The 113,291-nt window shown below is 59.8% G+C and carries 107 protein-coding genes, 2 pseudogenes and 1 riboswitch (1 of these 110 running past the window's edge); of the genes and pseudogenes, 52 read left to right on the top strand and 57 right to left on the bottom strand.

The window, feature by feature from the left end; all coding sequences use genetic code 11:
• From J2Z75_RS26605 to J2Z75_RS26535, 15 genes are all read right to left on the bottom strand, one after another.
• Window positions 1-125, bottom strand: the beginning of a protein-coding gene (locus tag J2Z75_RS26605; protein ID WP_209856645.1) for a flagellin N-terminal helical domain-containing protein. It extends 850 nt beyond the left edge of the window; 125 of the gene's 975 nt are visible here — the first part of the coding sequence; its start codon is at window positions 123-125; the stop codon falls past the left edge of the window.
• Window positions 126-445: 320 nt separating this feature from the next.
• Complete coding sequence (gene fliP, locus J2Z75_RS26600; RefSeq protein ID WP_209856643.1) at window positions 446-1,183, bottom strand: flagellar type III secretion system pore protein FliP; 738 nt, start codon at window positions 1,181-1,183, stop codon at window positions 446-448.
• Between the two features lie 7 nt (window positions 1,184-1,190).
• Window positions 1,191-1,739: a flagellar basal body-associated FliL family protein gene (locus tag J2Z75_RS26595; RefSeq protein ID WP_209856641.1), complete on the bottom strand. Its 549-nt coding sequence runs from the start codon at window positions 1,737-1,739 to the stop codon at window positions 1,191-1,193.
• A 51-nt stretch (window positions 1,740-1,790) separates the two neighbouring features.
• Complete coding sequence (gene flgH, locus J2Z75_RS26590; RefSeq protein ID WP_209856639.1) at window positions 1,791-2,501, bottom strand: flagellar basal body L-ring protein FlgH; 711 nt, start codon at window positions 2,499-2,501, stop codon at window positions 1,791-1,793.
• Complete coding sequence (locus tag J2Z75_RS26585; protein ID WP_234937598.1) at window positions 2,498-2,992, bottom strand: MotE family protein; 495 nt, start codon at window positions 2,990-2,992, stop codon at window positions 2,498-2,500. The genes flgH and J2Z75_RS26585 overlap by 4 nt, the downstream gene beginning before the upstream one ends.
• A 50-nt stretch (window positions 2,993-3,042) precedes the next feature.
• Complete coding sequence (locus tag J2Z75_RS26580; RefSeq protein WP_209856632.1) at window positions 3,043-4,158, bottom strand: flagellar basal body P-ring protein FlgI; 1,116 nt, start codon at window positions 4,156-4,158, stop codon at window positions 3,043-3,045.
• A complete protein-coding gene (gene flgA, locus J2Z75_RS26575; protein WP_209856630.1) occupies window positions 4,155-4,676 on the bottom strand; it encodes a flagellar basal body P-ring formation chaperone FlgA in 522 nt (173 codons plus the stop codon). The genes J2Z75_RS26580 and flgA overlap by 4 nt, the downstream gene beginning before the upstream one ends.
• Before the next feature lie 17 nt (window positions 4,677-4,693).
• Window positions 4,694-5,482 (bottom strand): flagellar basal-body rod protein FlgG, encoded by a 789-nt coding sequence (flgG, locus tag J2Z75_RS26570; protein WP_209856628.1) that lies wholly within the window; start codon window positions 5,480-5,482, stop codon window positions 4,694-4,696.
• A gap of 12 nt (window positions 5,483-5,494) precedes the next feature.
• On the bottom strand, window positions 5,495-5,830 hold the full coding sequence (locus tag J2Z75_RS26565) for a flagellar hook-basal body complex protein FliE (protein WP_209856626.1): 336 nt from the start codon (window positions 5,828-5,830) through the stop codon (window positions 5,495-5,497).
• Entirely contained in the window at window positions 5,830-6,249 is a 420-nt protein-coding gene (gene flgC / locus J2Z75_RS26560; RefSeq protein ID WP_209856624.1) for a flagellar basal body rod protein FlgC, read from the bottom strand. Before flgC ends, J2Z75_RS26565 begins: the two co-directional genes overlap by 1 nt.
• 5 nt (window positions 6,250-6,254) lie before the next feature.
• Window positions 6,255-6,635, bottom strand: coding sequence for a flagellar basal body rod protein FlgB (gene flgB / locus J2Z75_RS26555; RefSeq protein WP_209856622.1), 381 nt, complete (start codon window positions 6,633-6,635; stop codon window positions 6,255-6,257).
• 231 nt (window positions 6,636-6,866) lie between these two features.
• Complete coding sequence (locus J2Z75_RS26550) at window positions 6,867-7,406, bottom strand: flagellar protein (RefSeq protein WP_209856620.1); 540 nt, start codon at window positions 7,404-7,406, stop codon at window positions 6,867-6,869.
• 3 nt (window positions 7,407-7,409) lie between these two features.
• Complete coding sequence (gene fliI / locus J2Z75_RS26545; protein WP_209856617.1) at window positions 7,410-8,807, bottom strand: flagellar protein export ATPase FliI; 1,398 nt, start codon at window positions 8,805-8,807, stop codon at window positions 7,410-7,412.
• A gap of 77 nt (window positions 8,808-8,884) precedes the next feature.
• Complete coding sequence (flgF, locus tag J2Z75_RS26540; protein ID WP_209856615.1) at window positions 8,885-9,610, bottom strand: flagellar basal-body rod protein FlgF; 726 nt, start codon at window positions 9,608-9,610, stop codon at window positions 8,885-8,887.
• Between the two features lies 1 nt (window position 9,611).
• Window positions 9,612-10,391 (bottom strand): DUF1217 domain-containing protein, encoded by a 780-nt coding sequence (locus tag J2Z75_RS26535; RefSeq protein ID WP_209856613.1) that lies wholly within the window; start codon window positions 10,389-10,391, stop codon window positions 9,612-9,614.
• A 184-nt stretch (window positions 10,392-10,575) separates the two neighbouring features.
• Here J2Z75_RS26535 and motA point away from each other — a divergent pair, with 184 nt between their 5' ends.
• The 6 genes from motA to J2Z75_RS26505 all read left to right on the top strand — a co-directional run bounded on the left by motA (window position 10,576) and on the right by J2Z75_RS26505 (window position 15,875).
• Entirely contained in the window at window positions 10,576-11,454 is an 879-nt protein-coding gene (gene motA / locus J2Z75_RS26530; RefSeq protein ID WP_209856611.1) for a flagellar motor stator protein MotA, read from the top strand.
• A 4-nt stretch (window positions 11,455-11,458) separates the two neighbouring features.
• Window positions 11,459-12,406, top strand: coding sequence for a FliM/FliN family flagellar motor switch protein (locus tag J2Z75_RS26525; RefSeq protein WP_209856609.1), 948 nt, complete (start codon window positions 11,459-11,461; stop codon window positions 12,404-12,406).
• A gap of 60 nt (window positions 12,407-12,466) precedes the next feature.
• Complete coding sequence (gene fliN / locus J2Z75_RS26520; protein WP_209856607.1) at window positions 12,467-13,081, top strand: flagellar motor switch protein FliN; 615 nt, start codon at window positions 12,467-12,469, stop codon at window positions 13,079-13,081.
• A 28-nt stretch (window positions 13,082-13,109) separates the two neighbouring features.
• Window positions 13,110-14,141 carry a flagellar motor switch protein FliG gene (gene fliG / locus J2Z75_RS26515; RefSeq protein WP_209856605.1) on the top strand — a complete coding sequence of 344 codons (1,032 nt, stop codon included), beginning with the start codon at window positions 13,110-13,112 and terminating at the stop codon, window positions 14,139-14,141.
• A 211-nt stretch (window positions 14,142-14,352) separates the two neighbouring features.
• On the top strand, window positions 14,353-15,429 hold the full coding sequence (gene flhB / locus J2Z75_RS26510) for a flagellar biosynthesis protein FlhB (RefSeq protein WP_209856603.1): 1,077 nt from the start codon (window positions 14,353-14,355) through the stop codon (window positions 15,427-15,429).
• A 5-nt stretch (window positions 15,430-15,434) separates the two neighbouring features.
• The gene (locus tag J2Z75_RS26505) at window positions 15,435-15,875 is read left to right on the top strand and encodes a hypothetical protein (protein WP_234937587.1); all 441 of its coding nucleotides are present in this window, start codon (window positions 15,435-15,437) and stop codon (window positions 15,873-15,875) included.
• 36 nt (window positions 15,876-15,911) lie between these two features.
• Here J2Z75_RS26505 and visR read toward each other — a convergent pair whose 3' ends face one another.
• The 20 genes from visR to J2Z75_RS26405 all read right to left on the bottom strand — a co-directional run bounded on the left by visR (window position 15,912) and on the right by J2Z75_RS26405 (window position 37,066).
• Window positions 15,912-16,658, bottom strand: coding sequence for a transcriptional regulator VisR (visR, locus tag J2Z75_RS26500; RefSeq protein WP_209856601.1), 747 nt, complete (start codon window positions 16,656-16,658; stop codon window positions 15,912-15,914).
• Window positions 16,659-16,668: 10 nt separating this feature from the next.
• Complete coding sequence (gene visN / locus J2Z75_RS26495; protein ID WP_209856599.1) at window positions 16,669-17,409, bottom strand: transcriptional regulator VisN; 741 nt, start codon at window positions 17,407-17,409, stop codon at window positions 16,669-16,671.
• 943 nt (window positions 17,410-18,352) lie between these two features.
• Window positions 18,353-20,035, bottom strand: coding sequence for a flagellar basal-body MS-ring/collar protein FliF (gene fliF / locus J2Z75_RS26490; protein ID WP_209856597.1), 1,683 nt, complete (start codon window positions 20,033-20,035; stop codon window positions 18,353-18,355).
• A 307-nt stretch (window positions 20,036-20,342) separates the two neighbouring features.
• Window positions 20,343-20,735, bottom strand: coding sequence for a chemotaxis protein CheT (cheT, locus tag J2Z75_RS26485; protein WP_209856595.1), 393 nt, complete (start codon window positions 20,733-20,735; stop codon window positions 20,343-20,345).
• 114 nt (window positions 20,736-20,849) lie between these two features.
• Window positions 20,850-21,404: a chemoreceptor glutamine deamidase CheD gene (gene cheD / locus J2Z75_RS26480; protein ID WP_209856593.1), complete on the bottom strand. Its 555-nt coding sequence runs from the start codon at window positions 21,402-21,404 to the stop codon at window positions 20,850-20,852.
• Window positions 21,401-21,790, bottom strand: coding sequence for a response regulator (locus J2Z75_RS26475; RefSeq protein ID WP_037156526.1), 390 nt, complete (start codon window positions 21,788-21,790; stop codon window positions 21,401-21,403). The genes cheD and J2Z75_RS26475 overlap by 4 nt, the downstream gene beginning before the upstream one ends.
• Window positions 21,791-22,846 (bottom strand): protein-glutamate O-methylesterase CheB, encoded by a 1,056-nt coding sequence (gene cheB, locus J2Z75_RS26470; protein WP_209856591.1) that lies wholly within the window; start codon window positions 22,844-22,846, stop codon window positions 21,791-21,793.
• Entirely contained in the window at window positions 22,843-23,751 is a 909-nt protein-coding gene (gene cheR / locus J2Z75_RS26465; protein WP_209856589.1) for a protein-glutamate O-methyltransferase CheR, read from the bottom strand. Before cheR ends, cheB begins: the two co-directional genes overlap by 4 nt.
• A complete protein-coding gene (locus tag J2Z75_RS26460; protein WP_209856587.1) occupies window positions 23,748-24,215 on the bottom strand; it encodes a chemotaxis protein CheW in 468 nt (155 codons plus the stop codon). The genes cheR and J2Z75_RS26460 overlap by 4 nt, the downstream gene beginning before the upstream one ends.
• Window positions 24,216-24,219: 4 nt before the next feature.
• On the bottom strand, window positions 24,220-26,517 hold the full coding sequence (locus tag J2Z75_RS26455) for a chemotaxis protein CheA (RefSeq protein WP_209856585.1): 2,298 nt from the start codon (window positions 26,515-26,517) through the stop codon (window positions 24,220-24,222).
• 15 nt (window positions 26,518-26,532) lie between these two features.
• Window positions 26,533-26,898, bottom strand: a complete 366-nt coding sequence (gene cheY1 / locus J2Z75_RS26450) for a chemotaxis response regulator CheY1 (RefSeq protein ID WP_068951143.1) — start codon at window positions 26,896-26,898, stop codon at window positions 26,533-26,535.
• A 3-nt stretch (window positions 26,899-26,901) separates the two neighbouring features.
• Entirely contained in the window at window positions 26,902-27,195 is a 294-nt protein-coding gene (locus tag J2Z75_RS26445) for an STAS domain-containing protein (RefSeq protein ID WP_209856584.1), read from the bottom strand.
• A 133-nt stretch (window positions 27,196-27,328) separates the two neighbouring features.
• Window positions 27,329-28,960 (bottom strand): globin-coupled sensor protein, encoded by a 1,632-nt coding sequence (locus tag J2Z75_RS26440; RefSeq protein ID WP_209856582.1) that lies wholly within the window; start codon window positions 28,958-28,960, stop codon window positions 27,329-27,331.
• A gap of 785 nt (window positions 28,961-29,745) precedes the next feature.
• Window positions 29,746-31,113 carry an FGGY-family carbohydrate kinase gene (locus J2Z75_RS26435; RefSeq protein ID WP_209856580.1) on the bottom strand — a complete coding sequence of 456 codons (1,368 nt, stop codon included), beginning with the start codon at window positions 31,111-31,113 and terminating at the stop codon, window positions 29,746-29,748.
• 4 nt (window positions 31,114-31,117) lie between these two features.
• Complete coding sequence (rhaM, locus tag J2Z75_RS26430) at window positions 31,118-31,432, bottom strand: L-rhamnose mutarotase (protein ID WP_209856578.1); 315 nt, start codon at window positions 31,430-31,432, stop codon at window positions 31,118-31,120.
• 11 nt (window positions 31,433-31,443) lie between these two features.
• Window positions 31,444-32,448, bottom strand: a complete 1,005-nt coding sequence (locus J2Z75_RS26425; protein ID WP_209856576.1) for an ABC transporter permease — start codon at window positions 32,446-32,448, stop codon at window positions 31,444-31,446.
• Window positions 32,448-33,428 (bottom strand): ABC transporter permease, encoded by a 981-nt coding sequence (locus tag J2Z75_RS26420; protein ID WP_209856574.1) that lies wholly within the window; start codon window positions 33,426-33,428, stop codon window positions 32,448-32,450. The genes J2Z75_RS26425 and J2Z75_RS26420 overlap by 1 nt, the downstream gene beginning before the upstream one ends.
• The gene (locus J2Z75_RS26415; protein WP_209856572.1) at window positions 33,425-34,921 is read right to left on the bottom strand and encodes a sugar ABC transporter ATP-binding protein; all 1,497 of its coding nucleotides are present in this window, start codon (window positions 34,919-34,921) and stop codon (window positions 33,425-33,427) included. Before J2Z75_RS26415 ends, J2Z75_RS26420 begins: the two co-directional genes overlap by 4 nt.
• A 222-nt stretch (window positions 34,922-35,143) precedes the next feature.
• Window positions 35,144-36,133, bottom strand: a complete 990-nt coding sequence (rhaS, locus tag J2Z75_RS26410; RefSeq protein WP_209856570.1) for a rhamnose ABC transporter substrate-binding protein — start codon at window positions 36,131-36,133, stop codon at window positions 35,144-35,146.
• A gap of 120 nt (window positions 36,134-36,253) precedes the next feature.
• Window positions 36,254-37,066 carry a DeoR/GlpR family DNA-binding transcription regulator gene (locus tag J2Z75_RS26405; protein WP_209856567.1) on the bottom strand — a complete coding sequence of 271 codons (813 nt, stop codon included), beginning with the start codon at window positions 37,064-37,066 and terminating at the stop codon, window positions 36,254-36,256.
• A gap of 202 nt (window positions 37,067-37,268) precedes the next feature.
• Between J2Z75_RS26405 and J2Z75_RS26400 the strand changes: the two genes are divergently transcribed.
• The 6 genes from J2Z75_RS26400 (at window position 37,269) to J2Z75_RS26375 (ending at window position 42,444) form a co-directional block, all read left to right on the top strand.
• Window positions 37,269-39,368, top strand: coding sequence for a bifunctional rhamnulose-1-phosphate aldolase/short-chain dehydrogenase (locus J2Z75_RS26400; RefSeq protein WP_209856565.1), 2,100 nt, complete (start codon window positions 37,269-37,271; stop codon window positions 39,366-39,368).
• A 13-nt stretch (window positions 39,369-39,381) separates the two neighbouring features.
• Entirely contained in the window at window positions 39,382-40,674 is a 1,293-nt protein-coding gene (gene rhaI / locus J2Z75_RS26395) for an L-rhamnose catabolism isomerase (RefSeq protein WP_209856563.1), read from the top strand.
• Window positions 40,675-40,886: 212 nt separating this feature from the next.
• Window positions 40,887-41,141 carry a GlsB/YeaQ/YmgE family stress response membrane protein gene (locus J2Z75_RS26390; RefSeq protein ID WP_209856561.1) on the top strand — a complete coding sequence of 85 codons (255 nt, stop codon included), beginning with the start codon at window positions 40,887-40,889 and terminating at the stop codon, window positions 41,139-41,141.
• A gap of 70 nt (window positions 41,142-41,211) precedes the next feature.
• Window positions 41,212-41,400 carry a hypothetical protein gene (locus J2Z75_RS26385; RefSeq protein ID WP_209856560.1) on the top strand — a complete coding sequence of 63 codons (189 nt, stop codon included), beginning with the start codon at window positions 41,212-41,214 and terminating at the stop codon, window positions 41,398-41,400.
• A gap of 70 nt (window positions 41,401-41,470) precedes the next feature.
• Window positions 41,471-41,932: a YbaK/EbsC family protein gene (locus J2Z75_RS26380; RefSeq protein ID WP_209856558.1), complete on the top strand. Its 462-nt coding sequence runs from the start codon at window positions 41,471-41,473 to the stop codon at window positions 41,930-41,932.
• A gap of 122 nt (window positions 41,933-42,054) precedes the next feature.
• On the top strand, window positions 42,055-42,444 hold the full coding sequence (locus J2Z75_RS26375) for a DUF930 domain-containing protein (protein ID WP_209856556.1): 390 nt from the start codon (window positions 42,055-42,057) through the stop codon (window positions 42,442-42,444).
• 632 nt (window positions 42,445-43,076) lie between these two features.
• Here the strand turns inward: J2Z75_RS26375 and J2Z75_RS26370 are convergent.
• Together J2Z75_RS26370 and J2Z75_RS26365 are read right to left on the bottom strand one after the other, a co-directional pair.
• A complete protein-coding gene (locus J2Z75_RS26370; RefSeq protein ID WP_209856555.1) occupies window positions 43,077-43,268 on the bottom strand; it encodes a DUF2735 domain-containing protein in 192 nt (63 codons plus the stop codon).
• A 177-nt stretch (window positions 43,269-43,445) separates the two neighbouring features.
• Window positions 43,446-43,718, bottom strand: coding sequence for a hypothetical protein (locus J2Z75_RS26365; protein WP_209856554.1), 273 nt, complete (start codon window positions 43,716-43,718; stop codon window positions 43,446-43,448).
• A 50-nt stretch (window positions 43,719-43,768) separates the two neighbouring features.
• On the opposite strand from J2Z75_RS26365, the gene J2Z75_RS26360 reads away from it, so the two are divergent.
• Both J2Z75_RS26360 and J2Z75_RS26355 read left to right on the top strand, forming a co-directional pair.
• Entirely contained in the window at window positions 43,769-44,809 is a 1,041-nt protein-coding gene (locus J2Z75_RS26360; RefSeq protein WP_209856553.1) for a glutamine synthetase beta-grasp domain-containing protein, read from the top strand.
• A gap of 194 nt (window positions 44,810-45,003) precedes the next feature.
• Window positions 45,004-46,221, top strand: coding sequence for an adenylate/guanylate cyclase domain-containing protein (locus J2Z75_RS26355; RefSeq protein ID WP_209856552.1), 1,218 nt, complete (start codon window positions 45,004-45,006; stop codon window positions 46,219-46,221).
• Window positions 46,222-46,230: 9 nt separating this feature from the next.
• On the opposite strand, the gene J2Z75_RS26350 is transcribed toward J2Z75_RS26355, so the two are convergent.
• From J2Z75_RS26350 to J2Z75_RS26340, 3 genes are all read right to left on the bottom strand, one after another.
• Complete coding sequence (locus tag J2Z75_RS26350) at window positions 46,231-47,535, bottom strand: O-antigen ligase family protein (RefSeq protein WP_209856550.1); 1,305 nt, start codon at window positions 47,533-47,535, stop codon at window positions 46,231-46,233.
• Between the two features lie 10 nt (window positions 47,536-47,545).
• Window positions 47,546-48,763: a polysaccharide biosynthesis/export family protein gene (locus tag J2Z75_RS26345; protein WP_234937596.1), complete on the bottom strand. Its 1,218-nt coding sequence runs from the start codon at window positions 48,761-48,763 to the stop codon at window positions 47,546-47,548.
• A 132-nt stretch (window positions 48,764-48,895) separates the two neighbouring features.
• Window positions 48,896-49,576, bottom strand: coding sequence for a sugar transferase (locus J2Z75_RS26340; protein WP_209856546.1), 681 nt, complete (start codon window positions 49,574-49,576; stop codon window positions 48,896-48,898).
• A gap of 842 nt (window positions 49,577-50,418) precedes the next feature.
• On the opposite strand from J2Z75_RS26340, the gene exoX reads away from it, so the two are divergent.
• Both exoX and J2Z75_RS26330 read left to right on the top strand, forming a co-directional pair.
• Complete coding sequence (gene exoX / locus J2Z75_RS26335) at window positions 50,419-50,706, top strand: exopolysaccharide production repressor ExoX (RefSeq protein WP_209856544.1); 288 nt, start codon at window positions 50,419-50,421, stop codon at window positions 50,704-50,706.
• A gap of 161 nt (window positions 50,707-50,867) precedes the next feature.
• Window positions 50,868-51,881: a glycosyltransferase family 2 protein gene (locus J2Z75_RS26330; RefSeq protein WP_209856543.1), complete on the top strand. Its 1,014-nt coding sequence runs from the start codon at window positions 50,868-50,870 to the stop codon at window positions 51,879-51,881.
• Between the two features lie 34 nt (window positions 51,882-51,915).
• Here J2Z75_RS26330 and J2Z75_RS26325 read toward each other — a convergent pair whose 3' ends face one another.
• Window positions 51,916-52,866, bottom strand: coding sequence for a polysaccharide pyruvyl transferase family protein (locus tag J2Z75_RS26325; protein WP_209856542.1), 951 nt, complete (start codon window positions 52,864-52,866; stop codon window positions 51,916-51,918).
• A 101-nt stretch (window positions 52,867-52,967) separates the two neighbouring features.
• Window positions 52,968-53,927, bottom strand: coding sequence for a glycosyltransferase family 2 protein (locus tag J2Z75_RS26320; RefSeq protein ID WP_209856541.1), 960 nt, complete (start codon window positions 53,925-53,927; stop codon window positions 52,968-52,970).
• Window positions 53,928-54,042: 115 nt separating this feature from the next.
• Here J2Z75_RS26320 and J2Z75_RS26315 point away from each other — a divergent pair, with 115 nt between their 5' ends.
• From J2Z75_RS26315 to J2Z75_RS26275, 9 genes and pseudogenes are all read left to right on the top strand, one after another.
• Window positions 54,043-55,527 (top strand): lipopolysaccharide biosynthesis protein, encoded by a 1,485-nt coding sequence (locus J2Z75_RS26315; protein ID WP_209856540.1) that lies wholly within the window; start codon window positions 54,043-54,045, stop codon window positions 55,525-55,527.
• 443 nt (window positions 55,528-55,970) lie between these two features.
• Window positions 55,971-56,852 (top strand): annotated as a pseudogene (locus tag J2Z75_RS26310) (acyltransferase family protein); the annotation flags it as partial.
• A gap of 231 nt (window positions 56,853-57,083) precedes the next feature.
• Window positions 57,084-57,866, top strand: a complete 783-nt coding sequence (exoK, locus tag J2Z75_RS26305) for an endo-1,3-1,4-beta-glycanase ExoK (protein ID WP_209856844.1) — start codon at window positions 57,084-57,086, stop codon at window positions 57,864-57,866.
• A gap of 89 nt (window positions 57,867-57,955) precedes the next feature.
• The gene (locus J2Z75_RS26300; RefSeq protein WP_209856539.1) at window positions 57,956-59,152 is read left to right on the top strand and encodes a glycosyltransferase family protein; all 1,197 of its coding nucleotides are present in this window, start codon (window positions 57,956-57,958) and stop codon (window positions 59,150-59,152) included.
• Window positions 59,149-60,147 carry a glycosyltransferase family 2 protein gene (locus tag J2Z75_RS26295; protein ID WP_209856538.1) on the top strand — a complete coding sequence of 333 codons (999 nt, stop codon included), beginning with the start codon at window positions 59,149-59,151 and terminating at the stop codon, window positions 60,145-60,147. The genes J2Z75_RS26300 and J2Z75_RS26295 overlap by 4 nt, the downstream gene beginning before the upstream one ends.
• 8 nt (window positions 60,148-60,155) lie before the next feature.
• Entirely contained in the window at window positions 60,156-61,091 is a 936-nt protein-coding gene (locus tag J2Z75_RS26290; RefSeq protein WP_209856536.1) for a glycosyltransferase, read from the top strand.
• Window positions 61,091-62,107 carry a glycosyltransferase family 2 protein gene (locus tag J2Z75_RS26285; protein ID WP_209856534.1) on the top strand — a complete coding sequence of 339 codons (1,017 nt, stop codon included), beginning with the start codon at window positions 61,091-61,093 and terminating at the stop codon, window positions 62,105-62,107. Before J2Z75_RS26290 ends, J2Z75_RS26285 begins: the two co-directional genes overlap by 1 nt.
• A 4-nt stretch (window positions 62,108-62,111) precedes the next feature.
• Window positions 62,112-63,017 carry a UTP--glucose-1-phosphate uridylyltransferase gene (locus tag J2Z75_RS26280; protein ID WP_209856532.1) on the top strand — a complete coding sequence of 302 codons (906 nt, stop codon included), beginning with the start codon at window positions 62,112-62,114 and terminating at the stop codon, window positions 63,015-63,017.
• A gap of 109 nt (window positions 63,018-63,126) precedes the next feature.
• Window positions 63,127-65,478, top strand: a complete 2,352-nt coding sequence (locus J2Z75_RS26275; RefSeq protein WP_209856531.1) for a polysaccharide biosynthesis tyrosine autokinase — start codon at window positions 63,127-63,129, stop codon at window positions 65,476-65,478.
• Window positions 65,479-65,490: 12 nt separating this feature from the next.
• Here J2Z75_RS26275 and J2Z75_RS26270 read toward each other — a convergent pair whose 3' ends face one another.
• Complete coding sequence (locus J2Z75_RS26270; RefSeq protein ID WP_209856530.1) at window positions 65,491-65,715, bottom strand: hypothetical protein; 225 nt, start codon at window positions 65,713-65,715, stop codon at window positions 65,491-65,493.
• 253 nt (window positions 65,716-65,968) lie between these two features.
• On the bottom strand, window positions 65,969-67,363 hold the full coding sequence (locus J2Z75_RS26265) for a pyridoxal phosphate-dependent aminotransferase (protein ID WP_209856529.1): 1,395 nt from the start codon (window positions 67,361-67,363) through the stop codon (window positions 65,969-65,971).
• 140 nt (window positions 67,364-67,503) lie between these two features.
• On the opposite strand from J2Z75_RS26265, the gene J2Z75_RS26260 reads away from it, so the two are divergent.
• Window positions 67,504-68,208, top strand: a complete 705-nt coding sequence (locus J2Z75_RS26260) for a GntR family transcriptional regulator (RefSeq protein WP_209856528.1) — start codon at window positions 67,504-67,506, stop codon at window positions 68,206-68,208.
• 8 nt (window positions 68,209-68,216) lie between these two features.
• Here the strand turns inward: J2Z75_RS26260 and J2Z75_RS26255 are convergent, their stop codons facing one another.
• The 6 genes from J2Z75_RS26255 to J2Z75_RS26230 form a co-directional block, all read right to left on the bottom strand.
• Window positions 68,217-69,203, bottom strand: coding sequence for a beta-ketoacyl-ACP synthase III (locus J2Z75_RS26255; RefSeq protein WP_209856527.1), 987 nt, complete (start codon window positions 69,201-69,203; stop codon window positions 68,217-68,219).
• Window positions 69,203-70,468: an adenosylmethionine--8-amino-7-oxononanoate transaminase gene (locus tag J2Z75_RS26250; protein ID WP_209856525.1), complete on the bottom strand. Its 1,266-nt coding sequence runs from the start codon at window positions 70,466-70,468 to the stop codon at window positions 69,203-69,205. The genes J2Z75_RS26255 and J2Z75_RS26250 overlap by 1 nt, the downstream gene beginning before the upstream one ends.
• A complete protein-coding gene (bioD, locus tag J2Z75_RS26245; protein WP_209856523.1) occupies window positions 70,465-71,100 on the bottom strand; it encodes a dethiobiotin synthase in 636 nt (211 codons plus the stop codon). The genes J2Z75_RS26250 and bioD overlap by 4 nt, the downstream gene beginning before the upstream one ends.
• Window positions 71,097-72,242 (bottom strand): 8-amino-7-oxononanoate synthase, encoded by a 1,146-nt coding sequence (locus tag J2Z75_RS26240; protein WP_209856521.1) that lies wholly within the window; start codon window positions 72,240-72,242, stop codon window positions 71,097-71,099. Before J2Z75_RS26240 ends, bioD begins: the two co-directional genes overlap by 4 nt.
• Window positions 72,239-73,243, bottom strand: coding sequence for a biotin synthase BioB (bioB, locus tag J2Z75_RS26235; protein ID WP_209856520.1), 1,005 nt, complete (start codon window positions 73,241-73,243; stop codon window positions 72,239-72,241). The genes J2Z75_RS26240 and bioB overlap by 4 nt, the downstream gene beginning before the upstream one ends.
• Before the next feature lie 219 nt (window positions 73,244-73,462).
• Complete coding sequence (locus J2Z75_RS26230; RefSeq protein WP_209856518.1) at window positions 73,463-74,131, bottom strand: GntR family transcriptional regulator; 669 nt, start codon at window positions 74,129-74,131, stop codon at window positions 73,463-73,465.
• Between the two features lie 151 nt (window positions 74,132-74,282).
• A riboswitch (TPP riboswitch) is annotated at window positions 74,283-74,421 on the top strand.
• Between the two features lie 88 nt (window positions 74,422-74,509).
• On the opposite strand from J2Z75_RS26230, the gene thiC reads away from it, so the two are divergent.
• From thiC to J2Z75_RS26195, 7 genes are all read left to right on the top strand, one after another.
• Entirely contained in the window at window positions 74,510-76,345 is a 1,836-nt protein-coding gene (thiC, locus tag J2Z75_RS26225; RefSeq protein ID WP_209856515.1) for a phosphomethylpyrimidine synthase ThiC, read from the top strand.
• Between the two features lie 2 nt (window positions 76,346-76,347).
• Window positions 76,348-77,400: a glycine oxidase ThiO gene (thiO, locus tag J2Z75_RS26220; protein ID WP_209856512.1), complete on the top strand. Its 1,053-nt coding sequence runs from the start codon at window positions 76,348-76,350 to the stop codon at window positions 77,398-77,400.
• Entirely contained in the window at window positions 77,397-77,594 is a 198-nt protein-coding gene (gene thiS / locus J2Z75_RS26215; RefSeq protein ID WP_209856511.1) for a sulfur carrier protein ThiS, read from the top strand. Before thiO ends, thiS begins: the two co-directional genes overlap by 4 nt.
• A gap of 2 nt (window positions 77,595-77,596) precedes the next feature.
• Entirely contained in the window at window positions 77,597-78,370 is a 774-nt protein-coding gene (locus J2Z75_RS26210; RefSeq protein ID WP_209856509.1) for a thiazole synthase, read from the top strand.
• Window positions 78,367-78,972: a thiamine phosphate synthase gene (locus J2Z75_RS26205; RefSeq protein ID WP_209856508.1), complete on the top strand. Its 606-nt coding sequence runs from the start codon at window positions 78,367-78,369 to the stop codon at window positions 78,970-78,972. Before J2Z75_RS26210 ends, J2Z75_RS26205 begins: the two co-directional genes overlap by 4 nt.
• Entirely contained in the window at window positions 78,972-79,715 is a 744-nt protein-coding gene (locus J2Z75_RS26200; protein ID WP_209856507.1) for a hydroxymethylpyrimidine/phosphomethylpyrimidine kinase, read from the top strand. Before J2Z75_RS26205 ends, J2Z75_RS26200 begins: the two co-directional genes overlap by 1 nt.
• A gap of 131 nt (window positions 79,716-79,846) precedes the next feature.
• Window positions 79,847-81,676 (top strand): ABC transporter ATP-binding protein/permease, encoded by a 1,830-nt coding sequence (locus tag J2Z75_RS26195; protein WP_234937585.1) that lies wholly within the window; start codon window positions 79,847-79,849, stop codon window positions 81,674-81,676.
• A 77-nt stretch (window positions 81,677-81,753) separates the two neighbouring features.
• Here the strand turns inward: J2Z75_RS26195 and J2Z75_RS26190 are convergent, their stop codons facing one another.
• The 3 genes from J2Z75_RS26190 to J2Z75_RS26180 all read right to left on the bottom strand — a co-directional run bounded on the left by J2Z75_RS26190 (window position 81,754) and on the right by J2Z75_RS26180 (window position 83,578).
• On the bottom strand, window positions 81,754-82,287 hold the full coding sequence (locus J2Z75_RS26190; RefSeq protein WP_209856506.1) for a DUF992 domain-containing protein: 534 nt from the start codon (window positions 82,285-82,287) through the stop codon (window positions 81,754-81,756).
• Between the two features lie 169 nt (window positions 82,288-82,456).
• Entirely contained in the window at window positions 82,457-83,020 is a 564-nt protein-coding gene (locus tag J2Z75_RS26185; protein WP_209856505.1) for a methylated-DNA--[protein]-cysteine S-methyltransferase, read from the bottom strand.
• 72 nt (window positions 83,021-83,092) lie between these two features.
• Complete coding sequence (locus J2Z75_RS26180) at window positions 83,093-83,578, bottom strand: Lrp/AsnC family transcriptional regulator (protein ID WP_209856504.1); 486 nt, start codon at window positions 83,576-83,578, stop codon at window positions 83,093-83,095.
• Window positions 83,579-83,679: 101 nt separating this feature from the next.
• On the opposite strand from J2Z75_RS26180, the gene J2Z75_RS26175 reads away from it, so the two are divergent.
• Both J2Z75_RS26175 and J2Z75_RS26170 read left to right on the top strand, forming a co-directional pair.
• Window positions 83,680-84,879 (top strand): diaminopropionate ammonia-lyase, encoded by a 1,200-nt coding sequence (locus J2Z75_RS26175; protein ID WP_209856503.1) that lies wholly within the window; start codon window positions 83,680-83,682, stop codon window positions 84,877-84,879.
• Between the two features lie 11 nt (window positions 84,880-84,890).
• On the top strand, window positions 84,891-86,051 hold the full coding sequence (locus J2Z75_RS26170) for a M20 aminoacylase family protein (protein WP_209856501.1): 1,161 nt from the start codon (window positions 84,891-84,893) through the stop codon (window positions 86,049-86,051).
• A gap of 25 nt (window positions 86,052-86,076) precedes the next feature.
• Here J2Z75_RS26170 and J2Z75_RS26165 read toward each other — a convergent pair whose 3' ends face one another.
• Complete coding sequence (locus J2Z75_RS26165; RefSeq protein WP_209856499.1) at window positions 86,077-87,297, bottom strand: ROK family transcriptional regulator; 1,221 nt, start codon at window positions 87,295-87,297, stop codon at window positions 86,077-86,079.
• A 266-nt stretch (window positions 87,298-87,563) separates the two neighbouring features.
• Here J2Z75_RS26165 and J2Z75_RS26160 point away from each other — a divergent pair, with 266 nt between their 5' ends.
• The 8 genes from J2Z75_RS26160 to J2Z75_RS26125 all read left to right on the top strand — a co-directional run bounded on the left by J2Z75_RS26160 (window position 87,564) and on the right by J2Z75_RS26125 (window position 97,899).
• The gene (locus J2Z75_RS26160) at window positions 87,564-88,832 is read left to right on the top strand and encodes an ABC transporter substrate-binding protein (RefSeq protein ID WP_209856497.1); all 1,269 of its coding nucleotides are present in this window, start codon (window positions 87,564-87,566) and stop codon (window positions 88,830-88,832) included.
• Between the two features lie 83 nt (window positions 88,833-88,915).
• Window positions 88,916-89,800 carry a carbohydrate ABC transporter permease gene (locus J2Z75_RS26155; protein WP_209856494.1) on the top strand — a complete coding sequence of 295 codons (885 nt, stop codon included), beginning with the start codon at window positions 88,916-88,918 and terminating at the stop codon, window positions 89,798-89,800.
• Window positions 89,800-90,651: a carbohydrate ABC transporter permease gene (locus J2Z75_RS26150; protein ID WP_209856492.1), complete on the top strand. Its 852-nt coding sequence runs from the start codon at window positions 89,800-89,802 to the stop codon at window positions 90,649-90,651. The genes J2Z75_RS26155 and J2Z75_RS26150 overlap by 1 nt, the downstream gene beginning before the upstream one ends.
• A gap of 62 nt (window positions 90,652-90,713) precedes the next feature.
• Window positions 90,714-91,856 (top strand): ABC transporter ATP-binding protein, encoded by a 1,143-nt coding sequence (locus J2Z75_RS26145; protein ID WP_209856840.1) that lies wholly within the window; start codon window positions 90,714-90,716, stop codon window positions 91,854-91,856.
• A gap of 23 nt (window positions 91,857-91,879) precedes the next feature.
• Entirely contained in the window at window positions 91,880-94,015 is a 2,136-nt protein-coding gene (locus J2Z75_RS26140) for a beta-galactosidase (RefSeq protein WP_209856490.1), read from the top strand.
• Between the two features lie 71 nt (window positions 94,016-94,086).
• Window positions 94,087-96,102, top strand: coding sequence for an aldo/keto reductase (locus tag J2Z75_RS26135; RefSeq protein ID WP_209856488.1), 2,016 nt, complete (start codon window positions 94,087-94,089; stop codon window positions 96,100-96,102).
• 44 nt (window positions 96,103-96,146) lie between these two features.
• Entirely contained in the window at window positions 96,147-97,244 is a 1,098-nt protein-coding gene (locus tag J2Z75_RS26130) for a Gfo/Idh/MocA family protein (RefSeq protein ID WP_209856487.1), read from the top strand.
• A gap of 10 nt (window positions 97,245-97,254) precedes the next feature.
• Entirely contained in the window at window positions 97,255-97,899 is a 645-nt protein-coding gene (locus tag J2Z75_RS26125) for a ThuA domain-containing protein (RefSeq protein ID WP_209856484.1), read from the top strand.
• A gap of 13 nt (window positions 97,900-97,912) precedes the next feature.
• On the opposite strand, the gene J2Z75_RS26120 is transcribed toward J2Z75_RS26125, so the two are convergent.
• Complete coding sequence (locus J2Z75_RS26120; RefSeq protein ID WP_209856482.1) at window positions 97,913-98,956, bottom strand: LacI family DNA-binding transcriptional regulator; 1,044 nt, start codon at window positions 98,954-98,956, stop codon at window positions 97,913-97,915.
• A 154-nt stretch (window positions 98,957-99,110) separates the two neighbouring features.
• Between J2Z75_RS26120 and J2Z75_RS26115 the strand changes: the two genes are divergently transcribed.
• From J2Z75_RS26115 to J2Z75_RS26095, 5 genes are all read left to right on the top strand, one after another.
• Complete coding sequence (locus J2Z75_RS26115) at window positions 99,111-101,432, top strand: alpha-L-rhamnosidase (protein WP_209856480.1); 2,322 nt, start codon at window positions 99,111-99,113, stop codon at window positions 101,430-101,432.
• Window positions 101,433-101,480: 48 nt separating this feature from the next.
• A complete protein-coding gene (locus J2Z75_RS26110) occupies window positions 101,481-102,761 on the top strand; it encodes an ABC transporter substrate-binding protein (protein ID WP_209856478.1) in 1,281 nt (426 codons plus the stop codon).
• A 69-nt stretch (window positions 102,762-102,830) separates the two neighbouring features.
• Complete coding sequence (locus J2Z75_RS26105) at window positions 102,831-103,709, top strand: carbohydrate ABC transporter permease (protein WP_209856476.1); 879 nt, start codon at window positions 102,831-102,833, stop codon at window positions 103,707-103,709.
• Window positions 103,706-104,533 (top strand): carbohydrate ABC transporter permease, encoded by an 828-nt coding sequence (locus tag J2Z75_RS26100; protein ID WP_209856474.1) that lies wholly within the window; start codon window positions 103,706-103,708, stop codon window positions 104,531-104,533. Before J2Z75_RS26105 ends, J2Z75_RS26100 begins: the two co-directional genes overlap by 4 nt.
• Before the next feature lie 4 nt (window positions 104,534-104,537).
• Window positions 104,538-105,521 (top strand): ABC transporter ATP-binding protein, encoded by a 984-nt coding sequence (locus J2Z75_RS26095; protein ID WP_209856472.1) that lies wholly within the window; start codon window positions 104,538-104,540, stop codon window positions 105,519-105,521.
• A 22-nt stretch (window positions 105,522-105,543) separates the two neighbouring features.
• Here J2Z75_RS26095 and J2Z75_RS26090 read toward each other — a convergent pair whose 3' ends face one another.
• Window positions 105,544-106,965: an adenylate/guanylate cyclase domain-containing protein gene (locus J2Z75_RS26090; RefSeq protein ID WP_209856470.1), complete on the bottom strand. Its 1,422-nt coding sequence runs from the start codon at window positions 106,963-106,965 to the stop codon at window positions 105,544-105,546.
• Between the two features lie 546 nt (window positions 106,966-107,511).
• Here J2Z75_RS26090 and J2Z75_RS26085 point away from each other — a divergent pair.
• The 3 genes from J2Z75_RS26085 to J2Z75_RS26075 all read left to right on the top strand — a co-directional run bounded on the left by J2Z75_RS26085 (window position 107,512) and on the right by J2Z75_RS26075 (window position 109,981).
• Window positions 107,512-107,679 carry a hypothetical protein gene (locus J2Z75_RS26085; protein ID WP_209856468.1) on the top strand — a complete coding sequence of 56 codons (168 nt, stop codon included), beginning with the start codon at window positions 107,512-107,514 and terminating at the stop codon, window positions 107,677-107,679.
• Window positions 107,680-107,915: 236 nt separating this feature from the next.
• A complete protein-coding gene (locus tag J2Z75_RS26080; RefSeq protein WP_209856466.1) occupies window positions 107,916-108,767 on the top strand; it encodes a DUF2971 domain-containing protein in 852 nt (283 codons plus the stop codon).
• 452 nt (window positions 108,768-109,219) lie between these two features.
• The gene (locus tag J2Z75_RS26075) at window positions 109,220-109,981 is read left to right on the top strand and encodes a helix-turn-helix domain-containing protein (RefSeq protein WP_209856464.1); all 762 of its coding nucleotides are present in this window, start codon (window positions 109,220-109,222) and stop codon (window positions 109,979-109,981) included.
• 639 nt (window positions 109,982-110,620) lie between these two features.
• Here the strand turns inward: J2Z75_RS26075 and J2Z75_RS26070 are convergent.
• Window positions 110,621-110,977: a hypothetical protein gene (locus J2Z75_RS26070; RefSeq protein WP_209856462.1), complete on the bottom strand. Its 357-nt coding sequence runs from the start codon at window positions 110,975-110,977 to the stop codon at window positions 110,621-110,623.
• Window positions 110,978-111,167: 190 nt separating this feature from the next.
• Between J2Z75_RS26070 and J2Z75_RS26065 the strand changes: the two are divergent.
• Window positions 111,168-113,291 (top strand): annotated as a pseudogene (locus J2Z75_RS26065) (hypothetical protein); the annotation flags it as partial.

The following is a 113,291-nucleotide window of genomic DNA, read 5'->3' as shown; positions in this document are numbered from 1 at the left end:
TCGGATGCGTTGCCAACCTTCAGGCCGGACGAGATACGACCCTGGGTCGTTTCCATGTCGGAGCTGATGGAGCGCAGCGTCGAAAGTGCTGCCATTGCAGAAGAGTTCGTCAGGATGCTTGTCATTGGGGTTGTCCCTCTAGATACAAAATACAAGATTGGGGACATACCGGACTAAAATACTTACCGGTGATGGCGGTTCGGCATCATGCCACTCGGCTCCTGTTCTTCAGGAAGTCCAAATCCGTCATGTGAGGGTAATGTCGCAGGGAAACATTGCGATATGTTTAAATGCAGCCGGATCTTTGGAGCATACGGAACGGGGAAATCGCGGAGGACTCGGCAACCGACCCCTAAATTTATATATAAAATTCAAATGCTTGACAGATTATCAAAGGTCAAGCCAACGTCCAAAAATAGACGAACCATTAACCACGCCGGCGAGATCAGTTGAAAGACCGCACGAGGCTGCCGACAAGCAGGTTCCAGCCGTCGATGAGAACGAAGAAAAGGATCTTGAAGGGCAGCGAGATCGAGGTGGGCGGCAGCATCATCATGCCCATCGCCATGGTGATGGTCGCGACGATCAGATCGATCACCAGGAATGGCAGCATGATCAGGAAGCCGATCTCGAAACCGCGCCTGATTTCCGAAATCATGAAGGCCGGCACCACGGCGCGCAGATCGACCCTGTCGCCGACGACGACAGTCTGGCCCTTTTCCCGAGCGATATCGATGAACAGCTGCAGATCCTTGTCGCGCGTATTGGCGAGCATGAATTCCCGGAACGGTTCCGAGATGCGCGTCATCGCCTCCGTTTCATTGATCTGGTTCTGCAGGAGCGGATTGACGCCATTCTGCCAGGCCCGATCAAAAGTCGGCGCCATGACGTAGAAGGTCATGAACAGCGCAAGACTGACCATGATCATGTTGGAAGGCGTCGTGGCAAGCCCCATGCCGGAGCGAAGGATCGCGAAGGCGATGACGAAGCGCGGAAAGCTCGTCACCATGATGAGGATGCCCGGAGCGACCGACAGGACCGTCAGAAGGCCAAAGGTGCGGATGATCCAGGACGCAACGGAGCCGTCGATAGGCGTGTTCAGGATGTCGGCGGGAAAGCCCTGTGCTCCCGCAATACCCGACATCGCCAGCATGGCGGCTATGAATGCGATAGTCCGGATCATGAGCGAATCATTGGATAACAAATGTCCTGAAGATGACATTGGTTACGCGCCCTTCGGAGCGAAGGTCAACCCGTTCCTCGATGTCATCCTTGAGATATTGAAATCCGCGCGGTCCCTGGATCTGCTGCAGCGACACCGTTTTGAGATAGGCGGCGATATCCTGATGGATCTGCTCGGCCATCGCCACGTCGGGTGCACCCTTGAAAAGCAGCGCGACTTCAAGCCTGATCCAGTTTTCGGTGGGATAGGCGAGGTTGGTGGTGATCGCATCAAGCTGAACGACACCATTGGCCTCGGTCGCAATTTTCGGCAATCCCTCGTCTTTCTTGCCGCCCTCTTCGGCCGCCTGCGGCTGCCCGGCTTTTTTCAAAGCAATCGCCGCCCTGGCGTCCTCGATGATTTTTGCCTCCTCGGCGCTGACCGGTGCCGGAGCAAGCATGCCGCCGACCAGCCAGCCGCCGCCGCCGGCGATCAACGTCAGGACGGCGAGTGCCGCGATCATGACGACCGGCGATGACTTCTTCTGACCGGCATTGGCGGTATCGGCGTCGTCCATTTTTAAAATCCATCAAGTGTTGGCCACGTCAGGCGCGGCACTGTCGCGTCGTCAGATCGGCGAAACGATATCCATGACCTGCTGGCCCCATGGCGGCTGCTGCACTTCGCTCAGGCGGCCGCGGCCACCATACGAAATACGTGCCTCGGCGATCTTGTCGTAGGAGATCATGTTCTTCGCATCGACATCGTAGGGTCGAACGATACCGGCAACGTTGAGAATACGGATTTCGTGGTTGACCCGAACTTCCTGCGAACCGCTGATCAGCAGATTGCCGTTTTCGAGTACGCCGGTAACCACCGCCGCGATCAACAGGACCAGCTTTTCGGAGCGCTCCGTCGTGCCCTCACCCTTGGACTTGGTGTTCGAGCCGTAGTCGAGACCGCCCTTCCAGCCAAAGTCACTCGATTCGGACTGACCATTGGCACCGATGTTGAAGCCGCTGTCGTTGGTTCGGCTGCGATCCGTCTTGTTGTCGAATGAAGCCTTGTCGTCGATGCGGATATCGACGGTCAGGATGTCGCCGACCTTGAGCGCGCGGGCGTCCTTGAACAGGGCTGCCTGGTTGTCGCTCCACAGCGAATAGCCGTTGACGACCTGGCGCGGCTCCTTCGGATACATCGCCATCTGCGGCGTCTGCGCATATTGCAGGCCGCTGCCGATCGGGCTCATGGCGGGCGCCTTGCCGATCTCGTTCATCGTCTGGTTCTGACATCCCGTCAGCAGACTGGCGGCGAGAAGAACCGAAAGCGGATATCTCATGACGGTTCCTTCGATGTGTTCGGGTCTGTGGCGCTGGAGATGACATTGGTGAGAACCGCCGCCTTCTCGCTGCTCATCTCGCTCAGGATCAGGCTGGACTGGCGCGGCGGCAGCCGCATGATGATCGCCGCTGCGATGCCGGGATTGACAAGCTCGAGCTTGGCAGCGGCGGCATCCGGCTTCATCGTCTTGTAGATACCCACCAGGCCGATCTCCGCCTGCTTGAGAAAATCGTTGCGGCGCTTCAGCCAGTCTTCGTATTCGGCGCGGCGCTTCTCGAGCGTTGCGATACGCGCGTCGATGTCGCCTTGCAGCTTTTCGAGATCCTGCTTCTGGAGAAGATAACGCTGGTCGCGGGCGGCATCGGCGATATTGGTGCAGAACTGCTGGATTTCATCGCCATTCGCCGGGATGCCTGCGGCCGGTGCTGCCACCTCCTGCGCAAATGCGCCGGGCATGGCCAGCATGGTGCAGCCCGCGGCGATCATCATCAGGCGGCGGCGCAGACTGTTCGGTGCGAAGATAAGATTATTATGTGCGGTCATTGCAATACGAGCTCCGCCTGGAGGGCACCGGCCGTCTTGATACCCTGGAGAATGGAAATGATGCCGTCCGGCTTCACACCGATGCTGTTGAGACCAGCAACAAGCGAGCGCAGGTTTGAACCGTCCAGGATGGCGACGGTGCCGCCGTCCTGCGACGCGTCGATGGTCGTATTCGGCTCGACCGCCGTTTCACCGCGCGAAAAGGGTTCCGGCTGCACGACGGTCGGCGTTTCGGTGACCTGCACCGTCAGCGTGCCGTAGCTGACGGCAACCCGGTTGATCCGCACATCCTGCCCGATGACGATCGTGCCGGTGCGTTCATTGATCACGACGCGCGCGGGCACGTCTGTTTCGATGACGAGATTCTCGATATCGGCCATCAGGCGGGAGAGATCGGCCATCTTCGGCTTGTCGATCTCGACGGACTGGGAATCGCGCGCCTCGGCGATGTTGCCGCCGAACTGGGTTTTACCGTAGCGATTGATGGCCGCGGCCATGCCGACGGCGGTCGAAAAGTCAGGGTTTCTCAATTGAAGCACGAGATTGAAGGCGTCCTTGAACTTGGCCGGCAGTTCCCGTTCGATGATCGCGCCGTTCGGAACGCGGCCGGACGTGGTAATCCCTTGTGTAACGGATGCAGCGTCGCCCTGGGCGCTGAAACCCGTCACGACGACCGACCCTTGCGCAACCGCGTAGATCTGACCGTCGGCACCGGACAGCGAGGTCATGACCAGCGTCCCGCCGCGCAGCGAAGTGGAATCGCCAAGCGATCCGACAGTCACGTCGATGCGGGCGCCGGGGCTGGCAAAGGGCGGCAGATTGGCCGTCACGAGAACGGCGGCAATGTTCTTGGAGCGGGAATCGCCGCCCTGCGTCGAAATGCCGAGATTTTGCAGCATGGCGCGCAGGGACTGCTCGGTGAAGGGCGAAGACCGCAGGCTGTCGCCGGTTCCCTGAAGGCCGACCACGAGACCATAGCCGATCAGCTGGTTCTCACGCCCCGACTGCAGTGAAGCAATGTCCTTGATGCGCGACGCAGCCTCGGCCGGCGTGATCGCGATTGAAAAGACCGCCGCGAGCGCCAGCAACCATTTGCCGAAACGAAAGATCATTTTGCCACCACATGAATTGTGCCGTCATCCATCACCGTTCCGGAAACGATGATGCCGGAATCGGTATTGCGCACCCGGATCAGATCGCCGACCGCGGCGTTTTCCAGCGGGGCGCCGCCGGCGGTGATCGTCAGGGGGCCGTTGGTAAAGACGATCCGCACCGCCTTGCCACGCTCCACCGCATAGGGCTCGCGCAATGCGGAAACGAGAATGACGCGCCCTTGCAGCAGCGTGCGGCTGGTCACCTTGCCCGTCACCTGCTCGGTAGATGTCGCATAGTCACCAGCAAGAGCGGGATTGGTAACCTCGACCACTTCCAAACGGTTGCGGTCGATGACTTCGCCTGGATAGATGGTCTGGGTCGGGATGACCGCCATGGGCTTTTCGGCGAATGCCGCGCCTGGAAATATCAGGCCGGCGCAAAGGGAACCGGTGACCGCCAGCGCCCGCAGAAGGAAACTTGCGCGGGTCGCAGCAGCTGTCAATATCGATGCGGTGGCAGTCCGGCGAAACGTCATGTTTGCCATTCCCTCTTTTATCTCAGGTTCTTGCTGACCGTCGCGGCCATTTCGTCAGCCGCCTGGATGATCTTCGAATTCATTTCATAGGCGCGCTGAGCGGAGATCAGGTCGGTGATTTCCTTGACCGGATCGACGTTCGACGCTTCGAGATATTTCTGTTTGATCTGCGCGTAGCCCGGATCGGCCGGGGTCCCGACCACCGGCTCGCCGGAAGCAGCCGTCTGCTTGAAGAGGTTGTCGCCCTGCGGCTCAAGACCTGCCTCATTGACGAAGTTTGCGATCGTCAGCTGGCCGATCTGGGTGGGGATCGTGTCGGCGCCGACGCGAACCGACACCTCACCGGAGGAACTGACGGTGATCTCGCTGGAATTCGCCGGTACGGTGATTTCCGGAATGACCGTGTAGCCGTCGATCGTCACAAGCTGGCCGTCGGCATTGGTGTTGAAGGCGCCGGCCCGGGTGTATGATGTTTCGCCGTCGGGCGTTTCCACCTGGAACCAGCCGCGGCCGACCAGTGCCATGTCGAGGTCGTTGCCGGTGCTGACAAGGCTGCCCTGCAGATGCAGGTTGCGGACTGCGGAAGTCTGAACGCCGAGGCCGACGATGGCACCTTCCGGGACGATCGCCTGGTTGGCGCGGTTCGGCACGCCCTGGGCGCGTTCGGTCTGGTAGAGAAGGTCGGAGAATTCCGCACGCGCGCGCTTGTAACCGGTGGTGTTGATGTTCGCGATATTGTTCGCGATCACTTCCAGGTTCAGCTGCTGAGCGTTCATGCCTGTCGCGGCGATCGAGAGAGCCTTCATTGTTATTATCCTTTAAATCGGCATACGTGCGATTTCGAGATAGGCGCTGACAACCTTGTCGCGGATGGCGATGGCGGTTTGCAGCGACTGCTCGGCGTTCATGACGGAGTCGATGACTTCGCGGGTGTTGGCCTCGCCGCGGATGCCCTGAATGGAGGAGACTTCCGACTGCTTGAGGCTGTTGGTCATCTCGGTCGCCATGTTGCCCATGACTTCGGCAAAGCTCTGGGTTTTGCCGGCCGTGGCCGCACCGCCGAGAATGCTTTGCGCTGAGGAAGCGCTGGACGTGGACGCCACGTCCTTGACGGTCGAAAGGGCGGCGCCGATGGTCTGGATTGCATTGATCATTATTGCGAAGCCCTCAGAAGGTCGATTGTTGCGGAAATCAGGTCGCGTGCCTGCTTCGTGGTCTGGAGATTGGCCTCGTAGGAGCGGTTCGCTTCCCGCATGTCGGCCATTTCGATCAGCACGTTGACGTTCGGCAGCTTGACCATGCCCTTGTCGTCGGCTGCCGGATTGCCCGGATCGAACTCGACGTTAAATTCGGAATCGTCGGTTCCAAGACGCTGGACCTCGACAGTCGATGCGCCGCTGGCGCGGTCGATTTCGGCGGCGAAACTCACTGTCTTGCGGCGGTAAGGATCGGTGCCCGGTGTGTCGCCGGTGGAACGGGCGTTGGCGATGTTTTCCGAAACGATGCGCAGGCGCGTCGATTCCGCTTCGAGACCGGAGGCCGAAACCTTGAGAGCTGAAACCAGAGGATCCATGGCCGTTACTTCCGTACCGTCATGAGCATCATCCGGTGAAACGCCTTCACCAGCCCGGTATTGAGCTCGTAGTCGCGTTTGACTTCACCGGTCTTCATCAGTTCCTTTTCCAGCTGAACGCTGTTGCCGGACTGCTGAACCTCGGCATCGTCGAGCATGCTGGTTTCCGTCACCTGCGCCGAGCTGCTTCCGTCGGTAAAGTGCGCAGGATTGGTGGCCGCCATCTGAAAGCCCGTTTCCTGCAGGACGCTCTCGAAGGGTTTGACGTCCTTGGCGGCATAGTGCGGCGTATTGGCGTTGGCGATGTTACCGGCGACGACGTTCTGGCGGACTGCCAGCCATTGTGCCTGCCGGGAAGCGAGATCGAAAAGCTGTATCGGTTGCATCATGCGACTCCATGCTTGTTGCCGCCGAACCTATGGAAGCAATCTTGCGTGGACCTGAATTGGATGACGCATGGGAAAAGCGGCAGACGCGGGCGCTGCAAAGCAACGTGCCTGGGCGCAGGCAAACGGGCCGTCAGACGAAGAGGCAAGGACGGGGGACGCGCTGGCGCGTCAAGGGCTCGTCAGGCTGACACTGGCACGGCATTGTCGGCAACAGAGGGGCGGCCTTTGTCAGTCCGCCTGGTAGACGTCGCCCTTGGAGGTGATCATCACCCAGCGCCCGTCGCGCTGTTCCAATGTTGCGAGGCGGCTGTTGTCCGGCAGCGTCGAGCCGATGCGGACAATATACATGCCGCTGCTGTCTTCGATCAGCGCACGGCCGTTGGCGACATGCATCAGCTTGAAGCCGTTAGCGGAGGGAAACGGCTGCTCCAGATCTTCCTCTGCGCCAGGTTTCTTGGCGTCGCCCGCGTTCGGAACCGTGGCTGTTGTCAGCTGATCAATGGCTTCCTGCGTTGCAGCGTCGCGCTCCATCATCGCGACGGGAGACGACGTGCCGCCGTGGCCTTCGCGGCCCGGTACGTCACGCGTGTTGCCCTGCCAAAGGGTCGGCATGGAAAACTTGTCCTGGTGCAGGAAAGCATACCAGGGAAAGAACGTGGCGAGCGCTGCAAGAGCGACACCCGTCGCGCCTAGCGCCTTGTCGATCAATGGCGTGCGTTCGCCGCGCTTGCGCTGGGGCACGATTTCGTCGGCATCGTAATCTGTCATCGCTTATCCCCTTCGCGTGTTCTGCGCCTGACCGCCGATGGTCGCCGCCGCCTTCAGCGCATTTGCGAGGTCGGTAAACGCATCGAAGGCCGGCCGCTCACCGGGCGTCTGTTTCAGAATGTCGTAGATGACGGGAACCTGCTTGATCGCCATGTCCAGGTCCGGATCGCTGCCCGGCCGGTAACCGCCGATGAGGCGCAGATCGCGGGTTTCCTCGAAGCGGTGGATCAGCGATTTCAAGCGCCCGACGAGCTTCTCCTGGTCCGGCGACCAGGCCTTGCGCGCCAAGCGCGATACGGATGCAAGCGGATTGATCGGCGGATAGCGGCCCTCTTCTGCGAGGCTGCGATCCATGACGATATGGCCATCGAGAATGCCGCGCGTCGAGTCGGCGATCGGGTCGTTGTGATTGTCGCCATCGACGAGAATGGAGATGATCGCGGTGATCGTTCCCGCCCCTTCGGCGCCCGGACCGGCACGTTCGAGAAGACGCGGCAGCTCGGTGAAGACGGAGGCGGGATAACCGCGTGCGATCGGCGGCTCGCCCGAGGCGGTCGCGACCTCGCGGATGGCATGAGCAAAGCGCGTAACGCTGTCGACGATCAAAAGGACATTGTCGCCCTGGTCGCGGTAATGCTCGGCAATCGTCACGGCCGTCAGCGGCGCCATCTTGCGCAGCATCGGGCTCTCGTCACTGGTGGCGACCACCGCCACCGACTTGGAGAGGTTCTCACCGAGCGTATCCTCGATAAATTCGCGTACTTCACGGCCACGTTCGCCGACCAGCGCGATAACGACCTTGTCGAAGGCATCGGCGCGGGCAAGCATCGACAGCAATGTCGATTTGCCGACGCCGGAGCCTGCGAAGACGCCGAGACGTTGGCCGAGGCAGAGCGGAGAAAAGATGTCGATCGCCCGTACACCGGTGCGGAAGCCATGTTCGACGCGCTTGCGGGTCATCGACGGTGGCGCGGTGTTGGAAATGGGCCTGCGGATGTCGCCCTGCATCAACGGGCCACGCCCGTCGATGGGCTCTCCCAGCGAGTTGATCGTGCGGCCGCACCAGGATTCGGTCGGCGCGATGCGGAATGCACCCTTGCGGATCACCGTGTCGTGAATGCCGATCGGATCGCCCGGCTCGATCGGGCAGACGACGACAGTTTCCTGCTCGACTTTCACGACCTCGCCGAGATGAACGCCGGTCGAACTCTTGTGCGCGACGAAATCGCCGAGGCGAACATGGCGGGAAAGCCCGGTCACCGTGTAGTGGCCAGCCGAGATCATCTGGACATGGCCGCCCGGCGCGATCGAAAAATCCGGATTGGAATAACGCCCGACAAGGCCGGCGAGCGCCGCCAGCGACGTCGACGAATTGCGTATCTGGAGTTTTTCGTTGTGCATTCCGGTTCCTGCCGTCTGCGCGCCAGCCCTAAAGAGCCTGCCTGTGCGTGGCTTCAGCCATTAAAAAATCAACGATGCTATTTGCTGCCGCCGAGCGTCTTGATCGCTTCGTCCAGCGACCCTTCGCTGTCGCGCATCAGTGCCGTAACGTTCTCGAATGCGCGCGACACCATGATCAACTGCGACATTTCCTGAACCGGATTGACGTTGGATTCTTCGACATAGCCCTGCATCACGCCGACATCGAAGCGATCGACGACCGGCTCAGGCTGGGATTTGGGCATGACAGCGCTGTTATCGTAGCGGGAAAAGCCGTTGCTGAAATTGGCTTCGTAGAGGCCGAGCGCGGCGACCTGGGTTCCATCCTGGTGAATGGAGCCGTCCGCGCCCACCTTGATTTCGTTGGCCTGGGAATTGAGCTGGATCGGTGCGCCGCCGGCGTCGAGAACCGGATATCCTCTAAGGGTCACCAGATCGCCGGTTTCCGTCAAGGTAAAGCGGCCGTCGCGAGTCAACGCCGTACCACCTGGCGTATCGATCTGGAACCAGGCATCGCCTTTGATGGCAAAATCCAGCTGGTTGCCGGTGCGGTTCAGGCCGCCATTGTTCGTGTTGAGGAACTCCTGTCCCTCGGAAACGAACGACACCTTTGCGGGCTTTGTATCGCCGAGCAACTGGTTGAACTTCACTTCCGTCGAACGGAAGCCGACCGTACTCGAATTGGCGACGTTGTCGGCCAGCGTGTTCATGCGTTTTTCAAGCGCCATCTGGGATGAGACGGCAACATAGAGACCGGTTTGCATTTCAGCGTCCCCCGAGTTTCAGCGTATTGATGGAGAGAAGGAGGTCGGAGGAAATTCCATACCCGCTGGATGAACCAAAGACGGCGAGTGGATCATAGGGATCCGAAGAGTTGTTGATTTCCCAAAGTGCGGTGAACCGTTCCAGCATCTTCGACAGCTTGGCCGGATCCTGGAAATCCTTGATATCGATCGATTTCTCGATTGCCGCCGCCTGCTTGTCGATATCGGACGCGGCGAATTCGTCAGGCATCTGCAGCAGCGTGCGGGTGACCTGTGCCAGGGCGTCGTCGGCCAACAAACCGAAAGCGCTGGTCACGGTTGGCGCCGTGCGTTCGAAATAGAGCGCCAGGCGCACGCCGGCGTTTTCCTCGCCTGCATTCTGCTCCAGGGTCTGGCGCGCATATTTGTCAGCGACGCCTTTCTGGGCTTTGTCGAAGGATGTGGCCGCCGTGCCGTTGCGGGCGAAGTTCAGCGATTCGACGAGGTCCGAATAGCGGCTGTCGGTCAGCTGCTTGGCGAAAGTGTCATCGCCATCGACGCCTTCGGTCAGCACCTTGCGCATGAAAGCCTTGGCATACCCCATGTCTTCAAGGCCATGAGCCTTGATGGCGTAGTTATAAAGCCGCGTATCGGCGAAGAAGTCGTCGATCGTTTTGACGTTGCCGATATTGGCCAGATAATATTCGGTCTCGCGCGCCACATCCGGCTGCTCGGACACCCGTTCCAGCGATTTGGTGAGGTTGCCTGCTATCATCTGGTAGCTGGTATAAGTCGTCGTCACGACGTTTCCCCGTTCATCCATTAGAAATGACGCAACAAGCGCCGATTGAACGGAAACCTGACGGCTGTTGCTTGCGCGAACCTGTTTCCCCGCAAGGCCCGCAAAAGCGGCCGACAGCCAGCCTCACGCAAGGCTGACCGCCTAACGATACGATCGAAAATCCACCATTGCGGCAGGTATCGAAATGAACATCATCATCGGGTTCCTCTTGACATTGGGCTGTATCCTCGGCGGCTTCATCGCCATGGGCGGCCATATGGAGGTCCTGAACCAGCCCTTCGAGCTCCTCATCATCGGCGGCGCCGGCATCGGCGGCTATATCATGGCCAATTCGATGAAGGTGCTGAAGGATACCGGCAAGGCACTCGGCGAGGCCTTTACCCACAAGGTACCGAAGGAGCGCAATTATCTCGACACGCTGGGCGTGCTCTACAGCCTGATGCGGGATCTGCGCACGAAGTCACGCAACGAGATCGAAAGCCATATCGACAACCCCGACGAATCCGCGATCTTCCAGTCCGCCCCGACGGTGCTGAAGAACAAGGAGCTAACGGCCTTCATCTGCGACTATGTCCGCCTCATCATCATCGGCAATGCCCGTTCACACGAGATCGAGGCGCTGATGGACGAGGAAATCAACACGATCACCCACGACAAGATGAAACCCTATCAAGCGCTGACGACGATGAGCGACGCTTTCCCCGCCATCGGCATCGTCGCCGCCGTCCTCGGCGTCATCAAGGCGATGGGCGCCATTTCCGAAGCGCCGGAAGTGCTGGGCGGCAAGATCGCCGCCGCGCTCGTCGGCACCATGCTCGGCATCTTCCTGTCCTACTGTATCGCCAGCCCGGTGATCGCCAACATCAAGGCCGTCCGCGACAAGCAGAACCGTCTGTATATCATCGTCAAGCAGACCCTGCTTGCCTACATGAACGGCTCTGTCCCACAAGTCGCACTCGAATACGGCCGCAAGACCATTTCGGCATACGAGCGCCCCTCGATCGATGCCGTCGAGCAGGAAATGATGAACCCCGGCGGCGGCAGCGAAAGCAAGGCGGCTTGATCCGATGACCTCAGCAGACAAGAACAACGTGTATACCTTCGACCGCAAGCTGCTTGCCCGGATGACCGGCGGGCTCGGCGACGCCAAGACGATCGGCAAGCTGTGCGGCGAAATCGGACAGGTCTTTACCGAATTCCTGCCGGACATCTTCCAGAACGAAACCGGTCTCGGTATCGAGATCGGCTATGGCGGCTTCGATACCGGCCTGAAGTCGGAACTGATTGCCAAGCTCGGCAGCGGCGTGGCCCTGTGCGACACATCCCTGCGCAACTGGTGCCCCGATTTCATCATCAGCTGTGACAGCCCCGTGATTATCACCCTGATGGAAATCCTGCTCGGCGCGCCGTCGAACACGATCGAAGAGCCGAAACCGCGCTCGCTTTCCAACATCGAACTCGATGTGGCGACCATGATCTTCGAAAAGGTGGCCGACGTACTGAAGTCGGCGGTCACTGTTGCCGGCAGCTTCGAGCCGATTATCGGACGGCCCTACAATGCGGGCGAACGACCGGCCGCGGATCCGGATGTCGCTGATGTCTATGCCGCCTGCATCAATGTGACGATGGGTCTCGGGCCCGTTCTTTCGACCTTCTCGATCATCGTCCCGCAACAGACCTTGCTAAAGACGACCGTCGTTTTTCCAAAGGGCGTCGGCCAGGGGCGCAAGGCCAAGGGCGAGTGGGGCGAACAGCTGGAACAGCAGGTGCGACGCTCCACCGTAAACCTTGAGGCACGCATCAAGCTGCAGAGCCTGACCCTCGACACAATCAGCCGCCTTCAGCCCGGCGACGTCATTCCCTTCCAGGATGCCAAGGACGTCCGCGTCGAGATCAACGCCAACGGCCGCGACCTCTATGTCTGCGAGTTCGGGCGGTCCGGCGCAAAATACACGGTTCGGATCAAGGATACCCACGGTTCGGAGAATGACATTCTCCACCATCTGATGAGTTAAAAGCCCCCTGCCTTACCCGGCAACATGGTTGGGGCAAGTTTCAACTGGAATAGTTTGCACATGGCACCCAAGAAAGCACCAATTGAAGACAAGACGATCCTGAACGTCGGCGATGCCGAGCTCGATCAGGCCATCGACGATCTGCGTGGCGTCCTGCAAAGCGATGCCACGGGCACTATCCCGGAAACGGATTTCGGCATGGATTTCGCCGCGACGTCGACGATCGGCGAGACATCGGATTTCGGAACCGCGTTCGAAACACCCGACAGCGATCTCAGCAGCTTCGGCGGCGATTTCGGCGGCAGCAGCAGTTTCGCCGACCTGGATCAAGGTACGGCGTCTTCGGCTTTCGACGCCGACTCCTTTGGCGGCGGCAGCACGTTCGAGAATCAGGCTTCCGGCGAACCCGGCAGCGGCATGACGGCCAATCTCGATCTGATCATGGACATTCCGATCGATGTGCAGATCGTGCTCGGCACGAGCCGCATGCAGGTCTCCGGCCTGATGAACCTGACGGAAGGCGCGACCATCGCCCTCGACCGCAAGATCGGCGAGCCGGTCGAAATCGTCGTCAACGGCCGGGTCATCGGCCGTGGCGAGATCACGGTTCTTGACGAAGACGAAACACGTTTCGGTGTAAAACTCATCGAAATCAAGGGTACCAGTAAAGTTTGAACCCGGTTAGGGTCATGAGGATCAATCCATGATGGATTTCGACAATTTTGAAGCTTCGGCGCTTACCCGGCCACTCACCCAGATGGACAAGGCTGCTGCCGTTCTCCTCGCGATGGGCAAGCCCATTGCCGGCAAGTTGTTGAAATTCTTCACACAGAGCGAACTACAGGGCATCATCGCCTCGGCCCAGTCGCTCCGCTCGATCCCTCCCCACGAGCTGGAAGTCCTGGTGAACGAGTTCGAGGACCTGTTCACCGAAGGCGCCGGCCTGATGGACAATGCCAAGGCCATCGAAGGCATTCTTGAAGAGGGCCTGACGCCGGACGAAGTGGACGGCCTGCTCGGCCGCCGCACGGCCTTTGCCTCCTATGAAGCCAATATCTGGGACCGCCTGCAGGATTCCGACCCGGTTTACGTCGCCCAGAGCCTGGGCAAGGAACATGCACAGACGATCGCCTATGTCCTGTCGATGATGCCATCGACCTTTGGCGCCAAGGTTCTGCTGCAACTGCCCGAAAGCAGCCGCGCCGACATCATCAACCGTGCCGTCAACATGAAGAACGTCAGCCCCAAGGCCGCGCAGATCATCGAAACCCGTGTGATCGAGCTGATGCGCGAGCTGGATTCGGATCGGAACTCGGTGGGATCGCTCAAGATCGCCGAAGTCATGAACGAGCTGGAAAAAAACCAGGTCGATACGCTCCTTGCCTCGCTCGAATCCATCAGCGCGGAATCGGTCAAGAAGGTTCGCCCGAAGATCTTCCTCTTCGACGACGTCCTCTACATGCCGCAGCGCAGCCGCGTGCAGCTGTTCAACGACGTATCGGGCGACATCATCACGATGGCGCTGCGCGGATCGAGCATGGAACTGCGCGAATCTGTCCTCGCCGCCATCGGCGCGCGCCAGCGCCGCATGATCGAATCGGACCTGGCAGCCGGCGACGTCGGCATCAATCCGCGCGATATCGCCATTGCCCGCCGTTCGATCACGCAGGAAGCCATTCGCCTTGCCGCCAGCGGCCAGATCGAACTCAAGGAAAAGGAAGCGGCCGCGGCCTGATCGGACGCCGCATCGCCCTTCACGCCTTCCAGCACGCAAAACCCTTCAATCGATTTCGATTGGAGGGTTTTTTCGTGAGGCGCCCACCCGTTCCCTTTACTTTCTGTGAAGCATCGGGTTTCCGCACATATCTTTCTTGCATGCTCTTTGGCCTCGGCTCACAACCGTTTAACGGCAACGGCCGCCATGATGCACGAGAGGTCTTCATCCGATGTCGGACGATCAGGACAAAGATAGCAAAACAGAATCGCCGTCCGAGAAAAAAATGACCGACGCCATCGAGAAGGGCAACACGCCCTTCTCGCGCGAAGTCACCATGTTCGCCTCGGTCGTGGCCATCTACATCTTCGTCGTTTTCTTCCTGCCCCAGGGTTTCGCCACCGTCGCGGAATCGCTGAAGGATATTTTCGAGCAGCCGGAAGCGTGGCGTATCGATACAGCAACGGACGTGGTTGCGCTGGTCTCCCACCTGTTCTGGAAGGCGAGCGCATTGCTCATTCCCTTTTTCACCCTATTGATCGTATTCGGGATCGGTTCGTCGATCCTGCAGAACCTTCCGACGCCGGTACTCGATCGCATCGCGCCGAAGATGAACCGGATTTCGCCGATTGGCGGCTTCAAGCGTATTTACGGCATTCAAGGTGTCGTTGAATTCGCCAAGGCATTCACCAAGGTGGCGATCGTTTCGCTCATCATCGTCCTGACACTCTGGAACGACTACTACGCCACGCTCGATTCGATGTTTTCGGATCCGCTGACGATTTTCGCGACGATATCGAAAGATTTCAATCAGATCATGATCGTCATCCTGATCTCCACCTGCGTTATCGCGGTCGCCGACTTCTTCTGGACACGGCACCACTGGTACACCGAACTCAGGATGACGAAACAGGAGGTCAAGGAAGAGCTGAAGCAATCACAGGGCGACCCGATCATCCGCGCGCGGCTTCGCTCGATTGCCCGCGACCGCGCCCGCCGGCGCATGATTACCTCGGTTCCCCGCGCCACGCTCGTCATTGCAAACCCGACGCACTATGCCGTTGCGCTGCGTTATGTCCGCGAGGAGGGCGATGCGCCGGTGGTGGTTGCCAAGGGCCAGGACCTCGTGGCGCTGAAGATTCGCGAGATCGCGGAGGAAAATGGCATCCCGGTTTTTGAAGACCCGCCTCTCGCCCGCTCAATGTTTGCGCAAGTCTCGGTGGATAGTGTGATTCCACCGGTGTTTTACAAGGCAGTCGCCGAACTCATTCACCGGGTCTATGCAACGCAGCCGAAACGGATGACGTGATCCCAATGAAAAAATGCGAATATTCGGAACAACGCGAAAAAATAGTAGCTGATGCGATTCGTCCTGTTGCGACCGAATTGCGTCTGATCGATGCAGCCGACTTCATCGCGCTGCTCCGTTTTGAATCGCATGGGAGCCTGGCCGATCTGGTATCGTCAGCGGCGGAACTCTATTTTCTTCCCGGCACGGTAAATTTCGGGATCGGCGGCAACTACTCGCTGGATTGGGACACAGAGCCGGAGATCACCCTTGATCTCGAATTGAAGCCGGACGGCGTCACCATCTATGCCCAACTCGCCTTGGGCAAGGATTCCGCCGGCCTTGAAATCAACCATATCGCCTTTCAAAAGCCGTCCAACGACCCGGACGAGAATACCGCGTTTCTGGTCAAGAGCCTGAACGCCGCGAAATTCACCAAATCCTATCCGACCGCGCTTGCGGGTTGAAACCGGACGCCGGCCATGATGGCCGAAAAAATCCAATCAGCTGATATAGCCGAGACGAATGGCCTTGGCGATCGCCTGGATTCTGTTGACCGAATCCAGCTTGGTCGTCGCCGCGCCGAGATAGGCGTTTACCGTATGGACCGACAGTCCCATCTTCTCGGCGATCTCCTCGCTGATGTATCCGTCGCCGGCCATCTGCAGACAGCCGATCTCGCGATCGCTGAGCGATTCGGCCGGGAGCATCCGGCGTTCGTCTGCCGCCAACAGGTCCGTCATGATCTGGCAGCTTCGGCCGTGCAGATCGATGATCGCCTCGCTCGACAGGTCGATGTAGCTGCCGGTGAAGACTACATAGCCATTGCCCTGGGCACCAAGCCTGACCGGCAGCGCGATGCCGGAATACGGCAGTATCCGCGCAGCCAGACGTTGGGTGAAGCGGGCAAAGTCCGATGTCTCCGCCGCCTGGTATTCGCCGGTGCCGTTCCACATGACCGGCAGCAGCGATGTATCCAGGTGCGCCAGCAACTCCTCGCCATAGGCCGATGTCAGTTCGTGCGCCGTTGCTTCGGCGTCAGCGCCCCAGTTGTCGAGGACACAGGTCAGCTTTCGCGACGCCGGCAGACCGTTTCCATTCAGGCGCAGAACGGCAAAGTTCCTGGCGTTGATCTGCTTCTGCATGACCTGGAGCCGTGCGACGAGCGTCGCCGCCCGTGACGCCCTGGCCTGTTGCCGCCCGGCCTTGCAATCATCTCCTGCACGTGGATTCGGAAGGAAATAGGTCATGGCCGGCTTCCTAAACGAGGTTGTTACGAACGGCATAGGCGATGGCCTCGGAGCGGGTCTTCGTCGCCGTCTTGCGCATCACGCTGGTGATGTAGTTGTTGATGGTATTGCGCGAGATGCCGAGGATGACGGCGATCTCGTCGCTGGTCTTGCCCTCGGCGATCCAGAAGAGGCACTCGAGCTCGCGTTCCGTCAATTCGAATTCGCGATCGGTCCGCACGCCGCGCTCGCTGGTGAAGCTGGCGAAATAGCCCGTCAGCAGACCGACATCCCTCAGGCTCTCCTGGGAGAGGATCACGTCCTGCGGGAAAAGCAGCATCAGCGACAGACGGGCGCGCCCGACATTGAAGGTTATGGCGCAATATTCGCGGCTGATGCCGCGACTAATGTCGATGTCATCCGGCAGGCTCATAAAGACCGGCTGCATCACAGAAAGACACTTCTCCATTTCGTTGGTCTTGGAATGGAGTTGCGACATGACCTTGCCAAGGCGCTTGACGACATCGAACGGCCAGTCCGAACACACGACGAAGTCGAGACCTTCATCCTGCGACAGATCGTACCGCGCAAGAAGATAGTGAGTGGCGCCGACGTAGTCCGTCAGGGCGGCAAGACCTTTGTTCAGGTTGCCACGCTCGGCGAACTCGCCAAGCCTGCGAATGAGCTGCTCCTTGGATGGAGCCCGCCCGACACCACGCACGCCCGCGACCGGCGCGGGCCAGATCGCAATCTCTGTTTGTAGAGCATCCATGACATTACCCCCGTGATGGATTCGCCTGTGCTCATTCAAGCGTCTTTCGCCGCCGCCGCCGGCAACTGTGTCGAGGCATTCCGCCTTCCCCGACATCCGCAAATCAGTACGCGAATCACTACATAAAATGTACATCGCCCTCTGTGAAAAACTACTGCCCGCTTATCGGGATTTACTTTTGGATAATTCCGTGAAACGATTCGTATCAAGGTGATTTGCAAGACGATGCGAGGACTACAGATCGCCGCCCGTTCGTTTTAAGTAACTGTAATTGTAGCGTTTTTATAAAAATTATTGTCTGCAACGCCCCGGGTCCCATCGATTGGACGGCGCGAAGCTCTTGCTAGCGCGCCAAAACGGCTGAGCAAATCACCATTTTTTCGATCAGTCGCATTTGTCAAGTTTTCATTTTTTTATTTGTTTTTCGCGATGTTGCCGAATTACATCATCGCAACGCGCCATCAAAATAGGTGCAACGCAAAAAATGCAAAGTTAATATTAAAATATTATTGCAGTAATAGTTTGATCATGCTGAATCTTGGCGGATTGCCCGAATCAATACCTGGACCACCACCCGCAACGGCCCAGACAAACCGCATCGTCCCCAGGAAAAAAGTAACGTTTTGTTAAATATAACGAATCTCGAAATGAATCGTTACGTCGTTTGGATGCGTCGCGATTCTTGCCGGTACGCCGTCGCGCCAAGGCAATACAGAAGACTGAGGCGAGTCTATTGTCGGCGGGAATATGGGCCCAATGATTTAACGGCGATTTTTTTCAGAATCCGATGAAAGGCTGGGTCTGCGCGCCAGGGTGCAGACGCATTTTCCCACGCTGCTCCTGAGTTGAAACAACTTTTATCCTGTGCAAACTGAAAAACCCGCCGGCATCGGCGGGTCTCTTTTTGCACATATACGTCGATGGAGAAAACGACCGTCTGTCGTCAGGCGGCCTTCTCGGCAACCCATTTGCGAAGGATCTTGGCGGCACGTTCCTCGCTGATTTCGACCATCCGGGCGAGCCTGCGTTCGGGGCCTTCCTTGACCCTTCGGTTGAAGCCGCCTTCGTCTCCAAGGCTGAGCAGGTCGTCGGTGCTGTCGAACCCGAAATCGGAGCCGAAGCCTTCCATGAGGGCCCCACCGGCCGCACCGGTCGCCGCGGGCGAGAAGTCCGGCAATTCCAGGCCGACCGCTTCGTTCTCGGCAAGCGCCGCGCCACCGCCACCCAGCCCCATCGATCGGGCCAGCGGACGCATTCCCATCCAAACCACCAGGAAGGCCACCACAATGAAGGCAAGGGCATTGATAATACCACCCAGATTGCGGGTCAGCGTTTCCATGATGCCCGGACCGGAAACCGCCTCGTCGAGCAGTTGCGTGTTGACGAAGTCCATCGCGGTCAGCGTGATCGTGTCGCCGCGTGCCGGATCCAGACCGACAGCCGAGGCGACAATCTTCTGCATTTCCTGGACATAGGCGTCGATCTTCGCCTGGTCCGCACCCTCGCCGACCATGGCGGCAACCCGACCGCGATTGACGACGACGGCGACCGAAAGCTTTTCCAGCGTATAGCTGCTCTTGACGGTCGCGACAGTCTTCGAGTTGATTTCGTAGTTGGTCTGTTCTTCCTTCTTTTCCGTCTGGTCGTTCGACTGGGGCCCTGTGGCGCCGCCTGTCGGAGCGGCCTGGGGAACGTTCTGCTGCACGGTCGCCGCGTTGTCCGCCTGTTGCTGGCTGGATTTCTGCTGTTCCTTGGTGACCCGGGTCGAGCGTTCGACGCGCGATTCCGGATCAAAGACCGTTTCCTGGATCTGCTGGGTATCGGTGTTCAGCTTGGCGGTGACGCTGGCACGGAAGTTGTCCATGCCGAGGAATGGCGCGAGCGCCTTGTCGATGTTGCTTTCGATTTCCTGCTGAACATTCTGAATGATGCCCAGCGACTGGTTCATTGCGCTGTTGGACGGATCGTCACCGGAGGCCAAAAGCTGACCGGTCGAATCGAGGATCGTTACATCGTCGATGCCAAGGCCCGGAACGGACGACGCCACCAGATGGCGGATCGATGCTGCGGCGTTGCGACCAATATTGGCGCTGGCCCGGATCATCACCGAAGCCGTCGGCTTCTGCTCGGTCTTTCGGAAGCTGCCGCGGTCGGCCATGACGATATGGACGCGAGCCGCCGAAATTCCGGAGATCTGCTGGATCGTGCGGGCGATCTCACCCTCGAGTGCGCGGACGCGAGTGACTTCCTGCATGAAGGAGGTAAGGCCCAGCGAACCGACATTGTCGAAGAGTTCGTAGCCGGCATTGGCGCTGTTGGGCAGGCCGCGCTCTGCGAGATACAGTCTCGCCTTACCCGTCATACCGACCGGCACCTGCAGGCTGGATCCATCGGAGCCGACCTCAAAATCGATGTTTGCTTCGGCAAGGGCAACGCTGACCTGGTTGAGGTCATTGCTCTCCAGCCCGACATACAGCGTTTCATAGGAAGGTTTGTTGACGTAGAGGCCGGCAGCGAGAACGATCCCGACTGCGATTACCCCGGCTGAAATCAGCGCTATGAGTTTTCCCTGCCCGAGAGCAGCCAGGTTTTTCGTGACCGTCGAAAATTGATCCAACAGATTCATTCTGTTTCCGCACCCAGTGGCGCATGTTCCGGTCAGGCAACATCGCCTGGGGAGTAAACATGCGCAGATCCAAACATTCGGGTTTACTGGATCGATCGGGCGCCTGTCCGACTTCGTCAAATCACGCGCAAATCTACCAGTCCCGATTGGCACACTAGGAAACGAAACTTGCGCGAACTTGTCTTGGAAGGCCGCTTTTGGCTGCGGTGCAAAATAGTCGGCCGACCTGGATCCGGCCCAAAACGAAACCGCCGCCTCAAGACGATCATTGAGGCGGCGGAAAAGGCGGAAAAGGACTTGGCGACGGCTAGAAGGCTTCGAAATCGCCGGCCGCTTCCGTCAGCGGCTGGGAATGACCGTGGCGCAGCATGCCGTTGCCGAGCGACTTCTGCATGTCGGCAAGCTTGACGAGATTGAGAGCTGTGGTCACGTCCACGAGCCAGGACTGGGGAATGGCGGCGGTGACGGTATCGATGAACTCGGCAAGGCCGCGTGTTTTCTGCACGGCAAGATCGATGCCCTGCAGAACCTTCATGCGATCGGTCGATTCCAGAACCGCCTCGCCATGAATATCGCTCAGCATCGGTTCGATCCGCTCGATGAGGTAAGCCACGTCATAGAGCTCCGAAACGATGCGCATCATCACATCCGGGAGCGCCTCGTCAACGTGGGGCATATGGCTCTTCAGTTCAGTCAGCATTACTCGTCCTCACGCTGGCACAATTGCCGTCCAAGATTTCCCAGCCGAACGGCCAAACACTCATACAATCTGCCAAAGCCGCACCCCGAGCGAAACCGGAATGCAGCCCAGGCCCTAGAAGAACTCGATCGCGTTATCGACCGGCTTCGGCGCAGGCCTCGGGCGCTGCTCCTGGGCCACGGTCTTCTGCGTTTCCACGCCCGTCAGGGCATATTGCCGGGCGCGGCCGCTGAGCGGCCAGTATTCGAGCTTACGGCCGTGATCGCCGCCAGTGCTCTCGCCCACGACCTGAATACCTTCGTCCATCAGGAACTGCCGGGCAAACAGCGCGTTCTGCTCACCGACATTGGAGAACCGCGCAATCGTCTTTGCCCCGCCAAAAATCTTTGCCTCCAGCCGTTCGCGGCGGGCACCTTTCTTCAGGAGCCCGTTGATCAGCAACTCCATCAGATGCACGCCGTAGCGTGTGGCATCGCCGCCTGAAGAAATCGCGTCCGCCGACCCCGGCAGAAGGAAGTGGTTCATGCCACCGACACCTGCGACCGGATCACGCATGCACGCAGCCACGCAGGAGCCAAGAATGGTCGAAAGCACGACGTCCGGATCATTGACCACCTTCCACTCACCCTGAATGACATGCACACGTTTGATCGCAGCCTCAGTGGTCATTTCAACGCCCCGAACACAGCCTCGATTGCTGCCTTCATCTTTTCGATGGTGAAGGGTTTAGCCAGCACGTTGTTGGCGCCAAGAGCCGCTGCCTTGGTGACCAGCGCGCGGTCGCCCTGCGCCGTCAGCATGATGAAGGCCGCCTTCTTCGTCGCCGGATTGTTCCGGACCGCGGCCAGAAGGCCGAGACCGTCCATCTTCGGCATGTTGAAATCGGAAATCACCAGATGATGCGGCTGCTGGGCCATGATCTTGGCACCCTGCTCGCCATCGCCGGCGACCGTGATTTGCTTGAAACCGAGTTGCTGCAGGGCGTCGCCCAGCAACAGGCGGCTGGTGACCTGATCGTCGACGATCAGAACTTTGATTTTTTCCGCTAGGGACATTTATTCGTTTCCTTCTCTTCGGGCGGCGGTGCTTTTCAAGACTTCTTCCCCGATTGAGCCGAGGGGGAGTTGGGTTTCGACGGCGCCTAGTTCATAGGCAACCCTCGGCATTCCATACACGACACAGGTTTTTTCATTCTGACCGAATGTGCGGGCACCTGCGTGTCGCATTTTTAAAAGACCGGATGCGCCGTCGCGACCCATTCCGGTCAGGATCACACCGACTGCATTGCGGCCTGCGAGTTCCGCGACGGAATCAAACAGCACATCGACGGAAGGTCGATGACCGTTGACCGGTTCGCGATCCAGCAGACGGCAGCTGGGTGAGGAGGGATTGACGACCTGAAGGTGACGTTCGCCGCCCGGTGCCAAATAAATCTTGCCGATCTCCAGCCGTGCCCCATCCGTAGCTTCCGCCACAGTGGGAGCGCAGAGACGGTTCAGACGCTCGGCAAAACTCTTGGTGAAGGTGTGCGGCATATGCTGCGTGATTACCGTCGGCGGGCAGTTGGCCGGAAATTTCTGCAACACCGCGATCAGGGCTTCGACACCGCCCGTGGAGGAGCCGATCGCTATGATCTTGCGGCCGGCTCTATAGTCTGAAGCCCCGTTGGCATTGGCAGCGCTCGGGGCGGCAATCTTGTTACCGGAGATGATATGCTTGCGCTGCGATCGTGCTGCGGCCTTCACCTTTTCGGCGAGATCGCTGAACGGACGCGGATCTCCGGGCAGAGGCTTGCCGACGCAATCGAACGCACCGATTTCGAGCGCCGCGATGGAGGCTTCGGCCCCCTTGTGCGTCAGCGTCGAGACCATGATCACCGGCATGGGGCGCAGGCGCATGATCTTTTCCAGGAATTCCAGCCCGTTCATGTTGGGCATTTCAATGTCGAGCGTAATGACGTCGGGATCAAGATCCTTGATCGCCTGACGTGCCTGCATGGCGTCAGCGGCCTGGCCGATGACCTGGACATCCGGATCGCTGCTCAGGATAGCGGTAATCAATCCACGCATGGTGGCGCTATCATCGACGACAAGAACGCGTGCAGCACTCATGAGCGTCCTCCATGACCCTTGCCGTTGTAGCAGTAGGTGGTGATGCCGATATTGTCGAAGACCGACTTCGCATCGCCGGAAACACGCTCGGAATGGCCGATGTAAAGATGTCCCTTCGGGTTGAGCATGCCGGCAAACCGCGACCAGATTTTCATCTGGGTCGGTTCGTCGAAATAGATGACGACGTTGCGGCAGAAAATGACGTCGAACTGGCCCTTGAACGGCCACTGCGCCATCAGGTTCAGCTCGTTGAAGGTGATCAGCTTCTTGACCCGGTCATCAACCTGCCACTTCTGGCGGCCGTTGACGTTGGTTTCCGAAAACCACTGCTTGCGCATCGCCGGGCTGACGGTCTCAAGGGCAGTCGCGTCATAGGCGCCGGCCCGGGCAAGTGCCAGGATCTTGGGGTCGATGTCGGTGGCAAGAATGCGGAAATCGTAATCGGCGGCATTCGGCAGCATCGACAGAACCGTCAGCGCGATCGAATAGGGCTCCTGCCCGTCCGAACAAGCCGCCGACCAGATGCGCACGCGGCCACCATTCTTGGCACGGGCAATAAGCTCGGGCAGAACGTCGGATTTCAGATGCTCGAAGTGGTGGTTCTCGCGGAAGAAACGGGTGAAGTTCGTCGTCAGGTGCGAAAGCATGTCGCGGCGCTCGGCAGCACCCGCCGGCGATGAAACCAGCTGGCAATATTCGCGGAAGCCCTTCAGGCCGATATTACGGATATGCTTGGAAAGCCTGGAATAGACGAGCGAAGCCTTCGATTCGTTAAGATAGATGCCGGCATCGGCATAGATCATGGCAGCGATCTCGGCGAGGTCACGGCGCGTCAGCGGATATTCCCCGCTCGCCAGGCACTCGTCCGGGGATAGCTTGCTGTCAAAGGCGGCTGGCATGCTCATGCAGCTTCACTTTCGGTATGAGGAAACACGGCTTCCAGTTCGATCAGGCAGATCATTCTGCCTTCGATCGCCAGGATGCCGCGGGCAAATGTCCGCTCGAACTCGGACGTCATATCCGGCGTCGGCTGGATATCGTCGTCGTTGATCGTCAAAATGTCGGAGACCGCCTCGACGAGGAGACCAACGACCCTGTTCTTGACCTGCGTCACGATGATGACATGGCGCACGGTCGGTTCGGCCGGCTTCATGCCGAGGCGGGCCGACAGATCGATGATCGGCAGGACCGCACCGCGCAGGTTGATCACACCAAGCACATATTGTGGCGCATGCGGCATCGGCGTCGCAGGTGTCCAGCCGCGGATTTCCCGCACCGACATGACATTGACGCAGAATTCCTGATCGCCGATGCGGAACGCGATGAGTTCGCGCCCTCCGTTCGTCAGATTTTTTGCCAGATACGTCATGGTCTTACCCTACGGCGGCCAGCGATGATTCGAGTTGCAAGGACTGGCCGCGCGATGCCGAGACGACGGCATCTACGTCCAGGATGAGAGCGACACGGCCATCACCGAGAATGGTGGCGGCGGCAATGCCGGGCACGTGCGTGTAGTTGGCTTCCAGGCTCTTGATGACGACCTGGCGCTGGCCCTGGATGGCATCGACCATCAGGGCGCGCTGGCCGCCGCCTTCCGATTCCACCAGAAGGGCGACGCCTTCCACCGGATTTGCCTGGGTGGCGCGGAAATTCAGGATGCGACCGACATCGACCAGTGGGCAGAAGGAATTGCGGATCGAGATCAACCGCTGTGTCGCGCCGAAGGAATGGATCGCCGCGGCATCCGGCTGCAGCGTTTCGACAATCGCCGTCAAAGGTACGACCAGCGTCTGGCCGGCAACGGTGACGACCATGCCGTCGAGAACGGCCAGCGTCAGCGGCAGGCTCATGGTGAAGACAGAGCCATGGCCCGGCTTCGACGAGATGTTGATACGGCCGCCAAGTGCCTGGATCGAGCGCTTGACCACGTCCATGCCGACGCCGCGGCCGGAAAGGTCGGAGACCTTGTCGGCGGTGGAGAAGCCGGCGTGGAAGATCAGGTTGTCGATTTCCTCGTCGGACAGGTTGGCGTCGGCCGCGATCAGGTCGTTGTCGATGGCCTTCTGGCGCACCTTCTCGCGGTTGATACCGGCGCCGTCGTCGGACAGTTCGATGACGATGCGCCCCGAGCGGTGCTTGGCGGTCAGCTTCACCGTGCCTTCGGCGCTCTTGCCGGCGGCAAGACGCTTTTCCGGCATTTCAAGGCCGTGGTCGACCGCATTGCGGATCATGTGCGTCAGCGGTTCGGCCAGCTTGTCGATAACAGTCTTGTCGACTTCGGTGTTTTCTCCCTCGGTGACGAGGCGAACCGACTTGCCGGTAATATCGGCGATTTCGCGGACCGTGCGGGCCATGCGCTGGAACACCGGCTTGACCGGCTGCGCGCGGATGGCCATGACCGAATCCTGGATCTCGCGGGTCAGCTGCTGAAGCTCTTCCAGGCCCATATTGATCGAGGAAACGCCGTTCGAGTCGTTCTCGATGACGCTCTGCGACAGCATTGCCTGGTTGATGACAAGCTCGCCGACAAGGTTGATCAGCCGATCGACACGATCGAGATCGACGCGGATCGTCGGGGCAGCGGCGGACGAGGCCTGCTGGGCATTGTTCTGGGCGGCGGCGGCGGCCACGCTTTTTTCGCTGGCTGCGGCACGCGATGCGTTGCCGGCCATCTGCACGACGTTGCTCGCCGTTTCGGCGGCTGCTTCTTGGGCGGCGGCAATCTGCTCTTCCTCTTCGACGACACCGAGAGGCACATCCAGGTCGCCATCGAGCGCCGAGAGATCGAAGGGAACCGGCTGCATCGGCAAGTCGTCGGTGGCAGCGTCCGAAGCTTCGCCCGTTTCCACGGCCGTCACGTCCAGTTCGCAATCCCACTCGGCGAATTCGAACACCGAACGAATGGCATCCTCGCCCTTGTCGGTCTTGATCGACACCTTCCAGGAGAAATAGGCGGTTTCCGGGTCCATCTGGTCGAGCGGCGGCAGGCTGTCCATGTTGCAATGGATGCTCATTTCACCCAGTCGCGAGAGGTCGCGCAGAAGCAGCGTTGCTTCATTGCCCTTGGTGTAGAGTTCCGACTTCGGCTTGAAGACGATGTCGTAGGCCGGAAGATCGCCCACTGCGTCGTCTTCGTCTCCACCGAAATCATCGAAGGAGAAGGCGACAGGGGCAAAGCCGTGTTCGTTGACGACCGGTTCGACCGGCGCCGCCTTGGCAACGGCAGCCGGTTTTGCCACGGCGGCCTTGGGTGCAACCGGCTCCGACGCCGAGGCCGCAGGCGGCGCTTCGCCCTTGGCGAGCGCCTCGAGCTCCCGGATCAACTGTGCTGAACGGGCCTGATCGACACTGCCGCCGTCGCGCGCGACGTTGGTCAAGTCGGCCAGAACGTCCGCCGATTTCAGCATGACTTTCAGGACTTCCTGTGTCGGCTCCAGCTTGTTGGAACGAACGCAATCAAGAGTGGTCTCAAACACGTGCGCGAAAGAGACCAGATCATCCAGTCCGAAAGCTCCGGCACCGCCCTTGATGGAGTGCACCGCGCGGAAAACCGCGTTCACCGTTTCCGGATCACGGTCGCCGTCATTGAGCCGCAGGAGACCGGATTCCAGCTCAGCGAGTTGCTCCTCGCATTCCTGGAAGAAAATCTCTTTGATTTCGTTCATATCCATGGGGGCAATCCTGGCTTAGGCGGTTACGCGCTCGATGGCATCGATCAGTTTTGTCGGATCGAACGGCTTGACGATCCAGCCGGTCGCGCCTGCCTGGCGAGCGCGGTTCTTCTTTTCCGCGTCGCTTTCCGTCGTCAGCACGAGGATCGGGATCGCCCGGAACTTCTCGTTCTTGCGCACGCCTTCGATGAAACCGAAACCGTCGAGGCGGGGCATGTTGATGTCGGTGACGATGACGTCCGGATTGGCATCCTCGAGAATTTCGAGACCCTCGATGCCGTCTTCCGCCTGGATCGTTTCGAAACCGGCATTGTTCAGCGTGACGAGAAGCATGTTCCGGATGGTTCTGGAATCATCGACTGTGAGAACTTTCTTTTTCATTTCTCAGATCTCCTTTGCCATCAGGTGATCGATATTGACCCCGATGAGCTGTGTCGTTTTCGTAAATGCGTCCGACACCTTGGCGAAGGTGAAAGACTGTTTATCCTCTTCCCAGCTTTTTGCTCCGGCCATCAGGACCTGAACGCACAACGCCCCGACACGCTCCACCGCGGAGGCGTCGATAACAAGCGCGTTGCCGCGCAAACCCATCAGCTGGCCGTGCAGCGCGTTGGCCTCGTTCAGATCGAGGACCGGCGCGAGATTCAAACTTTTCCGAGCGGCTTTCTTGGCTGCCATCTCTACTTTCCTTGTCTGACTGGGAGTAATTTACACGGATGGTTCAACTGGTTTTCGGCGCGCGCCTTTGAGCGGACACGCTGAAGCTCGAAGATCGCGGACGGTGGCTGATTGTGCTTGTGGCGGCTCTGCATCAGCGTCCCCATCCGGCAAGGCGGCCCTGCAGGCCGTAGCCGTCGTCGAACCCGTCATTGGGCTCGTCGGCTGTTTCATCCCGCCGTCCGGCCGCAACCGCGACAGTCGCGGAATATGACTGTGCCGCGGCCGCCTTCGGTGCATGCCGCTGGACGTGGAACTGGCGGATTGTCTGGCCGAGTTCGAGGATGACGGTGTGCAGGTCGTCGCAGGTCTCCTTCGCGCCGGCGGCCTGAGTGGAAACCGCGCCAATTTCGGAGCCGATGCGGCCGAGGTCGGATGTCGCCGATTGCAGGCTTGTAACCTGCTCCGCGGTTTCCTCGGCTATTCCGGCGATGGCATCGTTGATGCCCCGGACCTGCTCGACAATGCTGCTGATCGCGGCCTGGGTCCGGCCGACGCGCTCGACGCCCGCTTCGACCTGGGATTTCGTGTTCGAGACCAGCTGCTTAATTTCACGGGCCGCGTCGCCGGAGCGCTGCGCCAAGGCGCGGACTTCCTGGGCCACGACGGCAAACCCTCGTCCGCTTTCTCCGGCCCGCGCTGCTTCGATGCCGGCATTGAGCGCCAGCAGATTGGTCTGGAAGGCGATCTCGTCGATGACGCCGATGATCTGGCCGATCTTTTCAGCCGACGTTTCGATGTCGGCCATGGCGGAAATCGCCTGGCCGGCGATCTCGCCGCTGTGTTCGGCGGACTGGCGGGTGACGGCAACGCTTTTTTCGGCGGCGCGCGTCTGGACCGCATTGTGCTTGACGCGGTCGACGATGGCGCCGAGTGACTTCACGGTTTCGCTAAGCGCTTCCGACTGTTCCTGCGCACGGGCGGCGGATTGCCCGGTTTGGCCCGCAAGTTCGCGCGACGACGTTTCGATCGCATCGGCACGATCGGAGAGACCAATGAACTGGCGCTGCATTGCGTCGAGCGCGCCATTCAATTCCTGTGCCAGGGGCTGGTAGGCGGCGGACACGTCGTTTGGCGTTCGAACGGAGAGATCACCGCGGCCGAGCGCCTGGGTGACATCGCCAAACAGAGCCAGCGCTTCAGCTTCACCCGCCTTGCGCTGCTCGGCGAGCTGACGCTGATGGCTGTGGCGCTGCTCGTTGAAGCGCAGGGAGACGGAAATTTCGGTATCGACGAAAACGGTGCGCACCAGAGCAGTGACGAGGTCAGCCAGTTCCTGCTTGCGCGACTTGCCAAGCGACAGCACCGATTTGGGCCAGAACTCCTCGACCATCGAACAGATCAGGCGCTCCAGCACGACGGCATGGCCGGCGATCTGCCAGCGCGGATCAAGGCCCATCTTGCTCTCGGCATCCGACAGCACCTTGACGCGCTCGGCATAGAGGCTGTCGAAGCGGGCGTCGGTGAGTACGCTCCAGTGTGAGGATTGAAGGTCGTGTAGGCGCTCGATCTGGCGATCGCTGGTGAAATGACGCGCGGCTTCCGGAAAGGTCTGGAGGCGCTGGAAGAGGTCGCGCAACGCAAGTTCCACCTGAGCGCCCAGGGATTGGCGGTTCTTGCGCAGAACATCGGTCTGGTCTTCGTCGAGCCCTGCAAAACGCAAGCGCTCGAGCAGGCTGCCTGCCTGAGCCTTCCTGGTCTGATCTGGCGACGTTTCCTGCCTCAACGCTGTTCCCCGGTCCGGTGCGCAATTCTCGAAAACCGTACGGTTTCCAGAGGTATTCCTTAGAAATTCAATCTATTGCTCTCACGCCACATGCCTTGAAGGGCGCGCAGCTCATAAGCTCAACGGACGTTCCAAAGGGGTTATCCCCAAGCATGCCGTTCTGCAGATACACGTGGCGAAGGCGCAACGCGGCCCGGCCACGGCATTCGGCCGCTTCGTTCCCAATAGGTTATCCGGTGAAAGTGCATACCGGATCAGAACCGGTTCGTCGGTACGGCATCATGCCTTGCCTGGAAGTAGATTTTCCCACTCCGACGTGTACGACCATGTTTATGGTTAATTCCTTGCTTGAAGGTTAACGGTTGATGGTCCGTATCTGCTTTCGCTAAAATTAGACCCGTATTGCCGCAACCGGGCGCAACCGCATGCAAGCCGGGGGTTTGCGCCCGCCGAAGAAACAACAGGTTCTCAATGGTAAAACTTGGGAGTTGATCTAAAGAGGGTGGTTTATTAACTACTGCCTATTCTGACCGGCGCAAGCCATGCGCAAGCATAGCCGGTCAAGCTGAAGCGGCATCATGATGATGACGTAGAAGGGACGAGCAATGATTGTTCTGGGACTGAGCGCTACGCTTATCGCCACCCTCACACTGGCAGCGATCTCCATGCTGCTGAATATCGAGGACGATCGCAAGTCTTTGAACTCGCGCGTGTTTTAAAATTACGGCAAGTTCTTCCAGAGCTGCATAGCTTTCAAACCTGACATTGCTGCCGCAGGCGCAGTATCATTCTCGAACTGCTTCAGAGCGCCACTTTTCGGCATACCCCGCGTAATCCGCAGGCATTTCCCCGATAAACTCCAAAGTATGAACCTGAGCCCGGCTGCCGTCGGCAAGACATGCGGCCCCGAGGCTGGTGCCGGTAGCGCTCTGGCTGCCGATCAGCACGGGCCGTCCCGTTGCCGCGCTCAGCATCCGCAGATAGGTCGCATTCGCCGCGAACGGCCCCTCGACAACGATTTCCCCTTGCGCGCCGATCAGATCGAGGCAGGTCGCGCTCATCAGTGCAAGATAGAAGGATACGACAACGAAGCGCTCGGGGCCGGTCAACGAAGCCTCGTCGCAGGTCCATTGCGCCTTCATGTGCGGGAAAGGCCCCGACCCTTCGGGGACCGATGGCAGAAGCATCCATTGGGCGGCTGCAATCCTGGCCTCGATTTCCCCGGAAACCATCACGGCCTGATCCTTCATCAGGGTGGAGAACGCCCGTCCGCCCATGAAGCGCGCCGACGGCACCGGATCGCCCAGCGCATTGACGTTGATGAGCGTGTCGCGTGTTTCATCCAGCGCAACCTTTTTCGCGCCCATTGCCATGATCACCACCCAGGTTCCGGTGGAGACCACGGAGAAAGGTGCTTGCCGTATCAGGACATGGGGGAGCAGGGAAGAATTGGAATCGTGGATACCACAGAAAACCGGCAGACCTTCCGGCAGACCGCTGTCTTTCGCTGCTTGCGCCGTCAACCCGCCCAGGAGGTCGCTTGCCCGGCGAACCGGCGGAAAAAGCGGCCGCCAGCCACGCGCATCGACCATCGTGGAAAAATCCGCCAAATAGGGATTCCAGAGATCGGTGTGGCAGCCGAGCGAGGTCAGTTCCGTGGAGAGAATGCCGGTCAGCCGATAGGACCAGTATTGCGCATAGGTCAGGATGCTTGCGACCTTGGCGAACGCGTCCGGGAAGGTCCGCTCCTGCCAGTAGATCTGCGCGCCGATATTCAGCCCCCCCGGCAGCCGCGCAGCGCCGGTTTCCGAAAAAAGCGGCCTTACCCTGTCATAATCCGCCGCCAGCGTATCCGGGCCGTTGAACTCATAATCGAGCAGCGGCAGGGCGAGGTCGCCGTTCTTATCCAGCAGCACCGCCGTTGCGCCGTGGGTGGTGACGGAGATCGCATCGATCGGCGTCTCCGCGTTGAGCGCCTTGAGGCTTTCGACGATGAACCGCCACAAACGCTCGACGTCGAAATGCGGGTAGAGCCCGTCATTCGACACGCCATTGGCGGTCTTGCGCACCGCCGTTTCCTCGAAGCGATCGAGATCAACAAGGGCGACCTTGGCATTCGTCTTGCCGATATCGATGACGGCGATGGTTTTCATGGGATCACTTCATATGGAAGACGGTGGTAAGCGGCACGGCGACCGGCTCGTTATCGGCCTTCGTCTCCATGATATCAGCCATATAGGCCCACCATTTCCGCATCACGGGATGATTGGGAAGATCATCCATGGTGTGATCGTCACGCCGCCAGAGAACGCCGAACAGCAGGCCGGTCTCTTCGTCCAGATGGATCGAATAGTCGGATACGCCGGCAGACGTCAAAAGCTCGGACAGTTCAGGCCAGATGGCATCGTGCCGGACCTTGTATTCCTCAGCCATGCCGGGGTTCAGGCGCATCCTAAAGGCATATTTCTGCATATGGCGGCCCTTCAGTGCGCAACACGGCGGCGTGCGCGAGCCCACAGGATCGGCAATGCGATGACGGAAATCAACAGCACGCCTATGAAGATCGACATGACGATTCCGGGAACATTGAGAAGGCCGAAGCCGAAAGTGACCATGCCCATTATGAAGGCCGCCAGCACGACGCCCGGAATGGTGCCGGAGCCGCCGAGAATACTGACGCCGCCAAGTACCACCATCGTCACCACTTCCAGCTCGACACCGAGAGCGATCGACGGACGGGTGGAGCCGAGACGCGAGGTAAGGCAGATCGAGGCGATGCCGGCCATCAGGCCCGTCAGCAGGAAGAGGATGAACTTGACGCGGCCGACGCGCACGCCGGAAAACAGCGCGGCCGTCTGGTTGTTGCCGATGGCATAGACCGCACGGCCGAAATTGGTCTTGTGCAGCAGCACGCTGTAGATCACCGCGAAAACTGCGAAGAGGGCGAATTCGAACGAGAAAACCCACCAGACATAGCCTTGGCCGAAATAAGCGAAGCTGGCCGGATAGCCGGTATAGGCCTGGTCACCGAGGATAATAAAGGACAGGCCGCGGAACAGGCTCATCGTGCCGATGGTGACGACGATCGACGGTAGGCCGAGACCGGTGATCAACAGGCCGTTGACCGCGCCGCAGAGGAGCCCGGTGCCGAGGCCGACGACGACCAGCATCGGCGTATCGGCGCCCATAGTGACGGCAAGGCCCATGGCTGTCGAGGACAAGGCGATGATTGAGGCGACGGAGAGGTCGATCTCGCCGGCAATGATGACCAGCGCCATGGCAAAGGCGATCATTGCCTTCTCGGTGAAATTAAAGGTCGCGTCGGACAGGTTCCACGGATCGAGAAAATAGGGCGAGGCAAACGAGTTGATCGCAAAGATCAGCACGGCTACGACAAGCAGCAGGCTCTCCCAGCTTTTCAGGGCGCGGCTGCCCCTGCTCTGGAGCCGATCTGGAATGACCCTGGGTGAAAGATTCAGCTCAGCCATCAGACCGCCTCCGCTTTCTTGAGAATGACACGGCCCTTGCGCTTTTCGGTGCGGGCGTTGACGGCAACGGCGATGATGATCACCGTTCCGGAAATTGCCAGCTGCGCGAACGGTGAGATATTGATGACCGGCAGCGCATTCTTGATGACGCCGAGGAACAGGCTGCCGAGGACCGCGCCACCGACGGAGCCGATGCCGCCTGCAATCGAAATGCCGCCGATGACGCAGGCCGCGATGATATCGAGTTCGAAGCCGGCGGCGATATCGACATAGGCAACCGCATAGCGCGACACCCAGAGATAGCCGGCGAGACCAGCGAGACCGCCGGAGAGGCAATAGGCGAGGAAGCGCGTGCGGCCGACATCGATGCCGGTATAGACGGCGGCATGCGGATTGCCGCCGACCGCAAAGAAGGCGCGGCCGACAGGGGTGCGCGTCATCAGGATATAGACCGCGGCGATGGCGACGATGGACAGCCAGGACAGGACAGGAAAACCGATCAGCGGCGCGCGCGGCAGCGCCTTGAAAGCGTCGCTCATCTGGTGCGCGTTGATCCAGGCGCCATTTGTCAGCAGGAAGATCATGCCGCGAAAGATGGTCAGCGTGCCGAGTGTCACGACGATCGGCGGGATATCGAGCTTCCAGACAAGCAGGCCGTTGATCGAGCCGAGTGCGGCGCCAAGAGCAACGACGGCGAGGATGACCAACGGGATCGGCACGCCCGGAAAGGCGGCATTGATCATCGCCGCGACCATGCCACAGAGCGCCAGGTTGGCCGCCATCGACAGATCGATACAGCGCGTCAGGATCACGGCCATCTGGCCGAGCGCCAGGATGATCAGGATGGACGTGTCATTATAGACGCGCGCCAGATTGGCCGGCGCAACGAAACCGGGAAAACGTAGCGCGATCGCAAAGACCAGCGCGATGATCGCCAGGACCAGCAGAATTTCGCGGTTCTTGAGCAGTTTTGCCATCACGCGGCCTCCGCGATGCCGGCAGCGGCCCGCACGAGTTTTTCCGCCGTCAGTTCGGACCGTTCGAAACGTCCGGCGATGCGGCCTTCGCGCATGACGATGACGCGGTCGGCCATGCCCATGATTTCAGGGATTTCCGAGGAGACCATGATGACGCTCAATCCCTGCCCTGCCAGTTCGCTCATGAAGGCGTGCACGGCAGCCTTGGAGCCGATGTCGATGCCCTTGGTCGGCTCATCGAGAATGATGACCTTCGGCTGCGTCGCCAGCCACTTGGCGATGACAACCTTCTGCTGGTTGCCGCCCGACAGCGTGCCGACGTCCTGATCGAGCGAAGCGGCGCGCAGGTCGAGGCGCTGCGTATATTCGCGCGCCAGGGCAAATTCATTGGCAAGCTTCAGGAACCCGGCCCGCGAGGTTTTCTGCAGCGACGGCAGCGTGACGTTCTGGAAGATCGGCAGGCCGATGATCGCACCCTGCCGGCCGCGCTCTTCCGGCACATAGACGATGCCGGCTTGGATAGCCTCGGCGGGGGAACGGATGACGAGGACGTCGCCATTCAGCTTGATCGCACCGGCAGACGGCCGGGTGATCCCGATCAGCGACTGCATGAATTCGGAACGCCCGGCACCGATCAGGCCGTAGAAGCCGAGGATTTCGCCGCGGCGCAGCTCGAAATTAATATCCTCGAATTCGGTCGGATGCCGATAGCCTGAGACGGTGAGGACCGGTTCGCCGATCGCCACGTCAACCTTCGGAAAGACCTGGCCGACATCGCGGCCGACCATCATCTTGACCAGCTGATCCTGCGTGACGTCGGAAATCAACCCCTCGCCGACCATGCCTCCGTCGCGGAAGACGGTGTAGCGATCGGCGATACGAAAAATCTCGTCGAACTTGTGGCTGATGAACAGTATCGCCTTGCCGTCGGCCTTCAGCCGGTCGATCAGTTCGTAAAGCTCGTGGATTTCCTTGTGCGACAAAGCGGCCGTTGGCTCGTCCATGATAACAACGCTGGCGTCGATCGACAAAGCCCGGGCGATTGCCACCATATGCTTATTGGCAATGCCGAGATCGCGCAGCCGGATGGTCGGATCGATTTCAGCGCCGACCCGGCGCAGCAGATCGCGGGCATTGCCATTGAGTTTCTTCCAGTCGATCAGACCGAAACGATTGCGCGGCGCATGGCCGAGGAAGATGTTTTCGGCCACGGACAGTTCGTCGAACAGCACTGTTTCCTGATGGATCGCCGTGACGCCGGCATGCGCTGCGGAGAGTGCGGTCGGAAAGTGGGTTTCCTCGCCATCGACACGGATCGTGCCGCCATCGGGCTGGTAGATGCCGGTCAGGATCTTGACGAGGGTGGACTTGCCCGCGCCGTTCTCACCGATCAGCGCCGTGACGGAGCCTGGATACAAGGCGAGAGAGACATCGGACAGCGCCTTCACGCCGGGAAAGGACTTGGAGATGCCTTCAAGGGCAACAGCGGGTTTCATCCGCGATGTGGTCGTTTCCTGCAGCAAGAGGCAATCCACCGGTTGGTTTAAAGGAATATCGGGAGGTTTAGGCACCTCCCTCTTCTCCCCAGCGGGGAGAAGGTGGCCCAAAGGGTCGGATGAGGGGGCTTGCGGCATCGTCAGCTTATGCCGCACCACCCCCTCATCGCCTCGTTTCACTCGGCACTTCTCCCCGCCGGGGGAGAAGTGGATCTTCAAAAATCAGAAGATCTTGGCGAATTCCTCGACGTTCTTGGCGTCATAGACGAACGGGTCGGCCATGGCGCCTTCGTTGTTGTCGTCGAGCTTGACGGTACCCATGCGGCCCATCTTCAGTTCGGCGCCGGGCTTGGCTTCCGCGCCGCCGATCAGGTCATAGGCGATCATGGTGGCGGAATAGCCGAGATCGATCGGGTTCCAGATTGCGAAGGACTTGGACGAACCGGCCTTGACGTGCCCAGCCATTTCCGACGGCAGGCCGAGCCCCGTGACGTTGATCTGACCGACCTTGCCGGCGTCTTCGACGGCCTGTGCGGCGGCAACGATGCCGACGGAGGTCGGAGCGATGATCGCCTTCAGGTTCGGGTAGGACTGGATGAGGCCCTGCGTTTCGCGGTAGGACTTGTCGGCGAGGTCGTCGCCGTAAACGGTGGCAACGACGTTGATGCCCTTGTAGTTGCCCTGGACCTTCTTCATTTCCTCGATCCAGACGTTCTGGTTGGTCGAGGTGGCCGTTGCCGAAAGAACGGCGACGTCGCCGCCATCAGGCAGCTGGTCGGCGGCCAGCTTGATGATCATGTTACCGATCAGCGGGCTGGACGACGGGTTCAGATGCATCAGACGGCCTTCCTTGGCCACACCGGAGTCCCACGAAATAACCTTGATGCCGCGTTCCATGGCCTTCTTCAGAGCCGGAACCAGCGCGTCCGTATCGTTGGCGGAAACGGCGATCGCGTCGACCTTCTGGGCGATCAGCGAGTTGATGACTTCGATCTGGCCTTCAGCCGTTGTCGTCGTCGGGCCGGTATAGATCACTTCGACGTCGCCGAGTTCCTTGGCGGCTTCCTGCGCACCCTTGTTAGCGGCTTCAAAGAAGCCGATGCCGAGCGCCTTGACGACGAGGGCGATCTTCTTGTTTTCCGCATGCGCGGCGTTTGCCATCAGCGCCAGCGACACCGCCGTCGTGACCATCAATGCCTTCAAAATTTTCATGACGTTCTCCTCCCTGAAGCCGCGCGATCACAATGAACGCGTTCATTCGGCTTTATGCTTTCAAGTTCTGCCGGACGACATTCGCCTTCGGCGGTTCCCACTCCCCGCTCCTCACCGGTTTCAGGCCGACGATGAAGCATTCTCTTCGACAATGCTCGACCTCGTATTGGCGATAACCAAACCGACGCCTGCATCTTCGAGCATCTGGACGTGCCTGTCCTCGACGCCCGAATCCGTGATCACCGTGGTGATGCGCTTCAGCCCACACAGGATGAGGCTGGAACGCTTGTGAAATTTCGACGAGTCGATCAGCACGACGAGTTCGTCGGCCTGGTCGATCAGCTTCTGTTCGGCCTGGATGAGCAGAGGGTCAGCCTCCATCAAACCCAGCGGCCCAAGCCCCTGCGCCCCCATGAACATGCGGCGCGCATAGAAATTGCGCGTCACGTCATTGTCGAAGGGGCTGAGGATGATGTTCTGCTCGCGATAGATCGTGCCGCCGGACAGCATCACCGTGTTCTTCGAATGCTTGAGCAGATGCTCGGCTATCGGAAAGGAATTGGTGAAAACCTGCATGCGGCGATTGGCGAGGAAATGCACCATCTGGAAGGTCGTGGTGCCGCCATTGATGATGATCGGCTCGCCGTCCTGACAGAGCGCGACGGCTTCCTTGGCGATCGCCTGCTTCTGGCGGGCATGCAGGCCCTCGTTCACGCTGAACGGGCGGCCGGCCAAGCCAACGAACTGCGGCGGGTTGATCGCTTCCGCGCCGCCACGCACCCGGCGAAGCCGCTTCTGCACATGCAGCGCCGCGATATCCCTGCGGATCGTCGCTTCGGAACTGTCCGTGAGATCGACCAGTTCAGGCACGGTAATGACCGGCTTGTCCTGGACGGCTGACAGAATAATCCTGTGTCGCTCTTTCTCGTGCATTTCGCTCCTCCAACACTGCCTATGCTTCCATCACGACCGCGCATTGTCAATCATATTCAGTCATATTTTTTCATTGTGCAGTGCAATATGATCGTTTTTGATCGTTTCTGATTGACATCGGCGCGGATTTTATGTGATCTGACGGCAACGAATGCGCTCATGGCTTCAGGCCCGGCGCAGAATTGACCGGGAGGAAATGCAGATGCTCGACAAGCAACAAGGCACGCGCCTTGCCAATCTCTGGGATGACGCCAAGGCAGCGGCGATGAGCGAATCGGAGCGGCTGCTGTATCGCTCCAATCTGCTCGGCTCCGACAAGCGCATCACCAATTACGGCGGCGGCAACACCTCCGCCAAGGTCATGGAAAAGGATCCGCTCGGCGGTGGGACCGTCGAAGTGCTCTGGGTCAAGGGCTCCGGCGGCGATGTCGGCACCATCAAGATGGACGGCTTTTCGACGCTCTACATGGAGAAGCTGGAAGCCCTGAAAGGTCTCTACCGCGGCCTTGAGCATGAAGACGAGATGGTCGGCTACCTGCCGCATTGCACCTTCAACCTCAATCCACGCGCCGCTTCGATCGACACCCCGCTGCATGCCTACGTGCCGAAGAAGCATGTCGACCACATGCACCCGGATGCCATCATCGCCATCGCGGCTTCGAAGAACAGCCGTGAGCTGACACAACAGATATTCGGCGATGATATCGGCTGGCTGCCCTGGAAGCGACCGGGCTTCGAACTCGGCCTGTGGCTCGGAAAATTCTGCCAGGAAAACCCGAACGCACGCGGGCTGATCCTGGAAAGCCACGGGCTCTTCACCTGGGGCGACACGGCCAAGGAAGCCTACGAAACGACGATCGAAATCATCAACAAGGCGATTGCCTGGTTTGAAACAACGAACACGGCGCCTGCCTTTGGCGGCGCCGTCAAGCCGGTCTTGCCAGCCGCCGAACGCCGGGCTGTCGCGCAAAAGCTAATGCCGGTCATTCGCGGCATGATCAGCGCCGACGAGCGCAAGCTTGGCCATTTCGACGACAGCCAGGCCGTGCTCGATTTCGTCACCTCGAAGAACCTCGCGCCACTGGCAGCACTCGGCACCTCCTGCCCCGACCATTTCCTGCGCACGAAGATCTGCCCGCTGGTGATCGATTTTGATCCGGCCAACCCCGACATCGACAGAACGCTCGCCGGCCTTGAAGCGGCCATCGCCGAATACCGTGCCGGGTACGCCGCCTATTACGAGCGCTGCAAGCGCGGCAACAGCCCGGCGATGCGCGATCCGAACGCGGTCGTCTACCTTATTCCCGGCGTCGGCATGATCACCTTTGCCAAGGACAAGGCGACAGCCCGTATTTCCGGCGAATTCTACGTCAACGCCATCAATGTCATGCGCGGCGCTTCCGGCGTCTCGACCTATGTCGGCCTGCCGGAACAGGAAGCCTTCGACATCGAATACTGGCTGCTGGAAGAAGCGAAACTCCAGCGCATGCCGAAGCCGAAGATGCTGGCCGGCAAGATCGCCCTGGTCACCGGCGGCGCCGGCGGCATCGGCAAGGCAACGGCCAACCGGCTAATGGCCGAAGGCGCCTGCGTCGTGCTTGCCGATATCGACGAGGAGGCACTGGCATCAGCCTTGAGCGAACTCGGCGGCCGCTACGGCAAGGATTTCGTCCGCGCCGTCACTATGAACGTCACCGACGAAACTGCCGTGCAGACGAGCTTCGCCGATACGCTGCTCGAATTCGGTGGTCTCGATATTCTCGTTTCCAATGCCGGCCTTGCCTCCTCCGCGCCGATCGAAGACACGACGCTGGCGCTGTGGAACAAGAACATGGACATCCTCGCGACAGGCTATTTCCTCGTCTCGCGCGAAGCATTCCGCATCTTCCGCAATCAGAAGGCCGGCGGCAACGTCGTCTTCGTCGCCTCCAAGAACGGCCTTGCCGCATCCCCCGGCGCATCCGCCTATTGCACCGCCAAGGCTGCCGAAATCCATCTCGCCCGTTGCCTGGCGCTGGAAGGCGCATCCGCCCAGATCCGCGTCAATGTCGTCAACCCGGATGCCGTCTTGCGCGGCTCGAAAATCTGGAGCGGTGAGTGGAAGGAACAGCGCGCCGCCGTCTACAAGACGGACATGGAAGGGCTGGAAGCGATGTATCGCGAACGCTCGATGCTGAAGCTCAGCGTCTTCCCGGAAGACATTGCCGAGGCGATCTACTTCCTCGCCTCCGACATGTCGGCCAAGTCGACCGGCAACATCATCAATGTCGACGCGGGCAATGCCCAGTCGTTCACGCGCTGAGCCGGAGAGCGACATGACATTGATGATCAAAAAAGACGTCATCGACGCCGACAATGCCGCGCGCATTGCCGACCTGAAGGCTGACTACGACCACCTTGGCCAGCAACTGGCACGCCGGGGCATCGATATCGATACGATCAAAGAGAAAGTATCTGCTTACGGAGTTGCCGTCCCCTCCTGGGGCGTCGGCACCGGCGGCACGCGTTTCGCCCGCTTCCCCGGTACCGGCGAGCCGCGCAACATCTTCGACAAGATCGAGGATTGCTCGGTCATCCAGCAGCTGACCAAGGCGACGCCGACAGTGTCGCTGCATATTCCCTGGGACAAGGTCGACGATCTGAAGGGACTGAAGGAAAAAGGAAATGCGCTGGGCCTCGGCTTCGACGCGATGAACTCCAACACCTTCTCGGACGCACCGGACCAGGCCCATTCCTACAAGTTCGGCTCGCTGTCACACGCCGACGCCGCAACACGCCAGCAGGCCGTCGATCACAATCTCGAATGCATCGAGATCGGCAAAGCGCTCGGCTCCAACGCCCTGACCGTCTGGATCGGTGATGGTTCGAACTTCCCTGGCCAGGTGAATTTCACCAAGAGCTTCGAGCGCTACCTCGATGCGATGAAGGCTGTTTACAAGGGCCTGCCGGACGACTGGAAGATCTTCTCAGAGCACAAGATGTTCGAGCCGGCCTTCTACTCCACCGTGGTGCAGGACTGGGGAACCAATTACCTGATCGCCCAGGAACTCGGCCCCAAGGCCCATTGCCTGGTCGATCTCGGCCATCACGCGCCGAACGTCAATATCGAGATGATCGTTGCCCGGCTGATCCAGTTCAAGAAACTCGGCGGTTTCCATTTCAACGATTCGAAATATGGCGACGACGATCTGGATACGGGCTCGATCGATCCCTACCGGCTGTTCCTCGTCTTCAACGAACTGGTCGATGCGGAGACACGCAAGGCCGAGGGCTTTGCGCCGATGCACATGCTCGACCAGAGCCATAACGTCACCGACCCGATCGAAAGCCTGATGAACTCGGCGACCGAAGTCAGCCGCGCCTATGCGCAGGCGCTGATCGTCGATCGCAAGGCGCTCGAAGCCTATCAGGACGGTAACGACGCGCTGATGGCGACGGAAACGCTGAAAGCCGCGTTCCGCACCCATGTCGAGCCCATTCTCGCCATGTCCCGTTACGAGGCCGGGGGCGCGATTTCGCCGGTCGCGGCCTATCGGGCAAGCGGTTACCGGGCCAAGGTCTCGAGCGAACGCCCGGCATCGAAGAGCGGCGGTGGCGGCATCGTCTAAGGGCAGTCGATTTCTTCAGAAAGGCCCGAACCCTCGGGCCTTTTTCTGTTTTCGGGCCACCATTTCAGCCCTTTTGCGAAAAAAATGCCACCTCAGCGGCATTTCCAGGTTTCGAGCGGCAAAAAAGTCGCCCAGGAATGCATTTCCCCTCTAACGCAATCCTCTTTTCGCTCTATCTTGCTTCTTGCGGATACAACGGAAAGGAACCATCCATGGGTATCGAAAGCATTGTTGTTTTTCTGATTGTCGGCGCCATCGCCGGCTGGCTTGCAGGCCTGATTGTCTCTGGGTTCGGCTTCGGCCTGATCGGTAATATTGTCATCGGCATCGTCGGCGCCTTCATTGCCGGCGCGCTGTTTCCCTATCTCGGCGTCAGCATCGGCAGCGGTATCCTGGCCGCCATCATCCATTCGACGATCGGCGCCGTCATCCTTCTAGTGCTGATCCGCATCGTCAAACAGGCCTGACGCATCCGACGGGTATCGGTTTGCTACAGGGTGAACCGATACCCCAACTTTATCTGCTTCGGGAGATACCATGTCCGACCTCTACGATCCCCGGATCGAACAAGCGCTGCAATCCTTCATTTCCGATCATCCGGGAATGCACACGCGCAACCAGGCAATCGCCGCCATCCTGATCAACTGGTTCACCAGCCACGGTTACCTGCCGCACGACCAGGAAGGCACACGCCCGGAAAATCTTGACGCGTCGAACGACGACTGAAAAGATCGCCGGATTGCCTGACGTCAGGCCGCACAGGCGTGACGCCGATCAGAAAAGTCATGGGCACCCGATGAGCCTTTCCTCCGTCAAGATTTTCTTTGCCGAAAACGCGCCCGATATCGCCGTGATCGAACTCGAGCAGAGCACCGCGACCGTGGCGCTTGCAGCGGAGGGACACGGCGTCGAGCCGGCGCAGATCGCCAAGACGCTTGCCTTGCGCGTCGCCGACGAGGTCATTCTGATCGTCACGCGCGGTGATGCCCGCCTCGACAACAAGAAGTACAAAGCCCTGTTTTCAACAAAGGCCCGCATGCTCGGCTTCCATGAGGTCGAGGAAGAAACGGGCCACCCCGTCGGCGGCGTCTGCCCGTTCGGGCTTGCAAGGCCGCACAAGGTCTATTGCGACATTTCGCTCAAAGCCTTCGAAGAGGTCGTGCCGGCGGCAGGTGCCCCGCACGCGGCGGTGCGGATCAACCCCGAGAGGATGGCTCTGCTCGCCTCTGCGGAATGGATCGACGTCTCGGACATTTAGACAAATTTGCCTTTGAATGAACACAAAGGTTTCCTTGAAGTTAAGGCCGGAGTGGCGCTGCTTTGGTCCAAAGCAGCTGTTGCCGTTTGAGTTTTCGGACATACGAAGGAGTTGACGACGCGATGGTCAGGCTTGTTTGCCCGCTCTTGCTGGTCGCTGTCATTGGCGCGCCCGCAGCAGCCATGGATCAGTCACTGGTCAAGCAATTCGAGAAGCTCGACCCGCAAACCCGCCTCGAACAGCGATGCGACACCGAAGCGATGTGGAAAATCAATGCCGACAAGACGTCGTTCAAACCGGATAAAGTGATTGCCTACACCTTTGCGGACCCGATCGTCGAGGACGGCAACATGAAGGCGCCGGGTGCGGTCTTTCGCAGCAAGGGTGAATGGTACAAGCTGAAATACAATTGCAGTACCGGACCTGACCATATCGAAATGCTGTCGTTCAACTACAAGATCGGCGACCTGATCCCGCATGACGAGTGGAACGCACACTATCTCTATCCGTGAGCACAATTGGCTCCGGCTTGCGGTTATACGACGATGAAAAGGACCATGACGGCGCCGAGTGACAGCGCAGCCATGATGTTCAAGAGCGTCTTCATGATATGATCGGCCATGTCGAGCATCCTTTGCTCCGCAGGAATGCGTGAGACCGTATGGCTCCCGGCCTGCGGTGATCTTCGCCCGCCCGCGGCAAGACAACATTGCCGATTGCGCCAATTCGCCCGTCGTACGACGGCTCAAAAGGGGGTTTGATCCATCGGAAAAGCGACTCTGCTCTAATTTGCGCCTGGAAGGTTAAAATAACGTCACATTCGCCTTGGGTACAGAAGGCAATTGTTAACCATAAATTCTTCTACGCGCCTGCGCGAAAACTCTTTGACGGATGCATGAAACGCCAGACGGTCGACGTATGGATGAATATTTCGAGACGGAACACAGCGCAGCGAACGCCCGGACGGCATTCATCCCGAATGCAGGCTCCGCGTGCAAAAACACTCCGCTTCTGAAGATGGTTTGGTGGTGACCGCAGTCACCTGCTCGCTCGGATATGCGCGGAAGTATATTCAACGCGCAAACTCCGCGCTCTCGCGCGGCGATTTCCAGGAAAGCGGCAACCGAGGCTACCGCCTGCACATTCAGGACTTCGGCGTCTGCTCCTCACGGATGGCATCGTCATGGTACCAGCTGCTGTAATCGACCGTGAGGATCTGCTTCGGCCGAAAATCCGCAACGGTAGCGGCCTGTTCGAAACGGCGACCGCCCAACTTCCGCCCACCGGCGGGGAACTCATAAATTTTGGCCGTATCGGCCGGAGACATCATTGCCATAGCGTCGGTTTTCCTTTTCTCACAGACCTCACCAGGCCCGCGTGAGCCTAGTATAGCAGACCTGCGCGCGATTTGCGCGGATTGATTAAAAAAAAATCAATCAGCCTAAAAAATAGGCTATTTTTTAGGCATCTGAGTTTTTGCGAGGTTTTTGCTATAAATTTTGTGCGTGTGCACTCAAGTCAAATTGTCGCAAGTTCTGCGTAAAATTTGCGCATCAGCCTTCGCTTTTCTCCAAACCGGGCGAGGAACCACGCCAAAAAGATAAAAATCGATGGCCGAAAGCTCAATTTCATCAGTGATTTCACATTTTCCGGTCGCCCGGCATTCGCAGGCCCGCTGAAATCCTTCCCGGCCTCTATTTCGGCAAAAATCGGCGGACGCGACCAGCGCCGGTCCAAACTGGCATGGCCTGTGCATATAGGTTGGCAGCCGTTGGCGGCGCAGCACGATTGGGGCATTCCTGGTGCTGCGCATCATCAACCCATGAGAGGTTAGAAATGACGAAATTTAAGCTCGAGTATATCTGGCTCGATGGATATACCCCGGTACCGAACCTTCGCGGCAAGACCCAGATCAAGGAATTCGACGCATTTCCGGCGCTCGAGCAGCTGCCGCTGTGGGGCTTCGACGGAAGCTCGACCATGCAGGCCGAAGGCCGCAGCTCCGATTGCGTTTTGAAGCCGGTTGCGATCTATCCGGATCCGGCCCGCACCAACGGCGCGCTCGTCATGTGCGAAGTGATGATGCCGGACGGCGTTACGCCGCACCCGACCAATGCCCGCGCCACGATCCTTGACGACGAAGGCACCTGGTTCGGCTTCGAGCAGGAATATTTCTTCTACAAGGACGGTCGCCCGCTCGGCTTCCCAGAGCATGGCTACCCGGCTCCGCAAGGCCCGTATTACACCGGCGTCGGCTTCTCGAACGTTGGTGACGTTGCCCGCCAGATCGTCGAAGAGCATCTTGACCTCTGCCTCGAAGCCGGCATCAACCATGAAGGCATCAATGCCGAAGTGGCCAAGGGCCAGTGGGAATTCCAGATTTTCGGCAAGGGCTCCAAGAAGGCCGCCGACGAAATCTGGATGGCGCGCTATCTCCTGCAGCGCCTGACCGAACAGTATGGCATCGACATCGAATATCACTGCAAGCCGCTCGGCGATACCGACTGGAACGGCTCGGGCATGCATGCCAACTTCTCGACCAAGTACATGCGCGAAGTCGGCGGCAAGGACTATTTCGAAGCGCTCATGGCAGCCTTCGACAAGAACCTGATGGACCACATCGCCGTCTACGGACCAGACAACGACAAGCGTCTGACCGGCAAGCACGAAACGGCTCCGTGGAACAAGTTCTCCTACGGCGTTGCCGACCGTGGCGCCTCGATCCGCGTTCCGCATTCTTTCATCAAGAATGACTACAAGGGTTACCTGGAAGATCGCCGCCCGAACTCGCAGGGCGACCCCTACCAGATCGCTTCCCAGATCCTCAAGACGATCGCGGAAGTTCCGACCGCAGGCAGCGTTTCGGCTGCCGCATAAATAAATAATCATCATGGCGCCGACTTTCCGGTCGGCGCCATGATTCTGTCCGGCTGGTGGTGCGCCACTGGCAGCCCAGAACTCCGGCGGATTTTCCCGCTCCAGGCGCACTAGGCAAATTCCCGCACTGGTATTCCCGTTGCACCGTGACTAACTTCACAGCTCACAGCACCGAACACCACCGGGATGTCGCCATGCAACCTCAATCCAGCCCCGCCACCAGCCTGCACCGCGACAGCGGTGGAGCGCGCCCAGCCGAAAGCCACGACATCATCGAATGGCTGATGTCCGGGACGCGTGACGAACGGTTTATCGACAATATTTTCGTCGATATGTGCGACAGGCTCATTGAAGCCGGCGTGCCGGTCTCGCGTGGCACGCTGCATTTCCGCATATTGCACCCGCAATGGCTCGGCGCCCGCATCCTGTGGCTGAAAGGGATGAAAGAAGCGGAAATCCAGACGTTTGGCTATGGCGTCGAGGACACGGCCCAGTACCGCAACAGCCCAATCAACGAACTCAACAGCGGTGCGAGCGTTGTCCGTCAGCACCTTGAACCCGGGTTCGGAGCCTCTTCCCCGTACCCGCTCTATGACGAACTGCGCGCCGGGGGGCACACCGACTACATCGCCTGGCCGCTGAAGCACACGCTGGGCAAACACCATATCATCAGCTTTGCAAGCGACAGACCGGGAGGATTCAACGACAGCGACATCGCGTTTCTGACCGATCTTCTACCCGCCTTTGCGCTGGTCAGCGAAATCCGCCTGAAGAACCGGCTTGCTCGGACACTGCTCGAAACCTATGTCGGGCCGCATGCCAGCGAACAGATTCTCGCCGGTGCGACGACGCGTGGCAGCGGCGTGACGGTGGGTGCGGCGATCCTTATCTGCGATCTGCGCGACTTTACCGGCATATCGGACATGTGGCCGCGCGATGATGTCATCGAGCTGCTGAACGGTTACTTCGACGCCATGGCAGAACCGATAGAACGGCATGGCGGCGAAATCCTGAAATTCATGGGCGACGGCCTTCTGGCGATCTTTCCACTCAGCAATACGAATGCCTGCCAGGACCTCCTCAGCGCCATCCGCGAAGCCCAGACCGCCGTGGCATCGCTCAACGAGGAGAATCTGAAAAAAGGGCATGCGGCCCTCGGCTATGGTATCGGCGTCCATGTGGGCGACGTCATGTACGGCAACATCGGCTCCCGCAGCCGACTCGACTTCACTGTCATCGGCCCGACCGTCAACATCGCCTCGCGCCTCGAAAGCCTGACCAAGGAGATCAAACGTCCCGTTCTGCTTTCACGGGCGTTCGTGGAGATGGCGGGATGCGAAGCAAAACTGGACCATCTCGGCTCCCACCTGTTGAGGGGTCTCAGCGAGCCTATCGATGTCTTTGCATTTTGAGGGGGTCGTCTATCTGTTCGGGTAGGCGGAAGCCGCACCAATTGGATTGATCATCGACCGCATCGCTTCCCCAGTGACGTCCAATGTTTGATACGAAACCTGTTGAGAGGCAGGCATGGTCAGCCTCCCGGCAGCGATGTAGAGCAGAAACGAGCCGATCTGATAGGGGAAGATGACATCGATTTCGGCAAAGGCGCGCACCAAAAGCAAGGCGGAAATGCCGAACATCACGAGAGGCTCGGAGCCTCGCACCTGCGTCAGCACTCTTTTCAGATGCCCAAACAGACCGGCAAGAAGAAGAATTGTCAGCAGAAAAACGCCGATTCCGCCCGTCTCCACCATCGTTTCGATGAACGTATTGTGAAAGTGAAAGCCGCTGCGTGAGCCGATGAAGAACTCCTCCCAGAGCCGCTCCGGCTCGGAAAAACCCTGGACCCAGTAAGCCTGATAACCGACGCCGATCACCGGCGATGCCATCGCGGCCTCGATCCCCTGTTGCCAGAGATAGGTGCGTCCGGTGAGTGTCGAATCCTTGCCGAAGGCGCCGAGAATGCTGTCGATCGCGCCGCCGTAGACGGCGCCGACCACCGTCAAGACGCCGAAGACGGCTGCCGCGATGAACAGCAGTTTCCGGTTTCTTGGCGGAAGCAGCGAAAATACGCGCAGGCCGACACACAGGCCGACAACGGCCGCTGTGGTCAGAACGGACGTGGCGGACTGGGAGGCAAACAGGCAATAGGCAGCAAGGAGGCCGGCCGCGCCACAGATCGCAAGCCAGATACCACGCTGCCCGAGCAGGAAAACAGCCGCAAAACTGAAGAAGATCGCAAGCGAAGCGTAAAAGCCGAGCTGGTTCTTGGAGGCAAAGGCACCGACGAAGCTGACCGTCCCGTCTAGCGGGTCGACATGATAGACGCCGAACAGCAATGAATAGAGCAGCACGACGGCGGCACCCGCGACCGAACCAAGCGTCAGGGTTCGGGTATCCAGCGTCCGCATGGCGACCAGCGCGCAAATGACGTGGGAAAGATACTGTACGCCGGCTCTTGCGGTCGTACCGGGCGCTGCCGACCAGAAAACCGAGAGGCAGGCGAAGATCACAAACGCGAAGATCCAGCCATATTTGAGGTAATTTCCCAGCACCCGCCGGTAGTCGATCAGGACCAGAGGCAGCCAGACGGCATAATAAAGCAGGATCGAGACCTGGCCGAAACGCCCGGAATAGGCGAAGACAAAGTAGGAAACAGCGAGGGCGAAAACTCCGTAGACAAAGTTTTCGCCCGGGGTCACCAGATTGGCCTTTGCGATCTTCATGCCAACCGCCTTACTGCGTATTGAGCGTGGGTTCGACCTTCACAACATCACCCGGCTGCACGGGCGTACCCTCGTCTGCCGCGATTTTCGTTGATCTTCCATCCTTCTGGCGGATGATAGAATAGCTGATGTTTGCGGCAACGCCAGCCCGGGGCGTTTGCGACGCGTCGGCCGATTGAACGAGCGCTTCCGTCATCAGGTCGCGGCTTGTAATCAGCTTCAGGGAAAGCGTATCGAGTTCGGATTCGGTATTCTGCAGTTCCTGGGCGAGTTGCGCATCCCAGTCGTTGCGCAGGTTGGTTTCGTCCTGGCTCGCCTTGCTGACGTCCTGCTTGGCTTTGAGCGAAGCGGTGTCGATATCGAGCAGGGCGGCTTGAAGGTCGGCGACCCGCTGTTCGATGGAGAGCTTGCGGGCGCTGAGCGCCAGCCCCTTTTCCGCCAGAACGTCGACGCGCCCCTTGTCCTCGAGGACGAGTTCCAATTGCCGGGTCTGTGTGACCGACTTCTTGCCGAGCGCCTCGATTTCGCTCTGCAGAAGCGCTTTCAGTTCGGCCAGCGCCGTCAGCTGGAGTTTCAGCCGCTTGTCGCGGGAGATCATCAGGGCCTTCTCGCTTTCGACGAGCCCCGCAGCATCCGCAGCACCTTTCAATTCGGGAGGGACGACGATATCGTTCTTCTCGGCAATTTCCGCCTGCAACCGCGCGCGCCGGACGAGCAACCGGTTTCTTTCGGCGATCTGCACGGAGGAATCCCCCTGAGCATTGATGAAGTCGCGCGCAAAGCGCTGGCCGCTTTCGGCCCGGCGCAGGCCGCCACCAAGGCTGACAGCCTTGAGAACCGTCATGTCGGGCGCGAAGGGATATTCGCCGGGCGTCTGAACGTCGCCGGCCAGATAGATCGGCCGGTACTGGGCAAGCTCAACGGAGGCCGACGGGCGATCGGGCAAACCGAACAGCTTTTGAAGCTGCAGGCCGACCTCATCGGCAATCTCGGACGTCGTTTTTCCGGAAGCAGGCACAGTGCCAAGGAAAGGCAGGGAAATACCGCCGGACGCGCCGACCGTGTAGTCGCCGCTGATGGCAGACCAGTCCCTGACGGATCCTTCTGCTGTCTGCCATTCCGCGACGCGTATTCTCAACTTGTCCATGGCACCGAGCGTATAGTCGTCGGCGACGGCCGCGTGGATGCCCGAAACGCTGATTGCGATGGCGAGTGCGGAAAGACGCATTGCGCTCCAGGCCTTGCTGCCAAGAGCGGGAAGTCCTTTGCAGAGACTTCTTTTCATGAAGATTCCTCACTTAATAACAAAGCCGATCCCGGCGTTATGACGGAAGCGGCTTATTCGAGCTGACGACTGTGATCAGTAACTGCCCCGGGAAAGGCAGACAGCAGGAATTGTCTTGGCAACGATGACCACATCGTTGATGAGCGACCAGTTGGTCACGTAATGCGTATCGAAGGCGATACGCGCGGCGTAGGAAACATCATTGCGTCCGCTGACCTGCCACAGACCAGTCAGACCGGGGCGTGACTGCAAGTAGAAGACTGCTGAATGCTCATAAAGTTCGAGTTCGTCTTCGACGACGGGACGTGGGCCGACAACACTCATTTCACCGCGGATGATGTTGATGAGCTGTGGCAGTTCATCCAGGCTCAGTTTGCGCAGAACACTTCCAACGGTTGTTACACGCGGGTCGTCCTGCAGTTTGCGGGTCTTCTGCCACTCCTCGTATGCCTTGGGATTCTTTTGCAGATGGTCTTGCAATATCCTGTCGGCGTCCGGCGCCATTGTCCGGAACTTGAGGCAATGGAAGAAGCGGCCATTATGGCCGACGCGACGATGTCCATAAAACACCTTGCCACCATCGGAAAACTTCACCAGCGCCATGAGAAGCAGAAAGAGCGGGCTGAAAAAGATAAGCGCCAATGATGCGGCAAAGATATCGAAGCCCCTTTTTGATATTCCCCCTATCGGCCGGTGTCCCCCGGATTCGATGTTCGTAAAATACGGCGAGCTTGCCGATCGAGTCGCAGACTTCATGGGAGATAACTCCATTTGGGTTGGCGATTGGTCGGGTCCCCTGAGGGCACATGGGTTCAATTGCGGTTCAATTGCATGTGAGAGTGTAGAGGCAGAATTTGATTTTTAAAGGCAAGGATTAGCCCTCCCCCTCCATATCGGCGGACGCGGGGCCAAGCTGAGAATCAAAAACACAATTATTAATTCAAACGATCGCCGATCGTCTCCATGCCACCTAAATGCAAACTCGGTAAAATACGAATTTTACCCAGAATCCGGAGAGGGCGATGTAGACATAATCATCTTTTAAATCGAATTAGGTCGGATTATATATTTAATACCTCTTATAATATCGATTATATACGTCACTTCCTTTTGAGAGTGTAAAAAGTTTGCACCGCACCATTTTTTTTGCACTGCACAGTTTTTTATTAATGATCGCTAATTTTGTAACAAAAGTTGATCGCGAAGGCGTGTTTATGGCGACCTAATGATTGAGACCGCCGCGACGAGACGCCCCGGTTGCGCCATATAAGGCGATGCACCTTCGAAATATGGCCGAATCCGATGCGGTTTATATTCGATTGCGTTCGCATCACAATTCGACAGTCGCGGTAGGGCCGGCTGCAACGTTGCCGTGGCGACTGCACCAAAAATGTTACCGATTGTCGCGCAATCGACAGATGAATTTAAACGCGGGCTAAGAATTCATGCGGTAAACGACGTACCCATATTGAAACATTCTTGTTTCGACGGTGGTTGAAACCGCAAAGCATGTTCGATATGTTAATAATAGCCTAAGAGGAGAAGGTGGCTTTTTCCATGATGTCTGCAAATCAAGACATAGCCTTGAGGGCGCTTTGATGTTTGCACCGCGTGTTTTCATCAGCATGATCGGGGCACTGAGCGTTTTTGCCATCGTGACCTTGATCCTGACTGGGTCGGTCTGGACGACAGCCTGGCAGACACTTGTCTGCGCGGTCCTTTTGCAGGCCGGATATTTCGTTGCTGTTCTGGTTCTGGTGACAAAAGAAGCCAAGGATCGCCGCAATGTGATGCAAGGTCAGACGTCGATTTCCGCATCGGCTGCTGACGACAAGGAGCCGAAGGCCCTCCATGTCCGCAACAATCCCGGCCATTTCAACTCCTGAATGCGTTTTTAAATCGTCTCTGGCTGTCTGATTTTTTCTGATCCGATCGCCTTTGCCATTGTACGGGACATTCGCCAACTCTTCGCACATGCAACATCGTGCCTTGCCGCGCGTTGAAAGCCGACCTAGGTTCGGCATGACAGCGATAGAGGAATGCGATCATGAAACCGAATGCTGAAGTCTGCGTCATCATCGCCGCGAAGAATGCGGCCGAGACGATTGGCCGTGCCATCACGTCAGCGCTGAAAGAGCCTGAAACCGCCGAAGTCGTCGTCGTTGACGATGGATCGAGCGACGGCACCGCGGATGTTTCCCGCCAGGTGGATGACGGCACGGGAAGACTGACCATCATAAGTTTCAAGATCAACAAAGGGCCGGCGGCGGCCCGCAATCATGCCATTTCGGTGTCGAAGGCGCCGGTACTTGCGATCCTCGATGCCGATGATTTCTTCTTTCCGGGCCGGCTGAACAATCTCCTGTCCCAGAGGGAGTGGGATTTCATCGCCGACAACATTGCCTTCGTCGATGAGGAAAAGGCATCGACCGCGCATCTGGCGCTGAGGACCTTTCCCGCCGCGCCCCGCATTCTCGACCTCAGCGCGTTCATCGAGGGCAATATCTCCAAACGCGGCGTCCGGCGTGGAGAGATCGGATTTCTAAAACCGCTGATGCGGCGTGATTTTCTGGACGCGCACCAACTTCGCTATCAGGAAAGCCTGCGGCTGGGCGAGGACTACGACCTCTATGCCCGCGCGCTGACCAAAGGCGCGCGCTACAAGATCATCCACAGCTGCGGCTATGGCGCCGTCGTCCGCGGCGATTCGCTGAGCAGCAGCCACCGCACGATCGACCTCAAGCGCCTTTACGAGGCCGACAGGGCGATTCTGACGCAGACCGACCTCTCGCCCCAGGCAAGAGCGCTGATCGCCCATCATGAGCGCCATATTCGCGGGCGATACGAGCTTAGGGAATTCCTGGATATCAAGCGGCAGTCCGGCTCAAAAGCCGCCTTGATGCACGCACTCGGCAAGCCGTCCGCGATCCCGGCGATTGCCGGCGGAATTTTCGCCGACAAGACGGAGCGTTTTCACAGGCGCCCCGATACAGCCCCCGTGGCTCTGGGCGGGGCTGGAGGCTTGCGTTATCTCCTTCAGCCGCCATCACCGGCCGTGTGAGGCAAGGGGACGGGCGACAAAGTGTGATCGCGGCTTAGAGATAGTCGCGGCGTACGCTCTCGATAACCGCCAGGAAACGTTCCTTTCGCTCGGCCAGAGCATTATCGGCGCTGAGTTGCGGGGTGGCGCGTGCCGCCTGCCACAGCGACAGGGCCGATGGCGCGGCGAGCAGCTGCTTTGCGGCAATGCGGAGCGAGGTCTGCTTGGGGTCGCGCACGGCGACCGTCTCGCTGCCATCGATCTGCCGTGCGTTCGGATCCTCCAGAGCCTGCCGTTTGCTATCGAAGCCCATACCCCAGAAACGTGCGCCCTTGGCGATCGCTTCGGCCCGGGTTGAGACCGGAACGTGACGTGGACGATAGGTTACACCGACGGTTTGGGCCCAGTCGCTCCATTTGAAGCTGTTGATGCTGCTTGAGGTCGTCACCGCCACCCACGGCACGCGGAAGGCATCGGCAAGAATGGCTCCGTGCATCGATTCCGCGACGATCAGCTCCGACTGGGCGATCTCGCGAATGACCTCCTTGGCATCGCCACGCGGATCGATGTAGTGCAGGCCGACGGTTCCGCATATGATGGGCCATATGCCGGCAGCCGCCGATTCCCAATGGGGAACGAAGCTCTTCTTGTACTTTTTCGGCTGGTTTTTGAATTCGGGCATTTCGGCGACCATGACGGCCGGGTCGATGATGCCGAGTTTTGGATCAATGCCCACCTTCTGCGCCGTCAGGGGACCGCGAACGCAGCGAATGTCCCATTCGCTTTTATCGCTCATATCCGGCAGGGTGCCGTAACCGAAGCCGCTACCGAGCACCAGCTTATGCCTGCCTTCCGGCAGAAGTACGCGGTTAAGTACCGTACCGACACCGACGAGAAGGGTTTCGGCGTGAACGTCACGAAAGCCCGGGATCAAAAAATCCCATAGCCAGAGATTGAGGTCGTCGCCGAAGTTTCCGTGCTGCGATTCCCAGTAGTAGGGGTCCATGACCATCTCCGTCTGCATTGCCAAGGGACTTGAAAAGACACGACTGCCCGAGCCGTCGCGTGCTTCAGTGGGCGCAGCAAAAAATGCTGCACCTGCGAAGGCTAACGTGATAATTTGCCGACGGCAAGCTGAAGCACACTTTGCAACAGCCTGGGATCGCGCCAGACCCAGCGCGCAAGGAGATTGAACTGCGGCATCTTCCGCCGCTTGACCAAACGCGCCTGACTCCAGAGAGCCTGCTTCCTTGCTGTACGCTTGTAGGAGTGAATGGAAGCGGCTTCCGCTGTTTTGCGTGGAAATCGGCCTTCCATCGTGTCGAGCGCAACCCAGGTGTTGAACTGCTGCGAGAGAAACTGCGGAGAATCGCTATCGATACTGTGAAAGATGTTGACGCCCTCTCCCCGTACCGCGCCTGGCTCGTTGCAAAGGATGACCCGTTCGGCGGCAATGGCGCAATCGCAGAAGAAAAGAACGTCTTCCGCCGCCAGACGAAGCTCCGCTTCGAAGCGGACGCTCTCGAACAGCTTTCGCCCGATGACCATACAGGACAGGTGCAGGAAGCTCCAATCCCGAAGCATGACCTTGGGGAATTCCGGAATTTCGAGAACCAGCGGGCTCTCGGAAAGCCGCGTGACCTTCTCCGTCTTTTGCAGTTCGGCCATGTCGTAGTGATAGTAGAAGGCGTCGCCACCGGTGATCGATGCCCAATAGCAATCCGCACTGAAGCGGGTCATCGTCTCCTGTGCATTCTTCAGATGATCGCTCGTCCAGAGATCGTCGGAATCAAGGAACGCGACAAAATCGGTTTGCGCCGTGACGTTGTTGAGGCCCGTGTTGCGCGCGCCGCCGGGTCCGCCATTCGGTTGCTTGATCACGCTGATGCGCGCGCGCTGCTCCTCCGGCAGGTTATCGAGGTCGCCTTCGATCGGGAAGGGCGACTGATCATCGACGATGATGATATCGAAATTCTGGTAACTTTGCGCGAAAACGGACTCCAGGGCCCGTTGCAGAATTCCAGCCTGTTTCTGGTAGTAAGGAATGATAACCGTAAATTTTGCCATCTTTTCGTCCTTGCGGTTTGTCTAGAAGATGTTGCTGGTCTCCTCCCTCAGGCTGCGCCTCCCGCGCCACTCTCCCCTGCCCCGATCCTCCCCATCGCTACACAGGATTTACGCCATGCCCCCTACAGTTAACGTCAAATCCGTCACGAGCAATGTCGGTTGGAGCATTTTATCCAAGACAAGTACATTCGGGCTTAAGTTTGTCACGGTGCCAATTCTGGCCCGTATCCTCACGCCGGAGGAGTTCGGCGCCGTTGCCGTGGCGCTTACGGTGGTACAGTTTCTGGCCATGATCGGCGGTGCAGGACTGACCTCCGCGCTGGTCATCCAACGCGAGGAGGAGATGGAAACGGTCCACTCCGTCTTCTGGGCAAACCTTGCGATTTCCTGCCTGATGGCCCTTGGTCTTTTCATCTGGGCGGATTTCTTCGCCACGCTTCTGGGTGCCCCGGAGGCGGCTTATCTCTTGAAAGTCATGAGCTTTCTCATTCCGCTCCAGCTTGGCGGCGACGTTGCCTATTCGCTGCTCGCCCGGCGCATGAACTTCAGCAAGGATGCCGTCTGGAGCATGATCTCCGAATCGCTCGGCGCCATCGTCGCCGTCGTGCTGGCAATTTTCGGGTGGGGCGTCTGGGCGCTTATGGCGCAGCTTTTCGTCTCTGCCTTCGTACGTCTCTGCGGCCTTTATGCCGTGTCGCACTATATGCCGCGTTTCGTCTTCCATCCTGGGCGCGTTCTCGGCTTGAGCCGCTTCAGCCTCGGCATGATGGGTTCGGAAGTCGCCAACTTCATCACCTTCCAGTCGCCGATGGTGATCATCTCGCGCTATCTCGGCCTTGCCGATGCCGGCGCCTATTCGGCCGCCAACCGGTTTGCCAGCATCCCGAACCAGGTCGTGCTTTCGGCCGTCATGGGTGTTCTGTTCCCGGCATTCAGCGGCATGATGGACGACAAGGAGCGCCGTTCACAGGCGTTGATGTTCAGCACGCAGGTGACCACCGTTCTTCTGGCGCCGATGATGTTCGGTCTCTGGGCCCTGGCGGAACCGGCCATGCGCGTGCTCTTCGGCCAGCAATGGGCCTATGCGTGGCCGGTACTGGGGCTGCTGGCGCTTTCCAAGGGCATCCTGACGCCCTGCAGTACCTTCATTCCCTATCTCAAGGGTGTGGGGCATGGGCGGGCGCTATTCTGGTCGGCCATCATTCGCGCGATCGTTACCTGCGCCGCGGTTGCCTATGGCGCCAGCACCGGTACCCTGATCGACGCGATGATCTGGCTCTGCATCGTCAATGCCGTGACGCTGATCGCCTATTCCTGGGCGGTCTTCCGGGCGGACGGGACGCCGTTCTTCAAGGGCCTCTATGTCAGCAGCCGCCCGATGCTGATGGCGTTGGTGATGGCGCTTGCAGTTCGTTACCTGCTCGATACCTTCGGCTCGCTCATGCCAAATCCAGTCCTGCAGATACTCGCAGGCGCTGTGATCGGCGGGCTCCTCTATACCGTGTTCGTGGTTCTGTCGGAGAGGCCACTGCTGATGAAAATCTACCAGCTCGTCAAAAGCAGACGGGGTGACCGCGGGGGTAAAAGCACTCCCGCGTGAACCATGAGGAAAGCGTATCGGCTGGGTTGCACAGACGCCTTATTTCGATACAGGCAGATCGGCAATTCTGTAAGCTTATAAACCATGAGGTGCAGAATCCGACATTTCCATAACTAATTTTTGCACGGGTAAATCGCTGCCGATGCACTTCTATTGGAATATTCTGATATTCCGCAACACCCCACCCTCATGCATTTTTTCAGGATGCCGAAGGAAAAACGGACGCTCCCGGCAAGAGGTTTTCCCGCTCCATGATTGCGTGCAATGCAGCATGAAATCGAATTTTTTTGCTGCATTGCCATATTTTTCGAGACACACTGCCCTATCTTCGAGATGCAGGCTCAAGTCTGCTCTGGTTGAAACGACCGCTTCGGGGAGGGAGTGGCCCAACAGGGGATGTCGTCTTGGTTATCGACGCGAATATTTCATCGCGGATCAATCTGATGCGCATCTTGCTCATCTCGGGGATTGTTTTCGTACACGTTCCTCATGACCCGCAGACCAGCCCATTTCTCGGCGACAACGGCTTCATAGACTGGATTCGCGTTTTTCTGGGCGACAGCCTTTTCCGCGTCGGCGTTCCATGCCTGAGTGCGATTTCAGGCTATCTCCTGTTCCGCCGGGGGCTTGATGCCTTCGACTACGGCAAGACTATACGCTCGAAGGCGCGCACGGTTCTGCTGCCGTTCCTGATCTGGAGCGTCTCTTTTCTTGTGCTGGTCATCATCGCGCAGAGGCAGGGAATAGCATTCGGGTATCTTCCGGACGCAGCCAATGCAACGCCGCGGGAATTGGTGACGCTTGCGTTTGCCATAGAGTCGCTGCCGATCAACGTTCCGCTCTACTTCCTGCGGGATCTGCTGCTGTGCCTCCTTCTCACGCCGGTTCTGGGGTTCCTGATCAAGCGCTATCCGCTAGCGACGCTGACGGTTTTCTTCGTCTATGCGGTGTTTCCATTCCCGAGCGGCATTTTTCTGAAAAAATCGATCCTCTTCGGTTTCAGCTGCGGCATCTATGCCAGCCTGCACAAGATCAACATCCGCATGCTCGATCCCTATGCGGAGGCAATCGCCATTCTGTTTCTGGCGGCCGCGGTGCTGCTTGCGACCGGCCTCTATTGGACCGGACCTGATTTCCCCGCCTGGCTCGATATCCTGCGCAGCCTGACTGCGATCTGCGGCATCATCGGTTCCTGGGCAATTTCGGCGGTGCTCATTCGCTCGCGCCTCGGCATGCGGCTCTCCAAGCTGGAGGGCCTGAGCTTCTGGATCTTCTGCGCCCACTACCCGCTGCTCATCGCATTCTGGATGGTCTGGAATCGGGCGGCGCATCCGGGGCTCTATCCGCTCTTCTATTTTGCAACACCGATCCTCGCCCTGATCATCCTCGTGACGTCCCACAACGTCACAAAGCGGATGATGCCGCGCTTGCACGCCGTCCTGACAGGCAGCCGTGCCGGGAGCGGTTCCGGCTCCCCGCCGACAAAGCCCGGCAAGGATGGAACAAGCCCCCAGGGTTTGGTCCGACACACGTTCCCCAAAGGAAAGAGTGACACGATGACAAAAACGATCTCCGCCCCGTTCGCCGCCCTTGCGGTTCTGATCGCCGCTCTCCCAGCATCCGCGGTAGCGCAAGACGCAAGCGCAGGCACCTCGTTCGTCGATAATTTCGACAGGATCGATAAAAAGATCTGGTACATTTCGGACGGCTGGGACAATGGCGCCCACCAGAACTGCACCTGGTCGAAAAAGCAGGTCGCTGTTCAAAACGGCGTGCTGGAACTGACCTTCGAGCAGCGCAAGGCCGGCAAGCGCGACTATGCCTGCGGCGAGATCCAGACCCGCAAGCGCTTCGGCTTCGGCACCTACGAGGCGAGGATCAAGACGGCCGATGGCTCCGGGCTGAACTCCGCCTTCTTTACCTATATCGGACCGACCGACAAGAAGCCGCATGACGAGATCGACTTCGAGGTGCTTGGCAAGGATTCCGGCAAGGTCCAGGTCAACCAGTATATTTCGGCCAAGGGCGGCAACGAGAAACTGGTCGATATCGCCGGCGGCGGGAATGCGGCGTTCAATGATTATGCCTTTATCTGGGAACAGGGCCGGCTGCGCTACTATCTCAACGGCAGTCTGGTACAGGATGTCACGGATCCAGCAAAAATCCCGGTTAACGCTCAGAAAATATTCTTCAGCCTCTGGGGAACCGACACCTTGAGCGACTGGATGGGCAAGTTCGACTATCAGGGTCCGGCAAAAATGCAGATCGACCGCGTCGCCTTCACAGCGCCGGGCGAAAAATGCCTGTTTCCGGAATCCATTACCTGCACGCTCAATTGACGCTTGCTCGCACTCGCGACAGAAATGTTGCGACGCACAAAAAACTGAACTAGGCTTGGCGCAAGCTAAGCGGAAAACAGGAAGTTTTCATGCTGGATGTTTTGTACCTGGCACATGATGTGGCGGACCCGGCGATCAGGCGCAGGACCCTGACGCTTGAAGCGGGTGGTGCCAAGGTGACAGTGGCGGGCTTCCGGCGCGGCGCGGACACGCCTGCCAACGACGTCATCGACCTCGGTGTTACCAAGGACGGACGGTTCGGGCAGCGCATCGCCGCCGTCGTCAAAGCTGCGATGCTTCTGCGCCGCAAACTTCACGGGGCACGGAAACCCGATGTCATCATCGCCCGCAACCTCGAAATGCTTGCCCTTGCCAACAGGGCAAATGCGATTTTCGGCAGCGATGTTCCGATCGTCTACGAATGCCTGGACATTCACCGCCTCCTGCTGCGCAAGGACTTTGCCGGCAAGACCCTGCGCGCTACGGAACATTATCTGGGACGGAATGTCAGCCTGCTGGTCACCAGCTCGCCGGCTTTCATCGAGAATTATTTCCGGCCGATTTCCCGGCTGAAAGCACCGACGCTGCTTCTGGAAAACCAGGTGATCGACCTGGGAGACGACGCAGGAATGCAAACCGCCCGCCCCCGTCCACCGCAACCCGGCGAGCCCTGGAAAATCGGCTGGTTCGGCGCCTTGCGATGCCGGAAATCTCTGAAGCTGCTCGCGGAATTCACCCGCGCGATGGACGGAAAATTCGAAGTCGTGCTGCGTGGCCGTCCCGCCTATACGGAATTCGACGACTTTGACGGCTTCGTTGAAAACGAGCCTTTCATGAATTTTCACGGGGCTTACAAAAACCCGGAGGACCTCGCCCGGATCTATGACGAAGTTCAGTTTTCCTGGGGTATCGACTTCTTCGAGGAAGGCTTGAATTCGAGCTGGCTGCTGCCGAACCGGCTTTATGAGGGATGCCGGTACAACACTGTTCCAATCGCCATGCGTGGAACGGAAACGGCGCGTTTTATCAGCGCGAAGCACATTGGTCTCGTCCTCGATCGCGCCCATAGCTCGGCACTTGCAGCGCTCTTTGCCGGCATGACGCCGGAACGCTACCTGGCAGAATTCGGAAAGGTCGCAGCGACCGGCTCGCAAAGCTGGGTCTTCGACCGCGCCGATTGCCAGCGGCTGGTCAACCGGCTGGCAGCGCTGCATGCGAACGACGCCCATACCGCAACGATGCAAGAGCTTTCCCAAACGCACAGCAACAAGGGTGGACTGCTATGAAAGCCGATGATCTGAAGCATGGCCGCAGCCTTATCGTCATTCCCTGCCTCAACGAGGCCAAATATATCGAATCCCTGATCGGCAAGCTCGCTGGCGCGATGCAGGACCTCGACGCCGATCTCGTCGTGGTCGACGGCGGAAGCACCGACGGTACGCGCGACATCGTCCAGCGGATCGCCGGCGTCAATCCGAAGGTCAGGCTGCTCGACAACCCGAAGAAAATCCAGAGCGCGGCGGTCAATCTCGCCGTCGCGACGCTGGGCGCGAATTATGACTACATGATCCGCATCGATGCCCACGGCGAATATCCAGCAGACTATTGCCAGCGCCTGATGGAAGATGCCATCGCGACAGAAGCCGATTCAGTCGTGGTTGCGATGCAGACCGTTGGCTTCAGCACTTTTCAAAAAGCCACGGCCTACGCGCAGAATTCCAAGCTCGGCAATGGCGGCTCGAAGCACCGCACCGGCGCCGTCGGCCACTGGGCGGATCACGGCCACCATGCGCTGATGCGGATTTCCGCGTTCCAGGCGATCGGCGGCTATGACGAGATGTTCAGCCACAATGAAGACGCCGAATTCGATTATCGCCTCAACAAGGCCGGTTATCGGATCTGGATGACCGACAAGACGAGCATGATTTATTATCCACGCAGCACCGCGAGTACACTCTTCCGACAATATTTCGGCTATGGGCGCGGCCGGGCAAAGAATTTCATGAAACACCGTGCCATGCCGAGCATCCGCCAGATGCTGCCGCTGGCCGTCGCACCCGTCGCGGTTGGCGCCTTGCTCGCGATCATCAATTGGGCCGCCGTCATTCCTTTCGGTCTCTGGGCCGTCGCCTGCCTTGGGTACGGCGTATGGATGGCGCTTGGCGAGAAGAACCCTTACGGGCCGCTCGCGGCCGTTTCCGCCATGGTGATGCATTTCGCCTGGTCGGCCGGTTTCTGGCGCGAGCTTCTCGATTTCCGCAATCGCCGGGTCGCCTCATGAGAACAGATATGAACCGGACAGAACATCGCATCCGCATCGATATCGGCGTGTGCACCTATCGACGCCCTGAGCTGGAACAGACCCTATGCTCGCTCGCGGTTATAGCCGTTCCCGTTGGAGCGGAGATTCGGATCGTCGTGGCGGACAACGATGACACGCCAAGCGCCAAGGGACGGGTGGACGCCTTGCGCGCCTTGGTGCCGCACGAGATCGTCTACGTGCATTGCCCGTCCTCCAACATCTCGATCGCCCGCAATGCCTGCCTCGACAATGCCAAAGGGGACTTCCTGGCCTTCATCGACGACGACGAGACGGCCAGCGAAGACTGGGTTGTCCGGCTGATCGAAACGGCGGAAGCGACCAACGCGGATGTGGTGCTCGGCCCGGTCAAGGCCATCTACAGCAAGGACGCACCGCGCTGGATGCGCCGGGGCGACTTCCATTCGACATTCCCGGTCTGGGTCGGCGACCGGATCGTCACCGGCTACACCTGCAATGCGCTTCTGCGTCTCGCTGCCACGTCGCTTGCCGGACGGCGCTTCAACCTTGCACTCGGCCGCAGCGGCGGAGAGGATACGGAATTCTTCACACATATGCACCGGATGGGCGGCAAGATTGCGTACGCGCCGGCCGCCTGGGTGCAGGAGCCGGTGCCGGCCAAGCGCGCCGCCTTTTCGTGGCTCGCCAAGAGGAAGTTCCGTTTCGGCCAGACCCACGGCCGTTTGATCGAAGCAGGGTCCGGCCTGGCGGGCAGAATCCGGCAGCTGGTGCTTGCTTTCGCCAAGAGCGGCTTCTGCGCGATCGCCAGTGCCATCTTCCTCTTCTCTCCCGTTCGCCGGAACCAGTATTTCCTGCGTGCATCAATGCATGCCGGCGTCGTCATCGGACTTCTCGGCGTGCGGGAAATCGAACAGTACGGCGCGGCCGAGGCAAGGTCGTCCTGATGGAGCAACACCCCCAAGCGACATTCATCGTCGCCGCTTTCAAGGCGCAGGACACGATCGAGCGGGCCATCGACAGCGCGCTGGCTCAGACTGGTGTCAGCATCGAGGTGGTCGTCATCGACGATTGCTCGCCGGATGATACGGTGGAGATCGTCAACGCCTACACCGATCCGCGCGTCCGGCTGATCCGGCTCGAGAAGAACCGAGGGCCTGGCGGCGCGCGCAATGCGGGTCTTGCCGCGGCGCGCGGAGACTGGATCGTCATCCTGGATTCCGACGATGCGGTTTCACCTGATCGAACCGCTCGGATGATCGCGCGGGCCACGGGAGCGGGCGCGCAGATCGTGGTCGACAACGTCGATGTCATTCCACTCGACGGCGAACCGAGGAGGATGTTTGAAGACGCGCAGCTTTCCAAGCTGGACACTCTCACTCTTCCCATTTTCATCGGATCGAACGTGCTGTTCCAGTCCGAGCATAATTACGGCTACATGAAGCCGATCTTCGAGCGCCGTTTTCTCGAAGAGCATGCCTTGCGCTTCGACGAAAGCCTGCCGATCGGCGAGGATTATCTGCTTCTGGCATCGGCCCTTGCGAAGGGTGGCCGCTGCGCCGTCGAGCCGAGCGCCGGATACACCTATTATATCAGAAGCGGCTCCATCTCCCGGGTGCTGAAGCTGCATCAGGTGGATGCGATGCTGGCCGCCGATGCAGAGTTTCTGAAAAACCACCGACTGGATGCGGCATCGATGGCGGCCCAGGAAAGGCGTCACCGCAGCATCGAGGATGCGCGGTCCTTCATCATCCTGGTCGACCAGATCAAGGCACGGTCCCTTTCCGGCGCGGTCAAGACCGCGTGGAAGAATCCGGCGGCGATTCGTCATCTTCGGATGCCCATTGCCGTCAGACTGCGGCGCCTGATGGCGCCGTTCAACGCAATTCGCCCTTTCGGTACCCAGCCGAAAACGATGAATAGAACCACCCCGGGCAACAGCCCGCACAAAAGCAAAGGATAGTTCTATGGCTCCTATCAGATCCGTTCGCAAAGCCGTTATTCCCGTGGCCGGAAACGGCACGCGATTCCTGCCCGCAACCAAGGCTATGCCGAAGGAAATGCTGACCATCGTCGACCGTCCCGTCGTGCAATATGCCGTCGAGGAAGCGATGCAGGCAGGCATCGAGCATATCGTCTTCGTGACGGGCCGCAACAAGCAGGCGATCGAGGATCATTTTGACGACGTGCCGGAGCTGATCTCGTCACTGACGCGATCGGGCAAGGATGCCCAGCTTTCCGAGCTGGCGCGCATGCTTCCGACAGCCGGCTCCGTCAGCTTCACCCGCCAGCAGGCTCCGCTCGGCCTTGGCCACGCTGTCTGGTGCGCCCGCGATCTGATCGGCGACGAGCCGTTCGCGCTGCTTCTGCCCGATATGATTTCCTATGGCGCGCGCGGCTGCATGGCCGGCCTGATGGACCTCTACAATGATGTCGGCGGCAACGTCGTCGCGGTCGAGCAATGCGCCCTCGAGGACACCTCGAAATACGGCATCGTCGGCATGGGCGAAAAAACCCGGCACGGGTTCGAAGTCACCCAGATGGTGGAAAAGCCGCCGGTCGCTGAAGCGCCGTCGACCTATTATCTCAACGGCCGCTACATCCTTCAGCCGGAGATCTTCTCGATCCTTGCGCATCAGCAGCGCGGCGCCGGCAATGAGATACAGCTGACCGACGGCATGCTGCGCCTTTCGGCGGAGCAATCGTTCCACGCCCATCCTTATGAAGGAAGGACCTTCGATTGCGGCTCCAAGCAGGGCTTCATCGAGGCGAATGTCGCCTTTGCGCTGGCGCGCGCAGACATCGGCAACCTCGTGTTCGAGTCCGTGCGCGAGATGGTGCTGTCGCACGAACAGGCAATGCAGGCGGCCTGAAACGACGATCTTCCGCCGGTTTGACCCCTGGCGGAAGATCTGGTCTCACCCCTGACGTTTTTTGGGGTGAGATAAGACTACGCAAAAGGATCCGGAGACCGAACGGCCCATGAATCAAAGACCTCTTCCGTTGAACACTGTCCCGTCGCTGCGAAGCGATGAGTCCGATTCGTTCATCGATCTGAACCGGCTGACTGCGATTGCGCTGCGTCGTTCGAGGGTCGTGGCTGTCTGCGTCATCGCGTGCTTCCTTGTGGGTTCCGTTTACCTGCTGTCTGCGACGCCGATCTACACGTCACAAACGCAGATCCTGCTCGATGACAATCTGTCCAAATATGCCGAAGAAACCCCCTCGCCGCAGAGCGCGCAGCAGGCCGACACGCAGCTTTCCAGCGCCGTCGAAATTCTGAAATCCGGCGAGTTGGCGCTCCGCGTCACCGACGCGGAAAATCTCGGTGAGAACGAGACCGTTCTCAATCCGCCGCAATCGGTGATGTCGATGGTGAAATCGGCGATCAGATCAGCCGTCGGCATCTTCGGCAGCCGGCCTGAAATTTCCGAAGCGGCCGCGCGGGAATGGAAGCGGGAGCTGGCGGCGGCCTACATCCAGCAGGGGCTGACGGTTGAACGGGTGGCAAGAAGCTCGGTTGTCTCGCTGTCCTACAAATCGACCGATCCGCATCTCGCTGCCGTCGTCACCCGCGCCTATGCCAACGCCTATCTGACCGATCAGCTGAATGCGAATTTCGACGCCACCGAACGCGCTTCCGTCTGGCTGCAGGAACGATTGACCGATCTGCGCCAGCGCGCGCAGGCTGCCTCGCTGGACGCGGAAAAGTTCAAGGCGGACAATGGCCTGACCTCGACCCGGGGCGAGCTGATGTCCGAGCAGCAGCTGTCTGATCTGAACAGCCAGCTCATCGTCGCACAGGCGGATAGCGCCAGCGCTTCCGCACGCTACAACCAGTTCAAGTCCATCATCGACCAGGGCGCCGAAAACGCCGTGAACAACGCAACGATCTCCTCAAACCAGACCGACAATTCGGTCATCCAGGATTTGCGGACACGCTACCTGACGGTGAGCAAACGCGAACAGGTCATCGTCCAGAATTTCTCCGCCGATCATCCCCAGGCGGTGGCTCTCAGGGCTGAAAAATCGGAGCTTGCCGGTCAGATCTTCCGGGAACTGCAGCAGATTACCGCAAGCTACCGCAACGAGTTCGAGGTGGCGAAGTCGCGCGAGGCATCGCTGCGCCAGAGCATCGAAGGCGTCGTCGGGAGCAATTCGCAGGCAAACAGGTCACTGGTCGACCTGCGCGAGTTGGAACAGAGGGCGACAGCGCTGAAGACGCTCTATGAATCCTATCTCGGCCGTTACGAGGAGGCAGCCCAGCAACGTTCCTTCCCGATCGCAAAGGCGCGGATCATCTCGGATGCCGGCGTTCCCACCTCACCATCCAGCCCCAAGAGAACGATGGTTCTTGCGCTTTCCATCGTGCTTGGCTTCATGCTGGGCGCCGTCATCGCGGGGCTTCAGGAGTTCCGCGAGCGCTTCTTCCGCCTGGAAGAGGACATTCGCTCCATACTCGGGCACAAATCGCTCGGTTACCTGCCGCTGATCGGCAAAAAGACCGATACGCTTTGGAACAAGACGCGCGGACGCCTCTCCAAGGCGGACAAAGCAAAACCGATTAAAACGGATACCGATGGTGATGCCGACATCCCCCTGACGCGCATGACCAGAACTGCCGTCGACGCGCCGCGATCGGCCTTTGCCGAAACGCTGCGCAATGCCAAACTTGCCAGCGACGTCATCCTGCAAGGCCGCCCCAACCGCGTGATCGGTGTCGTCTCGGCGCTACCCGGCGAAGGAAAATCGACCATTGCCGCGAATTTTGCCGGACTGCTTGCCGCCAGCGGCAAACGGACGCTCCTGATCGACGCCGACCTCAGAAACCCGGCGATCAGCAAGATGATCTCTCCGGCACCGAAAACAGGATTGGTGGAAGCCGTTCTGGGTGAAGAGGAATGGACCGCGGGTCTGAGGGTCGATCCGCAGACCCGGCTTGCAATCCTGCCGATCGCGCCGCGCGAACATCTCTACCATACGAACGAACTGCTTGCGTCGCCGGGCATGGAAACCCTGATCGCCAATGTGCGCAAGAGCTTCGACTATATCATTGTCGATCTCGCGCCGCTGGCCCCGGTCATCGACGCCAAGGCATTCTCGCCTTTCGCCGACGGGTTTCTGATGGTGATCGAATGGGGCAAGACACCATCCCGTCTGGTCCGGGACGTGCTGCATTCCGATCCGCAATTCAACGCCAAGATACTCGGCGTGATGCTCAACAAGACGGATATGGACGAACTCGGGAAGTATAGCGATTTCGGTGCAGCGGAAAAATATCGCAAGAGCTATGAGAGTTATTACATCGAGCAGCCCTTGAAGGCCACGCGCTGAGAGTGGACGGCGTCAGCGCAGGCGTGGCTGACGCTCGGCATCAAGCCCGAACACCGTGACGAGACCCATCAGAAAGACCACAACGGCAATTGCGATGACGCAGACCATGCAGACGATCAGGAATTCGGCAAAGCAAGGCAGAAACATCAGGACTCTGACAAATACGGGTTGCGACCTTGCCCAGCCACCCATGCCGTTCCTCATGTAGTTCTCGAAACGATGCATGACATTCGGCATGGGGTGACGGCTCCATCAGTCCTGTCGATCTTTAGAAAAAATTTACCAAAAACCATGGGAGCGCGCAACCAAACCCTGCCTCGAAATCTGCGAAAGACACGTCAATATCGTCGATTTAACAGAGGCCGGGGAGAGACATTTGGAGCCAGCGATACCGTCCGCAGGTAGCCGTAGATCGTCTCTGTTTTGCGTCGTGAAAGATGAGGCCAACGGCAACGCATAAGGCACCCGGCTGACCGGGTGCCTCGAAGTCTCATTCCGCAGCGCTGAGGATTTGGCTTGCCTGCTGCCGCGCCCTGATCTTTGCGATAATCGTCTTTCCGCGCTCGGTGCCCGCCCGTTCAAAGAAGCTTACGACGGCATCGGCGTAGAGCCCCGCGCGCGCTTCCTCGATCGCTTTTGGCAAGGCTTCGCGGAACCGCTCGAAGCAGCCGATATCGGGGTGGGAATAGTTGAGCCGGAGATAGTCGGCCGCTTTCACATCTCCGAGACCATCGCCCGGAATGGCGGCGATCCTTTCCTTCAGCAACCCGACCGTCACTTCCTGTGCGGTCACGCCTGCGCCGGAGACGTCGATCATCATGCAGAACCCGTAAGCCGGACTGACGGGAATGGAGACGCCCTGCGTCCGTTCCACCGTCTCCTGGATATGGGCGTAGTTGCGCCGGATCGTCTCGGTGCTCGCCGCGACATAGGCCGTGTCCTGCATGGCGGCGAGAGCGGCATACTGGCCGGGATAGTTGATGTGGATCTTGGTGATCTCCATCTTCGTCAGGAACGCACCGCGCAGAAGGGCCGGATGCGCCGCCATGAAGCCGACGCGGATCGCCGGCATGCCGTAGCCTTTCGACATGCCGCTGACCGAGACGACGTGGTCCATCGGGTTTTCCTGCGAATGAAGCGAAGCCATCGGAATCTGCTGCACGGATGGATCGGTCTGATGGGTGTTGTGCGTAACGTTGTTGAAGACGACGATATTTTTGCGACGGGCGATCTCGGCGATGGCCAGCAGTTCTTCCCGTGTCTGTACGGTGCCGAAGGGGTTGATCGGGTCGCAGACCACGATCATCTTGGTGCGCGGCGTAATCGCAGCCTCGACCTCAGACGGGACGAGCTTATAGCCATTGGACTCGTTAAGCTCGATCGGCACGATGCGGGCGCCGCAGGCCTCGGCCGCCGGTACGAAATGGAAATAGCCGGGATCGGTGACGATCACTTCATCGCCTTCGTCGAGGAAGGTCAGGTAGGTATAGCCGATGCCGCCTTGCGCGCCCTCGACACCCATGACTTCGAAATCAGGCCCGAGCGCTCGGCCGAATTTTTTCCGCGCTACGAGTTCCTTCAGTTCGGGCAGGCAATCCGGCGGATAGATCGCAAGTTTCTCCGAAGTGGACGCTTCGCGAAATGCCTTCAAGGCTGCTTCCGACGGGCCGATGTGGTTGGCCATGTAGCCCATATCGAAGTAGCCGGGACCGGTGACGTTGTAGACACCGCCGGGCGCGACGTCGTTCCAATCGAGGCCGAGAATGTCGATGGCGGTCTTGAAGGTGAAATAGTTCCCCATGCCTTGGGGATGGTGGAGCAATGTCTTTGCCCGCTTGGACAGCAGCCGCTCCTGCATTTCGACGATCGCAGAATTTTCCATCATTCATATCCCTCTGGTTGGCTTGCTGCCGCCGATCATTCTGTCGGCAGAACTGTCGACAATGCAAAATACATTCATGCCGACAACCTTTGCGCCTGTCAACCGTGCATGCTATGACCGCCTGAAATCGATCGAGAGGCACAATGGAAAAACACGGGAAGCAACCGGGACAATCCTCGGGCGACAACACCGTCGAACGCGCCTACGCCTATCTTAGGGACCGGACGATCAGTTTCGGTTTCCGCCCGGGCGAGCGGATGAACGAGGTCGAACTGGCGGCCATCCTCGGCATGAGCCGCGCGCCGGTTCGCGAGGCGCTGAACCGGCTGATCGTTGACGGTTTGGTGGCTTTCGAACCGAGGCGCGGATTTTTCTGCAGAAAGCTCAGCGCCACGGAAATCACCGAGCTTTTCGGCGTCCGGGCCGACCTCGAACTCTCGGCCGTGCGTCAGGCCTGTGCCGTTGCTTCGCAATCCGATATCGAAATCCAGCAGGCGCGGTGGACGGATGTTGAAACCCATAAACCCGGCATGGCGATCGACACTTTGGTCGAGGCGGACGAAGCCTTTCATCTCGGTATCGCGGCCCTGGCCGGAAATGCCGAACGTTTGAAATATCTGAGAAATATCAATGCACGAATCCGTTTCGTGCGGCGCATCAATCTGGAAGATCCTGCACGCCGCTCGGCCTCGCTCGGAGAACACTCCTTGATCCTCGATGCCATTTCCAGACGCGATGCGGATGGCGCGGTGGCCCTGATGCAGCACCATCTCAGCTTCAGTTCCGAGGAGGTGAAGTCCCGTATTCACGAGGGGTTGGCCAGGATCTACGCAGAGGAAGTTGCGTAAGAAAAAACTTACATACTGATAACGCAGGCACCGCCGGTCAACCCCGCCCCCGCCGCGGTCAGCAACAGTCTCTCGCCCGAGGCGAAGGGCGCGGCCTCATGGGCGAGCGAAAGCGAAAGCGGGATTGTCGCGGCGGAAGAGTTTCCGTAGTCGGCGATCGTGCGGACCGTCCTTTCGGGATCGATACCGAGATTGCCGCAAACCGCATCGAAAATGCGTGCATTGGCCTGATGCGGAACAAAGCGGTGAATATCCTTCGCGCCGAACCCGGCACTTTCGAGCGCCCGGCTGGCGCAGAGGCTCATCATGCCGACCGCCTGCGTGAACATCTCCCGGCCATCGCGCATCGTCATCAGGCATTCGTCCGCCGTCACATCGGCGGCAAACGGCCGGTTGCTTCCACCGGCCGGGATGGAGATCAGGTCGTATCTGCTGCCATCGGAGGCGAGATCGACACCAAGAAGTCCCGCGTCCGTTTCCTGTGACGGCATCAGAACGACCGCGCCTGCCGCATCAGCAAACAACACGGCGCTTGCCCGTTCCGCCGGATTGATACGGCGGCTGAGAATATTGGCTGCGACCACCAGAACCGGCCGGCCCTGCGCGCGAACGAAACCGTCGGCGAGCACCAGCGCATAGAGAAAGCCGGAGCAGGCGCCGGCAAGATCGATAGCCCCCGAATGGGAAAGGCCCAAACGGTGGGCAAGCAGGGGAGCCGAAGGCGGCAGCAGATGATCGGGCGTCGATGTAGCGAGCAGCGTCAGCGCAATCTCGTTCCGGGCGATGCCCGCGCTCTCGATAGCCGCCTCCCCTGCCCTTGCCGCAAGACCGGACAGCGTGTCGCCCGGCCCGGCCCAATGCCTCGCCCGGATGCCGGTTCGACGTTCTATCCAGCCCGGCTCGAGGCCGAGATCTTGCTCGATCTCGGCATTTTCGACGCGCCGGGCCGGAACGGAGTGGCCAAAACCAGCAAGGCGGGACGAACGCGCACCCATCACAATCGACCGGCGACAAAACATGCCGCCGCCTCGTCGATCGCGTCATAGGCCCGGTCAAGTTCGGCGGCGGTGACACAGTAGGGTGGCATCAGGTAAATGACGTTACCAAGCGGACGGATCAACAATTTTCGTTGGCGAAAGAATGCTCTCAGCTTTGGACCGACATCCGAAAGATAACCACCCGTCGGGACAGCGAGATCGAGGGCCGTGATCGTTCCGATCTGGCGGGCATTGCCGAAGCGCGGATCGGACGTGAAGCGAGACAGTCCCTCCTGCTGCAACTCTTGAAGCACCCGAATGCGCTCCCCAACCGGTTCGTTTTCCCAGACCTTCAGATTGGCAACCGCTGCCAAGCAGGCGATCGGGTTGGCCGTATAGGAACTGGAATGGAAGAAGGTCCGGCGGCGATCCGTCGACAGGTGCGCGTCGAATATCTCGGCCGTGCACAGGGTCGCTGCGAGCGGCAGGGCGCCGCCGGTCAAACCCTTCGAGGTGCAGAGGATATCGGGCGTCACGCCGGCCTGCTCGCATGCAAAGAGGCTGCCCGTGCGTCCCCAGCCGGTCATCACCTCGTCGATGACCATCAGGGTGCCATGCCGTTCTGCAATCCGCTTCAATTCGCGGAGGATCGACGCCGGATAGGTGCGCATACCGCCTGCTCCAAGAACCAGCGGCTCGATCAGAAGCGCTGCCACCTGGCCGGTCGCGCAGAAGCGCTCGAAGGCGTCAAGCGTGTCCTGCTCATGGCCAGGTTCGGGAAACGGCAGGCAATCGACGCCGAAGAGCAGCGGTTCATAGGCCTGGTTGAAGACGCCACGCTCCCCCGCCGACATCGTGCCGATCGTATCGCCGTGATAACCGTGCTCCAGAACGCAGACGCGGCGGCGCGGTGCGCCGGAATTGTGGAAGAACCCGAGCGCCATTTTCAGCGCGACTTCGACGCAGGTCGATCCGCTGTCGGAATAGAACACATGCGCCAATCCGGTGGGCGCGATCTTCAACAGACCCCTCGCCAGTTCCTCGGCGGGTTCATGGGTATATTCAGCGAAAATGATCTGGTCGTAGTTCTCGCATGCCGCCTGAATGGCGCTCATGATGGCCGGATGCCGGTGGCCATGGGTGATCACCCACCAGGACGAAATGGCGTCGAGAATACGCGCACCGTCCTCGTCGACCAGGCAGGCGCCATCCGTGTGCACAATCCGCTTCATCGCCGGTTCGAGCGCATGCTGGGTGAAGGGGTGCCAGACAGGAGAGGTCATGCGATCACCTCGCGAAACGTGGAAAGCGGGAAATTGTCGCGAAAGGCTTGCCGCAACAGGTCCGGCGTCAACGGATCAAGCCGTGGCAGACGGCCGAGTATCCGCACCTGCCCCATTGCCGCGATGATCCGTTGCGTTTCGGCTGCCTCGTCACCGATGAAGGCGACGCCGAAAACCGGGATGGAGCGGCTGCGCAGCGCTTCCAGCGACAACAGCGTGTGATTGATCGTACCGAGCCCGGTGCGGGCGCAGAGGATGACGGGGATTTGCCAGCGCGCAAAAACATCGGCGAACACCTCCGTTTCCGTCAATGGCACCAGTAGTCCGCCGGCACCCTCGATGATGAGCGGCGCATCCGTCACGGGCGGTACCAGCATGTCCGGCGCGATCGTGACATGATCGATGCGGGCAGCGAGATGGGGTGATGCCGGCGTCCTCAACCTATAGGCTTCCGGCAGGATGCGCTCCGGTGCCAGACCGCTCAGTCGGCTGACGGTCTGGCTATCGGTTTCCTCGTCGAGCCCTGCCTGCACCGGCTTCCAGTAATAGCCGGAAAGCGCGCCGGTAAGTGCTGCGGAAAAAACCGTCTTGCCGATGCCGGTATCCGTGCCGGTGATGACGAAACGCATCATGACGCTTCCTCCGCCATGATGGCCGCGAGCCGGGTGAACATGCGCGCAATCGTTGCCCTGTCGACATTGAGCGTGATAGCGATCCGGAGCCTTGCGGTGCCTTCGGGAACGGTCGGTGGGCGGATAGCGCGGATGTCGAAACCTTCGCCCCGCATGCGCGCGGCAATCCGCACCGCCCGGCCGTTGTCGCCGATCAGCACCGGCAGGATCTGCGATCCGCTGCCCTTGACGCCGAGTTTGGCTGTTAGATCGGCATTGGCGAAAGCCTTTAACTCATCAAAATCCGCTCGACGCTGCGGTTCATCCGCCAGCATGCGCAGCGCTTCGCGCACGGCGGCGGCCATCAGCGGCGATGGCGCGGTTGAATAGATGAAACCTCGCGCCCGGTTGACGAGATAGTCGCAGAGTACAGCACTTGCGCCGAGCAATGCGCCGGAAACGCCGAGGGCCTTGCCACAGGTGTGCAGCACGATGACGTTTTTCCGGTTTTCAAGGCCCGCAGCAAAACCGCGTCCGCCGGGGCCGAAGACGCCGGTGGCGTGCGCCTCGTCGATCACCAGAAAGCCGTCATGACGTTCGGCAACAGCCGCCAGTTCGGCGAGCGGAGCGCGATCGCCATCCATGGAATAGAGGCTTTCGACCGCAATCCACGGGTGGCCAATACCGCCATTGCGCCGCCAGCCGCTGATGGCTTGTTCGAAAGCCTCGACATCATTGTGCGCCACCGCCACGGCCGTGGCCCGGGCTGCCTGAATTCCCTCATGCGCGCTGGCATGGACCAAGGCATCGTGGACGATGAGATCGCCGCGCTGCGGCAGGGTCGAGAACAGGGCTGCATTGGCGGCATAACCGCTGCCGAAATAAAGAGCCCTCTCGGCTCCGAAAAAGGCGGCAGCCGCTTTTTCCAGCGCTTCATGTTCCGGGTGGTTGCCGCGCAGCAGGCGCGAGCCGCCGGCACCGACGGGCACGCCGCGCTGAAGTGCTGCTGTGACTGCCGCCGCCAGCTGCGGAGAACCGGCAAATCCCAGATAGTCGTTCGAGCTGAAATCAGCTCCGTCCTGCGCGATCAAGACCCGCCGCCGTCCCTTGCGGTCCAATCCCGCCAGCGTCGTTTCGTAGCGCAGGAGGCCCGCAGGCATCATTCGGGCAGCTCCAGCTCCATCGGCTTCAATCCCAGGCGGCGGAAGAGGGCTGCGTCCTGATCTTCGCCCGGGTTCTCAGCCGTCAACAGCGTATCGCCGGCAAAGATCGAATTGGCACCGGCGAAGAAACAGAGCGCCTGCATTTCGTCGCTCATCTGCGTGCGCCCGGCCGACAGGCGCACATGCGCGCGCGGCATCAGGATGCGTGCGAGCGCGATGGTCCGGACGAATTCGATCGGATCGACAGGCTCCGCATCGGCAAGTCTTGAGCCGGGGATCGGGATCAGCATGTTGACCGGCACGCTTTCGGGCGGTTCCGGCAGATTGGCGAGCGTCACCAGCATGGAGATGCGATCGTCCGCCGTCTCGCCCATGCCGAGAATGCCGCCGGCGCAGACCTTCATTCCCGCTTCACGCACATTGTGGAGCGTCTCCAGCCGGTCGGCGAAACTGCGGGTGGTGATGATCTGCGGATAGAATTGCTCGGAGGTGTCAATGTTGTGGTTGTAGTAGTCGAGGCCGGCATCCGCCAGTGCTTCCGCCTGCCCCGGCGACAGCATGCCGAGCGTCATGCAGGTCTCCATGCCCAGCGCCTTGACGCTGCCGACCATGGCAACCAGCGTTTCCATGTCGCGATCCTTCGGGCTGCGCCATGCCGCGCCCATGCAGTAGCGGGTCGCACCCTCGGCCTTGGCCTTGCGCGCCTCTGCAACGACCTTTTCGACCATCATCAGCTTCGATGCCTTGAGGCCGGTCGGGGAATGCGCCGACTGGCTGCAATAACCGCAATCCTCGGCGCAGCCGCCGGTCTTGATCGACAGCAGCCGGCTGATCTGCACTGCGTTGGGATCAAAGTTTGCGCGGTGAACCGTTTGAGCCCGGAACAGCAGATCGTTGAACGAAGAATTATAGATAATTTTCGCATCAGCGAGGATAACGCCTTCCGACAGAGCTGCATGATGCGCTTCAGCGTGATTTTCAGCGGTAATTTTGTCGAGCATTTCCGACTCCTCCCTCTTTTTCAGCCGTGGCGGCGAAATAAATATAGATAAGACTCAATATTATCTATAATTTCTCATAGCACACCTCAACGCAACCGCGTTTTCGTTGAGACGCGTTTAAATTTTCAACCATGAGGGGATTAAGATCAGTGTGGCGCGGATCGCGCCTTCGCGCATGTCGGCGGACAGCGTGAAAAAGCGGCTGCTGGAGGTCGGCCTTCAGCCCACGATCGCGAAAGCGTCACGCGTTGTGCCGGAAGCATTGCGGACCGGCTTTTGGCCGATCCACTGGACGTGACGTTCAAGAACGGCGGCGGCGTTCTCGACATTGCCTTGGCGCAAGAATGTCAGGATCGCACGATGGTCGTGATCGGTTCGCACTTCCCATTCAGACCGCCAGCTGGCGAACAGGAAACGGGCGCTGGCGGCATGCAGGTCACTGATCGCGGCCAGCAGGCGCGGCATGCCGCAGGGCGTGACGATCAGGGTGTGAAAGCGTCGATTGGCCTCTTCCCAGGACCGGACATCGCGGGAATTATCGCCGGCGACCGTCGCCTCTTCGGCGAGGTCGAGGATCGATGGCGTGAGATGGGGTGCCGCATGGCGAAGCGCCAGAACCTCGAGCGCCGCGCGCATCTGCGCGACTTCGCGAACTTCCTTGAGATCGAAGGAGGCGACCCGAACGCCGCGGCGCGGTTCGCTGACCGCAAGACCCTGCGCCTCAAGCCGGCGGAAGGCTTCGCGCACGGGCACATGGCTCGTTCCGAATTCTTCCGCGATATGGTCCTGCCGCAGTTTCGTGCCCGGATCCAGTTGTCCGGTCACGATCCTGTCGGCAAGGATGCGGCTGATGCGGCTGGCAATCGTGTCTTCGCTCGTCGAGGTCATTTTTTATAGATAATTTGCCGCGGCGGCGCTGTCGAGGCCGCGATTGTAATCATTGGACATCTTCACAGCCTACGGGCCTGCAGCGGAGGCTGGAAGAATGCGTCGCGCCGAACGGCCCTTGACGCTCCGTCCAAAACTGTGCCTAACTTGGCGCATTCACCAGGGGGGTCCCGACAAGGGGCTGAGATTCTGCTGGGGTGAAAAGCGGCTATGCCGCCTTCATTCAGCGCAGTGACCCGTTGAACCTGATCCAGTTCATACTGGCGTAGGGACGGTGCAAGCGCTGTAGCGACTCGAATTCCGTACGCGGATTCGCGTCAGCGTCTTTTCATCATTCCGGCTCTGATGACTGGGTCTCCAACCTTTGGAGCCTCAACCATGAATATTGCCGCAAAGCCACTCACCCCGACCGTCACCACAGGTCCGCTGCCCGCCTCCCGCAAGGTCCATATACCGGGCGACCTGCACCCGGCCATCCGCGTGTCGATGCGCGAAATCTCGCTTCATCCGACATCAGGCGAACCGCCCGTTGCCGTCTACGATCCCTCGGGTCCCTACACCGATCCGGCCCATACCGTTTCGATCGACGCCGGCCTGCCCCGCCCCCGCCAGGAGTGGGTGACCGAGCGCCGCGATGTCGAGGCCTATGACGGCCGGCATGTCAAACCGGAAGACAACGGCTTTGCCACCGGCGAACGGCTGACGCCGGAATTTCCCATCCGCAACCGGCCGCTAAAGGCCAAAGATGGCAAAGCCGTCACCCAGCTTGCCTATGCCCGCGCCGGCATCATCACGCCGGAGATGGAATATATCGCCATCCGCGAAAACCTCGGCCGCAAGGCCCCGAAGGGCGCGTTGGTCCGCGACGGCGAAAGCTTCGGCGCCAGCATTCCGGATCACGTCACGCCGGAATTCGTCCGCCAGGAAATCGCACGCGGACGGGCCGTCATCCCGGCCAACATCAACCATCCGGAATCCGAACCGATGATCATCGGCCGGAATTTCCTGGTGAAGATCAACGCCAATATCGGCAATTCCGCCGTCACCTCGTCGATGGCCGAAGAGGTCGAAAAAATGGTCTGGGCGACGCGCTGGGGCGCCGATACCGTCATGGACCTGTCGACCGGCCGCAACATCCACAACATCCGCGAATGGATCATCCGCAATTCGCCGGTGCCGATCGGCACCGTGCCGCTCTATCAGGCGCTGGAGAAGGTCAACGGCATTGCCGAGGATCTCACCTGGGAGGTCTATCGCGACACGCTGATCGAGCAGGCCGAGCAGGGCGTCGACTATTTCACCATTCATGCGGGCGTCCGGCTCTCCTACATTCCTCTGACCGTCAACCGCGTCACCGGCATCGTCTCGCGCGGCGGCTCGATCATGGCCAAGTGGTGTCTGCATCACCACAAGGAGAGCTTTCTCTACGAGCATTTCGACGAAATCTGCGACATCGCCCGCGCCTATGACGTCACGTTTTCGCTCGGCGACGGCCTGCGTCCCGGCTCGATCGCCGATGCCAATGACGCAGCGCAATTCGCCGAACTCGAAACGCTCGGCGAACTCACCCAGATCGCCTGGGCGAAGGATTGCCAGGTGATGATCGAAGGCCCCGGCCATGTGCCGATGCACAAGATCAAGGAAAACATGGACAAACAGCTGGAAGTCTGCGGCGAAGCCCCGTTCTATACGCTCGGGCCGCTGACCACCGATATCGCCCCCGGCTACGACCACATCACGTCCGGCATCGGCGCTGCGATGATCGGCTGGTTCGGCACGGCGATGCTCTGCTACGTCACGCCGAAGGAGCACCTGGGTCTGCCTGATCGCAACGACGTCAAGGTCGGGGTCATCACCTACAAGATCGCCGCCCATGCCGCCGATCTCGCCAAGGGGCATCCGGCCGCGCAATTGCGTGACGACGCATTGTCGCGGGCCCGCTTCGAGTTCCGCTGGGAAGACCAGTTCAACCTGTCGCTCGATCCCGAAACAGCTCGCTCCTTCCACGACGAAACCTTGCCGAAAGACGCGCATAAAGTGGCGCATTTCTGCTCGATGTGCGGGCCGAAATTCTGCTCGATGAAGATCTCGCACGACATCCGCGCCGAAGCCCAGAAGGAAGGCCTTGAGGCGATGGCCGCGAAATTCCAGGCGGGCGGCGATCTTTATATGCCGCTCCCCAAAGACGGGTCTGTTCCCCCCGTAGGAGAGTGATCATGCGCGTGCTGATCAGGGGGGCCGGCGTTGCCGGCCTCACGCTTGCCCATGAGCTGGCGACGAAGGGCGTCGCGGTCGAGGTGGCAGAGACAGCGCCACGCGCCGGTGGTGGAGCCTCGTGGTTTGCCGGCGGCATGCTGGCGCCCTGGTGCGAACGCGAAAGTGCGCCCGAAACGGTCCTCACGCTCGGACGCGGTGCAGCCGACTGGTGGGACGCCGCCCTGCCCGGCGATGTCGTCCGCAAGGGCACGCTGGTGGTGGCGCCACCACGCGATACGGCCGAACTGACCCGCTTCGCGAGCCGCACATCGGGGTTCGACTGGCTGGATGCGGATGAGATCGAAGCCCTGGAGCCGGACCTTGCCGGACGATTCCGCAAGGCACTGTTCTTTCGCGATGAAGTACATCTCGATCCGAGGCGCGCGATAACGGCACTGCATGAAAAACTGGCGGCAATGGGCGTGCGGTTCCATTTCGGCGCCGCCACGGACTTTCCGGATGCCGGGTTCGACCGTGTCGTCGATTGCACCGGGGCAGGTGCGATCGGCCGAGCGGCGAATCTGCGCGGCGTGCGTGGCGAAATGCTGATGCTGGAAACATCGGAGGTGACGCTGTCACGCCCTGTCCGGCTGCTGCATCCGCGTATTCCGCTCTATATCGTGCCGCGCGGCGATGGATGCTTCATGGTCGGCGCGACCATGATCGAAAGCAACGACGACGGACCGGTCAGCGCCCGGTCGCTGATGGAGCTTCTGAACGCGGCCTATGCGCTTCATCCGGCTTTCGGCGAGGCCCGGGTGATCGAAACCGGCGCAGGCGTCCGTCCGGCCTATCCGGACAATCTGCCCCGCTTCGACGTTGATGGGAGAACCATCCGGGTCAACGGCTTCTATCGGCACGGGTTCCTGCTTGCGCCATCCGTTGCCTGGGACGTTGCAGCGCACATCATAGGCCCCTCGAAAACGAAACACGTGCCGTCTGCCGGTCCGTTCAAACCTCTCTCGGACCAACGCGGAGCCGCCAACCCACCACAAATTGGAGCAAGCCGATGAAACTGACGATCAACGGCGAAGACCATCAGACCGATATATCGATCCTTTCGGAGCTGCTGACCGCACTGGAATACGAAGGCGACTGGCTGGCGACGGCCGTCAACGGCGAACTGGTGCACCGGGAGGATCGCGAGGCCTTTGCGCTGAGCGATCGCGACCGCATCGAGATCCTTTCGCCGATGCAGGGAGGCTGATCATGCTCGAACTCTATGGAACGTCCGTCGCTTCCCGCCTTCTGCTGGGAACTGCCCGCTATCCCTCTCCTGCCATTCTTGCGGATGCGGTGCGCGCATCGAAGACGGAGATCGTCACCGTGTCGTTGCGCCGGGAGACAGCCGGCAGCCGCACCGGCGGCGCTTTTTTCGAACTGATCCGCACGCTTGGCGTCAGGGTCCTGCCCAACACTGCGGGCTGCCACACGGTCTCCGAAGCGGTGCTGACGGCAAAGATGGCACGCGATGTCTTTGCCACGGACTGGATCAAGCTTGAGGTAATCGGCAATCACGACACATTGCAGCCGGATGTGTTCGGGTTGGTCGAGGCGGCACGCATCCTGAGCAACGAAGGCTTCAAGGTCTTCCCCTACACCACCGACGATCTGGTGGTGGCGGAGCGGCTTCTGGAGGCGGGCTGCGAAGTATTGATGCCCTGGTGCGCGCCGATCGGCTCGGCCATGGGGCCTGTCAATCTGCCGGCATTGCGCAGCATGCGCGCCAATTTTCCAGACGTCCCGCTGATCGTCGATGCCGGTATCGGCAGGCCCTCCCATGCCGCCATCGTCGTGGAACTCGGCTTTGACGCGGTGCTACTGAACACTGCCGTCGCCGGGGCCGCCGATCCTGTTTTGATGGCAGCGGCGTTCTCCGGCGCGATCGATGCGGGCCGCACAGCCTTTCTGGCTGGCATGCTGGAGCCGCGCGACATGGCTGTTCCCTCGACGCCGGTCATCGGCAAGGCGGTGTTTTCATGAGGCTCGATCCCTTCTACCTGATCGTCGATAGCGCGGAGTGGATCGACCGCCTTGTGCCGCTCGGCGTGAAGCTGGTGCAGCTGCGCATGAAGGATTGCGAAGAGATGCAGTTGCGTCGTGAAATCCGTCGCGCGAAGGCGATCTGCGCCGAACATGGCTGCCAGCTGATCATCAACGACTACTGGCAACTGGCTATCGAGGAGGAATGCGATTTCGTCCATCTCGGCCAGGAAGATCTGGCCGAAGCGGATATTGCCGCCATCCGCGCCGCGGGCCTCAAGCTTGGGCTCTCGACGCATGACGAGACGGAACTGGAGACAGCGCTCGCAGCCGCGCCCGACTATGTGGCGTTGGGTCCGGTCTGGCCAACCATCCTTAAAAAGATGAAGTGGGAACCGCAGGGGCTGGACAGGTTGCGGGACTGGAAAACGCGCATCGGCCCCCTGCCGCTCGTGGCGATCGGCGGGCTCAATACCGACCGTATCGACAGCGTCTTTGCCCATGGCGCCGACTGCGCCGCCGTCGTTACCGACATTACCCTGAATGCCGCCCCGGAAGCACGCACGCGGCAATGGATCGAACGGACGGCGCGATTCCGGTGATGAGGAATATTCCACATGTGCTCGTTGTGGCGGGGTCCGATTCCTCGGGCGGCGCCGGCATTGTCCGCGACATCGAGACGCTTGCCGCATTCGGCGTGAAAGCGTCGGTCGCGATCACCGCCGTCACCGTCCAGACGCATCACGGGGTCCAAGGTGTCGATGCCGTGGCACCGGAGCGGGTCGCGCAGCAGATGCGGGCTGCGTTGTCCGCCAATCCTATCGCAGCCGTCAAGATTGGTATGCTGGCGACCCCGGCGACGATTGCTGCCGTGGCGCAGATCCTTGTGGATCATCCTGACATCCCTGTGGTTCTCGATCCGGTTCTGGTCTCGACATCCGGTCGCGCCCTGTTGACCCCGGACGCGACGGATGCCCTGCGTGACCTGTTTCGGGCGTGCACGCTCGTCACGCCCAACCTGCCGGAGCTTTCGGTGCTGGCGGCATCTACCGTTGCCTCATCACCCGATAGCGTGGCCGGTCAGGCCCGGAGCCTTTTGATGGCAGGGGCAAAGGCGGTTCTGGTCAAGGGCGGACACGCCGGCGGCGTGGAAGCCATCGATCTCCTCGTCCAGCCGGAACACGCCGATCAGTCCTTTGCATCCCCTCGCCTTGCTGCGTCGATGCGCGGCACCGGCTGCATGCTCGCCAGCGCGATTGCCGCGCGCCTGGCCTTTGGAGACCCGCTCGCGGCCGCCATCGCCCGAGCCAAGGCCTTCGTGCATGGCAAGTTCCGCGAAACGTGAACAGCCCTTTGCCCGCCGATCTGCGATGATAGCCGGCAAAGGAATACCTTGGACTGCTTCGCTCCATCCTCCTTTGCTAATCTTTCTTAGGGATAGCGCTTCGGACGCGCTATATTTCGCAGGTGAAGACCATGGTGGAGAGATTCGCGCCAATGCCGCATGACATGAATGGTAAGAGTAACCAGCGTGTAGAAACCGACGACGAGCAGCCTTTCTTCGATCAGCTCCGCATGATGCAGCGGGCTTTTGTCGCCTCGCCTGTCCGCAAGACCATCATATGGCTCGCAATCGGGATCGTCATCGTCATACTGGCAACCGCGGCCGGGCAGATCATGCTGAACCGATGGTACAAACCCTTCTACGATACCCTCGAGCGGCGCGATCTCTCCGCCTTTCTGATGCAGTTCATCACCTTTGGCCAGATTGCCGGCACGCTGTTGATCCTCAATGTGCTGCAAACCTGGCTCAACCAGTGGATCCGGATCAAGCTCAGAGAAGGCCTGACGCTCGATCTCATCGGCGAATGGATGAAGCCGGCACGGGCCTTTCGCCTTGCCAATGCCGGCGCGATCGGCATCAATCCCGACCAGCGCGTGCATGAGGACGCCCGTCATCTCGCCGACCTGACGGCCGGCCTCACCATAGGCCTGTTCCAGTCGGGCATTCTGCTTGCCAGTTTCGTCGGCGTTTTGTGGTCGCTTTCGTCCGGCTTCATCTTTCATGTCGGCGGCTATGATCTCAACATTCCCGGTTACATGGTCTGGGCGGCCTTCCTTTACGCCGGGACGGCTGCGGCCGTGAGCTGGTTCGTCGGACGCCCCCTCGTCAAGATCAATGGCGACCACTATGCGCGGGAGGCCGCTCTGCGCTTCTCGCTGATGCGGGTCAATGAGCATATAGAGGCGGTTTCGCTGTCCTCCGGCGAAGGCAATGAAAAGCGTCGTCTCCAGCGCGATCTCGCCTCGGTTCTGGAAATCAGCAACAAGCTGATGATGGCCCTGACACGGCTGACATGGGTCACATCAGGCTATGGTTGGCTCACGGTCGTCGCGCCCATCGTCATCGCGGCCCCGGTCTATTTCAATGGCGATCTCAGTTTTGGCGGCCTGATGATGGCGGTCGGCGCGTTCAACCAGGTGAATACGTCGTTGCGCTGGTTCGTCGACAATATCGACAGCATCGCCGACTGGCGCGCGACACTGCTTCGCGTCGCCGCCTTCCGGTCTGCGATCCTGATGACCGACGAACGGCACGAAAACGACAAGCGAATCGAATTTGCACAGGCTGACGGCGACCGCCTGACTATCGACCGCCTGGAAATTGCCCTGCCGTCCGGCTGCATCAAGCTTGCCGATCAGCATGTCGAAATCCGGCCCGGCGACCGCGTTCTGGTGACCAGTGACTCGGATGTGGAAAAGGCGCCATTTTTCCGGTCTCTGGCCGGCCTTTGGCCCTGGGGATACGGGCGCATTGCCCTACCCGACGGTGACGGCATCGCCTTTGTACCGCGAACGCCCTATTTTCCGCCGGGAACGCTGGAGGAAGTCCTCAGCTATCCGGAAAATCCAGGCAAATTCAAAAAATCCGACATGGTCTCGGTGTTGTCCATGGTCGGCCTGAGCAAGCTGCAAAACAGCTTGGATCAGGACATGCGGACAAGGCTGAAACTCAATGAAGTCGAAATCCGGCTTCTGGCCATTGCACGGCTGGGACTGCACAAACCGAGCTGGATCATCATTGACGAGGCACTCGACACCCTGGACCGCGATGCCTACCAGCAAGTCCTCACCTTTATGGAGCAGGAACTGGGGAGTGCGGCTATCGTGAATATCGGCAGGGTGGCATCCGGCAACCGCTTCTTTACACGCGTGTTGCAGCTCCAGACCAGCCCGGCGGGCAAGGCCATCCGCTTGCTCAGACCCAAAAGCCTTCGCGCGGACAATCCCGAACTGGCGGATTGAACTGCCGCCGCGTACCAACGCAGGCCAGCTTTTGAACTTTCCCCCCTCGAAGAGACGAAGGGGGAAAGCGGGACGATTTAGTTGACGGCTGTGAGCGTTACCGATGTGCCGCCTGCCGCAAGGTTCAGGCCGAGCTGGCCCGTCACGCTGATCGTCTGGAGGTGGATGGAGCCGGAGGTGCCGCCCACGAGAACGTTTGCACCGACACCCGCACCGACCGTGGCTTCAACACTTGCGCCCTGATAGAGACCGCTGAGCGAACCCTGATGGTAACCCGCCGTCGGCGCCAGAACCGCCCAGACGAGCTTGCTGCGCGTCGTGAAGCCGAGGTCAACGCCCATCTTCCTGACCGCGCCGGTATAGTGGTCCGTGCGTTCCTTGCCCACCGAAGAGTGGAAGGTGCAATCAATTTCCTTGGCCGAGCCCAGAACGTAGCCGGCGCCACCGCCAACCTCGCACTCGAGGTAGCCGATCTTCACGCCGCCGCGTACATCGCTCTCCTCATAGCTGGGAGCAGGCGCGCCATTTGCCAGATCGGCAGCCTGAGCGGCAATTCCACCCGTCAGAACCAGCGACGCTGTGGCAAGCGCCATCGCAAGAGTCGTTTTCATCATTCTTTCCTTCTCAAACCGTGACCGGTGCAATGGCACCCGGTCATCCAGTCGGTAAATTTTGCAACTGACAGTGCACAATTCACCTTTCATTAGGACATTTCGAAGGCAGCCGACCCACCGCCTTCGCCAGTTCACAACGCACATACCGGGCAATGGCTCCGGCTTCCTAAAATCCCAACGATTGCTGCGCCGGTTCCGGCGGTCCGACATGGACACCTTCCAGTTCGAGCATGCGCGCCTTGGCAGACGAGCCACCCGGCGCCGAAAAGCCGCCGATCTTGCCGCCCGCCGCAAGCACGCGGTGGCAGGGGATGATCAGCGCCACCGGGTTCTTCGCCATGGCCTGGCCGACGTCGCGCGCTGCCTCCGGCCCGCCTCCAAGCTCCTTTGCCAGGGCGCCATAGGTGGTTGTATGGCCCCAGGCGACCCGCCGCGCGGCACTGTAGATCTGCTCGAAAAATGGATCCTGGCCACCAAGATCCAGTTTGAATCCGGAAAAATCCGTCTCTTCGCCATCGAAATAGCGCTTCACCGCGGCGACCGCTTCAGCCAGTTCCGGCGTCGGCGTTCCAGCCTCGGCACCCGGCAGTCGGCGCAACAGAAGCCGCTCGGTCGCTTCCGCGCTTTTTGTCGGCAGCTGGAAACGGGTGATGCCGACGTCGTTCCAGGCGATACCGCAGAAACCTCCGGCGGTTTCGAAGATGAGATATTGGTGCACAGTCCGACCCATGACACGGCCTCCGTTTTTCCATTCGCCCTGAAAATCGTACGGCCGGACCTCGGATTCAACCCGTTTCTTGCGTCAGATTTCGCAAGGCACAGCCAACCCGACCTTCACCCGATCCATGGCGACAAAGGTCCGGAACTTCTTGACGTTGTTGTTTCCGAAAAAGAGCCGACGCGCCAGCGCCTCGTAGGCCGTCATCGTGGGGACGACGATGACGAGCATGAAATCGGCCTCGCCCGTCACATAGTAGCATTGCTGGATTTCCGGAGCCGCCGAGAATTCCGTCTTGGCCAGGTCGATCAGTTCGGCGGTCTCGCTGATCACCTCGACCTCGACGAAAATGGTGAGCGGCTGCCCGACTTTGGCCGGATTGACGACCGCGACATTCGCCTCGATCACCCCGGTCTCCTCGAGCCGCTTGATCCTGCGCTGCACGGCGGGCGCCGAAAGGTTGACGGCTTCCCCGATCGTCCGCTGCGGAGTCGTGTTGTCCTTCTGCAGGATGCGGAGAATAGCATGGTCGAAGGCGTCAAGCGCTGTGCTGGAAGAAGCTCTGGCCATGGATCTCACGAAACAAACTTGCAATATTGCCCTGCCAATTCAGCGCATTTTTCGCGCGACATGCAATATATATTCGGCGACCTGATCAACGAGGACGCCCGATGTTTCTGACCAACACTCATCCCGACCACAATGCGCCGCTGGAACCGGTGGATGCCGACACTCTTGGCATCGCCGCCGCAGAGAGCGTCGAACTGTTTCTTACCCATCGCGACAATCATGCCGAAACACCGCTCCGCTCCCTCCCAGCCATGGCCAGCGAGCTTGGCATCGGCGCGCTCCACGTCAAGGACGAGGGATACCGGCTCGGCCTTGGCAGTTTCAAGGCACTGGGCGGCTCCTACGCCGTCATCCGCCTGGTGCTGGAGGAGGCCAGCCGGCAGTTGGGAGGCAACATCGACATTGCCGAACTGCATGCGCCGAGGGTGAAAGCCGTCGCCGCCGGGATGACGATGGCCTGCGCCACCGACGGCAATCACGGCCGCTCCGTCGCGCAAGGCGCAGAGCTGGTCGGCGCCAAGGCCGCGATCTTCGTGCATGCCGGCGTCAGCGACGAGCGCGTCGCCGCGATCGGCCGCTTCGGCGCGCAGATGATCCGCGTCGAGGGGACCTATGACGACTCCGTCAGGGAAGCGGCACGTGTGGCCACCGAAAAGGGATGGACGATCGTCTCCGACACGTCATGGTCCGGTTACGAGCGCATTCCCGGGCTGGTGATGCAAGGGTACACGGCCATGGTGCGGGAGTTCCTGCGCCAGGTGTCGGAACCGCCGACGCATGTTTTCGTGCAAGCGGGCGTCGGCGGTATCGCGGCGGCTGTTGCGGGGCATCTGTCGATCGCGCTGGCAGAAAAGCGGCCGGTCTTCGTCGTCGTCGATCCGGCCCGCGCCGCCTGTATCGTCGAGACGGCCCGCGCCGGGCATCCGGTAAAGATCGCACATGGCGAACCGACTGTGATGGCAATGCTCGAATGCTATGAGCCGTCGCTCGTTGCCTGGCGCATCCTGTCCCGTGTTGCCGACGCTTTCATAGCTGTCGATGACGAGGATGCCATCTCGGTGATGAACCGTCTGGCTCGCCCTTCCGGCAATGACCCCGCAATCGTCGCAGGCGAGAGCGGCGGCGCGGGACTGGCGGGCCTGATCCGGGCGGTGGCCGATCCGGAAATCCGGGCCGCCCTCGGGCTCAACGCCACCTCGCGCGTTCTGGTCATCAACACCGAGGGCGCGACAGACCCTAAGCGCTACACCGAACTCGTCGGCATCGCGCCCGAAGAGGTCGGTGCGGCAATCGCGAAATGAGAGGAAGAAGCATGGTGGACCTGCGCTCACTTGAAGAAGACATGACCGCCTGGCGGCGCGACCTGCATGCCCATCCTGAGTTCGGTTTCGAGGAAAGACGAACCGCTTCCTTCGTCGCCGCCAAACTTCGAGAATTCGGCTTCGACGACGTGGCCGAACGTATCGGCGGCACAGGGGTTGTTGGTACCTTGAAACGCGGCGGCGCCAATCACTCGATCGCGCTTCGGGCGGATATGGATGCCCTGCGCATCGCCGAACAGGGAACGATGACCTACCGCTCGCAAGACCCCGGCATCATGCATGCCTGCGGCCATGATGGTCATACGGCCATGCTTTTGGGGGCCGCAAAGCTGCTGGCCGGGGAAGGCGGCTTTGACGGCACCGTGCGCTTTATTTTCCAGCCGGCGGAGGAATGGGGCAAAGGGGCGCTCGCCATGCTCGAGGACGGGCTGATGATAGAGCGGTTCCCGTTCGAGGAGATCTATGGCCTTCACAATATGCCCGGCCTGCCCGTCGGACATTTTGAAACACGCGCCGGCCCGATCATGTCGGCCGAGGACAATTTCGAGATCGTGCTGAAAGGCGTCGGCGGCCACGCAGCGCGGCCGCATTGGGGCAACGAGGTTCTGGTCGCGGCCTGCGCGTTGGTCACCAACCTGCAGACCATCGTCTCGCGCCGCCTCAGCCCCACGGATATCGGTGTCGTCTCGGTGACGGAACTGATCACCGACGGCACCCGAAACGCGCTTCCGGGCCTAGCGCGCATTCTCGGCGATGCCCGCAGTTTTCGGCCGGCAATCAGCGCCGAGATCGAGAAGCAGATGCGGATCATCGCCGAAGGCACGGCGCTTTCCTACAATGTAACGGCGGAGGTGACATATACGCGGGAGTTCGTGCCGCTGCTCAACGATGCTGCCCTGGTCAGCGACGCCTTCGCCGCGGCGCGTTCCGTATTCGAGGCGGACCACATCGCGACCGCGCCGGAACCGATGACCGCATCGGAGGACTTTGCGCGTTTCCTCGATCATGTGCCCGGCTGTTTCGCCTTTGTCGGCAATGGCAGGGAATCCGCGCCGCTGCACAATCCGAACTACGACTTCAACGATGCCTGCCTGCTCTTCGGCGCGCGTTTTCATGCCGCCATCGTGCGGCAACGGCTGCCTTTGGCTTGAAGGGAACGGGCGCTCGAAACAGAGGTTATGACAAAGGCGGGCGACGTTCCCTGCCCGTGCCTTGATCCGGCGACGGAGCCGCGTTGCCGGCAGAGGTTTCGAAATCGAAAATCTTTTGCGTGACCAGGGCCGCCGCCCCCCTCGCCCAGGAATTGTCTTCCCAGTCCGGCAGCACTGGCGGCGGCGCGCGGAACGTGTTTTTCTCCAGCGCCCTGCGCAGTGGACCGAACAACGCATCGCCGAAGGAAACCGCCTCGCCGCCGACAACGATGACCTCCGGATCGGTGATGTTGACGAGATTGGCAAGATGACGGCCGATGCCGTTTCCTGCCTCTTCCAGGACAGCAAGCGCCTGTGGCTCACCCGCCTTCAAGGCAGCCAGAAGTTCGGGCCTTCCCGCCCCTTTTCCCCGTCCCGTGGCGTCGCGCCATGTGTTGAGGATCGCCGGTTCGGCATAATAGGCCATGAGACAGCCGCGCTTGCCGCATTCGCACAGGCGCCCGTTCTCCACGTAGGAGACATGGCCAAATTTTCCAGCCGCACCATTTGCGCCGCGATAGAGTTTACCCTCGAACACCAGCGCACAACCGATGCCGACGCCGATTGCCAGCACGGCCATATTGCGATGCTGACGGCCGAGGCCAAATAGTTGCTGGGCAATAGCGTAGGCGTTGGTGTCGTCCTCCAGCCAGACCGGAACTTTCACCCGCTCGGCGAGCATTCCGCCGAGCGGCACGTTGTCCCAATTATAGCGATGACTGCGGATGCAGACGGCTTTGTGATTGTCGATGACGCCGGGCATGGAGATGCCGATCCCGGCCAGCCGCGCGCCCGGACGATCGACGAGCGACGCCAGTTCGGGCACCGCCTCTGCCAGTGTCGTTACGATGTGATCCGGATCGTGGCCGGCAAGCGGCAGGCGCATCGAACCCAGCGGATTGGTGGCAAGGTCGGTGACGACACATTCCACTGAGCCAACCATCAGCTTGAAGCCGATGGCAAGACCATTGGCGTAGTTGATGTCAACTGGAATGGGGCGGCGTCCGGCGGAACCCGCAACCGTCTTGCCTTCGATCAGCAGGCCTTCATCGATCAGATCAGCCACGACGAAGGTCACTGCCGCCGGGCTCAGCCCTGTCACCGAGGCGATATCGGCGCGGCTGCGCGGCCCTTCCTGCCTCAGGAGATTGAGGATCAGGCGGCGGTTCATCGCCCGGGCCGTGCTCTGGTCACCTTTTAGCTTCACCAATTTTCTTTCTTTATTTTGTAAATTAATTATTGCCTCTGATTTAAACATATGCATAACTTTGCCCGACTGATCAACACCCGAACCGGGTTCAGCGAAATTTAATCCGGTTCATCCCGGCAATATCATCGCGATCCGAAAGGAGCGGGCAAGCGCGCGCTTTGCCCGAGGAGATGCGTTGCGTTGCCGGTCTCGTACTGGCCGTTGAGGAGAACGGCCGTGCCGATGGAAATGGTGAAGAGGCAACAACAAAGGGAGGAGTGACAATGACATTCAAGTGGATCGACCAGGCAGCAACAAGACGTACGTTCCTCAAAGCCGCGGGCGGCGTGTCCGTGGCGGCCGTGACAGGGTTCTCAATGCCGGCCCTTGCCCAATCGGCCGAGGTCACGGTGATTTCGAACGAAAACAATGCCACCGCGCTGGAAGTCCTGCGGCGGATCGGGGCGGATTTCGAAAAGCAGTCCGGCACCAAGGTCGTGATTAACAACATGGATCACGAGGCGCACAAGACGGCGATCCGCAACTATCTGGTCGCCGGCGCCCCCGATATCTGCTTCTGGTTTTCCGGAAACCGCATGAAGGCCTTCGTCAACCGCGGGCTGTTCGATGACATCTCGGATCTGTTCGAGAAGGAAAAATACAAGGATGTGCTGGGCACCACGACCGCCGCGGTGACGGTTGACGGCAAGCAATACGGCCTGCCGACCGGCGGCACCATGTGGGGCATGTTCTATCGCAAGGACGTGTTTGACGAACACGGCCTGACTGTGCCGACCAATTGGGACGAATTCCTCGCCTACGGCCAGAAATCCAAGGAAGCGGGCCTGACCCCGGTCGCGATCGGCACCAAGGAACTTTGGCCGGCAGCCGGCTGGTTCGACCAGATGAACCTGCGGATCAACGGCCTCGACAAGCATTTCGCCCTGATGAACGGCGAGATGGCCTATACCGATGCGACTTTGAAGCCGGTCTTTGACCACTGGGAAGAACTGATCAAACAGGGCTTCTTCACGCCGGACCACACCTCATTCGGCTGGCAGGAGGCGGGAGCCTTTCTCGCCCAGAAGAAGGCCGGCATGATGAATCTCGGCGCCTTCGTCAAATACGCTTTCCCGGAGCAGGATGTCGGCCAGTTGACCTTCGCCCCCTTCCCCAAGATCGAAGGCATCGATCGCTACGAGGAGTTTTCGGTCAATTCCGTGCACATTCCGGCCAACGCCAAGAACAAGGCGGGAGCCCGTGAATTCCTCGCCTTCCTCTACCAGCCGGAAAACCTCAGCGCCTATCTGGAACCCGCCGGCAACGTTCCGCCACGGCACGACCTTCCTCCAAGCAAGGACCCGCTGGTCAATGCGGCGGTTGAAAGCCTGAAGACCGTGGCCGGCAGCTCGCAATATTACGACCGCGACACCGATCCGGACATGGCCCAGGCGGGTCTCACCGGCTTCCAGGAATTCATGGCAAAGCCGGAACGCCGCGATGCCATCCTTCAGCGCCTAGAGGGAACACGACGCCGGATCTTCAAGATCTAGCGCCTCCCGGCGGACGGGAGCGGGGCCTTGTCCCGCTCCCCGATGCCTGTCCAAATCCATACCGTGAATGAGGTACACCAAGGATGAAGACCCTTTGGCGCCACCATCGATGGTGGCTGACACCGACGCTTCTGATCATGCCTGCCGCCATTCTCTTTTCCGTCGTCATATTGGCGTCTTCGGTCGAGAGCCTATGGATCAGCCTGCACGAATGGGACGGCTTCGGCCCGATGCGCTGGATCGGCCTCGACAACTACCGCGAACTCTTCAACGATCCACAGTTCTACGTGTCGCTGAAGAACAACGTCATCTGGCTGGTGATGTTCATGCTGGCGCCGCCGCTGGGTCTTGCCATCGCGCTTCTGGTCAACCAGAAGATCCGCGGCATGCGGTTCCTGAAGTCGCTGTTCTTCATCCCGCTAGTTTTGGCCTCGGTCGCCGTCGGCGTCGTTTTCAGCTGGGTCTACACGCCGCAATTCGGGCTTCTGGCGATCATCTTCCGTTTCTTTGGCGCAACGGCACCGGCGGTGTTGTCGGACGAACATTTCGTTACCTTCGCCGTGGTCACCGCGGCACTCTGGCCGCAGACCGCATTCTGCATGGTGCTTTATCTTGCCGGCCTCAACAATCTCAGCGAAGACCTGATCGGCGCCGGCAGGGTCGATGGCGCCAAGGGCTGGAACATGCTGCGCCACATCGTCCTGCCGCAGCTGACGCAAGTCACCTTCATCGCCATCGCCGTCACCGTCGTCGGCGCGCTTCGCTCCTTCGACATCATCTCGGTGATGACCAGCGGCGGGCCGTTCGGCTCGTCCTCCGTGCTTGCGTACCAGATGTTCGAGCAGTCGATCTTTTCCTACCGCTTCGGCTATGGCGCGGCGATTGCGTCGGTTCTCTTCGTGATCATGGCCGTCTTCATCGTCTGGTATCTCTCGCGCATTATTCGCGCCGAAGAAAGGGGGGCGTGATGTATCCTCGCCCCATTCCTGAAACCGCCATCTGGCAGCGCCGCCTCTATGTCGCGGTTGTCATCGGCATCCTGATCGTCTGGCTCGGCCCGCTATTCGCCGTCGTCCTCACCTCGTTCCGCTCGATGCAGGACGTCATGGGCGGCAATCTCTGGGGCTGGCCGACCCAGTTCGGCCTGATCGAGAACTACACCGCCGTCTTTACCCAGACGCCGATGGCGCAGTATTTTCTCAACAGCCTCATCATCACCATCCCCTCGGTGATCGGCGTGCTGATCCTGAGTACGCTTTCCGGCTTCGTGCTATCGCGCTACCGCTTTCCCGGCAACATGCTGGTCTTTGCGCTTTTCGTCGGCGGCAACTTCCTGCCGCACCAGATCATGATGATCCCGGTGCGCGACCTGATGGTCCGGCTCGGCCTTTACGATACGACCATGGCGCTGATCATCTTCCATGTCGCCTTCCAGACCGGCTTTGCCACCCTGTTCATGCGCAACTTCATCGCCGCGCTGCCGGACGAACTGTTCCAGGCAGCCCGCGCGGAAGGTGCAACACCGTTCCAGACGCTGGTGCATGTGGTGATCCCGCTGGTGCGCCCGGCACTCGCAGCCCTTGCCATCCTGCTCTTCACCTTCATCTGGAATGACTATTTCTGGGCAGTCGTGCTGACCATCAGCGACAGCGTCAAGCCGGTGACCGCCGGCCTTGCCAATCTACGCGGCGAATGGGTCTCGGCGTGGAACCTGATTTCGGCCGGCACCATCGTCGTCGCCGTGCCGCCGGTGATCATGTTCTTCCTGATGCAGAAGCACTTCATCGCCGGCCTCACCATGGGAGCGGTCAAGGGATGACGGATATTCACCTTCCCACTTCGACCGACAGACCTGAAACCGCAATCGCCAGGCAGGATGCCATGACCAGTCTTCAACTCCACCAGATCCAGAAGAGCTACGGCGCCTATCACGCGCTGCGCGGTATCGACCTTGACGTCGAACAGGGCGAATTCATCGTCATGGTCGGCCCGTCCGGCTGCGGCAAGTCCACGCTGTTGAAGACGATCGCCGGGCTCGAAACCATCTCGTCCGGCCAGATCCTCATCAATGGTCGCGATGTCAGCAATACCGAGCCGGGCGAGCGCGGCATCGCCATGGTCTTCCAGTCCTATGCGCTCTATCCGCACATGACGGTGGCGGAAAACATGGGCTTCGGCTTGCGGATGGCCCACCGTCCGAAAGCCGAGATCGACGCGGCCGTGCTGCGCGCGGCAAAAATCCTGCGCATCACCGACCAACTCGACAAGAGGCCGAAGCAGCTTTCGGGCGGCCAGCGCCAGCGCGTCGCCATCGGCCGGGCGATCACCCGCTCGCCCGACGTCTTCCTGTTCGACGAACCGCTCTCCAACCTCGACGCGGCACTGCGCACACAGATGCGCGTCGAGCTTTCAGGCCTGCACGCCAAGCTCGGCGCTACGATGATCTACGTCACCCATGACCAGGTCGAGGCGATGACCATGGCCAGCCGCATCGTCGTGCTCAATCACGGCTCGATCGAGCAGGTCGGATCGCCACTGGAACTCTACCGCAACCCCGCCAATCTCTTCGTCGCCGGTTTCCTCGGAGCGCCGCGGATGAACTTCTTCGAAGTGACCGTGGATTCCGTCTCCGGCCGCAGCGCCACTGTCTCGGCGGCTGGCCTCGCGCCTTTGTCGATCGAACTGGCGGACGGCGCTTCAGTTCAGAAAGGCGACACATTGACGATGGGGGTCCGCCCGGAAAACCTGAGCGTCGCTACCGATCCGGCAGCGGCAACCTTCGCCGGACAGGTCCGGCTGGTCGAGCATCTCGGCCGCGAAACCATCCTCTATATCGATGCCGGCCCGCTGCAATGCGTCAGTTCAGAAAGCGGCAACGGGACTGTCACCGTGCAGATCGGCCATGTCACCGCCATCTCCGCAGACGCCGCCATCGGTCTCAGCATCGATCCGCGCGACGTCTATCTGTTTTCCTCCGGCGAGGCACAGACGATCAGCACCCGCAAATCCATCCTCGCCGACTGACCTGCCATTTCAGGAGCATTTTCATGACCAAGACTTCGCGTGCCCTCTCCGTCTGGCGCACCATCGACACCGACCGCTTCCTGGTCGGCACACCGCATTATCCCGAGCATGTGAACGAAAGCTATTGGGACAATGATGCACGCCGCATGGCAGAAGCCGGCTTCAATGCCGCCCGCCTCGGCGAATTCGCCTGGCACATCTTCGAACCACGCGAAGGCACCTTCGATTTCGACCTGTTCGACCGGGCGATCGCAGGCCTCGGCCGCCATGGCGTCAAGACCATCCTCTGCACTCCGACCGCCACCCCGCCGCGCTGGCTGACCGTCAAACACCCGGAAATCCTCCGGCTCGACGGCAACGGCCGGCCGATGAGCCACGGCTCGCGCCAGCACGCCGATACGTCGAGTCCAGTCTTTCGCGAATACAGCCGCAAGATCACACAGGCGATGGCGGAGCACTACCGCGACAATCCGGATGTCATCGGCTGGCAGACGGACAACGAACTCAACACCAGCATGCCGGAATCCTATTCGCCCTCGGCGCTGAACGAATTCCAGGCCTATCTGCAAGACACCTACAAGACGATCGACAAGCTCAACTTCGCCTGGGGCGGCGATTTCTGGGCGACGGCTTACGACGACTTCAGCCAGATCGTGTTCCCGCAGGACTTTGCCCCAACCTTCCCCGGCCCCGGCCACCTGCAGGACTACCACCGCTTCCTCGCGTTTTCGACCGCGCGCTTCCAGCACGATCAGGTCGAGATTCTGCGGGCCACCAACAAGGACTGGTTCATCTTCCACAATCTCGGCGGACTGCGCGACATCGACTTTCGCGGCCAGTTCTCCACCGATCTCGATTTCGTCGGCTACGACATCTATCCCTTCCTTTATGACGAGTTCTTTCGGTTCGGCGATCATGCGAAGGCCCAGGCGCTGCATCTCGACGTCTGCCGTGGCTTTTCGGGCAACTATATCGTGCCCGAACAACAGTCCGGCTTCGGCGCCCAGCCGGGGTTTTGCACGCTGACGCCCGAGCCCGGTGAGATGCGCCGCATGGCGATGTCGTCGGTGGCGCGTGGCGCCGACGGCGTGATGTTCTTCCGTTGGCGGCCCGCCCATTTCGGAGCCGAGATCTACTGGATGGGCGTCATCGATCATGACGATGTGGCCCGGCATCGCTATGACGAGGCAAAGCAGTTCGCGACCGAGATGACGGCGCTGAAGGACAAGATCCTCGGCACGTGGGTGCGCATGGATGTCGGCATCGCCGGCTCCGATTTCGACAATCAGGAGGCCCACAAGACCTTCCCGATCGGCCTGCCGAGCCCGCAGGACGATGCCATCCTGCTGCATCAGTATTGTTATGATCGCGGCATCGCCTGCGGCTTCATCCATCCGGAGGACGACCTGTCGAAACTCAAGGTCTTCTACGTCCCGCACTGGGTGATCTGGAAGGATGGCTGGACCGAGCGGCTGGAAGCCTTCGCGCGGAACGGCGGAACGGTGATCATCGGCGCCCGTACCGGCACCCGCGACGGCAACAACCACGTGATCCGCGAAGCCGCTCCGGGACGGTCCCTATCGGCATTCACCGGTGTGCGCGTCGAGGATTTCGGACGGCTGGCGGCGCCCGGCGCCAACGGCCTGTTCGCCACCATGACACGCTCCGGCGGATTGGTCATTCCGCCCGACAGGCCGGCCGAATCCAGCCGCCGCATCCGCCGTTTCACCTTCGGCAACCGGGAATTCGATGCGGGACATTTCTACGAGAACCTTGCCATCAATGCCGATGTGGAAGCGCTCGGCGTCTGGTCGAACCGATATGCCGAAGGTATGCCAGTCATCACCTCGCGCACAGTCGGCAAAGGCCGTGTGCTTTATGTCGGCACCTATCTCACCCCCGAACTCACCCATCAGCTTACCACCCGCACCTTCGCGGACGCGGATGTAGCGCCGCTGGTTGCCGGTCTGCCTGATGGCGTCGAGGTGACGATGCGCGAGAACGCAGAGCGGCGCCTGCTCTTTCTGCAGAATATCAAGGACACACCTGCCGTCGTGACGGGCGTCCCGTCCGGCAAGAACCTGCTCGACAGCGACAAGGCTATTACCGGCGCACTGACACTCGCGGGCTATGGCTGCGCCATTATTGAACTAAACTAAGCCCCAGCGGTTGAAGCCGGCGCGGCAAGAATACCGTTGCTGAGGCCCTGCGTCTGAAAAGGAATGAAAGCATGACCACCACAGGCAAAATCCGCTGGGGCATTCTCGGTCCCGGCACGATCGCCAAGGACTTCTTCGCCGGGGCAGCGCAATCGGACAACGGTCCGGTCGAAGCGATCGGCACGCGCAACCCCGGCAAGCCCGGACTGGTGGAAAGCTTCCCCGGAACGCGGATCGTCGACGGCTATGACGCGCTGCTTGCCGATCCGGATATCGAGGCTGTTTATATCGCCATACCCCATCCCGGCCACGCCGAATGGACGATCAAGGCGGCGGAAGCGGGCAAGCATGTGCTGTGCGAAAAGCCGATGGGCCTTTCGGCAGCGGAGGCGGAAGCCATGCAGGAGGCGGCCCGCAAGGCCGGCACCTTCCTCGGCGAGGCCTATATGTACCGCCTGCACCCGCTGACGGCGAAGCTGATCGAGCTTCTGAAAGCCAAGACCATCGGCGACATCAGAATGATCAAGTCCAGCTTCGGCTTCGCCAAGCTGCCCTTCGAGCCGGAACACCGGCTGTTTTCCAACGCGCTTGCCGGCGGCGGTATCCTCGATGTCGGCGGTTATCCGGTCTCGATGGCACGGCTGATCGCCGGTATCGACGAAGCGTCCGGCCTCCTCGATCCCGACAACGTGACAGCCGTCGGCCACCTCGGCGAGACCGGGGTGGACGAGTGGACATCGGCGCTTCTGCATTTTCCGAACGGCATCATCGCCGAGATTTCCTGCTCGATTTCGCTGGCGCAGGACAATGTTCTAAGAATTATCGGCACCAAGGGCCGCATCGAACTCGACCAGTTCTGGTTCGCCGGCGGCAAGCAGGGCGGCAAAAGCACGATCCACATCATCGGTTTGGACGGAAGCCGGAGCGAGATCGAGGTCGAAGAACCCCGTCATCTCTATAGCTTCGAGGTCGATGCTGCGAGCGATGCCATCCGCGCAGGGCGCATCGAATTCAGCTATCCCGGCATGAGCCGGGCCGACACCCTCGGCAATCTGCGCGTGATGGACAAATGGCGGGCGGCAATCGGGCTGGAATACGAAAGCGAGAAATATACGACCCGCACGCGAACGCTGAGAGGTGAAGCGCTCACCCGAAAGACAGACAAGGTCGCGCGCGGCAACATCCCCGGCCTGCCCAAGGAAATGTCACTCGCCGCCCTTGGCCTGATTGAATTTACGACATTTTCAGGCGCGGCCATCGTTCTGGATGCCTTCTTCGAGGCCGGAGGAAATCTCGTCGATACTGCCTTTGGTTACGGCAACGGCCTCCACGATCGTCTTGTCGGCGAATGGATCAGCAGCCGTGGTGTGCGCGAAGAGACGATCGTGATCGGCAAGGGCGCTCATACGCCTTTGTGCTATCCCGACGTGATCGCCAAGCAGCTTACTGTCAGCCTCGACCGCATGAAGGGAGAGTACGTCGATATCTACTTCATGCATCGCGACAATCCCGACATTCCAGTGGGAGAGTTCGTCGATGCGATGGATGCCGAGGTGAAGGCAGGACGCATTCGCGGCCCCTTCGGCGGTTCCAACTGGACGCGTGAACGCTTCGACGAGGCGATCGCCTATGCCGAGCGAACGGGCAAGACGCGCCCGAGCGTTCTGTCGAACAACTTCTCGCTGGCAGACATGGTCGATCCCGTTTGGGCCGGCTGTATCGCATCGACCGGCAGGGAGTGGATGGACTGGCTCGCGGAGAAAAAAGTCACCAATTTCGCCTGGTCCAGCCAGGCGCGTGGTTTCTTCACCGAACGGGCCGGACGCGGCAAGATGGACGATGCCGAGCTGGCGCGCTCCTGGTACTCCGAAAGCAATTTCGCCCGCCGCGACCGGGCCATCGCGCTGGGAAAACGGATCGGCAAGGATCCGATCCAGGTGGCGCTTGCCTATGTGCTGGCGCAACAGGGTCGCGTCGTACCATTGATCGGCCCGCGATCGCTGGCCGAGCTCAACCACAGCCTGGAAGCATTCGACATCCGGCTTTCGCCGGATGACGTTCGCTGGCTGGAAAGGGGTGACAAATGAGTTCCCGCGCGTCATCAATGGCCCCGCGTAGCGGGGAGGAAACCATGCGGCGAATCGGTATCGGCATCATCGGCTGCGGCAATATTTCGGACGCCTATCTGAAGGCCGCGCCGAAATTCCCCGTGCTCGACATTGTCGGCGTGGCCGATATCAACCCGGCGGCGGCAGAAGCCAAGGCGGCGGCCTATGGTGTCTCAGCGCTGACCATCGACGGATTGCTCGCTGATCCCCGCATCGAGATCGTCCTCAACCTGACGACACCACAGCATCACGTGCCGGTCGGGCTGCAGGCGGTGGCGCATGGCAAGCATGTCTATTCGGAAAAGCCGCTGGCAACGACGCTTGCCGATGCCGAGCGGCTGGTTTCGGCTGCCCGCGAAAAAGGCGTGCGGGTCGGCTGCGCGCCCGACACCTTTCTTGGCGGCTCGCACCAGACGGCCCGCAGGGTGCTCGATGCAGGCGCCATCGGCACGGTCGTTGCCGGCTCCGCCTTCATGCAGGTGCCGGGCCACGAGCTCTGGCATCCGAACCCGGACTTCTACTACCAGCCCGGCGGCGGGCCGATGCTCGACATGGGCCCCTACTACCTGACCTGCCTCGTCAATCTGCTGGGTTCGGTAAAATCGGTGACCGGCCAGGCGAAATCGTCCTATGCCACCCGCACCATCGGCTCCGGGCCACGCGAAGGCCAGACGGTGAGCGTCGAGGTGCCGACGCATATTTCCGGCCTGCTCGACTTCGAGAACGGCGCGGCGATTTCGATCACCACCAGTTTCGATGTCTGGAAGCATGAGCACAATCACATCGAACTCTACGGCACCACTGGCTCGATGATCGTTTCCGATCCCAACCAGTTTCAGGGCGACATCAAGACCAGCGAGCGCAAGGGCGACTGGACGGTAGCCGAACAGGTGCACGGCTATGGCGACGGCAACTACCGCATTCTCGGCCTTGCCGACATGGCGCAGGCGATCGTTTCCGGCCGGGAACACCGCGCCAATCTCGCTCTCTCGCTGCATGTGCTGGAGATCATGGAATCGATCATTCGATCTGCCGAAATCGGACAGCGGATCGACCTGAAACATGGCTGCGCCCGGCCGGCGCCGATGCGCGCCGATCTGCCTTTCGGAATTCTGGAATAGGGACAATAGCATGAGCAAGACAGCACTGATCTTCTGGGGTGGCTGGGAAGGCCATACGCCGGCCCGCAGCGCCAATATCGTCAAGGAGATCCTCACCGGCCATGGTTTCGGCGTGCGGCTGGAGCAGGGAACAGCGGGGCTTGCCGATCCTGAGATTTCACAGCTCGACCTGATCGTTCCCATGGTCACCATGTCGACGATCGAGAAGCCGGAACTGGAAAACCTCGTCGCCGCTGTCCGCGGCGGCACCGGTCTTGCCGGTTTTCACGGCACCATGGGCGACAGCTTCCGCAACGAGACCGAGTACCAGTTCATGGTTGGCGGGCAATGGGTTTCCCATCCCGGCAATATCATCGACTATAGGATCGATATCGCCAAGCCGGACGATCCGATCGTCGCAGGCATCGGAGGTTTTGCCTACCACTCGGAGCAATATTACATGCATGTCGATCCGAGTAACGAGGTGCTGGCGACGACGACGTTTACCGGCGAACATTTCGAGTCTATCGATGGCGTCGTCATGCCGGTTGTCTGGAAGCGCCATTACGGCAAGGGCCGCGTCTTCTACAGCGCACTCGGCCACACCGCCGACGAGTTCGAGGTGCCGCAGATGAAGACGATTTTCGAGCGGGGAGCGCTCTGGGCCAGCAGATAGACGGATGGGCGGGCTATAGTTTCAAGCCGAGGCTCGCTCTTCTCACCAGCGACGGCTCCGTCAGGATATGGGTGGCCGTGGCGCGTCCCTCTATCCTTGAAAGCAGCGTCCGCGTTGCCGTCTCGCCGAGTTGCTTTCCCGATTGATCGATGCTCGCAAGATTGACCAAGCTGAGCGCCGATGTCGGCGAGTTGTCATAGCCGACCACGGCCAGATCTTCCGGAACACGAATCCTCAGTTCCGCAGCAAGACTGAGGATGGTGACTGCATCGAGGTCGCTCCAGCAGAAGATCGCCCGTGGCCTGTTCCCGGAAACCAAAAATGCCCGCATCGCCTCCTCGCGCCGCGGCGAATCGATGGCAATATTGACGATTTCCGGCTCTCCCTCGATGCCGGAGCGCTGCATCGCCCGACGATAGCCGATTTCGCGCTGGCGGACGACGGATACCTTGTACCCCTCGCCCGCATCCTGGCTTAACATCGCAATATCGCGATAACCGCACTCCAGCAAGGCCTCGACGGCGAGCTCGGCGCCGCGCTGGTCATCCGTGTTGACCGTATCGAACGTCTCCGCCGCAGCATCGTGGTAGCCCAGAGCGACAATCGGGATCTGGGTCGCAAAGGCTGCGACCACATCCGAAGGCAATCGCGGTGCGACGAGGATAAGGCCATCCATCTTGTAGTCGATCATCGTTTCGATCAGCGACGTCTCCAGCTGGGTGCGCGCTTCCCCCACTCCGATCATCGCCTGATAATGCGACGGCGCCAGAACGCCGTTGACGCCGGCGATCACGCCCGGAAGAAACGGGTTACCGATATCGACGAGCAGAAGCCCGATTGTGAACGTCTGGCCACGAAGGCCCCGCGCCGTCCGCGACGGCCGGTAACCCAGTTCCTGGATCGACACCGTCACCTTGCCGCGCAGATTATCGCTGACACCATAGGCGTTGCGAAGAACCTTCGACACGGCGGCGACGGAAACGCCGGCACGTGACGCAACGGTGCGAATGGTGACGCGGTCTGCCTTGGCAGTCTTCGGCCCGTCTTTCGGTGACATGAATTTCCTTGCAGCAAGCGATGCCAAGCCTTCGAAAACGGCTTGCCGACACACCATGACAGGTTGCCCAAAAAATTTCTATTGCACTCCGCAAAAAAATGTAGAACGTTATACGGAGAACGTTCTACACAATGAGCGCTATGGGGAGGAATTGATGGATTTTCAGCCGGCAGCCGTCAAAGGCGATATCGTTTCACGCGCCTGGAAGGCGGACATGATCGCTCCGCTCGCGGATCAGGGTGAAGGCACCCGTGCCAGTTTCGTAGCGAAGAGCTTCACGCTGAAGACGATCCCGATGACGGCAAAGCTCCACATTTCGGCCCTTGGCCTCTATCGCTGCTTCATCAACGGCAAGCGCGTCGGCGACGATCTGCTGACGCCCGGCTGGACCAACTACGATCACCGTATCGCCTATCAGGGCTACGACGTGGCAGGCCTTCTGCAAGAGGGCGAAAACCGGCTGGAGATCTGGCTTGGCGATGGCTGGTACCGCTCCCCCATCATGTGGAGCGACAAGGCCATTCCCAACTGCTGGGGCAGCCGGACCGCGGCGATCGCCGAGCTTGGCGGTCCGGACGGTATCATCCTGTCAACGGATTCCAGCTGGGTTAGCGGCGGTCTGCCTGTTGTGAAATCCGGTATCTATTTCGGCGAGATCTATGACGCCCGCGACGAAGCCCGCATCGACAGCCACGGTACGGAAGTTCTCGATTTCGACAAGACGCTGCTCGTTGCCCACGAGACCAAACCGGTCCGCGAAATGGCGCCGATCGCACCCATCGACGCATGGGTCGATGATCAGGGACGGACGATCTACGACTTCGGACAGAACGTCGGCGGCTATGTGCGCTATACGGTGAAGGGCGTCGCCGGCGCCGAGATTCGCGTCGAACATTCCGAGGTTCTCGGCCCCGATCGCTACTTCGACAATCGCAACTACCGCACGGCCGCCGCCCATACGATCTATACGCTGAGCGGCAAGGGCGAAGAAATCTACGCGCCCTATTTCACCTTCCAGGGCTTTCGCTACGCCCGGCTGACGATCACCGGCGAGGCGACAATCGTAACCATCGCATCCGTTCCGATTTCCTCAGTGCCGAACGTGGCAGCGGGCTTCACCTCCGGCAACCTGCTGGTCAACCGTCTGGTTGAAAACACCATCTGGTCGCAGCGCGCCAATTTCATCGAGGTGCCGACCGACTGCCCGCAGCGCGACGAGCGTCTCGGCTGGACGGGTGACGCCCAGGTTTTCGCGGCAACGGCCTGCTGGCTGACCGACAGCCAGAGTTTCCTGCGCAAATATCTGCGCGACGTGATGGCGGACCAGCGCGAAGACGGTGCGGTCTCGCACTTCTCGCCGGATCCGACCCGCCTTCATCCGGCGAACTTCCCAGGCTTTGCTGGCTCGACCGGCTGGGGCGACGCCATCGTCGTCATTCCCTGGGTTCTCTATACGCATTACGGCGATCGCACCGTGCTGTCCGAATGCCTCGATTCCATGGTGCGGTGGGTCGATTTCGTCTGGTCGATTTCGGACGGCCCGCTCGTCCGGCCGCCGTCCCATTGGGGCGACCGCGGCTTCACCTTTGGCGACTGGCTACAACCGGTCGGAGATAACCGTAAGCCGCGACCGACGATCTCGGACGATTGCGCCGCCACACTCTATCATTTCATTGCAACCGATCTTCTGGCAAAAATTGCCGCCGTTCTCGGCGAAACGAAGCTCCAGAGCCAGATGCGGTCGCGCGCCGAGGATATCCGCAGCGCGTTCGCCCACGAGTTCATCGCGCCGTCCGGCCGGCTGGCGCACAATGACCAGACATCTTACGCTTTGTCCTTTCTCTACGATCTCATCCCGGCCGAGCACTACGAGACTGCCAAGCGGCACTTCAAGACGCTGATCGAGGATGCCGACTACAAGATCGGCACCGGCTTCATCGGAACGCCGGCGCTTCTGCCTGCGCTCACCAAGCTTGGCCTGGATGAGGTGGCGGGAAAAGTCTTCCTGCAACAGGACGTGCCAGGCTGGCTCTATCAGGTTTCGCAGGGCGCCACGACAATCTGGGAGCGCTGGGATTCGATGGCGCCGGATGGCACCATCTACGAGCCCGACATGAACAGCTACAACCACTATGCCTATGGCGCCGTCTGCCAATGGTTGTTCGAGAGCGTTGCCGGTATTTCGCCCACGCCGCAGGCTCCGGGCTTTGCCGAGGTCATCATCGATCCGGCTCCGATCGCCGCCCTATCGCCGGTATCGGCCTATCACGACGTAGCCCAGGGTCGGATAGAAGCCGGCTGGGAATGCGCAGGCGACAAGGTCATCTACACGCTGACACTGCCCGAAGGGTGCAGTGGCCGCTTCCGGCCCGGACCTCGGCATGGAGCGCCTGTCCTGAACGGCGAAGCGGTTACCGAAGAAACCATCCTTCCGCCTGGAAAACACCATCTCACCTTCACGCTGCAAGGATTGTAAGAGCAATTTATCGAAGGCCAACGTCAAACCGTTCGGAGGAGGAACGACATGACCATTCACATCAAAGCCTATCTCGCATCCGCTGCCCTTATTGCACTGACCGCCGCGGCCCCGGCCCATGCCGAGGTGACGCTGTCTTTCCTGGTCGACAACAGTCCGGACTCTGTCGCTGCCGCGGAGGCACTGGTCGAGGCGTACCAGAAACAGGCGCCCGACGTAACGATCGAGATCGAGCAGCGGCCGGGCGGCGGCGAAGGTGACAACATCGTCAAGACGCGGCTTGCAACGGGCGAAATGTCCGACGTCTTCCTCTATAATTCCGGGTCCCTGCTGCAGGCCCTGAAACCGCAACAATCGCTTGCCGATCTCAGCGATGTGCCTGCCCAGGCAAAGGTGGATCCTGGTTTCAAATCCGTGGTCAGCGCCGACGGCAAGGTTTACGGCGTCCCCTTCGGCACCGCGATGGGCGGCGGAATCTTCTACAACAGGGCAATTTATAAGGAGTTCGGCCTTTCGGTTCCGAAGACCTGGGCCGAGTTCATGGCCAACAACGAAAAGATCAAGGCCGCCGGCAAGGTTGCCGTGGCGCAGACCTACCGCGACACCTGGACGTCGCAGCTGTTCGTTCTTGCCGACTACTACAACCTCCAGGCCGCGGTCCCGAATTTCGCCGAGGACTATACCGACAACAAGGCGAAATATGCCAGCACGCCGGCCGCCATGAAAGGCTTCGAGCATCTGAAGGAGGTCCACGATGCAGGGTTTTTCAACGAGGACTTTGGGGCGGCAAGCTATGACGATGGCTTGAGAATGGTGGCGACGGGCGAGGCTGCCCACTATCCGATGCTGACCTTCGCGATCGGCGCGCTAAAGCAGAACTATCCCGAGAACCTGAACGATGTCGGCTTCTTTGCCCAGCCGGGTGACGACGCGGCGAAAAACGGCCTGACCGTCTGGATGCCGCAGGCCATTTATATTCCGGCGGCCAGCGGCAAGATCGAGGAGGCGAAGAAGTTCGCCGATTTCGTCGGCAGCGTCGAGGGCTGCAAGATCATGACCGACACCAACACGGTGCAGGGGCCGCCGCTCATCGACGGATGCCCATTGCCGGCCGACGTTCCACCGGCGGTCACCGACATGCTTCCCTATTTCAAGACGGCGGGATTGACCGCGCCGGCGCTGGAATTCGTCTCGCCGATCAAGGGTCCTGCGCTCGAACAGATCACCGTCGAAGTCGGCTCCGGTATCCGCGGGCCTGCCGAAGCGGCAGCACTTTATGACGACGACGTGCGCAAGCAGGCAAAACAGCTCGGCTTGTCCAACTGGTAGTGGCATTCTCCGGGAAAGCCGGTCCCGCCCCCACGTGGGAGGCGGGACTTTCTGCACGAAGAGGTAGCCATGGCTCGGACACGTCCCCGCTCGCAAAAATCCCCTTACCCGCTGTGGTTCTTCGTTCCCGCGGCGATCATCTACGGCATCTTCTTTCTCACGCCCACCGTGTCGTCCTTCTGGTACAGCCTGACCCGCTGGGACCTTACGACGGCGGAATTCATCGGGCTCGAAAATTTCCAGCAGTTCTTCTCCGAACCCTTTCTGGTTCAGAGTCTCGTCAACACGCTGATCTATGCCGTGACGACATCCGGGCTGAAGACCGTATGTGGACTGTTGCTGGCAGTACTGTTGACGAGCAACATCTTTGCCCGCGGTTTTTTGCGCACGGTCGTGTTTTTTCCGGTGCTGGTCTCGACCATTGGCATCGGCATCACTTTCACCGTGATGATGCATCCGACCAAGGGTATCATCAACGCCGCGCTTGGCGCACTCGGCATCGCCGGTCCGGGCTGGCTGACCAATCCCTCGCTCGCCTTGTTTTCCGTCGCGCTCGTCGATCTCTGGAAAGGCGTCGGCCTTGCGACGCTGATTTTCATCGCCGGTCTCGCTGCCATCAGCACGGATTACTATGAAGCGGCGCGGATCGACGGAGCGACGCGCTTCCAACAACTCTGGCGGATCACATTACCCCTGGTGCGTCCCGCGACGATCACGGTGGTGACGCTGTCGCTGATCGGCGGGCTCCGATCCTTCGATCTCATCTGGGCGATGACCAGGGGAGGGCCCGGCTTTTCCTCAGACGTCGTCGCCTCCGTCATCTACAAGCAGTATCAGGCGGGTTTCTACGGGCTGTCGACGGCGGGCAATGTCATCCTGTTTGCCCTGATCGTCGCAATCATCCTGCCGTTTTCCCTCTGGTTCAATCGCCGCGAGGTCGTGCAATGAGACATATCCGGCCTTATGTCACCGGCGGAATCGCGCTTCTGTTTGCAGCGGTGGTCTTCATACTGCCCTTCCTGTTCATCCTTATCCAGGCACTGAAATCGAAATCCGAAGCTTCGCGCCTCAGTTTCTCGCTGCCGCAGGAATGGCTGTTCTGGCAGAACCTCATCGCGGTATTCAAGGCGCGCGACTACCAGCTTCTGCTGGCTTACTTCAATTCGACGCTGATCACCGTCGCCTCCGTTTCCATCCTCGTCATTCTCTCGGCGATGGTCGGCTATATCATGCAGCGGCGACGGACACCGTGGAATGCCGTCGCGCAGATCGCGCTATTCATGGGCCTGATGATGCCGCCGGCTGTGGTGCCGACCATCGGGCTGCTGCAGAATCTCGGCCTGTTCAAGACCATCCACGGCATGGTGCTGATCCAGGTCGCCTACAACCTCTCCTTCTCGACGCTGCTGTACCGGTCGTTCATCTCGACCATACCGCGCGATCTCGACGAGGCGGCGCTGATCGACGGCGCCAAGCCCTGGCAGATATTCTTTAGGGTCATCCTGCCGCTGCTGAAGCCCGTGACGGTCACCAACATCGTCGTGCAATCCATCGCCATCTTCAACGACTTCACCAATCCGCTCTATTATCTGCCCGGCAAGGAGAACGTTACCGTGCAGCTGACGCTCTATAATTTCCAGAGCATGTATACGAGCCAGTACAATCTCCTGTTCATGAATATCCTGCTCGTCACGATCCCTCCCCTGATCGTCTTCATCTTCTTCAACCGGCAGATCGTCGCGGGCATGACCGCCGGCGGAGTGAAAGGCTGACTGCATGACCGACCTCACGTTAAAGCAGATCAGAAAGGCCTTCGGCGCCCTCGAAGTGATCAAAGGCATCGATCTCGATGTGCGCTCGGGCGAATTCGTCGTCTTCGTCGGCCCGTCCGGCTGCGGAAAATCGACGCTGCTGCGGATGATCGCCGGGCTCGAGGAGGCCACCTCCGGCACGATCGAGATCGGCGGTGACGATGTCACCTATGCCGAACCATCCAAACGCGGCATCGCCATGGTTTTCCAGAGTTACGCGCTCTATCCGCATATGACCGTTGCCGAAAATATCGGCTTCGGCCTGTCGCTCGCCCGCCGTCCGAAAGCCGAGATCGCGGCAAAGGTGCAGGCAGCGGCCGAAACGCTGCAACTCACCCATCTGCTCGACCGCAAGCCGAAGGCGCTTTCGGGCGGCCAGCGCCAGCGCGTCGCCATCGGCCGGGCGATCGTGCGCGATCCGAAGGTGTTTCTGTTCGACGAACCGCTCTCCAACCTCGATGCCTCGCTCAGGGCGCAGATGCGGCTTGAGATCGCCGAGCTGCATGCGCGGCTGAAAGCGACGATGATCTATGTCACCCATGACCAGACCGAGGCCATGACGATGGCCGACAAGATCGTTGTCCTCAACGGCGGCGGGATCGAGCAGGTGGGCAGCCCGATGGAGCTCTACCGAAACCCCGCGACACCCTTCGTTGCCGGCTTTATCGGCAGCCCGAAGATGAACCTTTATGGCGGCGCCGTCGCGGAACGCATGGGTTGCGCCACCTACGGCATCCGCCCCGAACATATCCGCCTGTCGGGAGAAGCTGGTACATGGCAAGGCCGTCTGCGGCACATCGAGCGTCTCGGCGCCGATGCCATTCTCTATCTCGACGTGCCCGAACTCGGCGAAATGATCGTCCGCGCCGAAGGCGAGACCCCCTTCGTGCCCGGTGCCACCCTATGGGCGAGCCCGATCAACGGCGCAGAGCACAGGTTCGCGGCATAGCATAGAAGGAAACGGCCGGCCGTCAGGGGATTGCATAAATCGGTATCTCGCGCGTGATGCCCCTCAGCGCCGCGTTGTGGGATACGGGCTTCAGGTCTTTGGTGACGAGGAGATCCGCTGCTTTTGCGTCGCCCACAACCTCGCCGGTGACGAAGATCGCCTGCAAGGTCGCAAGGCCCTGCACGCGCGAGGCGATGTTGACGGTCTGGCCGAAATAATCCTGACGCTCGTTCATCATCACCGCGATGCAAGGTCCGGTGTGAACGCCGATCTTGAGGATCAGGTCTTCGCGCCCGCTCTTCTCGTTCATCGCCTGCATGGCATCCCGCATCCTCAAGGCGGCGGCGACAGCCCGGTCCGGTGTCGGAAAGGTCGCCATGACGGCATCGCCGATCGTCTTCACCACGGCACCGGTCTCGGCCGCGACGATCTCATGCAGCACCTGGAAATGCGCCCGCACCAGATCGAACGCGACGAGGTCGCCGACCCGCTCGTACAATTCGGTCGAGGCCCGCAGGTCGGTGAACAGGAACGTCAGGCTGGTGATCTTCAGGCGCTGGTCGACATCGAGCGTATCGGTCCGGTAGAGATCGCGAAACGTCTGGTTGGTGAGCAGCCGCTTGGCGGTAAGGAACGGCCGTCGCTTGCCGAGCAGTTCATGCAGGACGTCGCCGGCGATGCAGACGGTCGGCAGAACCCTGGTATCGGTCCTGTTCTCGAGCGCGATGCGCAGCGGTCCCGGGTGCATGTCGATGCTCTGGCTTTGCGCATGCTCCTTGTCGAAGACCAGCGCCAGGTTCTGCCGTTCGCGCGTCACCTCCCCCTTGATATCGAGGAATTGCGCATTGTGGGTCACCGGCTCGAACACGATGATGAATTCCGGCGGCAGTTGCAGCGACAGGACGGCCTTCTCCCCGGGCGCAAGCTCGACATGTTCAAGCACGAAACCATCGACCAGCGCCTCAAAATTGTCCTCGGGCAGATCGACGCCCGAGCCCCAATAGATCTGGCGAAAATATTCGGGCATCGGCAGTTCATGCGGATTGTGCGCGGCGATCTTGCGGACCCGGGGACTGATCGTGAAGGTCACCTCGACCATCTCGTCGAGCGTCGCGGAATAATTGCCGGCGCAGAGCGCGCAGACATAACACTCCTTCTGCATCGTCTTCAGCGTCGCATTGGAATCAAGGACGCCGCCGCAGCCGGGGCAGAGCACGTTCCATGAAATGTCGAAGATACCGACCTGCGCGGCATGCAGGAACGCCGCGATCGTGCGCTCCTCATCGAGCGCATGGCGTGCTGCGAAAGCCAGCGCATTGATGCGACAGAGATGCCTGTCCAGGCCATCGACGACGACCCGCTGCATCGCATCGACCGCAGCCGGATGGACATCCCTGGACTGGCGCAGCAACGAGAACAAAGCTTGGGTTTCGGTTTCGCTCATGACGTCCACCTTCATGTCGCAGCGTTCGATGTCCGAGGCCGTAAATCGCGGAAGGGCGGCATCACCGCGATTGTCGAGAATTCGCCCGGCTCGTCTTACCCTACACCCGTTTGCGCGGGCTGGCACCTGCCGAATGCTGGCTGAGATCGGACACGGATCATCGAAGTTGCGCCGTGCTATCTCAGCGTGGTGCAGGCCCGCGCCGCGATCTGAGCCCGCGAACGAGGGGCATATCTCGTGCCCTTCGGCGGTGCCGACGAATGCGCCACCTTGGTGATTGAAGCGGCTCGATCGTCACGCATCCGACCGCTTCTATGAGGGAAAGACATGGGAGGTGATGTCCGGCAATGCCAAAAGCACCTGCCGGGGAAACATTGTCCTGAAATGTTGCTGGTTTTGATTGAGCATTTAACGATATCGCTTCTCGTAAGTTGCAACGACCAGGGCAGCGCTCTACACAGGTGTAAGAGTGCAGGTTAAATTTGCGCTCCTTGCGGGAGGCATTGCCTGGGAGGGCAGAGTTTCACCGGAATGGGAGGAAAGAGCATGAAACAAGCATCAAAAGACGCTTACGCCGCGTATGAGGAAGATCACCGCTTATTTGGTGCACCGAAAGGCGCTTTCTCACCGACGCTTCGCATCAAGGGGCTTGCCGTGATCACACTGGCTTCGCTGATATTCTGGAGCGTCGTGGGCTATCTCGTTTGGGGATGAACTAGCGGACAACGGCTCCAGTGAACTGAATTGTCTGCCTCGGTGGCTCTGGTGACCGGGGCATTTTTTGACTGCAATCAACTTCCCAATTCGTTTGCAAATGCCGTACAACTCAACTCTTCCAAAATATTCGCTCTTAACTCAATTGGAGGTGAGCGAAACGTAAATGACGGACTACCGGCCCTTCGGAGCTAGAAACGGGGAGTGTTTAGTTGGCATACCTAACCGAAACGCACATGGAACAACTTCCGCCCCGATTGAGTGGTTTCGACCCGCATAAGCCGATGCTTTTCCACTACACGACCTACCCGGGATTCGTCGGCATTCTCAACTCACGACAACTCTGGGCAACCAGCGTGTACCACATGAACGACTCCCACGAGTACGTCCACGGTATGGGGATCGCAATCAGAGTAGTTGGCAAACATCACGACACATTAGAAGGTCGTGCAAAAAAGCTTGCCTTTGCGATATTGCAGTATCTTCCAAACTTTTCCGAAGGAAACATCTGCACAGCATCGTTTTCTGAGAATGGCGATGTTCTAAGCCAATGGAGGGCATACGGGGGAAGCGGCGGAATCTCGCTAGGCTTCTCCTTCGACGCACTGCAAAAGATCGGTAGCCGAAATGGCTTCGAGCTAATTAAGTGCATTTACGACGAGGGCACTAAATCCGCCATTGCCGAGGAATGGTTTGAGCGTTCGGTGACTCGTCTTGAATCTCAATCCGATCCCGACAATGAAATAGACAATATCGCGCTGTGGTTTTGCAATCGGATTCAGCAATGGGCTTGCGCATTCAAGCACTCGGGTTTCCGCGAGGAAAACGAATGGCGGATCATCTCGCGTTTCCTCCCCTATGATCGCCCAGAAATGCATGTAAGGGCAACCAATCGAATGCTCACACCCTATTTCGCTCTACCTTTAGAGGTCGGCAAAGATGGGGATAAATTCGACATCGGGATCGATGAGGTTGTGATCGGACCAACAGATCACAGATCGTTGATTGGGAAGGGAGTCGATGTGGCATTTAAGAACACCGTCTGGAAGGCCCGAACCTGGTCTCACACCCCTTACCGGACTTTTTGAGTACAATCCTCGTAGGCAACCAAAACAGCTGCATTTGATTTTACGCGTTATGCCACACCAGTTAGCGCGCTAGACAATTTCGCGCACGAAGGTTTCCCAACGGTTTGTCTTGGCCAAACCACCGCAATTTGCGCGAAACGTACCGCCACAGCCACACTGAGCGCTCAGGCGACAATACACTGATTTTCTGAATAAAAATGGTGCCCGGAGGCGGATTTGAACCACCGACACGCGGATTTTCAATCCGAAGTTGTTGTCGCTAAATCCATACTTTGCTCCAGAAAAAGTGTCAAAACACCTATGGCACATCAACTACTTACAGCAGCTTTGTCAAATCTACATGCCCCGCATTTTTCATGCTCCGTTGTGGCAGGTCGCGGCGCCAATCCACCGGCGCCTTTTGCGTCGAAGCAGGCAAATATCGGACACTTCTCAACTGTTTGGTGGCGCACATGAGTGGCGCGCGCCCCTTTCGGGACGTGAAGCTGCAATGGCTTCAGCAGTTGAGCTGCGACAGGGATTTGAGCGACAGCGCGCGATCTGTGGCGCTCTATATCGTCACCACGCATTTGAACGGCCACACCGAGAAGGCGTGGCCGTCCTATCAAACGATTGCCGACGCGACCGGCAAGAGCGTCAAGACCATTCAGCGCGCCGTCCGTGAACTTGAGGTCAAAGGATGGTTCGAGGTCCAGCGCGGAAATGGCGTCGGGCGCAATACGGAATATCGTCCCTCAGCAGCATCGACATTACGTGCTTCGGAGGCCCGCGAAAAGACGGACAAGATTGTCACCCTTTACCCGAATGAAGGCGGTCAAATCCGTCCGGCAAGGCGGTCAAATATGTCCAGCGAAGGGGGACAAATATGCCCGCCAAACTTAGAGAAAGAAAAAATAAATAAATCTAACCCGCGCGAGGGCGAGCCGCCGCGCGTCGAGACGTCGCGAGCCGTTCCGCTCGTTTTCGTCGCCGAAACGAAGGCGGGGCAGATCGAGCAGTGGCGAGGGTGGCTGATCGACCAAGGCATGCCAGCGCTTGAAAAGCTGGGACTGCGAGCGATGAAATGCGGCAAGTACGGCTATACGCTGCCTGGCCATTGGCCGCCCGACAGAAGCAATCCGAGTGCGCTCGAATGGATAACTTTTTTCCGCCAACGACTTGACCACATTGCAAAGGGAGGTACCAGACAAACGGAAGTGCGAATGGCGTCATGAAATTCTTGAAATGCGACGCCATACTGCCGAGCGCTGCGATGCGACCTCGTCGCATGGCAAAGAGCATCGATCTCACAATCGCTTCGAGCAAAGCGAGGACGGGAAAACCGAAGGGGAAGGTCGAATATGGTGAGCAGCCTCCAGCCTATATCGACTAGACTCCAGCCACCCGCCAGATCTGTTGCGGGTAGTCGATGATGTCCTGTTTTATACTGTCGCGATTGGGGAGCCTGTCCGACACAACCTCCATACGATCATGGCTTTGGATGACGATGGCGTGTGAACATGCATTTTCCCCCAAAGGCCACACCATCGGGTTTACGTCCTTTAGCCAATGCGAAATTGCAGGAAAAGACCTCATCCGCAGCGGCTTTCTCCTTATCCCCTGATGAACTCGAACGGGCGTACTTTAGGCTGTTTGATGAGGTCCCCTCCGAGATCCGGGCCGTCTAAGATGCGCTCGGTTTATGAGTTAATGACCTATTTTGCGGCGCTCGCGCTCTACCTCCGCGACCGCGGCGCCATGCTCGAGCAGGGTTTTCTGTGGTGCCGGGACCGTTGCATACGGCCCGTCGCACAAGGAACTGGAACGCTTGTTGCGTTCGCAACGGCAACATTATCTCGATCACACCAACGCAATTAGAGTTGTGGAAACTTCCCATCGCACAATCTTTTGAAATCTACGAAAGCTTTCGTATCCTTGGCAGCTATGTCAGCAAGTCCATCAATGTGTTCCTGCATGTACGCGTCAGCTTCGTGCTTGCTGAGACCTCTCGCCTCTAGATTCAGCGCCGCTTTTCCGGCGAGACTTTCGTGTTTTCGACGGTAGGCTTCGGCCATCGTTGGCTGGTTCTCGCTCAGATAGCCCTTCCAATACAAAAAGTAGATAGCTCCACATTGAACCGGGTAATCGTCGTATTGGGGATTGACCGGTGCGGCACGTGCGCTGATCAGCGACGAACCGACCACGACTACCGCAAGCATAATCTTCCTCAATTGCGTCTCCAACGAAAGCTCACGCGGCGGATCGCCGCTGCTCGATTCTTAAACATGCGTGTTAGCGCAGGTCAACCTCCGTACGGAAGTTGCTCGCGGAAGGATTGCGCGGCATGGATTGACAACTTTACGGAACGCATGTCAGACGTGTTGCCATTATTCTTTACACTTTTTTCTGGGGGCCTATATCGTGTCAGATTTTCAAACACCTTCAAGTTTTGGAAAAATAATGGATAGAATAATCCAGCTTGGGCTCGAGGATAGTGGATTTAAAAACGATTTCGAGCCAGAGTCAGCCGAACGATTAGTACGCAATGATTTTCGAGAAGCAGAAAGAAGTGATTTAGCCGACAGCGTTATAGAAGAGCTTAATAAAGAATTTCCTAATTTACCTTTCAATGAGAACGCTGTAAGGCAAAATATCTACGATAGGTACGATGATGCTATTAAAAATCAAGATATTCGATATGGAGCCAAAGTAAACGACGACGGTTCTATTGAAAATGATGGACTCCCTTGGCGCATTGATACCGGCTTTGAGGACCCCATTTATGACGATCTTCGAAATACAATCGGCAATGGCGGGTTTCCGCCTGGAAGTACCGACCCGGGTGGCGATCCCGGCGGCGACCCAGGCGGCGATCCCGGCGGCGACCCGGGCGGTGATCCCGGCGGCGACCCGGGCGGTGATCCCGGCGGCGACCCAGGCGGTGATCCCGGCGGCGGCACGGGTGGCGACACGAGTGGTCCCGGCCCACACAAGCCTAGCAATCCGTTTAACTGGCCACCAATCTCGCCATTGGTACTCGATCTTGACGGCGATGGCGTCGAGATCGTGCCACTCAATGAATCGAATGCGTTCTTTGATCTCACCGAGGACGGCTTTGCCGAGAAGACAGCATGGATTACCCCAGGCGACGGCTTTCTAGCGCGAGACGTCAACGGTAACGGAGCAATTGACGACCTGTCCGAACTTTTTGGTGGGCGGGACATCGACGGTTTTAGCCGATTGGCCGACTTCGATGCCAACGGGGATGGCGTCATAGATGCGCAGGACCCGGTATTTGCCGATTTGCAGGTTTGGCGTGATTTGAATGGGGACGGTCTGACAGACGCCGGCGAATTGACCAGCTTGGCGGTCGAAGGTGTGTCTGGAATCAACCTCAACGCTGAATTCATTGATCAGTGGGAGGGTGGCAACTGGATCAGCCACCGCAGCAGCTTCACATGGGCCGACGGCTCGACCGGCGTGATCGATGATGTATGGTTTGAGAACAACCTGTACGAAACGATCTATAGCTATGGCGAGGACGTACCGATCAGTTCGGAGGCATCCCTCCTCCCGGAGTTGGCTGGCTACGGCACGCTGACCAATCTGTCGGTAAAGCTTACGCAGGATGCGGATTTTCTCGCGACTGTAGGCTCTCTGGTGGACAATGCCCCTTCAATGAATGCCATGGAACTGCGCTCAAGCATCATGGAGATCCTGTTCGAATGGGCGGATGCAGCTTCAGTTGGCCCAAACAGCAGAGGCTCGTACATAGATGCGCGCCATCTCACCTTCCTGGAAAAAATTCACGGGAAGGAATTCGTAGCATACGGCGGGTCCAGCAATCCCGGTCCGCAAGCAGGGAAGGCTCTAGAGCACTACTTCCAGGAGACCGTCGACTGGTATGCTGCTCGCTTCGTCTCTCAGATTGCCATTTCCGGCTTTCTGCGCAATGACAACGTTGGCGCGCTCGTGAGCAATCCGTTCTTCGCATTTGCCTTCGTTGAGTATGCTTCCGACGGTGAAACCGTCACATCCTTCCCAGATGCGTTCTGGGAGGTTCTCGCATCGCAGGTTGCAGACGCCCAACCGTCCCAAGTTCTCTCCGCCGTCGATAAGCTCGCGATTCTCGATCTTTTCCGTTACAAGAACGCAGCCATTGCCAATGCAGTTGATTTTAGCTCAATGGTTATCTCGGAGTTGGGCGCTCGGGGGATCGACCAGGGCGTTCTCCATGCGGCACTGAAATTGATTGAAAATGGCAATCTCGTTCTGGGGAATGGCACCAGTGAGAATCTGTCCGGGTCAAACCTGGATGATGGAATTGTAGGCGGTCTTGGCAACGACACCCTCATCGGCGGCGGCGGCAACGACACGTATGTCTATGCCCGCGGTAACGGCAACGACACCATCACAGAGTCCTACAATCAGGGCGCAGATGACCGTTTGATGTTCACCGACATCAATCCTGCCGACGTCACATTGGTACGCAACGGTAACGATCTTACCGTCGTGATCGCTGAAAGTGCTCCGGGAGCCGGAGAT

Origin of the sequence: Rhizobium herbae (assembly GCF_017873135.1) — a bacterium.
Classification (GTDB): domain Bacteria; phylum Pseudomonadota; class Alphaproteobacteria; order Rhizobiales; family Rhizobiaceae; genus Pararhizobium; species Pararhizobium herbae.
The sequence above is the reverse complement of the archived record's forward strand: the minus strand, read 5'-3'. Positions and strand labels throughout refer to the sequence as shown.

What these genes read in the sequence shown, in the direction of transcription:
- fliP (WP_209856643.1), bottom strand. Translation starts at nt 1,183, where the DNA reads ATGATCCGGACTATCGCATTCATAGCCGCCATGCTGGCGATGTCGGGT.
- J2Z75_RS26595 (WP_209856641.1), bottom strand. Translation starts at nt 1,739, where the DNA reads ATGGACGACGCCGATACCGCCAATGCCGGTCAGAAGAAGTCATCGCCG.
- flgH (WP_209856639.1), bottom strand. Translation starts at nt 2,501, where the DNA reads ATGAGATATCCGCTTTCGGTTCTTCTCGCCGCCAGTCTGCTGACGGGA.
- J2Z75_RS26585 (WP_234937598.1), bottom strand. Translation starts at nt 2,992, where the DNA reads ATGATGATCGCCGCGGGCTGCACCATGCTGGCCATGCCCGGCGCATTT.
- J2Z75_RS26580 (WP_209856632.1), bottom strand. Translation starts at nt 4,158, where the DNA reads ATGATCTTTCGTTTCGGCAAATGGTTGCTGGCGCTCGCGGCGGTCTTT.
- flgA (WP_209856630.1), bottom strand. Translation starts at nt 4,676, where the DNA reads ATGACGTTTCGCCGGACTGCCACCGCATCGATATTGACAGCTGCTGCG.
- flgG (WP_209856628.1), bottom strand. Translation starts at nt 5,482, where the DNA reads ATGAAGGCTCTCTCGATCGCCGCGACAGGCATGAACGCTCAGCAGCTG.
- J2Z75_RS26565 (WP_209856626.1), bottom strand. Translation starts at nt 5,830, where the DNA reads ATGATCAATGCAATCCAGACCATCGGCGCCGCCCTTTCGACCGTCAAG.
- flgC (WP_209856624.1), bottom strand. Translation starts at nt 6,249, where the DNA reads ATGGATCCTCTGGTTTCAGCTCTCAAGGTTTCGGCCTCCGGTCTCGAA.
- flgB (WP_209856622.1), bottom strand. Translation starts at nt 6,635, where the DNA reads ATGCAACCGATACAGCTTTTCGATCTCGCTTCCCGGCAGGCACAATGG.
- J2Z75_RS26550 (WP_209856620.1), bottom strand. Translation starts at nt 7,406, where the DNA reads ATGACAGATTACGATGCCGACGAAATCGTGCCCCAGCGCAAGCGCGGC.
- fliI (WP_209856617.1), bottom strand. Translation starts at nt 8,807, where the DNA reads ATGCACAACGAAAAACTCCAGATACGCAATTCGTCGACGTCGCTGGCG.
- flgF (WP_209856615.1), bottom strand. Translation starts at nt 9,610, where the DNA reads ATGCAAACCGGTCTCTATGTTGCCGTCTCATCCCAGATGGCGCTTGAA.
- motA (WP_209856611.1), top strand. Translation starts at nt 10,576, where the DNA reads ATGAACATCATCATCGGGTTCCTCTTGACATTGGGCTGTATCCTCGGC.
- J2Z75_RS26525 (WP_209856609.1), top strand. Translation starts at nt 11,459, where the DNA reads ATGACCTCAGCAGACAAGAACAACGTGTATACCTTCGACCGCAAGCTG.
- fliN (WP_209856607.1), top strand. Translation starts at nt 12,467, where the DNA reads ATGGCACCCAAGAAAGCACCAATTGAAGACAAGACGATCCTGAACGTC.
- fliG (WP_209856605.1), top strand. Translation starts at nt 13,110, where the DNA reads ATGATGGATTTCGACAATTTTGAAGCTTCGGCGCTTACCCGGCCACTC.
- flhB (WP_209856603.1), top strand. Translation starts at nt 14,353, where the DNA reads ATGTCGGACGATCAGGACAAAGATAGCAAAACAGAATCGCCGTCCGAG.
- J2Z75_RS26505 (WP_234937587.1), top strand. Translation starts at nt 15,435, where the DNA reads ATGAAAAAATGCGAATATTCGGAACAACGCGAAAAAATAGTAGCTGAT.
- visR (WP_209856601.1), bottom strand. Translation starts at nt 16,658, where the DNA reads ATGACCTATTTCCTTCCGAATCCACGTGCAGGAGATGATTGCAAGGCC.
- visN (WP_209856599.1), bottom strand. Translation starts at nt 17,409, where the DNA reads ATGGATGCTCTACAAACAGAGATTGCGATCTGGCCCGCGCCGGTCGCG.
- fliF (WP_209856597.1), bottom strand. Translation starts at nt 20,035, where the DNA reads ATGAATCTGTTGGATCAATTTTCGACGGTCACGAAAAACCTGGCTGCT.
- cheT (WP_209856595.1), bottom strand. Translation starts at nt 20,735, where the DNA reads ATGCTGACTGAACTGAAGAGCCATATGCCCCACGTTGACGAGGCGCTC.
- cheD (WP_209856593.1), bottom strand. Translation starts at nt 21,404, where the DNA reads ATGACCACTGAGGCTGCGATCAAACGTGTGCATGTCATTCAGGGTGAG.
- J2Z75_RS26475 (WP_037156526.1), bottom strand. Translation starts at nt 21,790, where the DNA reads ATGTCCCTAGCGGAAAAAATCAAAGTTCTGATCGTCGACGATCAGGTC.
- cheB (WP_209856591.1), bottom strand. Translation starts at nt 22,846, where the DNA reads ATGAGTGCTGCACGCGTTCTTGTCGTCGATGATAGCGCCACCATGCGT.
- cheR (WP_209856589.1), bottom strand. Translation starts at nt 23,751, where the DNA reads ATGAGCATGCCAGCCGCCTTTGACAGCAAGCTATCCCCGGACGAGTGC.
- J2Z75_RS26460 (WP_209856587.1), bottom strand. Translation starts at nt 24,215, where the DNA reads ATGACGTATCTGGCAAAAAATCTGACGAACGGAGGGCGCGAACTCATC.
- J2Z75_RS26455 (WP_209856585.1), bottom strand. Translation starts at nt 26,517, where the DNA reads ATGGATATGAACGAAATCAAAGAGATTTTCTTCCAGGAATGCGAGGAG.
- cheY1 (WP_068951143.1), bottom strand. Translation starts at nt 26,898, where the DNA reads ATGAAAAAGAAAGTTCTCACAGTCGATGATTCCAGAACCATCCGGAAC.
- J2Z75_RS26445 (WP_209856584.1), bottom strand. Translation starts at nt 27,195, where the DNA reads ATGGCAGCCAAGAAAGCCGCTCGGAAAAGTTTGAATCTCGCGCCGGTC.
- J2Z75_RS26435 (WP_209856580.1), bottom strand. Translation starts at nt 31,113, where the DNA reads ATGAAAACCATCGCCGTCATCGATATCGGCAAGACGAATGCCAAGGTC.
- rhaM (WP_209856578.1), bottom strand. Translation starts at nt 31,432, where the DNA reads ATGCAGAAATATGCCTTTAGGATGCGCCTGAACCCCGGCATGGCTGAG.
- J2Z75_RS26425 (WP_209856576.1), bottom strand. Translation starts at nt 32,448, where the DNA reads ATGGCTGAGCTGAATCTTTCACCCAGGGTCATTCCAGATCGGCTCCAG.
- J2Z75_RS26415 (WP_209856572.1), bottom strand. Translation starts at nt 34,921, where the DNA reads ATGAAACCCGCTGTTGCCCTTGAAGGCATCTCCAAGTCCTTTCCCGGC.
- rhaS (WP_209856570.1), bottom strand. Translation starts at nt 36,133, where the DNA reads ATGAAAATTTTGAAGGCATTGATGGTCACGACGGCGGTGTCGCTGGCG.
- J2Z75_RS26405 (WP_209856567.1), bottom strand. Translation starts at nt 37,066, where the DNA reads ATGCACGAGAAAGAGCGACACAGGATTATTCTGTCAGCCGTCCAGGAC.
- J2Z75_RS26400 (WP_209856565.1), top strand. Translation starts at nt 37,269, where the DNA reads ATGCTCGACAAGCAACAAGGCACGCGCCTTGCCAATCTCTGGGATGAC.
- rhaI (WP_209856563.1), top strand. Translation starts at nt 39,382, where the DNA reads ATGACATTGATGATCAAAAAAGACGTCATCGACGCCGACAATGCCGCG.
- J2Z75_RS26390 (WP_209856561.1), top strand. Translation starts at nt 40,887, where the DNA reads ATGGGTATCGAAAGCATTGTTGTTTTTCTGATTGTCGGCGCCATCGCC.
- J2Z75_RS26385 (WP_209856560.1), top strand. Translation starts at nt 41,212, where the DNA reads ATGTCCGACCTCTACGATCCCCGGATCGAACAAGCGCTGCAATCCTTC.
- J2Z75_RS26380 (WP_209856558.1), top strand. Translation starts at nt 41,471, where the DNA reads ATGAGCCTTTCCTCCGTCAAGATTTTCTTTGCCGAAAACGCGCCCGAT.
- J2Z75_RS26375 (WP_209856556.1), top strand. Translation starts at nt 42,055, where the DNA reads ATGGTCAGGCTTGTTTGCCCGCTCTTGCTGGTCGCTGTCATTGGCGCG.
- J2Z75_RS26370 (WP_209856555.1), bottom strand. Translation starts at nt 43,268, where the DNA reads ATGGCAATGATGTCTCCGGCCGATACGGCCAAAATTTATGAGTTCCCC.
- J2Z75_RS26360 (WP_209856553.1), top strand. Translation starts at nt 43,769, where the DNA reads ATGACGAAATTTAAGCTCGAGTATATCTGGCTCGATGGATATACCCCG.
- J2Z75_RS26355 (WP_209856552.1), top strand. Translation starts at nt 45,004, where the DNA reads ATGCAACCTCAATCCAGCCCCGCCACCAGCCTGCACCGCGACAGCGGT.
- J2Z75_RS26350 (WP_209856550.1), bottom strand. Translation starts at nt 47,535, where the DNA reads ATGAAGATCGCAAAGGCCAATCTGGTGACCCCGGGCGAAAACTTTGTC.
- J2Z75_RS26345 (WP_234937596.1), bottom strand. Translation starts at nt 48,763, where the DNA reads ATGCGTCTTTCCGCACTCGCCATCGCAATCAGCGTTTCGGGCATCCAC.
- J2Z75_RS26340 (WP_209856546.1), bottom strand. Translation starts at nt 49,576, where the DNA reads ATGAAGTCTGCGACTCGATCGGCAAGCTCGCCGTATTTTACGAACATC.
- exoX (WP_209856544.1), top strand. Translation starts at nt 50,419, where the DNA reads ATGTTTGCACCGCGTGTTTTCATCAGCATGATCGGGGCACTGAGCGTT.
- J2Z75_RS26330 (WP_209856543.1), top strand. Translation starts at nt 50,868, where the DNA reads ATGAAACCGAATGCTGAAGTCTGCGTCATCATCGCCGCGAAGAATGCG.
- J2Z75_RS26325 (WP_209856542.1), bottom strand. Translation starts at nt 52,866, where the DNA reads ATGGACCCCTACTACTGGGAATCGCAGCACGGAAACTTCGGCGACGAC.
- J2Z75_RS26320 (WP_209856541.1), bottom strand. Translation starts at nt 53,927, where the DNA reads ATGGCAAAATTTACGGTTATCATTCCTTACTACCAGAAACAGGCTGGA.
- J2Z75_RS26315 (WP_209856540.1), top strand. Translation starts at nt 54,043, where the DNA reads ATGCCCCCTACAGTTAACGTCAAATCCGTCACGAGCAATGTCGGTTGG.
- exoK (WP_209856844.1), top strand. Translation starts at nt 57,084, where the DNA reads ATGACAAAAACGATCTCCGCCCCGTTCGCCGCCCTTGCGGTTCTGATC.
- J2Z75_RS26300 (WP_209856539.1), top strand. Translation starts at nt 57,956, where the DNA reads ATGCTGGATGTTTTGTACCTGGCACATGATGTGGCGGACCCGGCGATC.
- J2Z75_RS26295 (WP_209856538.1), top strand. Translation starts at nt 59,149, where the DNA reads ATGAAAGCCGATGATCTGAAGCATGGCCGCAGCCTTATCGTCATTCCC.
- J2Z75_RS26290 (WP_209856536.1), top strand. Translation starts at nt 60,156, where the DNA reads ATGAACCGGACAGAACATCGCATCCGCATCGATATCGGCGTGTGCACC.
- J2Z75_RS26285 (WP_209856534.1), top strand. Translation starts at nt 61,091, where the DNA reads ATGGAGCAACACCCCCAAGCGACATTCATCGTCGCCGCTTTCAAGGCG.
- J2Z75_RS26280 (WP_209856532.1), top strand. Translation starts at nt 62,112, where the DNA reads ATGGCTCCTATCAGATCCGTTCGCAAAGCCGTTATTCCCGTGGCCGGA.
- J2Z75_RS26275 (WP_209856531.1), top strand. Translation starts at nt 63,127, where the DNA reads ATGAATCAAAGACCTCTTCCGTTGAACACTGTCCCGTCGCTGCGAAGC.
- J2Z75_RS26270 (WP_209856530.1), bottom strand. Translation starts at nt 65,715, where the DNA reads ATGCCGAATGTCATGCATCGTTTCGAGAACTACATGAGGAACGGCATG.
- J2Z75_RS26265 (WP_209856529.1), bottom strand. Translation starts at nt 67,363, where the DNA reads ATGATGGAAAATTCTGCGATCGTCGAAATGCAGGAGCGGCTGCTGTCC.
- J2Z75_RS26260 (WP_209856528.1), top strand. Translation starts at nt 67,504, where the DNA reads ATGGAAAAACACGGGAAGCAACCGGGACAATCCTCGGGCGACAACACC.
- J2Z75_RS26255 (WP_209856527.1), bottom strand. Translation starts at nt 69,203, where the DNA reads ATGGGTGCGCGTTCGTCCCGCCTTGCTGGTTTTGGCCACTCCGTTCCG.
- J2Z75_RS26250 (WP_209856525.1), bottom strand. Translation starts at nt 70,468, where the DNA reads ATGACCTCTCCTGTCTGGCACCCCTTCACCCAGCATGCGCTCGAACCG.
- bioD (WP_209856523.1), bottom strand. Translation starts at nt 71,100, where the DNA reads ATGATGCGTTTCGTCATCACCGGCACGGATACCGGCATCGGCAAGACG.
- J2Z75_RS26240 (WP_209856521.1), bottom strand. Translation starts at nt 72,242, where the DNA reads ATGATGCCTGCGGGCCTCCTGCGCTACGAAACGACGCTGGCGGGATTG.
- bioB (WP_209856520.1), bottom strand. Translation starts at nt 73,243, where the DNA reads ATGCTCGACAAAATTACCGCTGAAAATCACGCTGAAGCGCATCATGCA.
- J2Z75_RS26230 (WP_209856518.1), bottom strand. Translation starts at nt 74,131, where the DNA reads ATGACCTCGACGAGCGAAGACACGATTGCCAGCCGCATCAGCCGCATC.
- thiC (WP_209856515.1), top strand. Translation starts at nt 74,510, where the DNA reads ATGAATATTGCCGCAAAGCCACTCACCCCGACCGTCACCACAGGTCCG.
- thiO (WP_209856512.1), top strand. Translation starts at nt 76,348, where the DNA reads ATGCGCGTGCTGATCAGGGGGGCCGGCGTTGCCGGCCTCACGCTTGCC.
- thiS (WP_209856511.1), top strand. Translation starts at nt 77,397, where the DNA reads ATGAAACTGACGATCAACGGCGAAGACCATCAGACCGATATATCGATC.
- J2Z75_RS26210 (WP_209856509.1), top strand. Translation starts at nt 77,597, where the DNA reads ATGCTCGAACTCTATGGAACGTCCGTCGCTTCCCGCCTTCTGCTGGGA.
- J2Z75_RS26205 (WP_209856508.1), top strand. Translation starts at nt 78,367, where the DNA reads ATGAGGCTCGATCCCTTCTACCTGATCGTCGATAGCGCGGAGTGGATC.
- J2Z75_RS26200 (WP_209856507.1), top strand. Translation starts at nt 78,972, where the DNA reads ATGAGGAATATTCCACATGTGCTCGTTGTGGCGGGGTCCGATTCCTCG.
- J2Z75_RS26195 (WP_234937585.1), top strand. Translation starts at nt 79,847, where the DNA reads ATGGTGGAGAGATTCGCGCCAATGCCGCATGACATGAATGGTAAGAGT.
- J2Z75_RS26190 (WP_209856506.1), bottom strand. Translation starts at nt 82,287, where the DNA reads ATGAAAACGACTCTTGCGATGGCGCTTGCCACAGCGTCGCTGGTTCTG.
- J2Z75_RS26185 (WP_209856505.1), bottom strand. Translation starts at nt 83,020, where the DNA reads ATGGGTCGGACTGTGCACCAATATCTCATCTTCGAAACCGCCGGAGGT.
- J2Z75_RS26180 (WP_209856504.1), bottom strand. Translation starts at nt 83,578, where the DNA reads ATGGCCAGAGCTTCTTCCAGCACAGCGCTTGACGCCTTCGACCATGCT.
- J2Z75_RS26175 (WP_209856503.1), top strand. Translation starts at nt 83,680, where the DNA reads ATGTTTCTGACCAACACTCATCCCGACCACAATGCGCCGCTGGAACCG.
- J2Z75_RS26170 (WP_209856501.1), top strand. Translation starts at nt 84,891, where the DNA reads ATGGTGGACCTGCGCTCACTTGAAGAAGACATGACCGCCTGGCGGCGC.
- J2Z75_RS26160 (WP_209856497.1), top strand. Translation starts at nt 87,564, where the DNA reads ATGACATTCAAGTGGATCGACCAGGCAGCAACAAGACGTACGTTCCTC.
- J2Z75_RS26155 (WP_209856494.1), top strand. Translation starts at nt 88,916, where the DNA reads ATGAAGACCCTTTGGCGCCACCATCGATGGTGGCTGACACCGACGCTT.
- J2Z75_RS26150 (WP_209856492.1), top strand. Translation starts at nt 89,800, where the DNA reads ATGTATCCTCGCCCCATTCCTGAAACCGCCATCTGGCAGCGCCGCCTC.
- J2Z75_RS26145 (WP_209856840.1), top strand. Translation starts at nt 90,714, where the DNA reads ATGACCAGTCTTCAACTCCACCAGATCCAGAAGAGCTACGGCGCCTAT.
- J2Z75_RS26140 (WP_209856490.1), top strand. Translation starts at nt 91,880, where the DNA reads ATGACCAAGACTTCGCGTGCCCTCTCCGTCTGGCGCACCATCGACACC.
- J2Z75_RS26135 (WP_209856488.1), top strand. Translation starts at nt 94,087, where the DNA reads ATGACCACCACAGGCAAAATCCGCTGGGGCATTCTCGGTCCCGGCACG.
- J2Z75_RS26130 (WP_209856487.1), top strand. Translation starts at nt 96,147, where the DNA reads ATGCGGCGAATCGGTATCGGCATCATCGGCTGCGGCAATATTTCGGAC.
- J2Z75_RS26125 (WP_209856484.1), top strand. Translation starts at nt 97,255, where the DNA reads ATGAGCAAGACAGCACTGATCTTCTGGGGTGGCTGGGAAGGCCATACG.
- J2Z75_RS26120 (WP_209856482.1), bottom strand. Translation starts at nt 98,956, where the DNA reads ATGTCACCGAAAGACGGGCCGAAGACTGCCAAGGCAGACCGCGTCACC.
- J2Z75_RS26115 (WP_209856480.1), top strand. Translation starts at nt 99,111, where the DNA reads ATGGATTTTCAGCCGGCAGCCGTCAAAGGCGATATCGTTTCACGCGCC.
- J2Z75_RS26110 (WP_209856478.1), top strand. Translation starts at nt 101,481, where the DNA reads ATGACCATTCACATCAAAGCCTATCTCGCATCCGCTGCCCTTATTGCA.
- J2Z75_RS26105 (WP_209856476.1), top strand. Translation starts at nt 102,831, where the DNA reads ATGGCTCGGACACGTCCCCGCTCGCAAAAATCCCCTTACCCGCTGTGG.
- J2Z75_RS26100 (WP_209856474.1), top strand. Translation starts at nt 103,706, where the DNA reads ATGAGACATATCCGGCCTTATGTCACCGGCGGAATCGCGCTTCTGTTT.
- J2Z75_RS26095 (WP_209856472.1), top strand. Translation starts at nt 104,538, where the DNA reads ATGACCGACCTCACGTTAAAGCAGATCAGAAAGGCCTTCGGCGCCCTC.
- J2Z75_RS26090 (WP_209856470.1), bottom strand. Translation starts at nt 106,965, where the DNA reads ATGAGCGAAACCGAAACCCAAGCTTTGTTCTCGTTGCTGCGCCAGTCC.
- J2Z75_RS26085 (WP_209856468.1), top strand. Translation starts at nt 107,512, where the DNA reads ATGAAACAAGCATCAAAAGACGCTTACGCCGCGTATGAGGAAGATCAC.
- J2Z75_RS26080 (WP_209856466.1), top strand. Translation starts at nt 107,916, where the DNA reads ATGGAACAACTTCCGCCCCGATTGAGTGGTTTCGACCCGCATAAGCCG.
- J2Z75_RS26075 (WP_209856464.1), top strand. Translation starts at nt 109,220, where the DNA reads ATGAGTGGCGCGCGCCCCTTTCGGGACGTGAAGCTGCAATGGCTTCAG.